Genomic DNA, 112,232 nt, shown 5'->3' on the forward strand with positions numbered 1-112,232 from the left:
CGTCGACCGCCCGCACCGCCCCCCTGCCACGCAACCCGTCCCGCACCGGGAAATGCTTCGTCAGCCCCCGCACCGACAACAACGGCTCGGTCTCGGCGCTCATCGGGCCACTCCCACCTGGGCGATGTCCTGCTGATAGAGCCGGGTGCGCTCCTCGGCCGGCAGGTGGCAGGCCACCAGATGCCCCGCCTCCCCGGCCGCCCGGAGCGCGGGCACCTCCGTGCGAGAGCGCTCGCCGTTGACGCCGGCGTAGCGGCAGCGAGGATGGAACGCGCACCCCGACGGCAGATTGATCAGCGACGGCGGATTGCCGGGGATCGGCACCAGGTCCGCGTCGGCGTCGCCGTGCAGCGACGGCACGCTCGACAACAACCCCCAGGTGTACGGATGCTGCGGCGTCCGCAACACCCGCGCCACGCTGCCGTGCTCCACGGCCCGGCCGCCGTACATGACGAGGACGTCGTCCGCCACCTGGCTGACCACGCCCAGATCGTGCGTGATCAGGATGATGGCCGACCGGAACTCCTCCTGCAGATCGGCGAGGAGGTCCAGGATCTGCGCCTGCACCGTCACGTCCAACGCCGTGGTCGGCTCGTCGGCGATCAGCAGATCCGGGTCGTTGACCAGCGCCATCGCGATCATCGCGCGCTGCCGCATCCCACCGGAGAACTCGTGCGGGTACTGCTCGAACCGCTTTGCCGGCTGCGGGATGCCGACCCGGTCCAGCATGTCGACGGCCCGGCTGCGGGCCTCCCGCTTCCCGGCCCTCGGGTGGTGCACCCGGTACGCCTCCGCGATCTGCTTGCCCACCGAGTAGTACGGGTGCAGCGCCGACAACGGATCCTGGAAGATCATCGCCATGTCCCGGCCGCGCAGTCGCCGCACGTCGTCATCGGGCAGGCCGACGAGCTGACGCCCGCCGACGGAGATCTCCCCGGTGACGGTCGCCCGCTTGGACGTGCTGTGCAGTCCCAGGATCGCCAGCGACGTGACGCTCTTGCCGGAACCGGACTCCCCCACGATGCCGAGCGTGCGACCCCGCTCCACGGCGAACGACACCCCGTCCACGGCCCTGACCACGCCGTCCTCGGTGTCGAACCGCACCCGCAGGTCTCTGACCTGGAGATAGGGCGCGTCACCGGAGCGTTGCTCCGGCACCTCCGGGCGGTCCGGCTCCCCGGACGGCACCGCCTCCGACCTGCCCATTGACCGCCTCCCCTTCGGTGATGAAGAGAACCTACAGGAAACCTCTGGAGGCGAAAATAAGCTACATCGAGTGGTCTGTCAGCGGTCAGAGCGTAACGACTGGGTTTCCGACCTGAACAGCCCTCACCTGGACCTTCGTGAGTCGTGACTCACCGTGGTGATCTGCTCATCGCACGAGAGGTGCGACGATATCCGTGGTGAAGGAACGACGATCCCGGCCGACACGAGGTGGAGGTTTGCCATGACGGCGGCGGTGTTCGACCACGACGGCCCGTGGACCGAAGAGGAGTACCTCTCTCTCGGGGAGACGCAGCAACGCGTCGAACTCTTCGACTGGAGCCTCTACGTGACCCCTGGTCCCACCCCGCTGCATCAGAACATCTCCGGCGAACTTCGCGCCATGCTCCGCATGCCGGCGCGGGAAGCCGGGTTACGCGTGCTCGAAGCCGTGAACGTACGGCTGCGGCCGGGACGGATTCCCATTCCCGACCTGGTCATCACCAATGACATCGACCTACGCGTACCGGTGATAGAGGCCAGTGATGTGCGTCTGGTCTGCGAGGTCATCTCGCCGAGCAACGCGGCGACCGACAAGGTGCTCAAGATGCACTTCTACGCCGCGGCGCAGATCGAGTGGTACCTGCTGATCGAGCAGGACACGTTGACCATGCACCTCTACCGGCGCCAGGACGCGCACTATGTCGAGCACGCCGTCGCGAAGAGAGGCGACACGCTGGACCTGATCCGACCCGTGCGTGCCACGATCCGCCCGGAGGATCTGCTCGCCTGACGGATGTCGGTGTGTTCGCCTAGGGTCGGACGCATGGGATTCGATGCGGCGACCGCCGCCGTGCAGGCCGCCCTCGACGCGGGAGCCCGCTACGCCGACGCCCGGGTGATGCACCGCCGGTACGAGTCGATGTCGGCGCGCAACGGCGACATCGAGGAGCTGGCCCAGCACGAGAGCATCGGCCTGGGGGTGCGCGCGCTCGTCGGCTCCGGCTGGGGCTTCCACGCCGTACCCGAGCTGTCCGACGCCGCGGCCCGCGACGCCGGCCGGCGTGCCGCGGCGATCGCCGCCGCGAGCGCGCGGGTCCCCGGCCCGCCGGTCGACCTGGTGCCGGTGGAGGCGGCGGTGGCGAGCTGGGCCTCGGAGTGCGCGGTCGACCCGCTCGGGGTGCCGCTGTCCGACAAGGGCGACCTGCTGGTCGGCGCCACCGCCACGATGCGCGAGCACGGGGCCGACCTGGCCGAGGGGCTCTACCAGATCTGGGACACCACGAAGTGGTTCGTCTCCAGCGAGGGCCACCGGATCGACCAGCACATCCGCGAGTGCGGCGGCGGCATCTCCGCCACCTCGATCGGCGACGGCGAGACGCAGCGCCGGTCCTACCCGAGCTACCGCGGGCAGTACGGCACCACCGGCTGGGAGCTGGTCACCGCGCTCGACCTGGCCGCGCACGCCGCCCGGGTCGCCGAGGAGTCCCGCGAGCTGCTCACCGCGCCGGAGTGCCCATCCAGCGAGACCGACCTGATCCTCGGCGGGGAGCAGCTCGCGTTGCAGATCCACGAGTCGGTCGGGCACGCCATCGAGCTGGACCGCATCCTCGGCTGGGAGGCGGCGTTCGCCGGCACGTCCTGGCTCGACCTGGCCCGGCTCGGCTCGCTGCGCTACGGATCGGAGCTGATGAACGTGACGATCGACCCGACCATCCCGGGCGCGCTCGGCAGCTTCGGCTTCGACGACGAGGGGTCGCCTGCGGTCCGACGGGACGCGGTGCGCGAGGGGCGGTGGGTCGGGGTGCTCGCCGGCCGGGACTCGGCCGCCGTCGCCGGCCTGGACCACGGCGGCAGCGTACGCGCCGACGGCTGGGCCCGGCTGCCGATGGTGCGGATGACGAACGTGGGCCTGGAACCTGGCCCGCACACGCTCGACGAGATCATCGCGGCCACCGACGACGGGGTGCTGATGGACATCAACAGGTCCTGGTCGATCGACGACAAACGGCTCAACTTCCAGTTCGGCTGCGAGGTCGGCTGGGAGGTGAAGCAGGGGCGCCGGGGCCGGATGCTGCGCAACCCGACCTACACCGGCATCGGGCCGGTCTTCTGGCGCTCGATGGACATGCTCTCCTCGGAGACGGTCGCCTGGGGCACGCCCAACTGCGGCAAGGGCCAGCCCGGCCAGATCGGGCACACCGGCCACCCGGCCGCGCCGGCCCGGTTCCGCGGCGTGCGGGTGGGGGTACGCGCATGAGCGAACGCACCGAGCGGAGCGAGGGCCGTGAGCGCATGCCCGGTCGGCACGGCATGAGCGAACGCACCGAGCGGAGCGAGGGCCGTGAGCGCATGCCCGGTCGGCACGCCATGAGTGACGAGCGGGATCTCGCCGCCCGGGTGGTGGAGCTGGTCCGGCGCGCGGCCGGGCCGGGTGCCGAGGCCGAGGTGGTGGTGACCCGGTCCGATCTGGCGCTGACCCGGTTCGCCAACTCGTTCATCCACCAGAACGTGGCCGAGACCGGCACCGCCGTGCGGCTGCGGCTGCACGTCGACGGCCGGACCGCCGCGGGCGGCGGCAACCGGGTGGACGCCGACGGGTTGACCGCGCTTGTCGAACGCACCCGGGCGGCGGCCCGCCTCGCGCCGCCCGACCCGGCCTGGCCGGGCCTCACCGCGCCGACGTCGACGCCGACCGGCCCCGCCGTCGACGAGGCCACCGCGTTCGCGTCGCCCGACGAGCGGGCCGCCCGGGTCCGCGCGTTCGTGGACGCGGTCGACGGGCTGGAGGCGGCCGGTTACTGCCGCACCCTGTACCTGTCCGCCGCGTTCGCCAACTCGGCCGGGCACTCGGCGGTGGGCCGGGCCGCCGAGGCGGCGATGGACGGCATCGCCCGGGCCGGCGGCGCGGACGGGGTGGCCCGCCACTGCGCGGACCGCCTGGCCGACCTGGACGGCGGTGCGCTCGGCGCCCGCGCGGCGGCCAAGGCGCGGGCCGCGGCCGACCCGGTCGAGCTGCCGCCGGGGCACTACGAGGTGGTGCTCGAACCGGCCGCCGTGGCCGACCTGCTCCAGAACCTCGCCTGGTACGGCTTCAACGGCAAGCGACACGCCGAACGCCAGTCCTTCGCCGAGCCGGGCACGGCCCAGTTCGACCCGGCGGTGACGCTGGTGGACGACCCGCTGCACGCCTCCACGCTGCCGTTCGACCTGGAGGGCACCCCCCGGCGGGCGCTCACCCTGGTGCGGGCCGGCACCACCGAGGCGGTGGCGCACGACCGGCGCAGCGGCGCCGGGGCGGGCACCGGGTCCACCGGGCACGGCATGGCCGGCGGGTCGACGTTCGGCCCGATCCCCAGCAATCTCCGCCTGCTGCCTGCGGACGCCGCCCCGGTGGCGACCGTCGACGGCCCGGCCGGTTCGGTGGGCGCGGGCGTGACCGGTGCGGTGGGTGACCCGGACACGGCGGCCCTGGTGGCCGGCGTACGGCGCGGGCTGCTGGTCAGCGACTTCTGGTACACGCGGGTGCTGGACCCCAAGCAGCTCGTGGTCACCGGCCTGACCCGCAACGGCGTCTGGCTGGTCGAGGACGGCGTACCGGTGCGGGCGGTGCGCGACTTCCGGTTCACCGAGTCCTATCCGCGTGCCGTGGGGCCGGGCCGGGTGCTCGGCCTGGGCCGGCGGCCGGTCCGGCAGCCGGCCCGGTCCGACGGGTCGTGGTGGGAGGGCCCGGCGCTGCGACTGTCGTCGTGGCACTTCACCGGCGGTGCGTCCGGCTGAGCGACGCCGCACATATTGATCATGAGCCGGGTCTTTCCAACCAGCGGGACACACGGGACACTGCGTTGCGCGGCCGGGCCGTGAAGATCGGCGTAACGTGTGTCACTTAGCCGCGCCGGTTCACCGGCGTGGTTCCACGCGTGCGCAGGACGTGACAGTGACGTCAGGGAGATGACTCGAATGACAACTACGTCGGCCAGGGGGCCGAGGTCGCAGCCGCGGGGAGCGCGGGCACGTGCCGCCATCGCGGCGAAGACGTTGCGGACCGACCGATGGTGGCTCGCCCCACTGATCACCGTGGTCGGGCTCAGCGCCTGGGTCATCTACGCGACCGTCCGGGTCTTCATGCACAAGTGGTACTGGGTGGAGCAGTACCACTACCTGACCCCGTTCTACTCCCCCTGCGTGACCGAGCGGTGCGTCGAGGGCTCCTCGCACTTCGGCAGCTTCCTGCCCGGCTGGTGGATCATCCCGGACGCGGCGCTGACCCTGCCGTTCCTGCTGCTGTTCCGGCTGACCTGCTACTACTACCGCAAGGCGTACTACCGGTCGTTCTGGCTGTCGCCGCCGGCCTGCGCCGTGCCGGACGGGCACCAGACGTACAGCGGCGAGACGCGGTTCCCGCTGCTCGGGCAGAACCTGCACCGCTACTTCTTCTACGCCGCCGCGATCATCTCGCTGATCAACACCTGGGACGCCGTCCTCGCCTTCCACTCCCCCGAGGGCTTCGGCTTCGGTCTGGGCAACATCGTCCTGCTGCTCAACGTGGTGATGCTCTGGGCGTACACGATCTCCTGCCACTCCTGCCGGCACATCATCGGTGGCCGGCTCAAGCACTTCTCCAAGCACCCGGTGCGGTACAAGGCGTGGACCGGCGTGTCCTGGTTGAACGTCCGGCACATGCAGCTCGCCTGGATCACGCTCGGCACCCTGGCGTTCACCGACTTCTACGTGATGGCGATCGCCGCCGGCTGGTTCAACGACCTGCGGTTCATCAACTGAGGGCCCCTGACATGACTGAAACGCGAATCGAACGACACCACTACGACGTCGTCGTGATCGGGGCCGGCGGCGCCGGCCTGCGCGCGGCGATCGAGGCCCGGTTGGCCGGCAAGAAGACCGCGATCATCTCGAAGTCGCTGTTCGGCAAGGCGCATACGGTGATGGCCGAGGGTGGCGCCGCGGCGGCCATGGGCAACGTGAACTCGCGGGACAACTGGCAGGTGCACTTCCGGGACACCATGCGCGGCGGCAAGTTCCTGAACAACTTCCGGATGGCCGAGCTGCACGCCAAGGAGTCGCCGCAGCGGATCTGGGAGCTGGAGACGTACGGTGCGCTCTTCGACCGCACCAAGGACGGCAAGATCTCGCAGCGCAACTTCGGTGGTCACGAGTACCCGCGCCTGGCGCACGTCGGCGACCGGACCGGCTTGGAGCTGATCCGCACGCTCCAGCAGAAGATCGTCTCCCTCCAGCAGGAGGACAAGCGCGAGTTCGGCAGCTACGACGCCCGGATCCGGGTGTTCTCCGAGACCACGATCACCGAGCTGCTGCTGGACGGCGACCGGGTGGCCGGCGCGTTCGGCTACTACCGGGAGTCCGGCGAGTTCATCCTCTTCGAGGCGCCGGCCGTGGTGCTGGCCACCGGCGGCGTCGGCCGGTCCTACAAGGTCACCTCGAACTCCTGGGAGTACACCGGGGACGGCCACGCGCTGGCGCTGCGCGCCGGGGCCACGCTGATCAACATGGAGTTCCTCCAGTTCCACCCGACCGGCATGGTCTGGCCGCCCTCGGTGAAGGGCATCCTGGTCACCGAGTCGGTGCGCGGCGACGGCGGCGTGCTGAAGAACTCCGACGGCAAGCGGTTCATGTTCGACTACGTCCCGGACGTCTTCCGCAAGCAGTACGCGGAGACGGAGGACGAGGCGGACCGCTGGTACACCGACCCGGACAACAACCGCCGTCCGCCGGAGCTGCTGCCCCGCGACGAGGTCGCCCGCGCGATCAACAGCGAGGTCAAGGCCGGTCGGGGTACGCCGGCCGGCGGCGTCTACCTGGACATCGCCTCCCGCAAGTCGGCGGAGGAGATCCAGCGCCGACTGCCGTCGATGTACCACCAGTTCAAGGAGCTGGCCGACGTCGACATCACGAAGGAGCCGATGGAGGTCGGCCCGACCTGTCACTACGTGATGGGTGGCGTGGAGGTGGACCCGGATTCCGGCGCGGCGGCCGGCACGGTGCGTGGCCTCTTCGCCGCCGGTGAGGTCTCCGGCGGCATGCACGGCTCCAACCGGCTCGGCGGCAACTCCCTGTCCGACCTGCTGGTCTTCGGCAAGCGGGCGGGCGGACACGCCGCGACGTACGCCGACCAGCTCACCGCCCGCCCGGCGGTGGCGGTGGCGGCGGTGGAGGCCGCGGTGGAGACGGCGCTGGCGCCGTTGCAGCGCGACACCGGGGAGAACCCGTACCAGCTCCAGCAGGATCTCCAGGTGGTGATGGGCGACCTGGTCGGCATCATCCGGCGGGAGGGTGAGCTGGCCGACGCGCTCGGCCGGCTGGCCGAGCTGCGGGAGCGGGTGGCGAAGGTGAGCGCGGTCGGCGGCCGGCGCTACAACCCGGGCTGGCACCTCGCGCTCGACCTGCGCAACATGCTCGTGGTCTCGGAGTGCACCGCGAAGGCGGCGCTGGAGCGGCAGGAGTCGCGCGGCGGGCACACCCGGGAGGACTATCCGGCGATGGACCCGAAGTGGCGGCGGGTCAACCTGGTCTGCTCGCTCGACGGCGACGCGGTCCGGCTGACCCACAAGCCGCTGCCGACGATGCGGCCGGAGCTGATCGGGCTGTTCGACCGGGCCGAGCTGTCGAAATACCTGACCGACGAGGAGCTCGCCGAGTTCGACGCCCGCACCGAGGAGGAGCGCTGATGGGAAGCAAGCGACAGTTCCGCATCTGGCGGGGTGACGAGACCGGCGGCGACCTCCAGGACTACGCGGTCGAGGTGAACGAGGGCGAGGTCGTCCTCGACGTCATCCACCGGCTCCAGGCCACCGAGGCGCCGGACCTGGCGTGCCGCTGGAACTGCAAGGCCGGCAAGTGCGGCTCCTGCTCGATGGAGATCAACGGCAAGCCGCGGCTGGGCTGCATGACGCGGATGTCGACGTTCGAGGAGACGGAGACCGTCACGGTCACGCCGCTGCGGACCTTCCCGGTGATCCGGGACCTGGTCACCGACGTGTCCTTCAACTACGAGAAGGCGCGGGAGACCCCGGCGTTCGCGCCGCCGGCCGACGTGGCGCCCGGTGACTACCGGATGCAGCAGGTCGACGTCGAGCGCTCGCAGGAGTTCCGCAAGTGCATCGAGTGCTTCCTGTGCCAGAACGTCTGTCACGTGATCCGCGACCACGACGAGAACAAGCCGGCGTTCTCCGGCCCTCGGTTCTTCATCCGGGCCTCCGAGCTGGACATGCACCCGCTCGACACGCGTACCGACCGCAAGGAGTACGCGCAGTCCGAGATGGGGCTCGGGTTCTGCAACATCACGAAGTGCTGCACCGAGGTCTGCCCCGAGCACATCAAGATCACCGACAACGGGATCATCCCCATGAAGGAACGGGTCGTGGACCGCAGGTACGATCCCCTTGTGTGGCTCGGTAACAAGATCTTCCGGAGGGGTCAGGTGCCTCAGACCAGCGCGACCAGCGGGCATTCCAGCGGTGCGGTGACCACCGGCGCGGCTCACCGTGGGGTGCACTCGCACGCCGGCGGTTCGCACGACAGCGGTGCCGAGCGCCAGGCCCAGCAGGGCGTCAACTGGCAGCGCGAGGTGCCGCACCCGACCGCTCCGGCGGTGGACGCCAACGGCAAGCTGCCGCTGACCGAGCTGACCTTCGACCGGGCCGCCGCGCCGTCGCCGTTCGGCGACGACGTGGAGTTCCCGCTGCCGGCGGAGCACCTCAACTTCGCCCACCCGCAGCAGGACGAGCCGAAGCACTGACAAGCGGCGCGACGATGACGGGGGCCAGCGGCACACGCCGCCGGCCCCTGTCCCGTTTCCGGCCGACCGTCCGGTTCGGCAGGTCTGCTCCTGCCGGCGGCGGGCGCGGCTCAGGACTTGGCGAGCAGCGGACGCAGCGCGGGCACGATCGGCACGTCGGCCGGCAGCCATTCGACGGTGTCCAGCTCGGTCGCGGAGAGCCAGCGCAGCTCGGCGTGTTCCAGCGCGGTCGGCTGGTCGCCGTGCAGCAGGCGGGCCGCGTAGACCCGCAGGACGGACCGGCCGTGTGCCATCCGGACGTCCCGCCCGACCCTTGGGCCGACCGCGACCCGGACGCCCAACTCCTCGGCGCACTCCCGGGTCAGCGCGTCGACCTCGGTCTCCCCGGGCTCGACCTTGCCGCCGGGGAACTCCCACCGCCCCGCCACCTCGGGCGGCGCGGCGCGCTCGCAGGCGAGGACCCGGCCGGCCACGATGATCGCCGCTCCGACGACCACCCTCGGCTCCCGCCGGTCGGCCTGCCCATTTCCGCTAACCCGTTCGGTCCGCACGGACCACCAGCGTGCCAGATCAATCGGCGGTTTGGGTAGCTGAGTCGGCCATCAGGCCAGCAGAACCCGGAAGTGTGGGCGTGGACACACCATCTGTGCGACGACAGACTAGAGGGCGTCGACTGGGACACGGGATGGCGACGATTTGGCCACAAGCCGGCAACGACGCCTGGGAGGTGCGGTGATGCGCGTGCTGTTCAGCAGCCGGGCGAAGCACGACTACCTCAGCGACGCGCTCGCCCTGCTGCCCGGGTGGACGCGCGAGGGCGAGCAGCTCAGTCGCATGCTCGCCCTGGACGACACCCAGCACGCCGCGCTCACCGAGCGGGTGGCGGTGGTCGCCGACGCGCTAAGACTGCGCCCCGAGATCAGTCGCCAGGCCGGGCGGACCCGGATCAGGCTGGGGCACGACGACGGCGAGCCGCTCACCGAGGGTGAGGTGCTGCTCGCGGCACGCATCGAGGACGCGGTCCGGGCGGTCACCGCGCCCTGAACACTGGCGCGCCTGCCCTACCGTCGAGGACATGTCTGGTCCGACGTACGACCGCAAGGAACAGTTCCAGCAGATCCAGAGCGGGCTGCTGCCCGGGGAGCAGATCATCGCTGTCTACGACGCGATCGGCACCGGCACCGGCTTCATCGGCCTCACCGACCGGCGCGTGATCGTCCAGGACCGCTCGTTCGTCGGCAAGCGGTACGCCATCACGAGCATCCCGTACTCGAAGATCACCAGCGTGAGCGTGGTGAGCAACAAGTCCTGGGGTGGCTCGTTCTTCTCCACCGGGGCGATCGCCGTGCACGTCGGCACGCACACCTACGAGGTGGAGTTCCGGGGCGCGGAGAAGAGCCACCACGTGCACAACGTCATCCTGCACCACATCTCCTGAGCGGCCTGGCACAATCGCCGCCATGCGGGGGCTGACGGCACGCTGGCGCACCTGGCCCGACAGGCACCGGCGGGCCGTACGCCTGATCCGCCGGCTGCTGCTGGTCGGCGCCGCCGGCGCGGTGCTGCTGGCGGTGGCGACGGCGGCCAGCGTGGCCTGGGTCCGCGGCGACGCCGAGGGGCACGTGTTCACCGTCGCCGACGTGCCGGACGCGCCGGTGGCGCTGGTGCTCGGCGCCAAGGTCGAGCCGGACGGCACGCCGTCGCCGTTCCTGGCCGCCCGGCTGGAGATCGCCCGGCAGTTGTACGCGGCCGGCACGGTCACTGTGGTACTGGTCTCCGGCGACCACATGGACTGGGACTACGACGAGCCGGACGCGATGCGACGCTGGCTGGTCGACCGGGGTGTGCCGGCGGAGAAGGTGGTGCTCGACCACGCCGGCTTCGACACCTACGACTCGTGCGTCCGGGCCCGGCGGATCTTCGGCGTGCGGCGGGCCATCGTGGTCACCCAGTCGTTCCACCTGCCCCGCGCGGTGGCGCTCTGCCGGCAGGTCGGGGTGACGGCCGACGGCGTGGGCGACGACAGCGCCCGCCGGTACGCCCGGCAGTGGCGGATCAGCAGCGCCCGGGAGTACGGCGCCAGCGTGAAGGCCGCGGTGGACGTGCTCTCCGGCCGGGACCCGGTGCACCTCGGCCGGCACGAGACCGGCGTGGACGACGCGCTGCGGGCCGGCTGACGGCGGTAATCCGGTTGTGGTGCCGGGACGACCACTGGTCTGCTGACGCAATGTCCGTCTTCGATGATCCCGGCCTGTTCGGCCGACTCTGGGCCGCGAACTACGACAGCCCCGGCAATCCCGACCCGACGCCGGCGGTCGACTTCCTCGCGCCCCTGGCGGCAGACGGCCCGGTGCTCGAACTCGCCGTCGGCACCGGCCGGGTGGCCCTGCCGCTGGCCGCACGCGGCCTGGCCGTGGAGGGCGTCGAGGCGTCCCCGGAGATGGTCGCTCAGCTCCGCGCCAAGCCGGGCGGCGAGCACCTGCCGGTCACCCTCGGCGACATGGCGGACGTCCCGGTGTCCGGGCCGTACCGTCTGGTGTTCCTGGTCTTCAACACGCTGTTCAACCTGGTCGACGCGGAGCGCCAGGCGGCGTGCTTCCGCAACGTCGCGCGGGTGCTGGCGCCCGGCGGCGCGTTCGTCATCGAGACGTTCGTGCCCGACCCGGCCGGCTTCGACCGCGACGAGCAGGTCCAGGTCCGGGAGGTGACCGAGGATTCGGCCACCATCCGGCTGCACCGGTACGACCGGGCGGCGCAGACGTTCGTGCGGCAGACCATCACGTTCGACGCCGACGGCGTGCACCTCAAGCCGTTCGCCATGCGCTACGCCTGGCCGGAGCAGATCGACGAGATGGCGGAGCGGGCCGGGCTCCACCTCGCCGAGCGGTACGCCGACTGGGACCGGACGCCGTTCGACGCGGACAGCCGTACGCACATCTCGGTCTACCGCCTCCGGTAACGTCTTCGCCGATGACAGTGACCGTCGTCGTGATGGACGACTCGCACGCCGACGCGGTGCTGGAGATCTACCGCCTCGGCATCGCCGAGGGCGACGCCACGTTCGAGACCGAGCCGCCGGAGTGGCCCCGGTTCACCGCCGGCCGGCTGCCCGACCACCGGTGGGTGGCGCTCGACGCGGACGGACGGCTGCTCGGCTGGGTGGCCTGCTCGGCGGTCTCCGACCGCTGCGTATACGCCGGGGTGGTCGAGCACTCCGTCTACGTGCATCCCGAGGCGCGGGGCCGCGGCGTCGGCCGGCTGCTGCTGGACGCGCTGATCGACTCCACCGAGGCGGCCGGCGTCTGGACCATCCAGTCCGGCGTGTTCCCGGAGAACACCGCCAGTCTGGCGCTGCACGCGGCCCGCGGGTTCCGGGTGGTCGGCACCCGGGAGCGGATCGGCCGGCACCACGGCGTCTGGCGGGACGTCACGCTCATCGAACGCCGCAGCCCCCGGATCCGCTGACTCGCGGACCGGGGGCGGGCGCCGCAGCTAGCGGGACTCGCGGTTGAACAGCCGCCTGGACCAGAGGTACCCGCCGAGCGCGACGACGGCGCACCAGCCGAGCGCGAGCCAGCCGTCGTTGCCGAGCGGCGTGCCCATCAGCAGGCCGCGCAGGCTCTCGATGATCGGGGTGAACGGCTGGTACTCGGCGAACCAGCGCAGGCCGGCCGGCATCGAGTCGGTGGGCACGAACCCGCTGCCGAGGAACGGCAGCAGGATCAGCGGCATCGGCAGGTTGCTCGCGGTCTCCACGCTCTCGCTGACCTGGCCGAGCGCGACCGCCAGCCAGACCAGCGCGAACGTCACCGCCGCGAGCAGGCCGACCGCGCCCAGCCAGCCGACCGGCCCGGCGGTGGGACGGAAGCCGACCAGCAGCGCCACGCCGATCACCACGGCCAGGCTGAACGCCGCCTGGATCATGCTGCCGAGGACGTGTCCGGTCAGCACCGAGACGCGGGCGATGTGCATGGTGCGGAACCGGGCGATGATGCCCTCGGTCAGGTCCATCGCGATCGAGATGGCGGTCCCCTGGACCGTGGCCGCCACCGTCATCAGGATGATCGCCGGCGCCACGTAGTTGGCGTACGCGGCCCGGGTCCCCGCACCGGCCGCGCCACCGCCGGCCGTCGACCCCCCGGCGCCGCTCCCGAGCCCGGCGCCCAGCGTGCCGCCGAACACGTAGACGAAGAGCAGCAGGAAGACCACGGGCATCCCGATGAGCATCACGGTCATCGACGGGTAGCGCAGCATGCGCCGGAGGTTGCGGCGCAGCATCGTCACCGAGTCGCGCAGCGGGTGGAACCGGAGGTCGGCGTGGGTGGAGACGCTCATCGCGTGGTCACCTTCCCATCGGAGGGCTGGTCGGTGCGGGTGTCGGTGGGTCCGCCGGTCAGGGTGTCGGTGGGTCCGCCGGTCAGGGTGAGGAAGACGTCGTCGAGGTCGGGGGTGTGCACGGACAACTCGTCGACCTCGACGCCACCGTCGTCGAGCCGGCCGATCAGCGACCGCAGCGACCGCAGGCTGCCGTCGCCGGGCACCCGCAGGGTGAGCGCGTCGGTGTCGCGGGTGGCCCGGTCGAGCACGCGTACCGCCACGTCGAGGCCCGCCGGGTCGGCGAACCGCAGCCTCACGTGCCCGCCCGGAATGCGGCGCTTCAACTCCTCGGGGGTGCCCTCGGCGACCACCCGGCCGTGGTCGAGCACCGCGATCCGGTCGGCCAGCTCGTCCGCCTCCGCCAGGTACTGGGTGGTCAGGAAGATGGTCACGCCGCCGGCCACCAGCTCGCGGACGATCTGCCACACGTCCCGGCGGCTGCGCGGGTCGAGCCCGGTGGTCGGCTCGTCCAGGAAGATCACCCGGGGGTCGCCGACCAGCGTCATCGCCAGGTCGAGTCGTCGCAGCATGCCCCCGGAGTAGGTCGACGCCGGCTTCCCGGCCGCCCCGGTCAGGTCGAACCGTTCGAGCAGCCGGGTGGCCCGCCGCCGGCCCTCGTGGCGGGCCAGGTGGTGCAGGTCCGCCATCAACCGCAGGTTCTCCTCGCCGGTGAGCAGCTTGTCCACCGCGGAGAACTGACCGGTGACACCGATCGCGGCGCGTACCGCGTCCGGCTCGCGGGCGAGGTCGTGCCCGGCGACCCGGACCTCACCCGCGTCGGCGGCGAGGAGCGTGGACAGGATCCGCACGGTGGTGGTCTTCCCGGCGCCGTTCGCGCCGAGCAGCGAGAAGACCGTGCCTTCGGGTACGCGCAGGTCGACGCCGTCGAGCACGACGTGCTCGCCGAACGACTTCCGGAGCCCGGTCACGGCGATCTGATACGTGGTCATGGTGTCCTCCGTCAGGACCGGTGGATGGTGATGTCGCCGTAGGAGGTCCGGCCGCGTACCTCGACGGTTTCCTCGGTGCCGCCGGGCCGCGCGGTGCTCTCCAGGTGGTTGTGCACCTGGCCGAAGCCGGTGTTGACCTCCAGCCACGCGGCGGTGCCCGCCGCGACGCCGATGTCCAGGTCGCCCATCGCGGTGCCCAGCACCACCGAACCGCGCGTCACCTCGGCGACCCGGATGCCGCCGTTGGAGGTCTTCGCGTCGACGCCGGCGCCGGCGTGCGCCACCTCGATGGCACCGTTGGCATTACGCACCCGCACGTCACCGGTGGCCGTGTCGATCGTGGTGTCGCCGTTGGAGTTCTTCACCGCCACGGCGCCCCCGACGTTGCCGACCCGCACCGTGCCGGAGCCGGTGGAGATCTCCGCGTCGCCGGTGACGTCGCCGACGGTGACGTGGCCGACGCCGGTGTGCAGGCGCAACGGCCCGGTCCGCTCCAGCCGGACGTTGCCGGTGGTCTTCACCCGGGTCTCGCCGAGCCGGCCGGTGGCGTGCACGTCGCCCAGCAGCAGGTGCGCGGCGAGCCGGGAGTCGCTGGGCAGCTCGATCGAGACATCCACCGACCTGCTCTTCTTCGAGAAGTCGAAGGTGCGCTTCGGGCCGGTCACGTGGAGCGTGCCGTTGGTGAGCTCGACGCGTACCTGGGCGGCGGCCTGGACGTCGGACTCGTCGTCGCCGTTGCTCGGGCGGACCTCCACCACGGTGTCGGCGCGGTCGCCGGCGGCCACCCGCAGAGCGGCGACGCCGAGTTCCATCGTGACGGAGATCGATTCGGGTGTGTCGAAAACAGGCATGGTTGTCCCCACATCCTGGGTCGGTGAGTCGTCCCCGCAGGTCAGGGGGACGTGAGGAGAAAAGCCGGGTGGCGCGGTGCGGTCAGTGCACCCAGCCGGTGAAACGTTGCTGGGACCGCTTCCCGCCGCCGCGTGGCTCGGGACGCGGCTCCCGGTCGCTTCTGGGCAGGCCGGCGGCGGCGGCCCGGACCAGCCAGGCGTTGACCGAGCGCCCCTCGGCGGCGGCGGCCTCCTCGACCGCGGCCTTGAGCTGCTCCGGCATGCGTACGTTGATCCGGGCGACCGGGCCGTCCTCGTTGATCGGCAGGTCGATGTCCGGTGCCGCGCCCTGGTCGGACGCCGCCGGCAGCGGCTCGGCCGGCGGCGGGGTCACCACGAACTCCGGGTCCCGGCCGCGCAGCCGCACCTCCACCGAGCCGGGGGCGAGTTCCCGGGTGATCTCGTCGGCGGCGGCCGACAGCGCGTCCAGCAGCGTCATCCGGATCGCCGACTCCAGCGGCCCGGTCAGGCGCTCGACCAGCGCACGCGACTCTTCACCGCCGGCTTCGGCGAGCGTGGCGAACTCCCGCCCGAGGTTGCTCACATACGAGGTCAAGTCCATGGCACCACTCTGACACACCCATGGCACCACCACAAGCCCCAATGATGCCACCATGGCACGAGCCCCACGTTGATTCCCGCATCAACCCTGCTCAGAAGCGATCCACAGCGTGGCATCACCGTGATGCCACGCCACCCTCTCCTGTCGTCGCCAGCACCCGAGGCGTGCTCTTGATCTCTCGCGGAGCACCGCCGAGAGGGGTTGCCCGAAGAACGCGCCGACCGCGTGAGCGCGCAGGTCGGCCCGTCACCGAGTGCTACCGTGAGGCTCATGACTGCGGTGCCCGAGTGGATGCGGCCACCTCGCCCTGAAGGCTGGTATTCCGAGGATCTGGACAAGCTCGCCGAAGCGCCGCGTCACACCGAACTCATCGATGGAGCACTTGTCTTCATGATGTCCCCTCAGCGGGTCTGGCACGCCCGGATGGTCACCGCACTGGTGATCGCCCTGACCGAGCAGGCTCCGGCAGGCGTCGAGGTCGATCGGGAAATCACGATTCGACTCGACCGATGGAACCGCCCCGAGCCCGATCTTCTCGTCACAACGGCGCCCTACGACCCGTCCCGCACCTTCTACACACCCGAAGAGACGCTGTTGGTGGTCGAGGTGGTCTCACCGGAGTCGGCGCACCGGGACCGCACCGTCAAGCTGCGCAAGTACGCGGAAGCGGGGATCGCGAACTACTGGCGCATCGAGGACGAGGACGGCTCTCCAGTGGTCTACACGTACGAGATCGACGGCCCCACCCGGTCGTACGCGCCGACCGGAATCCATCGGTACGAGCTGCACAGTTCGATGCCGTTCCCAATCAAGATCGACCTGGCCGGGTTGGTGCCCGGCCGCAAGAGCTGACCCGATCCCCGCCAGGCGGTTTCACTCCGCCCCCTCGGCTTGGCGTTGTGGCCGGGCCAGGGTGTCCGCGAGATAGGAGTTACGGCGGGCGATGAGGCGTCGCAGGTACGGCCGCAGGATCAAGTGGGCCACCAGGCGACCGAGGGGGCCCATCGGTGCCGTGAAGTCGATGACGTCGCGCATGACGGTCGCCGCGCGGTCAGCCGGGTTCCGGGTGAACGTGTGCTCGTGGTGCCATCGGTGGAACGGGCCGCTGATCTGCTCGTCCGTGAAGCCGTGCGGTCGTCGACAGTCGGTGATCCGGACCGTCATCCGCCACGGCAGGCCGAAGTGCCGCGCTTCCCACGTCACGGTGTCGCCGGCCGCCAACCGGCCGGTCGTCACACCGGCGACCGCCCGTTCGGCGCTGTTCCCCATGGAGTCGGTGTGCGTGTCGACGTCGAGGCAGGCGTCGAAGACGGCTTCCGGCGCTGCCCGAACGTCAGTGGTCAGCTCGATGCGCGGCACACCGCCAACGGTAGGCCCCGCGTCTTGACGCATCGACAGGGTATTGCTTCTCGCCCCGTCGTACGGTCAGCCGTCGAAGCGGAACATGCGATGCTGGAAGATCACTTCGTCTCGCCTGAGCAGCAGGAACAGCCAGGTTCGCACGCGCAGGTGTCGGCGCTGTCACGCTGACCGGCAGGTGGAGCCCAGCCGTTGACCGGCATCGCACAGCAGGCGTCCCCGCGCCACGCCGCTCGCCCCTCCTTGACCGCCACCACGGCGATGACGAGCGCGGCGAGCGGATCGGCCCAGGACCAGCCGAAGAGGCTGTTGAGACCCAGGCCGACGAGCAGCACGGCGGACAGGTAGGTGCAGAGCAGGGTCTGCTTGGAGTCGGCCACCGCTGATCGGGAGCCCAACTCGCGCCCGGCCCGCCGCTGCGCGTAGGACAGCACCGGCATGATCAGCAAGGACAGGGCAGCCAGGACCAGACCGACGGTGGAGTGTTCGGCCTCTCCGCCGCCGGCCAGCGCCCGCACCGACCCCACGGTGACGTACGCGGCCAGCGCGAAGAACGACACCGCGATGATCCGCAGTGCGGTCTTCTCCCGCGCCTCGGGGTCACGGCCGGCGAACTGCCACGCCACCGCCGCCGCGGAGGAAACCTCGATCACCGAGTCCAGACCGAAGCCGATCAGGGCGGTGGAGGAGGCCGCAGCACCGGCCGTGATCGCCACCACCGCCTCGATCACGTTGTAGGTGATCGTTGCCGCCACCAGCAGACGCACCCGTCGCGCGAGCACCGCACGACGGGCCGCGCCGCCACCGGATCGGACCTGTAGCAGAGGGGCGGACATCAACAGCAGCCCTTCTCGTCGGCGTCCGCGCACATCGTCGGATCTACCGTCAACACCAGGTTCAGCAGGTCACCGAGAGCATGCGCCAGCCGCGCGTCAGTCAGCTCGTAGCGGGTCCGCCGCCCCTCGGGCACCGCCACGACCAGACCACAGCCGCGCAGGCAGGCAAGGTGGTTGGACAGGTTCTGGCGAGTCGTCCCGAGCAGGTCGGCCAGCTCCGCCGGATAGCCCGGAGCATCCCGCAGCGCCAGGAGCAACCGCGCTCGGATCGGATCGGACAACGCATGGCCGAACCGGGCCAGCACATGCCCGTGCGTCAGGATCTCCATCCGACGACAGTACAGCGATCGCTGAATTCAGCGCCAGCCATACCGACCCGGCCATCCCGGCGGGCTGGGGCCGGACGCTGAAGCGGATCTCGGACCGGCTCGCACGTGCTGCCACCAACCCATGAAGGACTACGTCACCCGCCGCATCGCAGAAGGCAAGACCAAGACCGAGATCATGCGCTGCCTGAAGCGCTACCTCGCCCGACGCCTACCGGCTGCTCACGTACTCCGCATAGCCAACATCGGTCTCGACACCACTAGCCAGATCGGGCACGCTGCACCGGTGGCCATCGACACCACCGGCACATTCTGGCGCGGCGACGACGTCACCGACCTCGCCGGCTACCTGCGCGAGTACCAGCCCGGCGGCTACCCGGTGACTCCGGTCAAGGAGATGATCTGCCAACGGTGCGGCGGCAAGACCTTCGCGGTCCTCGCCGACGACGAGAACGGGTGCGCACAAACACGGTGCCTGACCTGCGGCGACTACGCCTTGATCGCGGACAGTGCCGACCACTGGCAAGACGCCGACCCTGAGGAGTGCGCCTGCCCATGCGGCGGCGAAGCCTTCCAGGTCGCCGTCGGGTTCGCCCTGCGCGCCGATGGTGAAGTCCGGTGGGTCAGCGTCGGTCTCCGCTGCACCCAGGATGGCACCTTTGGCGTCTACACCGACTGGAAGATCGACTACTCCCCGACCGGCCACCTGCTGATCGGCGCGGCATGACTCGCGCGGCGACAGGGCTATTCGCGCCCCGAGCACGGGCGCGCCCTGCGGGAACACCGGAACGGGCCGGAGTCAGACGTTGAAGCGGAACTCCACCACGTCGCCGTCCTGCATGACGTACTCCTTGCCCTCGATCCGGACCTTGCCGGCGGCCTTCGCCGCCGCCATCGATCCGGCCGCGACCAGGTCGGCGTAGGAGACCACCTCGGCCTTGATGAAGCCGCGCTGGAAGTCGCTGTGGATCACCCCGGCGGCCTCCGGCGCGGTCGCCCCGATCGGGACGGTCCAGGCCCGCGCCTCCTTGGGGCCGGCCGTGAGGTACGTCTGGAGCCCCAGCGTCCGGAAGCCCACCCGGACCAACTGGTCCAGGCCCGGCTCGGACTGCCCGATCGACTCCAGCAGCTCGCGGGCCTCGTCCTCGGGCAGGTCCACCAGCTCGGACTCGATCTTGGCGTCCATGAAGACCGCCTCGGCGGGCGCGACCAGGGCGCGCAACTCGTCGAGGAACGCGGCGTTGCCCAGCTCGGCCTCGTCGACGTTGAAGACGTAGATGAACGGCTTGGTGGTGAGCAGGTGCAGCTCACGCAGGTGCTCCAACTCGACCTTCGCGGCGGCGGCGCCCGCGTACAGCGTGACGCCGTTGTCGAGCACCTCGACGGCCTTCTTCGCGGCCTCGACGGCGGCGGCCCGGTCCTTGCGGAGCTTGGCCTCCTTCTCCAGCCGCGGCAGCGCCTTCTCCAGCGTCTGGATGTCGGCCAGGATCAGCTCGGTGTTGATCGTCTCGATGTCGTCGGCGGGCGAGACCTTGCCGTCGACGTGCACCACGTTCGGGTCGGAGAACGCGCGCACCACCTGGCAGATCGCCGAGGCGTCGCGGATGTTGGCCAGGAACGCGTTGCCCCGGCCCTGCCCCTTCGAGGCGCCCCGGACCAGGCCGGCGATGTCGACGAACGAGACCGGCGCGGGCAGCACCTTCTGCGAGGAGAAGATCTCGGCCAGCTTGCCCAGGCGCTCGTCGGGCAGCCCGACCACGCCGACGTTCGGCTCGATGGTGGCGAACGGGTAGTTCGCGGCGAGCACGTCGTTCTTGGTCAGCGCGTTGAACAGGGTGCTCTTGCCCACGTTGGGCAGGCCGACGATGCCGATGGTGAGACTCACGACGGGCCAGCTTACGCGGTCCGCCGGTCGTCCGACCCGGCGGGCAGCAGGCGGGGCTCGATCCGGGTCTCCCGCACCGTGCCGTCGTCGGCCCGCACCAGCTCGTACGCGGCCACGTCCGGCCGGTCCGCCACCGCCTCGACCAGCCGGGTCCCCCGGTAGATCAGCCCGACGCCGTCGTCGGTGCAGTGACTGGTCGGCAGCGTCCCGTCGGCGACCAGCCGGTGCATCAGCGGCCGGCGCTGCTCCTCGCTGTCGTAGTGCACGCCGTTGCCGTACGGGAGCCAGCCCAGCCCGTCGGTGAACGGACGCAGCTCCGGGCCGTAGCTGTCGGTGGCGCCACCGGTGTGCCAGCAGATCGAGCCGGCGGAGACGCCGCCGAGCACCACGCCGGCCTGCCAGCACTCGTGCAGGATCTCCGGCAGGCCGTGCACCCGCCACACCGCGCACAGGTTGGCGACGCTGCCGCCGCCGACCCAGATGACGTCCTGCGCCAGCAGGTGGGCGCGGATGTCGTCGACGTTGGGCATGGGGTACAGCGCCAGGTGGGACGTGCGGAACCGGGTGTCGGCGAACGCGCCGTAGAACACGGTGAGGCCGGTCGGCTGGTCGCCGACGGCCTGGCCGAGGTAGCAGACCCGGGGCGCGTCACCGGCGCCGGCCAGCTCGGCCATGTGGTCGAAGAGCTGGCTGGGCCGGGCGTCCCAGGGGCCGCGCCGGCGACTGAAGTAGCCCATGCTGGTGGCGACGATGGTCGGTTCGGTGGCGGGCATGGGTGTCCTTCCGGCCGGCGACGGTGGAGATCATTGTGCCTCGTCCGCCACCCCGTCCGGCGGCCCGTCCGTCGTCTGGGCGGCGGCGAGCAGCGCGCGCAGCAGGTCGGCCAGCCGTTCCCGGTCGGGGGGCGGCAGCGCGTCGAGGATGCGCCGCTGCACCTCCAGCCCGGCCTCCGCCGACTCCTCGACGATCTGCCGGCCGGCGTCGGTGAGGCTGACCCGCAGCGCCCGCCGGTCGCCCGGGTCCGGTGCGCGGCGGACCAGCCCGGCGCGTTCCAGCCGGTCGAGCCGGCCGGTCATCCCGCCGGACGTGAGCATCAGCGCGGCGGTGAGCGCCTTCGGCGCCAGCGTGTACGGCGGACCGGACCGGCGCAGCGCGGCGAGCACGTCGAACTCGCCACGACCGATGCCCCAGCCGGCGTACACCTGCTCCTGCCGGTCGCCGACCAGCCGGGACAGCCGGTAGATGCGGCCGAAGACGGCCATCGGCTCGGGCCGCATGCCGGGCCGTTCCCGACGCCACTGCTCGACGATCAGGTCCACCTCGTCCGCTGCCACGGCTGTCGATTGTGCCGCACGTCGCCCTTCCGCTTTTACTCGACGCCAAGTAGCTTAGCCCTAAGATACTTAGCACCGTGAGAAGAGGCAGGCATGACCCGCCGGACCGATGTCACGCTCACCGCGATCGCGCCCGTCACCTGGGGCAGCACCTACCTGGTGACCGCCGAGCTGCTGCCCGCCGACCGGCCGCTCTGGGCCGGGGCGATCCGCGCCCTCCCGGCCGGCCTGCTGCTGCTCGCCCTGACCCGCCGCCGACCGCACGGCATCTGGTGGGGCCGGGCCGCCCTGCTCGGCACGCTCAACATCGGGGCGTTCTTCCCGCTGCTCTTCGTCGCCGCCTACCGGTTGCCCGGCGGCACCGCGGCCGTGCTCGGCGCGGCCCAGCCCCTGCTGGTCGCGGTGCTCACGGTCGCCCTGCTCCGGGACCGGCCCGGCCGCGCGGCGCTGCTCGCCGCCGTCGCCGCCCCGGCCGGCGTCGCCCTGGTGGCGCTGCGGCCGGGCGCCGGCCTCGACCCGCTCGGCGTCGCCGCCGGCCTGGCCGGCACCGCCGCGATGGCCGCCGGACTGGTGCTCACCCGCCGCTGGGGACGCCCGCCCGGGGTCGGCACGCTCGCGGCCACGAGCTGGCAGCTCGTCGCCGGCGGCCTGCTGATCACCCCGGTCGCCGTCGTCGTCGAGGGGGCGCCGCCCGCGCCGGACGGGCCGGCCCTGCTCGGGTACGCGTGGCTCGGGCTGGTCGGCACCGCGCTGGCGTACGCCCTCTGGTTCCGGGGCGCGGCCCGGCTGCCGGTGGCCCGGGTGTCGATGCTCGGCGCGCTCAGCCCGCTGACCGCCGCGGCGCTCGGCTGGCTGGTGCTCGGCCAGGCGCTCGGCCCGATCCAGCTCGCCGGCTTCGCGGTGGCGGTCGCCGCCATGGTGCTCGGGCAGCTCCCGGACCGAAACGCTCGGGGCGTGACCGCCGCTCAGCCGGCTCGCAGCCGGCGCCAGTCGGCGGGCACCGTGTCGACCGGAACGTCCTCGGGCAGCGCGCCGGACGGCAACTCCGCCGCGGCGGCGAGCGGCAGGGTGAACCGGTGGCCGGCGGCGGGCCCGGCCTCGTGTGACCGGTCGAGCAGCCAGCGCACCTCGTCGGCGGTCCAGCCGAGGCCGCGCCGGCCGGCGATCTCCCCGACCAGCCGCACGCCGACCCGGGTGTCGTCGTCGTAGAAGCGCATGCACCAGTGGTGCGCCCACATGCCGAGCGCGCGCAGGCCGGCCGCGTCGAGCGAGCCCACCAGCCGGCCGCAGGCGGTCTCGGCGAACGGCCGCGTCGGGTCGTCGGCGCGGTCCCGTTCGATCGCGCCGTAGGCGGCCGGCGCCACCGCCCGCATCCGGTCGTAGAAGCCCTGCACCACCGCGGTGTCGAGTGGTGCTCGCCCCCGCCCGGCCACGCTCGCCATGCCCCGCACCTTTTCTGAAGTTGGTGGCGGGACGGTACCGACCACTTACGACACTTTCCCCGCCGCACCGGCAAGATCCACGCCACTACGCCGAGGTGGCGGTATCCGAGGGCCGGGGATACCGCCACCTCGCCGAGCTGGCGCGACTGCCGCACGTCAGGTCCGAATCCCGCCAGCCGAGCGGCCGGTCCGGGAGGCAGGATCGGGGCATGGAGCTGGACTTCGAGCGGTGCTACCGGGCCGTCGACAGCCGCGACCCGCGGTTCGACGGCTGGTTCTACACCGGCGTCACGTCGACCGGGATCTACTGCCGACCGTCCTGCCCGGCGACGACGCCGAAGCGACAGAATGTCCGGTTCTTCCCGTCCGCCGCCGCCGCGCAGGGCGCCGGGCTGCGGGCCTGCCGCCGGTGCCGGCCCGATGCCGCGCCGGGCTCCCCGCAGTGGGACGTCCGGGCCGATCTGGTCGGCCGCGCGATGCGGCTGATCGCCGACGGCGTGGTCGACCGGGACGGCGTCCCCGGGCTGGCCACCCGGCTGGGCTACACCGAGCGGCACCTGCACCGCATGCTTCAGGCCGAGCTGGGCGCCGGCCCGCTGGCGCTGGCCCGGGCACAGCGTGCCCAGACCGCCCGGATCCTGGTCGAGACCACCGGGCTGGGCCTGGCCGAGGTGGCCTTCGCCGCCGGGTTCGGCAGCGTGCGGCAGTTCAACGACACGGTCCGCGAGGTGTTCGGCGTCACCCCGTCCGAGCTGCGGGGCGGCCGGAGCGGCTGGCCGACGGCCGGCGGGGCGGGCACCATCACGCTGCGACTGGCCTACCGGCCACCCCTGCACGCGGACGCGCTGCTGGACTTCCTCGCCCTGCGCGCGCTGCCCGGCATCGAGGAGGTCCGCGACCGGACGTACCATCGCGGGCTGCGCCTGCCGCACGGCCCCGGCACCGCGGCGCTGACCCCGGCCGGCGGGCACGTGGCCGCCACGCTGCGGCTGGCCGACATGCGCGACGTGGCACCCGCGGTGGCCCGCTGCCGCCGCCTGCTCGACCTGGACGCGGACCCGGTCGCGGTGGACGCCGTCCTGGCCGACGATCCGGCGCTGGCCCCGGCGGTCGCGGCGGAGCCCGGCGTCCGGCTCCCGCACGCGGTGGACGGCTTCGAGACCGCGGTCCGCGCCGTCACCACCCAGCAGGTCTCGCTCCGCTCGGCCCGGACCACGCTCACCCACCTGATCGCCGCCACCCGGTCCGACGAAGACGGGGCCGACGACGGGGCAGCGGGTGGCCTGCGGGCGTTCCCGAGCGCGGCGGAGGTGCTCGCCGCGCCGGACCCGGCGTTCCGCATGCCCGGGGCCCGGCGGGAGACGATCCGGGCGTTGGCCCGCGCCGTCGTCGACGGGGAGCTGGACCTGGACGCGGGCGGCGACCGGGAGGAGGCCGTCCGGCGGCTGGTCGCGCTGCCCGGCGTCGGGCCATGGACCGCCGGTTACCTGGCCATGCGCGCGCTCGGCGACCCCGACGTCATCCTCGCCACCGACCTGGGCGTCCGCCGCGGCGCAGCCGCGCTCGGCCTGCCCGACACCCCGAAGACCCTGACCGCGTACGCGGACCGCTGGCGCCCCTGGCGGTCGTACGCGACGATCCGACTCTGGAGAGCAGCATGACCACTCTGGACAGCACCGTCATCGACACTCCCGCCGGGCCGCTGAGCGTGCTCGCCGGGCCCGGCGGGGCGGTGCGTGCGGCCGGCTTCACCGCCGACCCGACGACCCTGGTGCCGTTGACGCACCCGAGCCTCCGCGGTGACCTGCGGGAGCGGGCCGACCTCGGGCCGGTGACCGCGGCCGTCCGGGCCTACCTCGACGGCGACCTGACCGCGATCGACGCGGTCGAGGTGGAGCAGCACACCGACGGCGTCTTCCTGGCGCACGCCTGGCGGGTGCTGCGCGACGTGAAGCCGGGCGATCCGGTGACGTACACCGGGTTCGCCGCGCTGGCCGGCCGGCCGGCCGCGGTCCGCGCCGCGGCGGCGGCCTGTGCCCGCAACGCCGCGGCGCTCTTCGTGCCCTGCCACCGGGTGTTGCGCACCGACGGCGCGCTCGGTGGCTACCGCTGGGGGCTGAACGTGAAAAAGTGGCTTCTCGGGCATGAGGGACGGGTGACGGCTAGCTGACCCCGCGCCGACGCACCCGGCCGCTACCGTCGGTTGGTGCCCGCGCCCAGCGACGGCAACCCCGCGGCGCATACCGACGCCCGGTCCCAGCCGCTGCACAACCTCTGGCGGCTGCGGCCCTACCTGCGCCCGTACGCGACGGAGTTCGCCTGGCTGCTGGTCGCCGCGCTGGCCGCGACCGCGGCGAGCCTGGCCGTCCCGCTGGTGGTGCAGCGGGTGGTGGACGGGCCGGTGGCCCGGCACGACGCCTCCGGCCTGCTCCGGCTCGGCGCGCTCGCGTTGCTGCTCGGGCTCGCCGAAGCCGTGCTGATCTTCATCCGGCGGTGGACGCAGTCGTCCTCCTCGGTGGGCATGGAGGCGGCCATCCGGGCCGACATCTACGCGCACCTGCAACGGCTCCCGGTCGGCTGCCACGACCGCTGGCAGTCCGGTCAACTGCTCTCCCGGATCACCAGCGACCTCTCGGTGATCCGCCGGTTCCTCTCCTTCGGCCTGCTCTTCCTGATGCTCAACCTGATCACCTACGCCGCCGTGGTGGTGCTGCTGATCCGGCTGCACCCCTGGCTGGGGCTGCTGGTCGCGGCCAGCGCCGTCCCGCTGTTCCTGATCAGCCGGCGGTTCGCCCGGCACTACCACGCGGCCTCCCGTCGCATGCAGGACCAGCAGGGCGACGTGGCCACGCTGGTCGAGGAGACCGCGCAGGGGCTGCGCACCATGCGGGCGTACGGGCGGGGCCCGGAACTGGCCGCCCGGTTCGCCACCGGCGCCCGCCGGCTGCACGACACCGGGATCGGCAAGGCCCGCCTGCTGGCCCGCACCTCCGCGCTGTTCGACCTGGTGCCCAACCTGACGCTCGGCGCGGTCCTGGTGGCCGGCGCCGCCGCCGTGGCCGGAGGCGCGCTCACCATCGGGCAACTGGTCGCGTTCGTCAGCCTCCAGCTGATGCTGATCTGGCCGGTGCAGTCACTCGGCTGGATCATCGCGAACGGGCAGGAGGCCGCCACCGCCGCCGACCGGATCCAGGAGGTGCTCGACACGCCGCCGGCCATCGTGGACGCCCCGCACGCCCGGTCGCTGGGCCGGGGGGAGATCCACGGCCGGCTCCGCTTCGAGCGGGTGAGCTTCCGCTACCCCGGCGCGCCCGCCCCGGTCCTGCACGACCTGGACCTGACCGTCGAGCCGGGCGAGACGCTCGCCCTGGTCGGCGCCACCGGGTGCGGCAAGAGCACGTTGCTCTCGCTGGTCCCCCGGTTGCACGAGGTGACCGGCGGCCGCCTCACGCTCGACGGGCACGACGTACGCGACCTGCGCCTCAGCTCGCTGCGCCGGCTGGTCGGGGTGGCCTTCGAGGAGCCGACGCTGTTCTCCATGTCGGTCCGGGAAAATCTCACCCTGGGCCGGCCCGAGGCCGGCGAGGAGGAGATCCGGGCCGCGCTGACGCTGGCGCAGGCGGACTTCGCGTACGAGCTGCCGTGGGGCTTGGCCACCCGGGTCGGTGAGCAGGGGCTGTCGCTCTCCGGCGGGCAGCGGCAGCGGCTCGCGCTGGCCCGGGCGGTGCTCGGCCGGCCCGCCCTGCTGGTCCTCGACGACCCGCTCTCCGCGCTGGACGTGCACACCGAGGCGCTTGTCGAGGCCGCGCTGCGCCGGGTGCTGCGGGACACCACGGCGCTGCTGGTGGTGCACCGGCCCTCGACCGTGGCGCTGGCCGACCGGGTGGCGCTGCTGGAGGCCGGTCGGGTGGTGGCCGTCGGCACCCACTCCGCGATGCTGGCCGGGGTGCCGGCGTACCGGGCGGTGCTCTCCGCCGAGCCGGAGGGCCGGCCGGACGGCGTCGGCCTGGTGCGGTCGTGACCGCGCCGGACGCCGACCTGACCCGGTGGCGGGGCCGGGCCACCGACCCGGACGCCGACCGCAGCCGCGCGGAGGGCTCGTCACCGGCGGCGGTGACCCGGCTCCGCGTCCGCAGCCGGCTCCTGCTGCGGACGCTGCTCCACCCGCACCGGGCGCCGCTCGGGCTGGCCGTGGCGCTGCTGCTGGCCCAGAACGCGGCGGCGATGACCGGTCCGTACCTGGTCATGCTCGGCATCGACCGCGGTATCGGGCCGCTGCGGACCGGGGACGCCGGGCCACTGGTCGCGGTCGCCGCCGCGTTCGTCGTGGCGACCGCCGTCGAGTACGCGGCCCGGCGCGCGTTCCTCGCCCTCGCCGCCCGGATCGGCCAGGCCGTCCTGCTCGACCTGCGCCAGCGGGTGTACGCGCACTTCCTCCGCCTCGACGTCGGCTTCCACGAGCGGTACACGTCCGGCCGGATGGTGTCCCGGCTGACCAGCGACCTGGAATCGATCGGCGAGCTGGTCGACGGCGGGATCGACCGTCTGGTCATGGCCGTGCTGTCGGTGCTGTCGGTGGCGGGCATCCTGCTCTGGCTGGACCTCCCGCTGGCCGCGGTCACGCTGTTCGCGTTCCCGTTCCTGTTCGGGCTGTCCCGCTGGTTCGCGCGGGCCTCCGCCGGGGCGTACCGGCGCACCCGGGAGGCGGTGGCGCTGGTCATCGTGCACTTCGTCGAGTCGCTGCGCGGAATCCGGGCCGTGCAGGCGTTCCGCCGCGAGCCCCGCAACCAGCGCATCTTCGCCGCGGTCAACGACGACTACCGGCGGGCCAGCCTGCGCGCGTTCCGGCTGATCGCGATCTACTCGCCGGGCATCCGGCTGATCGGCAACCTCACCGCCGCCACGGTGCTGGCGTACGGCGGCTGGCGGGTGCTCGGCGGCGACACCGAGGTCGGCGTGCTCGCCGCGTTCCTGCTCTACCTGCGGCGGTTCTTCGAGCCGATGGAGGAGCTGAGCCAGTTCTACAACTCGCTCCAGTCGGCGACCGCGGCGTTGGAGAAGCTGGCCGGGGTGCTGGACGAGCGCCCGGCGGTGGCCGAGCCGGCGCGGCCGGCGCCGCTGCCCACCGGGCCGCCGCGCGGCACCGTGGTCTTCCGCTCGGTCTCCTTCGGCTACCGGCCGGAGACGCCGATCCTGTCCGGGCTGGAGCTGACCGTGCCGGCCGGGCAGACCGTGGCGTTGATCGGGCCGACCGGGGCCGGCAAGTCCACGCTGGCGAAGCTGCTGGCCCGCTTCCACGACCCGGACGCCGGCTCGGTCCATCTGGACGGGGTGGACCTGCGCGACCTGGCCGACGCCGAACTGCGCCGGGCGGTGGTGCTTGTCACCCAGGAGACCCACCTGTTCAGCGGTTCCGTCGCGGAGAACATCAGGTTCGGCCGCCCGGACGCCGACGACGCCGCCGTGGTCGCCGCCGCCCGGGCCATCGGCGCGCACGAGTTCATCGCCGCGCTGCCCGACGGGTACGCCACCGACGTGCACCGGCGTGGCGGCCGGCTCTCCGCCGGGCAGCGGCAACTTGTCGCGTTCGCCCGGGCGTTCCTGGCCGACCCTCGGGTGCTGATCCTCGACGAGGCCACCTCGTCGCTGGACGTGCCGACCGAGCGGCTGGTGCAGCGCGCGTTGCGGAACGTGCTGTGCGACCGCACCGCGCTGGTGATCGCCCACCGGCTCTCCACCGTGGAGATCGCCGACCGGGTGCTGGTGCTCGACACCGGCGGAATAGTCGAGGACGGTCCCCCCGCCGAGCTGGCCGCCGCCGGTGGCCGCTACGCCGCCCTGCACCGCCAGTGGCGCGACTCGCTGCTCTAGCCATCCCTCCCCTCCCCTCCCTCCCTCCCTCCTTCCCTCCCCCACCCCGTCGATCTTGCACTTTGGGCCCGGTGAATGTCCCATCCGTGGCTTGTGTCCGGGCAGATACTGCAAGATCGACGGGTGTGGGGCGAGGGAAAGGCGTGGAGCGGGCTTACGGGGGTGCCTACCATCGGCGGATGAGTGACACGACTAGGACGGGGCGTGCCGGGGTCCCCGAGCGTGCGAGCCTGGACGGGCTCGAGGAGAGCTGGGCCCGTCGCTGGCAGGCGGACGGCACGTACGCGTTCGACCGCACGAAGGAACGCGCGGACGTGTACTCCATCGACACCCCGCCGCCGACCGTGTCGGGCGAGCTGCACATGGGGCACGTCTTCTCGTACACGCACACCGACGTCGTGGCCCGGTTCCAGCGGATGCGCGGGCGGACCGTCTTCTACCCGATGGGCTGGGACGACAACGGGCTGCCCACCGAGCGCCGGGTGCAGAACGTCTACGGCGTCCGCCCCGACCCGACGCTGCCGTACGACCCGGACTGGCGACCGCCGGCCACGCCGGTGAGCGCTGACGCCCGGAAGAACCCGACGGCGATCTCCCGACGCAACTTCATCGAGCTGTGCGAGACGTTGACCGTGACCGACGAGCAGGCGTTCGAGGCGCTGTGGCGGCGGCTCGGCCTCTCCGTGGACTGGTCGTTGACGTACACCACGATCGGGCCGGCGGCCCGGGCGGCCAGCCAGCGGGCGTTCCTGCGCAACCTGACCCGTGGTGAGGCGTACCAGGCCGAGGCGCCGACGCTCTGGGACGTCGGGTTCGGCACCGCGGTCGCGCAGGCGGAGCTGGAGGACCGGGTCCGGCCCGGCGCGTACCACCGGCTGCGGTTCGCCGGGCCGGACGGGCGCGAGGTGCTGATCGACACCACCCGGCCGGAGTTGCTGCCGGCCTGCGTGGCGCTGGTCTGCCACCCCGACGACGAGCGGTACGCGGACCTGGTCGGCACCGCTGTGCGTACCCCCGTCTTCGGGGTGGCGGTGCCGGTGCGCGCGCACGCGCTGGCGGACCCGGCCAAGGGCACCGGCATCGCGATGGTCTGCACGTTCGGTGACCTGACGGACGTGACCTGGTGGCGCGACCTGCGGCTGGACACCCGGGTGGTGATCGGCCGGGACGGGCGGCTGCTGCCGGAGCCGCCGGCGGACGTGCCGGCGGCGCCCTACGCGGCGCTGGCCGGGCAGAGCGTCAACGGCGCCCGGCGCGCGGTGGTGGAGCTGCTGGGCGAGGCCGGCGACCTGGTCGACGAGCCGCGCCCGATCACGCACCCGGTGAAGTTCTACGAGCGCGGCGACCGGCCGTTGGAGATCGTCTCGACCCGGCAGTGGTACCTGCGCAACGGCGGCCGGGACGCCGACCTGCGCGACGAACTGCTGGCCCGCGGGCGCGAGTTGCGCTGGGTGCCGGAGCACATGCGGCACCGCTACGAGCACTGGGTGGGCGGCCTCACCGGCGACTGGCTGGTCAGCCGGCAGCGGTTCTTCGGCGTGCCGGTGCCGGTGTGGTACCGGCTCGACGACACTGGCGAGCCGGACTGGACCCACCCTCTCACACCGGACGAGGCGACATTGCCGATCGATCCGACAAGCGAGCCGCCGCCCGGTTTCGACGAGTCGCAGCGCGGTCGGCCCGGAGGCTTCACCGGCGATCCGGACGTGCTGGACACCTGGGCAACCTCGTCGCTGACCCCGCAGCTCGTCGGCGGGTGGGAGACCGACCCGGACCTGTTCGCCCGGGTCTTCCCGATGGACCTGCGCCCGCAGGGACACGACATCATCCGCACCTGGCTGTTCGCGACCGTGGCCCGCTCGCACCTGGGACACGGTGTGCTGCCCTGGCGCACGACGGTGCTCTCCGGCTGGATCCTCGACCCGGACCGCAAGAAGATGTCCAAGTCCAAGGGGAACGTGGTCACCCCGATGGGGTTGCTCGCCGAGCACGGCTCCGACGCGGTCCGCTACTGGGCCGCCAACGGCAAGCCGGGCATGGACCTCGCCTTCGACCCGGCCCAGGTCAAGGTGGGCCGCCGGCTGGCCACCAAGCTGCTCAACGCGTCCCGCTTCGCGTTGGGGCTGGGCGCCGCCGACGCGCTGCGGGCCCCGGCGACGGAACCGCTCGACACCGCGATGCTCGCCGAACTGTCCGGCGTGGTCGGGGCCGCGACGTCGGCCCTCGACGGGTACGACCACACCGCCGCCCTGATGGCCACCGAGGCGTTCTTCTGGCGGTTCTGCGACGACTACATCGAGTTGGTGAAGGAACGCGCCTACGGTGCGGGGCCGGCGGCCGACTCGGGGCGGGCTGCGCTCGCCACCGCGCTGTCGGTGCAGTTGCGGCTCTTCGCGCCGGTGCTGCCGTTCGTCACCGAGGAGGTCTGGTCCTGGTGGCGGTACGGCTCGGTGCACCGGGCGACGTGGCCGACCACGTACGAGGTGGACCGCGCGCTGGCCGCGCCCGGCGACCCGGAGCTGCTGCGGCTGGCCGCCGACGCGCTGGGGCAGGTGCGCCGCGCCAAGTCGGAGCGGAAGCTGTCGATGAAGGCGGACGTGCCGCTGGCCGAGGCGCTCGGGCCGGCGGCCCTGCTCGACCAGCTCACCACCGTGGCCGACGACGTGCGCGCGGCGGGGCGGATCGCCAAACTCGACCTGCTACCCGACCGCACCCCCGAGCTGGTCATCGCCTGCGCGTTCTGACCCCGCTCGGGCCGGGATGCAAGGAGGGGCCCCCTCTTAACACGTGGTGTTGAGAGGGGGCCCCATCTATACCGGAGGCGTTAACAGGGGGCCCGGCCTTTCAGCTCGTCTCGCCGGCGACGCTGAACGAGCGGAGGCGGTCTACGGCCAGCGCGGTGAAGCCGATCGTCACCAGGGCGGTCAGCACGGCCGCCACCGGCACCGAGACGGTGGTGCCGAGCAACGCGGTCGGCGCGATGCGGTCGGCCAACGCGATCACCCACTGCTGGACCGAGAGCACCTTGGTGCCGTCGACGAACCGGCCGAGCAGCCCCTCCCAGATCAGCACGTAGACCAGGCCGAGCAGCACCGGCCGCCGGCTCACCAGGCTGAGCGCCAGGAACAGCGCCGAGTAGGCCAACGCGCCGGCCACCGACGCGGCGACCAGGGCCAGGCCGAGGCGTACCGAGTCGGCCAGCACGCCGGCCACGTAGAGCGGGACGGCGACCGTGACCGCGCTGACGCCGGCCGCCACCGCGAGCTTCGGCAGCACGATCTGCCAGCGGGGCAGCGGCTTGGTGAGGATGTGCACCACGGTGCCGTCGTCGATCTCGGCGCCGAGCACGCCGGTGCCGACGATCAGCGCCACCACCGGCAGCACCACGGCCAGGCCGAGGCCGACCAGCACCGGCGGCCCCCACTCGCCCGGGTCCACCCCGAGCGACCGGCAGAGCACCGCCAGGCCGATCAGGACCAGCGGCAACGGCAACAGCATGAGGAACCGGCTCCGGCCGAACAGGCCGCGGGCGGTGATCCAGGTAACGGTCGACATCAGGCCTCCACCAGATACGAGAAGACGCTCTCCAGCGACTCGTCCTCCGGCAGGAGCTGCCGGACCCGGATGCCGTGGCGGAGGGCGATCCGGGGCAGGGCCCGGGTGAACGCGCCGTAGTCGCCGGCCTTGACGGTCAGGCCGGTGCGGCCCAGCTCGACGCCGGAGACCGAGGACTCGGCCATCAGCGCCACCGCCAGCGCCCGGTCGTCGGTGGAGCGCACCGCGAAGACGTGCGGCCGGTTGGTCATCAGGCGGCGGATGGTGCGGTAGTCGCCGGAGGCGGCCAGCCGACCGGCCACCATCACCTGGACCGTGCCGGAGACCTGCTCGACCTCCTCCAGGATGTGCGAGCTGAACAGGATGGTCCGGCCGGCGTCGCCGAGCCGGTGCAGCAGCGCCATCATGTGCAGCCGCTGTCGCGGGTCCATCCCGTTGAACGGCTCGTCGAGCAGCAGCACCTGCGGGTCGTGCACCAGCGCGGCGGCCACCCGGGTGCGCTGCCGCATGCCCTTGGAGTAGGTGCCGATCCGGCGGCCCTGCGCGCCCTCCAGCTCGACCAGCTCGATCGCCCGCCGGGCCGCCGCCTCCGGGTCCGGCAGCCGGTGCAACTTCGCGCTGGCCAGCACGAACTCGTACGCGCTGAGGAACGTGTGCACCGCCTCCCGCTCGCTGACCAGGCCGAGTCGCCGGTAGACGCCCGGGTTGCGCCAGGTCGGCTCCCCGTCCAGCGTCACCGCGCCCCGGGACGGGGCGAGGAACCCCGCCATCATGTGCAGCAGCGTGGTCTTCCCGGCGCCGTTCGGGCCGAGCAGGCCGGTCACCCCGGGGCCGAGCCGCATAGTGACGTCGTTGACCGCCACCACGTTGCCGTACCAGCGGGAGACGCCGGCCAGGTCGAGGGTGCTTGCCGTGGCGGCGGGCGCGTCGGCCGCCGGTTGTGTGTGCAGCGCCGTCATCGGGCGGCCACCTTCCGGTATCGCAGGAGCAGCAGGCTGACGCAGGCGGCGACCAGCAGGACGGCGACCACCGCGTAGACCGGCCCGAAGCCGCCGATCGGGATGCCCCCCTCCTGTCCCTGGGTCAGCAGGTCGCCCAGCGCCCAGGTGCCCACGCCACTGACGAGCGACGACGGGGAGGCGAGGAACGCCAGCTCGTTGACCGTCCGGGAGGGCATGATGGACAGCACGCCGACCACCGGCGTGGTCATCAGGAACACCGCGACGATGCCGCCCGCGGCGAAGGCACGCTTGCCGGTCAGCGACGCGACCAGCAGGCCGATCGAGGCGAAGACCACCGCCCACAGCCCGGCGTAGAGCAGGCCGGGCAGCAGGTCGAGCAGCTCGTCCCACACCCCGCGCATGCCCCGTGAGGTGGTGAACGCGGCGCCGAGGAACATCACCAGCTGCGGACCGCCGAGCAGCAGCCAGAGCGCGGTCATCAGGGCCGCCAGCTTGGCCAGCGCGTAGTCGCCGCGGGGCAGCGGACGGGAGAAGTAGAGCGGGAGCACGCCGCTGCGCAGGTCGCGGGAGACCAGCTCGGGCGCGGCCACCGCGACGAAGAAGATGACCAGCCAGCTCATCGCGTCGGCGAACTGGGCGTACGTCAGCACCACCTGGCCGAGCTGGCTGCGGACCGCGGTCAGCCCGGCGGCCACCACGGTGACCACGGCCACCACCAGCCAGGGGAAGATCTTCGCCTTGGCGCTGCGGCCCAACCCGAAGACGGTACGCACGCCGTGCCCGTAGAGCGCGCCGAAGACCTGCCGCCGGCCCAGCCGAGGGCCGGTGTAGCGCTGGTATCCGATGTCGTGGATGACGCCTGTCGCGTCAGACATGGCTGGGCTCCCTCGGGGCGAAGAGCTCGGCCACCCGGTGCCGTCGCTGGTCCAGCCGGTGCAGCGGCAGGTCCAGCTCGGCGACCGCGCCGAGGATCAGGTCGTAGGTGTGGTCGTCGGCGAGCGGGACGAGCAGCAGCCGCCCGTCCCGGGTCACCGGCAGGTCGAGCGCGGCGAGCCGGGTGGCCAGTTCCTCCGTACCCTCGCTCACCTCGACGGCGAGCACGTCGGTGGCGGTGGTCATGGCGGCGACCCGGTCGGCGCGCAGCAGCCGGCCGCCGTCGATGGCGACGAGCGTGTCGCAGATCCGCTCCACCTCGCCGAGCAGGTGGGAGCAGACCACCACCGAGATGCCGAACTCGGTGCCGATCCGGTGGATGAGCGCCAGCATGGCGTCCCGGCCGGCCGGGTCGAGGCCGTTGGTGGGCTCGTCGAGCAGCAGCAGGTCGGGGTCGTGCACCAGGGCCTGGGCGAGCTTGACCCGCTGCTTCATGCCGGTGGAGTAGCCACCGACCGCCCGGTGCCGCTCCTCGTGCAGGCCGACGTGGCGCAGCGCCTCGGAGGCGCGTTCCCGGGCCACCGTGCGCGGCAGCCCGCTCATCCGGCCCAGGTGGGTGACCAGCTCGGCGGCGGAGAGGTCCGGCGGGAGGGCGTCGTGCTCGGGCATGTAGCCGACCCGGGCGCGGACCTGCGCCGGATCGGTGGTGGGGTCGAGGCCGAGCACCTGCACCCGGCCGCTGGTCGGCGGGAGCAGACCCAGCAGGATCTTGATCAGGGTGGACTTGCCGGCGCCGTTGGCGCCGACCAGCCCGATGATCCCCGGCTCGACCGACACGGTGAGGTCGGCCAACGCGGTGACCCGGCCTCCGTACGTCTTGGTCAGCGACTCGGTCGCGAGCAGTGTCACGCTGCCAGCCTAGGAAGCGCGGGCCCGCCTTTGCACCGGGAAACGCTCGGGGTTGTCCCTGATTCGGCCCGGACACCGCCGGTAAGGCTTCCGTAAGCGGCCGGACCGGTGCCCGCCGCGCCCGGCACCGGGACACTCGACGCATGCCGATGCGTCTGCTGCGTGCGCCGCTGACCTGGATCGCCGTCGCCGTCCTCGTGGTCGGGGCGGCGACCGCGCTGTACTGGTTCCAGCCCTGGAAGCTGGTCACCGACACGGAGGTGCACGAGGAACTGGTGGCGGTGCCGTCCGCGATGCCGTCCACGGGGTCGGCCGTGCCGTCGCGTCCGGCCACGCCGTCGCCGACGCCCGCCGGCCCGGTGCTGCTCGGCGGCGGCGAGTTCGTCAGCCACGAGCACGCCACCCGGGGCGCCGCCCGGATCGTCCGCACCGCCGACGGGCGGTACCGGCTGGAACTGGTCGGGCTGGACACCTCGAACGGTCCGGATCTTCAGGTCTGGCTGACCGACCAGCCGGTTCGGACCGGGCCGTCCGGGTGGCGGGTCTTCGACGACGGGCGGCACGTGGCGCTCGGCCCGCTCAAGGGAAACCGGGGCGACCAGGCGTACGAGATCCCCGCCGGAACCGATCTCACCGGGCTGACCAGCGTCTCCATCTGGTGCGAGCGGTTCGCCGTCTCGTTCGGCGCGGCGGCGCTGACGACCGCCGGCTGATCCCGCCCGGCGACACCCGGTCGACCTGCGGGTGGCCGGGAGGTGGAGTGGCGCTCTCGACCGATCGCCGGTGGGCTGCGAAACTGTGTGCCGGCCGGCGAGTTGGGGGTTCGATGAGCAACGGGTGGATCCTGCCCGAGGATGTGCTGCGGGATGCGCCGTCGTACGCGCCAAGGCCCGCTGAGCTGGCTGATCTGGAGTTGTTGCTGACCGGGGCGTACGCGCCGCTGAGCGGTTTCATGACCCGGGCGGACCTGGCCTCGCTGGGCCGGCGTGGCCGGCTCGCCGACGGCACCCCGTGGCCGGTGCCGGTGACGCTCCAGGTGCCGGCGGCGCTCGCCGACGGGCTGGAGCTGGCCGACCCGGCGCGCCGGGCGCTGGTGCTCACCGACGGCGAGGGCGCTCCGGTGGCGGCCATGGACGTGAGCGACGTCTGGCCGGCCCGCGAGGGCACGGTCGGCGTGGGCGGCGCGGTACGCCGGCTCGGCGACGGCGGGCACGGGCCGTTCCAGCGGCTGCGACGCGGCCCGGACGAGGTGCGCGGGCTGCTGCCGCCGGGCCGGGTGCTCGGCGTCTTCGCCGACCGGGCGTTGCACCGCCCGCAGTTGGCCCAGATCGCGCACGCGGCCCGGACGCTCGGCGCGCACCTGCTGGTGCTGATCCCGGTGGGCGAGGAGTCCAGCGGTGGCCTGCCGGCCGAGGCGCTGGTGCGCAGCGTGTTCGCGGCCCGCGACCGGATGCCGCCGGCGACGCTGGTGGCGGTGCCGCTGGCGCGGCGCAGCGACGAGATCAGCGACGCGTTGCTGCGGGCGCGGGTCGCCGCCGCGTACGGCGTGACCCATCTGCTCTCCACCGAGGGCATGCTCTCCGGCGCCGGCCTGCGGGTGCTGGTGCCGCGCGAGTTGGCGTACGACAACCGGGACGGGCAGTGGCGCTGGCGGGAGGACATCCCGCCGCGCAACCGCCGGTTGGCGCTCGGCCAGCACGAGATCGACGACCTGCTGGACCGGGGTTTCCCGCTGCCCGAGTGGCACACCCCGCCCGCGGTGGCGCGGGAGCTGGCCCGGGCCCGCCCGCCCCGGCGGCACCGCGGTCTGGTGATCTTCCTGACCGGCCTCTCCGGCTCGGGCAAGTCGACGATCGCCCGGAGTCTCGCCGACGTGCTCCGGGAGCAGGGCGACCGGACGATCACGCTGCTCGACGGCGACGTGGTACGGCGGGAACTCTCCGCCGGACTGGGCTTCAGCAAGGCCGACCGGGACCTGAACGTGCGCCGGATCGGCTGGGTGGCCGCCGAGATCGCCCGGCACCGGGGGGTCGGCATCTGTTGCCCGATCGCGCCGTACGCGTCGGCCCGGTCGACCGCCCGGGAGATGGCCCAGGCGGCCGGCGCGGGTTTCCTGCTGGTGCACGTGGCGACGCCGCTGGCGGTCTGTGAGCAACGCGACCGCAAGGGTCTCTACGCCCGGGCCCGAGCCGGCCTGCTCACCGGCATGACCGGCATCGACGACCCGTACGAGGAGCCCACCGACGCCGATCTGGTGGTGGACACCTCGGACCTGACCGTCGAGGAGGCGGTCCAGCGGGTGCTGGAGCACCTCACCGAGACCGGCTGGGTGGAGCCACGCATGCAGCCGGCCTGACCGGCACGGATCCGCCGACCGCCGCCGTTCCGCCCCGGGACGGCGGCGGTGTCGCGTCCGCCCCCGCCGACCGGTAGTGTTCGTCTTTGTTGGAACACGTTCGACCGCGTTCGCGGTGGGGAAGCTCGGGAGGTGGCCGGCGATGCTCGCGCGACAGCGGCAGACCGCCATCCTGGAGCGGGTCCGCGCCGCCGGCGGGGTCCGGGTCACCGAGTTGGCCGCCGAGTTCGGCGTGTCGGACATGACCATCCGGCGGGACCTGGAAACGCTGCACGACCAGGGTCTGCTCGCCAAGGTGCACGGCGGGGCGACGCTGGCCGGGCCCGGCTCGACCGACGAGCCCGGCTTCCGGGCCAAGTCGGTCCGCCAGGCCGCGGAGAAGGCCGCCATCGCCGACCACGCCGCGCGGCTGGTCCGCCCCGGCGCCGCGATCGCGCTCTCCGCCGGCACCACCACCGCCGCGCTGGCCCGCCGGCTGGTGGACGTGCCCGGCCTGACGGTGGTCACCAACTCGCTGCCGGTGGTCGAGATCCTGCACGTCGGTGGCCGGCCGGACCAGACCGTGGTGCTCACCGGCGGGGTCCGCACCCCGTCGGACGCGCTGGTCGGCCCGCTGGCCGTGGCCGCGATCGCCGCGCTCCACCTGGACCTGCTCTTCCTCGGTGTGCACGGGATCAGCGAGCGGGCCGGGTTCACCACGCCCAACCTGATGGAGGCGGACACGAACCGCGCGCTGGTGGCCGCCGCCGACGGGCTGGTGGTGCTCGCCGACCACACCAAGTGGGGCACGGTCGGCATCTCGTCGATCGTCGGCCTCGACGCGGCGGACGTGCTGGTCACCGACGACCGGTTGACACCCGACGCGCGAGGGGTACTCGAGGACCGGGTGGGTGAGCTGGTGACCGTGCCCGCGACGGAGGGAGCGGAGTGAAGCGTACGCAGATCGAGCTGGCCGACGGCCGGGAGCTGATCTACTTCGACGAGCGGGACGACGCGGTGCGGGACCAACCGGACCGGCGGGACCTGCCCCCGCCGCCGCCCGCCTCGCAACTGCGGTACGACCCGCTGACCGACGAGTGGGTGGCGGTGGCGGTGCACCGGCAGACCCGCACGTTCCTGCCCCCGGCCGACCAGTGCCCGCTGTGCCCGTCGCGCGGCGACCGGCACAGCGAGATCCCGGCGCCGGACTACGACGTGGTGGTCTTCGAGAACCGGTTCCCGTCGCTGAGCCAGCGGGTCGCCGAGGAGCCGGCCGAGATCACGCCGTTCACCCCGGTGCGCCCCGGGCTCGGCCGGTGCGAGGTGGTCTGCTTCACCGACGACCACAACGCCTCGTTCGCCCGCCTCTCCCCCGGCCGGGTGCGGACCGTGCTGGACGCGCTCGCCGACCGCACCACCGCGCTGAGCGCGCTGCCCGGCGTCGAGCAGGTGTTCCCGTTCGAGAACCGGGGCGTGGAGATCGGGGTGACGCTGCACCACCCGCACGGCCAGATCTACGCGTACCCGTTCGTCACGCCGCGGACCCGGAGCATGCTGGCCGCCGCCCGCCGGCACGCCGAGCGCACCGGCGGCAACCTCTACGCCGACGTGCTGGCCGCCGAGCGCGCCGCCGGCGACCGGGTGGTTACCAGCAACGAGCACTGGACCGCGTACGTGCCGGCGGCGGCCCGCTGGCCGTTCGAGGTGCACGTGGCCCCGCACCGGCCGGTGCCGGACATCCCGGCGCTCGACGACGCCGAGCGGGACGCCTTCGGCCCGCTCTACCTGGACCTGCTGCGCCGCTTCGACGGGCTGTTCGACCTGCCGATGCCGTACATCGCGGCGTGGCACCAGGCGCCGGTGCGCGTCGACCGGGAGCTGGGGCACCTGCACCTACAGCTGTTCACCGTCCGCCGGGCCAAGGACAAGCTGAAGTACCTGGCCGGTTCGGAGTCCGGCATGGGCGTCTTCATCAACGACATCGCCCCCGAGCGGGCCGCCGAACTCCTCCGCGCCGCGTGAAAGGCGGGGCCCCTTCTTAACGCCTCCGGTAGAGGTCGGCTCCCCTGTTGGCACCCCTCCGGGGGCCCGGTGACCGGGCCCCTCGCTGGGAAGGGACGCACGGACGACGACGCACGGACATGACGGAGCCCGCCGGCGCGTACCGGCGGGCTCCGTCGTGATCGGCGAGGAGGCTCAGGCCGCGAGCTTGCGGGCCAGGTTCTCGTCGAGCGCGTTCATGAACTCGTCGGTGGTCAGCCACGGGGCGTCCCGCGAGATGAGCAGCGCGAGGTCCTTGGTCATCTGGCCGCCCTCGACGGTCTCCACGATGACCTGCTCCAGCGTGTTGGCGAACTCGGTGACCGCCGGGGTGCCGTCCAGCTTGCCCCGGTGGGCCAGGCCCCGGGTCCAGGCGTAGATCGAGGCGATCGGGTTGGTCGAGGTCTTCTCGCCCTTCTGGTACTGCCGGTAGTGCCGGGTGACCGTGCCGTGGGCGGCCTCGGCCTCGACGGTACGGCCGTCCGGGGAGAGCAGCACCGAGGTCATCAGGCCGAGCGAGCCGAAGCCCTGCGCCACGGTGTCGGACTGCACGTCACCGTCGTAGTTCTTGCAGGCCCAGACGTACCCGCCCTCCCACTTGAGCGCGGCGGCGACCATGTCGTCGATCAGCCGGTGCTCGTAGGTCAGGCCGGCGGCGTCGAACTCGGCCTTGAACTCGGCCTCGAACACCTCGGCGAAGATGTCCTTGAACCGGCCGTCGTACGCCTTGAGGATGGTGTTCTTGGTCGACATGTAGACCGGGTAGTTGCGGTCCAGGCCGTACCGGAACGAGGCGCGGGCGAAGTCCCGGATCGACTCGTCGAAGTTGTACATGCCCATGGCGATGCCGCCGCCGGGGAAGTTGGCGACCTCCATCTCCATCGGCGCGCCGCCGTCGGCCGGGGCGTACGTGATGGTGACCTTGCCGGGGCCGGGGACGACGAAGTCGGTGGCCTTGTACTGGTCGCCGTGCGCGTGCCGGCCGATGATGATCGGCTTGGTCCAGCCCGGGACGAGCCGCGGCACGTTCGACATGATGATCGGCTCGCGGAACACCACGCCGCCGAGGATGTTGCGGATGGTGCCGTTCGGCGACCGCCACATCTTCTTCAGGCCGAACTCCTCCACCCGGGCCTCGTCCGGGGTGATGGTGGCGCACTTGACGCCGACGCCGTGCTCCTTGATGGCGTTGGCGGCGTCGACGGTGACCTGGTCGTCGGTCTCGTCGCGGTACTGGATCGACAGGTCGTAGTAGTGCAGGTCGACGTCGAGGTACGGCAGGATCAGCTGCTCCCGGATCTGCTTCCAGATGATCCGGGTCATCTCGTCGCCGTCGATCTCCACGACCGGGTTGTTTACCTTGATCTTCGCCATCGGCCGGCGCTCCTCTCGGGGGACACGTGCTCAAGCAGTACGAGCGTACTGGAAACCTTCGGAGGTGACCCAGCCGGCCTCGCGGTGACACCCTTCCCGCATGCCGCTGACGCACACGCTCGGGTCCATCACGATCACCGCGCTGCTCGACGGAGCGGGCCCCTTCTTCATGCCGCGCGAGGAGGCGTTCCCCGACGCCACCGAGGCGAACTGGCGCGAGGCGGACCGGCGGGACCCGGACGCGGTCGGGCCGGACGGCGGCTGGTGGCTGCCGTTCCGCGCGTTCGCGCTGCGTACCGGTGACGGGCCGGTCACCCTGGTCGACGCCGGCATCGGCCCGGCGGACGCCCCGGCGGCGAGCTGGGCGCCGGTGCCCGGCCGGCTGCCGGCCGAGCTGGCCGACGCCGGCATCGACCCGGCGGACGTCCGCACGGTCGTCCTCACCCACCTGCACAGCGACCACGTGGGCTGGGCCGGCCCGCTCTTCCCCAATGCGGACCACGTGGTGCAGCGCGCCGAACTGGACGCGCTGGAGCTGTTCCACCCGGAACTGCCGGCCCGGCTGCTCGGGCCGTTGCGCGCCGACGGCCGGCTGCGGGTGCTCGACGGCGACACCGACCTCACCCCGGGGGTACGCGTGCTGAGCACGCCCGGCCACACCCCCGGGCACCAGTCCGTGCTGGTGGAGTCCGGCGACGAGCGTCTCCTGGTCACCGGCGACCTGCTGGTGCACGCGATCCAGTTGATCGACCCGGCACTGTGCTACGTGCACGAGGAGGACCGGGCCGGGGCCGGCCGGACCCGCGAGCGCGTCCTGTCGACCCTCTCCCCACTCCTCCTGGCCACCCCCCACCTGGGCGCCCCCTTCACTCCCCACCCCTGACCCCACCACTCACCCCCACCCTCACCGCGCGCAGATTCACGGAAAGAGTGGCTCTCCCGGGGAGAATGGCCACATTTTCCGTGAATCTGCGCGCGTGGGGCGGGGGTGGGTGGGGGGTGGGAGGGGGTGGGACGCGGGAGGGGCGGCCGGCGGAAGCCGGCCGCCCCTCGCGGCGGGTGGTGCTCAGGTCACATGGAGGCGACGTCGCCCTGCTTGGCGCGGACGGCCTCGGCGGCCTCCTTCAGCGCGGCCAGCTCGTCGGCGTCCAGCTCGGTCTCCACGACCCGCTTGACGCCCTCGGCGCCGATCTCGGCCTCGACGCCCAGGTAGACGCCGGAGATGCCGTACTCGCCGTCGACCCAGGCGCAGACCGGCATCACGTCGCCGGAGTCCTCGGCCACGGCCTTCGCCATCCGGGCCGCGGCGGCGGACGGCGCGTAGTAGGCGGAACCGGTCTTGAGCAGCGCGACCACCTCGGCGCCACCGTTGCGGGTCTTGACGACCAGCTCCTCGATCTGCTCGGCCGGCATGACGTCGCGCAGCGGCTTGCCGTTCACGGTGCTCTTCGACGGTACCGGGACCATGGTGTCGCCGTGCGAGCCGAGCGTCAGGGTCCGGACCGACTTCACCGGCACGCTCAGCGCCTCGGCGACGAAGTTGGTGAACCGGGCGGTGTCGAGCATGCCGGCCTGGCCGAGCACCCGGTTCTTGGGGAACTGGGTGGCGATCTGGGCCAGCGCGGTCATCTCGTCGAGCGGGTTCGACACCACGATGACGACGGCGTTCGGGGCGTACTTGGCGACGTTCTCGGAGACCTGCCGGACGATCTTGGCGTTCGTCTCCAGCAGGTCCATCCGGCTCATGCCCGGCTTGCGGGCCAGGCCGGCGGTGATGACGACGACGTCCGAGCCCTCGATGGCCTCGTAGCCCTCGCCGTTCGGGCCGGTGGTGACGCCGACGAGCTTGGTCTCGAAGCCCTCGACCGGCCGCGACTGGTTGAGGTCGAGGGCGAGGCCCGCCGGCTTGCCCTCCACGATGTCGGTGATCACGACGGTCTCGAAGATGTCGTACTCGGCCAGGCGCTGTGCGGTGGTGGAGCCGTAGAAGCCGGCCCCGACGACAGTGACCTTCTTACCCATGGTCGTCCCACTCCCTGATACCAGTCGGTTTTCCGGACCGTATCAGCCATCCTGGCACCGATCGGGCGAGGGGCGGACGGTTATGACCTGTCTGGGTGGTCAGGCATCCCGCTCGGCGCGTTCGACCACGTTGGTGAGCAGCATCGCCCGGGTCATCGGGCCGACGCCGCCGGGCATCGGCACCATCTTGCCGGCCACCTCGGCCACCTCGGGGTCGATGTCGCCGGTGTAGCGCCCCTTGCCGTCGTCGCCGATCACCCGGGTGATGCCGACGTCCACCACCGTCGCGCCGGGGGTGATCATGTCGGCGGTGAGCAGCCCCGGCACGCCGGCCGCGACGATGACGATGTCGGCGGTGCGGGTGTGGCCGGCGAGGTCCAGGGTGCCGGTGTGGCAGAGCGTGACGGTGGCGTTCTCGCTGCGCCGGGTGAGCAGCAGGCCGAGCGGGCGGCCGACCGTGTTGCCCCGACCGACCACCGCGACGTTCGCGCCGCGCAGCGGCACGTCGTGCCGGCGCAGCAGCTCGACGATGCCGCGCGGGGTGCAGGGCAGCGGGGCGTCGTAGCCGAGCACGAGCCGGCCCAGGTTGACCGGGTGCAGGCCGTCGGCGTCCTTGTCCGGGTCGATCGACTCCAGCGCCCGCTGGGTGTCCAGGTGGGCCGGGAGCGGAAGCTGGACGATGTAGCCGTGGCAGGCCGGATCCGCGTTCAGCTCGGCCAGTGCCGCGTCGAGCTGTTCCTGGGTGGCGTCGGCCGGCAGCGTGACGCGCAGCGAGGCGATGCCGACCTCGGCGCAGTCGCGGTGCTTGCCGTTGACGTACGCCTGGGAGCCGGGGTCCTCCCCGACCAGGACCGTGCCGAGCCCGGGGGTGATGCCGCGCTCGGCGAGCGCCTTCACCCGCGCTCGCAGCTCGTCCTTGATCTCCGCCGCGGTGGCCTTGCCGTCCAGGATCGTCGCCGTCACGCCGTGATCGTCTCACGTTCCCCGGCGAGCCGGACGACGACGGGCACCGACCACGCTCCGCAACGTGGTTTCCGTCACTGAGAGTGGTCATCCGGGCCACGAAACGGGACTCGACGGCACGTTCCGTTACCAGCTCGCAACGCATCCGTTGTCGATCCGCCGCAGCGCGACCTACCGTTACGGCTCGTTGCGCAGCGTCACCCAGCGTCGGGCCGACCGCGCAGCGTGAGGAGATGAGGAGACTCCATGCGTGTTCGTAGGCTCGCGGCCTGGGCCGCTCTGCCGCTCGCGGTGACCCTGGGCCTGACGGCCTGCGGCTCCGGCGGCGGAAGCGGCGGCGCAAGCGACCCCGACGCGGCCGTGCGGATCGAGATCGCCGAGCCGCAGCACCTGGTGCCGACCAACACCAACGAGACGAGTGGCTCGCAGGTGCTGTCGGCACTGTTCAGCCCGCTCGTCGACTACGACGAGGCGAACAAGCCGCACGAGGTGGCGGCCGAGTCGGTGACGTCGTCGGACAACAAGGTCTGGACGATCAAGCTGAAGCCCGGCTACACGTTCCACAACGGCGAGAAGGTCACCGCCGACAACTACCTCGACGCCTGGAACTACGGCGCGTACGCGCCGAACGGCCAGAACTCCAGCTACTTCTTCGAGAAGATCGCCGGCTACCAGGACCTCCAGGGCGAGAAGCCGAAGGCGGAGACGCTCAGCGGCCTGTCGAAGGTCGACGACCTGACGTTCACCGTGACGCTCACCGAGCCGTACGTGGACTTCAAGACCATGCTCGGCTACACCGCGTTCTACCCGCTGCCGAAGGCCGCGTTCTCCGCGCCGGGCGTGCTGGCCGAGGGGTACGAGCAGACGCCGATCGGTCAGGGCCCGTTCAAGATGAAGGGCTCCTGGCAGCACGACGCCAAGGTCGAGGTGGAGCGCTACGACGCGTTCCCGGGCCAGCAGCCCAAGGTCGGCGGCGTCGAGTTCCGGATCTACCAGCAGCCGACCGCCGCGTACGCGGACGTGCTGTCGGACAACCTCGACGTGATCAAGACGATCCCGACCGAGAACCTGTCGACCGCCGCCACCGACCTCGGCGACCGGTTCCAGCAGAGCCCGGCCTCGTCGCTCCAGGTGCTGGCGTTCCCGACGTTCCAGAAGGAGTTCAGCAAGCCCGAGGTGCGCAAGGCCATCTCGATGGCGATCGACCGGGACGAGATCACCAAGTCGATCTTCAAGGACTCGCAGCAGCCGGCGCGCTCGTTCGTCTCGCCGGTGGTCGCCGGCTACCGGGAGAACACCATCGGCACCGCCGGCGCGTTCGACCCGGTCAAGGCCAAGGCGATGTACGAGGCCGCGGGCGGCCCGAAGAAGATCGAGCTGTCCTACAACGGCGACGGCGGCCACAAGGACTGGATCGACGCCACCTGCAACCAGCTCAAGGCCAACCTGGGCGTGGAGTGCGTGGGCAACGCCGAGCCGAAGTTCGCCGACCTGCTGACCAAGCTCAAGCAGAAGCAGTCGGTGGGCCTGTTCCGGATGGGCTGGGTGATGGACTACCCGTCCATGGAGAACTACCTCGGCCCGCTGTACAGCACCAACGGCTCGTCGAACTACTACGGCTACTCGAACCCGGAGTTCGACAAGCTGCTCGCCGAAGGCGCCCGCGCGGCGAACGCGGACGAGGCGGTCAAGAAGTACCAGGCGGCGGAGGACCTGCTCGCGCAGGACCTGCCGGTGATCCCGCTGCGGTACGGGCAGAACAACTTCGGCCACTCCACCAAGGTCAAGAACGTCCACGTGGACCTCTTCGACCGGGTGGACCTGCTGAAGATCGAACGCGCCTGACCCACCCCCGACAGGGCCGGGCCACCCCCACCGGGTGGCCCGGCCTTGGCATTGGCACGCATTTGCCCCATCTTCGGCAGACTCGCAGGCATGTTCCGGTTCATCCTGCGGCGACTGCTCCAGATGGTCCTCGCGTTCTTCGGGACCACGCTGATCGTCTACGCGTTGATGTTCGCCGGGCAGGGCGACCCGATCCAGGCGCTCGCCGGGGAACGGCCGGTCACCGCCGCCCAACGCGCCTACCTGACCGAGAAGTACCACCTGGACGCGACCGGGGTCGGCGGCTTCTTCTACCGCTACCTGAACTATCTCGGCGGCCTGCTCCGCGGTGACCTCGGCCAGTCGCTCACCGGCCGGCAGATCGGCGACATCCTGGCCGCCGCCTGGCCGGTCACCGTGAAACTGGCGCTTATCGCGCTGGCCGTGACCGTAATCTTCGGGGTCACCGCCGGCGTCATCGCGGCCATCCGCCGCTCCGGCGTCTTCGACCACGCCACGCTGGTGCTCACGCTGCTGGTGCTCGGCATCCCCACCATCGTGCTGGCCCCGCTGGCACAGTACTTCCTCGGCGTACGCTGGCCGATCTTCCCGCCCACCGCGGGCGCCCAGCCCTCGTTCCGGGCTCTGCTGCTGCCCGGCATCGTGCTCGGCTCGCTGTCGCTGGCCACCGCGCTGCGGCTGACCCGGACCTCGGTGACCGAGAACCTGCGCGCCGACTACGTCCGCACCGCCCGGTCGAAGGGCCTGGTGCGTCGCCGGATCGTCGGCGTGCACGTGCTGCGCAACTCGCTCATCCCGGTGGTCACGTTCCTCGGCGTCGAGCTGGGCAACCTGATGAGCGGCGCGATCATCACCGAGGGCGTGTTCAACATCCCCGGCGTCGGCTTCAACCTGTTCCGCGGCATCCGCACCGAGGACGGCCCGCTGGTGGTGGGCATCGTCAGCGTGCTCGTCGTGGTCTACCTGCTGTCCAACCTGGTGGTGGACGTGCTCTACGCCGTACTCGACCCGAGGATCAGATATGAGTGACTTCGAGACGGTGGCGGCGACGGAGGACCAGTCGGCGCGGCGCGGCGTCTCCGGCGAGCCCGGCACCCCGGACCGGGCCGGCCGACCCGGCAGGTCCCGCAGCCTGGCCGGCGACGCCTGGCGCGACCTGCGCCGCAACCCGGTCTTCTGGGTCAGCCTGCTGCTGGTCGTGCTGGTCGCCGCGATGGCCGTCGCGCCCGGGCTGTTCACGTCCAACGACCCGCGCGACTGCGTGCTCTCCCGGCAGCACGCCGGACCGTCCGGCGGGGCCATCTTCGGGTACGACTTCCAGGGCTGCGACACGTTCGCCCGAGCGGTCTACGGCGCCCGGGCCTCGCTGCTGGTGGGCGCGTTCTCCGCGGTGATCACCGGGGTGATCGCGCTGGTCGTCGGCATGCTCGCCGGCTTCTTCGGCGGCTGGGTCGACGCGGTGCTCTCCCGGGTGATCGACATCGTGCTCGGCATCCCGCTGCTGCTGGCCGCGATCGTGCTGCTCAAGCGCGTGAGCACCAGCGGCGAGACGGTACGCCTGTTCGCGGTCATCCTGGTGCTGGCGCTGCTCGGCTGGACCACCGCGGCCCGCGTGGTGCGCTCCTCGGTGATCACCGCCCGGGAGCAGGACTACGTGGCCGCGGCCCGGATGCTCGGGGCCGGCGACGGCCGGATCATGTGGCGGCACATCCTGCCGAACGCGCTCGCGCCGGCCATCGTGGTGCTCACCATCGCGCTCGGGTCGTTCATCGCGGCCGAGGCGACGCTGAGCTTCCTCGGCATCGGGCTGAAGGCGCCGACCGTCTCCTGGGGAATCGACATCGACGCCGGCCGGGTGCACATGCGCGAGTCGGCCACGCCGCTGATCGTGCCGTCGGTCTTCCTCGCGTTGACAGTGCTCGCGTTCATCATGCTCGGCGACGCGGTCCGCGACGCCTTCGACCCGAAGCTGCGGTGAGTTCCCCATGACCGAGTCCGCGATCCGGCCCACGCCGGCCTCCCCCACCCCGCCCGAGGGGCACCTGCTGGAGGTGCGGGACCTGCACGTCGAGTTCCGCACCCGGGAGGGCGTGGCCCGGGTGATCAACGGGGTGACGTACCACCTGGACGCCGGCGAGACGCTTGCCGTGCTCGGCGAGTCGGGCTCCGGCAAGTCGGTCACCGCCCAGGCGATCATGGGCATCCTGGACACCCCGCCCGCGTACGTGCGGGGCGGTCAGATCCGCTACCGGGGGCGGGACCTGCTCACCCGGTCGGAGGAGGAACGCCGGCAGGTCCGGGGCACAGAGATCGCGATGATCTTCCAGGACGCGCTGTCCGCGCTGAACCCGGTCTTCCCGGTCGGCTGGCAGATCGGCGAGTCGCTGCGGCAGCGGGCCGGACTGTCCCGCGCCGCCGCGCGCCGCCGCACGGTCGAGCTGATGGACCTGGTCCGCATCCCGGCCGCGGCGAAGCGGCTCGGCGACTACCCCCACCAGTTCTCCGGCGGGATGCGGCAACGCGTCATGATCGCCATGGCGCTGGCGCTGGACCCGAAGGTGCTGATCGCCGACGAGCCCACCACCGCGCTCGACGTCACCGTGCAGGCGCAGATCATGGACCTCCTGGCCGACCTGCGCCGGGACCTCGGCATGGCGCTCATCCTGATCACCCACGACCTCGGCGTGGTCGCCGGCGTGGCGGACCGGATCGCGGTCATGTACGCCGGCCGGATCATCGAGCACGCCGACGTGCGTTCGCTGTACCGGGCGCCGGCCCACCCGTACACCAAGGGGTTGCTGGAGTCGATCCCCCGGCTCGACGTGCGCGGGCAGGCGCTGTCGACCATCCCGGGGCTGCCGCCGAACCTGATGCGGATCCCGCCCGGCTGCCCGTTCCACCCCCGCTGCCCGTACGCGCAGCAGGTCTGTGTCGACGAGGTGCCGCACGACCTGGTGCTCGGCGACGGCCGGACCAGCGCGTGCCACTTCGCGCAGGAGGTCCACGATGACCGCGCCCGCTAGCCCGGCCAAGGTTCGCGGCGAGACCGTCCTCGCCGTCGACGAGCTGGTCAAGCACTTCCCGATCACCCAGGGCGTGCTGTTCAAACGGCAGATCGGCGCGGTGCGGGCGGTCGACGGGGTGAGCTTCGAGCTGCGCCGGGGCGAGACGCTCGGCGTGGTCGGCGAGTCCGGCTGCGGCAAGTCCACGCTGGCCCGGCTGCTGATGCGGCTGGAGACGCCGACCGCCGGCCGGGCCACGCTGGAGGGGCGGGACCTGTTCCGGGCGTCCGGCGGGGAGCTGCGGCGGCTGCGGCGGAACATGCAGATGGTGATGCAGGACCCGTACACCTCGTTGAACCCGCGGATGACGGTCGGCGACATCGTCGGCGAGCCGTTCGCGATCCACCCGGACGCCGCGCCGAAGGGCAGCCGGCGGCAGCGGGTGCAGGAGCTGCTGGACGTGGTCGGGCTCAACCCGGAGCACGTGAACCGCTACCCGCACCAGTTCTCCGGCGGCCAGCGGCAGCGCATCGGCATCGCCCGCGCGCTCGCGTTGCGCCCGGAGATCATCGTCTGCGACGAGCCGGTGTCGGCGCTGGACGTCTCCATCCAGGCCCAGGTGATCAACCTGTTGGCGCAGCTCCAGGACGAGTTCGGGTTGTCGTACATCTTCATCGCGCACGACCTGTCCGTGGTCCGGCACATCTGCGACCGGGTGGCGGTGATGTACCTGGGCCGGATCGTGGAGATCGGCACCGAGGAGCAGATCTACCAGCGCGCCACCCACCCGTACACCCAGGCGTTGCTCTCGGCGGTGCCGGTGCCCGACCCGGAGGCCCGCGACCGCCGGACGATCATCCGGCTCAGCGGCGACGTGCCCAGCCCGGCCGACCCGCCGTCGGGCTGCCGGTTCCGCACCCGGTGCTGGAAGGCGGAGGAGGTCTGCGCCGTCCAGGACCCGCAGACCGTGCCCCGCGCCGCCGACCCACACCCCAGCGCCTGCCACTTCGCCGAGGTGCGCCCGGACGTCTGAGGCCCCGTCCCCCGGAGGAAGGAGGGGCGGGGCCGCAGCGGGACGTGGACGGGGTGCGTGAGGGGCGCCCCCGTGGGCGACGGCAGCGCGCGGTGGAACCGCCGGGTCGACGCGGCAGGCTCCGGCGCGGCAGGCTCCGGCGCGACTCAGGCGGTGGGCGGCGCCCGCGCGGCCAGCGCGCCACGCGGCGGCAGCGGCCGGGCCGGTGACCGGTGTCCCGGCGCGAGCCGCGCCGACACCACCGGGCCGGCGACGCTCGGGGGCGCGGTCGGGAGCGGTTCGTCCGGCCCGTCGCCGTAGGCGAGGCCGCCGCGCCGGTCACCCCACCACCCGCCGGACAGCTCCGCGCACCGCCGTTGCGGGTACGCGCCGAGCGACGCGACCGGCCCGGCCCGGCACCCCGAGGCGGGTACGACGGCAGCCGGCCCGACGGCGTTCCCGCCGACGACGGACGGGTCGAGGGTGTGCGCGCCGACGACGGAGAGGCCGAGCGCGGCCAGGACGAACGCCAGTGTGACGACGACGGCGGTCAACCGGTCGCGCACGCGCATGGCACACCTGCCGGGGCTCACGGACAGTGGAGACGGTCGATCGATCGTCGCCGGCACACGCTAGCAACCGCCCGCAGGGCCGGCAACGACGCGCGGCGGCGGGCCACCCGGGGCCGGCGCGTTTCGCCCCCAGCCCTCGGCGTGTCGGGGCAGGGGCACCAATGGTGTCTGAAGCGGTATACCTCAGAGTCATAAATATGCCTCTGAGGTATACCGCGCAGATCTGATTGTCCCTCCGCCGCGGCTACGCACGGTAATCGGCGGCAAGGTGCAACCCGTGCGGGACAGACCTAGTGGAAGAAGTGGCGGGTGCCGGTGAGGTACATCGTCACGCCGGCCGCCTTGCAGGCCGCGATGGTCTCCTCGTCGCGGATCGAGCCCCCGGGCTGCACGATCGCCCGAATACCGGCGTCGATGAGGATCTGCGGGCCGTCGGCGAACGGGAAGAACGCGTCCGAGGCGCAGACCGAGCCGCGGGCCCGCTCGTCGCCGGCCCGGCTGACCGCCAGCCGCGCCGAGTCGACGCGGTTGACCTGGCCCATCCCGACGCCGACGGTGGCGCCGTCGCGGGCCAGCAGGATCGCGTTGCTCTTCACCGCGCGCACCGCCCGCCAGGCGAACGCGAGGTCGCGCAGCGTCGCCTCGTCGGCCGGGTCGCCGGTGGCCAGCGTCCAACCGGACGGGTCGTCGCCGGGCGCGTCGACCGCGTCCCGCATCTGCACCAGCACGCCGCCGCTGACCTGCCGCCACTCCGCCGGCCGGCTGGCGAACGCGGGCGCCCGCAGCAGCCGGATGTTCTTCTTGGCCCGCAGCAACTCCAGCGCGCCCTCGTCGAAGCCGGGCGCCACCAGCACCTCGGTGAAGATCTCCGCGACCTGGCCGGCCAACTCCACGCTCACCGGCCGGTTGACCGCGATCACGCCGCCGAACGCGGAGACCGGGTCGCAGGCGTGCGCCTTGCGGTGCGCCTCGGCCACGTCCGCGCCGACCGCGATGCCGCACGGATTGGCGTGCTTGATGATCGCCACCGCCGGCTGGTCCGCGAAGTCGTGCGCGGCCCGCCACGCGGCGTCCGCGTCGACGTAGTTGTTGTAGGACATCTCCTTGCCGTGCAACTGCTCGGCCTGGGCCAGCCCGGCCGGGGCACCCGGGTCGGTGTAGAGCGCCGCCGCCTGGTGCGGGTTCTCGCCGTAGCGCAGCACGGCCTGGCGGCGCAGCGCCAACCCGGCGAACTCCGGCCAGCCGTCCTCGGCCGGGGCCACCGTGGTGGCGAACCAGTCGGCCACCGCCACGTCGTAGTCGGCGATGTCGGCGAACGCCCGGGCCGCCAGCGCACGACGCCGGGCCAGGGTGAACCCACCGTCGGCGAGCGCGGCCACCACCGCCGGGTACGCGGCCGGGTCGGTCACCACCGCGACCGAGGCGTGGTTCTTCGCGGCGGCCCGCACCATCGCCGGACCGCCGATGTCGATCTGCTCCACGCACTCGTCGGCGTCGGCGCCGGAGGCGGCCGTGGCCTGGAACGGGTAGAGGTTGGAGACCAGCAGGTCGATCCCGGCGATGCCGTGCTCGTCGAGCTGGGTGGCGTGCGAGTCCTTGCGCAGGTCGGCGAGGAGGCCGCCGTGGATCTTCGGGTGCAGCGTCTTCACCCGGCCGTCGAGGATCTCCGGGAAGCCGGTGACCTGCTCGACCGGGGTGACCGGCACCCCGGCGCCGGAGATCGTCGACGCGGTGCTGCCGGTCGACACGATCTCCACGCCGGACTCGTGCAGGGCGCGGGCCAGCTCGACCAGGCCGGTCTTGTCGTAGACGCTGACCAACGCGCGCCGGATCGGGCGACGGGCGTCGTCATGGGTGCTCACGGAACGGTGACCTTTCTGCCGGTGATCGTCCAACCTTCACGGACCAGGCGGCCGACCTGCTCGACGAGCTGGCGCCGCTCGGCGGACTTGATGCGCTCGGTGAGCGTCTCCTCGTCGTCGTCGTCGAGCACCGGTACGGCGACCTGGGCGACGATCGGGCCGGTGTCCATCCCGGCGTCGACGAAGAACAGCGTGGCCCCGGTGACCTTCACGCCGTACGCCAGCGCGTCGCGGGGGCCGTGGATGCCGGGGAACGCCGGCAACAACGTGTTGTGCGTGTTCAGGTAGCGGTCACCGAACGCGGTGAGGAACTCCGGGCCGACCAGCTTGAGGAAGCCGGCGCTGATCACCAGGTCGGGCCGGTGCTCGGCGACCCGGGCCGTGAGCGCCTTGTCCCAGTCGGCCCGGGTGGGGTGGTCCTTGACCCGCTCGACGAAGGACGGCACGCCGGCCGCGGCGGCCCGGTCCAGGCCGGCTATCCCGTCGCGGTCGGCGCCCACGGCCACCACCCGGGCCCCGTAGCCGGGGTCGGTGGCGGCCTCCAGCAACGCCTGGAGGTTGCTGCCGGAGCCGGAGACAAGGACGACGAGGCGGGCGACGGACGCGGGCTCGGTCACGCGGCCACCCTATCGGGCAGGTCGGGCGGTCCGGCTGTCGGGCGGCGGCCTGTCGGATGATCTCCGGAGGTAGTGGGCTCGCGGTACGCTGCCGGTCGCCCGGTGTCCGGCGTACGCCCGACCCGCACCCCCGAACGAGTACCCGGCACGCGCCGTGCCGCCGGCCCGAGGAGCCACCCCCATGCAGCCCGGATATCCCCAGCAGCAGCCGTCGCAGATCGACAACAACATGACGATGTCCATCGTCGCGATCTTCCTGTTCTGGCCGCTCGCGATCCCGGCGATCATCAACGCTTCCAAGGTCAACCCGCTGATCCAGCAGGGCGACTACGCCGGTGCGCAGGCCGCCGCCGCCGAGTCCAGGAAGTGGTCCAAGTGGGCCCTGATCGTCGGCCTGGTCTGGATCGGCATCATTGTGGTGTGTTGCCTGTTCGGTGGCCTGGCGGGTCTCGTCGGCGGCAGCACCGGCACGAACTGACCGACAGCCCACCAACTGAGGAGTTTCCCGACATGCAGCCCGGACACCCCGGACAGGACCCGTACGGCCAGCAGCCGAACCAGGACCCGACCGCCCAGCCGCACGACCCGTACGGTCAGCCACCGCAGCCCCCGCAGTACGGCCAGCAGCCGCAGTACGGCCAGCAGCCGGACTACGGGCAGCAGCCGCAGTACGGGCAGCAGCCGGACTACGGCCAGCCGACCTCCGGCCAGCCCTACGGCCAGCCCACCTCGGGTCAGCCCTACGGCCAGCCGACCTCGGGCCAGCCCTACGGTCAGGACCCGTACGCGCAGCAGCCGTACGGCGCCGCGCCGCAGTACCCGGCCGCCGGCTACCCGGCCGGCCCCGGCAAGGGCCAGGGCCAGAACAACACCATGGGCCTGATCGGCATGATCGTCGGCATCGCCTCGATCGTGCTCGGCCTCTGCTGCCCACTGCTGGGCGTCCCCGCCGGCATCGCCGGTGTGGTGCTCGGCGTGCTGGGCCAGAAGAAGGTCCAGGCCGGCGAGGCCAGCAACCCGGGCCAGGCCAAGGTCGCCCTGATCTGCGGTGGCATCGGAGTGGTCCTCGGGATCATCAGCGCCATCGCCGGCGCCGCGATCAACATGAACAACTTCGGTTCCTGACCGGCTCCGACGAAGGGGCGTCCGGCTGCGGCCGGGCGCCCCTTCGTCACGTCCACCCGTCGATCCGGATGGCGAGGACCCGAGCCGTCAGCGCGGGGTCGGGGCGGGCCGGGGCGTGGGCGGGGCGGACCGGGTGGTGAGGGTGCGGGTGGCGGCGGCGCCGAGCACCGCGCCCACGGCGATCACCAGCGTGGCCACGGCGGTCACCGGCCAGGGCGCCGGGCCGATCTCGGCCAGCCGGCCACCGCCGAGCGACCCGCCCGAGGCCGCCGCGAGCAGGCCCAGCAACACCCCGGCGACCGGGCCGGCGAGCACGGCCGGGACCAGCAGCTCCGGCCAGCGGACCTCGGCCCGGTCCTCGGCCGCCGTGCGCAGCAGCCGCCGGGCCAGCAGCCAGCCGGCCGCCATCGCGGCCAGCACCGGCACCGCGAGCAGGCCGGTGCCCAGCCCGTCCACCGGGCCACGCGGCAGGCCGGCCAGCAACGGCACGGCCGGCAGCGCGCCCACCGACACCTCACTGGTGCGGACCGCGGTGTCCGTGCCGACGGCGAACCCGGGACCGAGCAGGTAGCTGGCCGACCAGGCGGTGGCGTTCGGCGTGTACGCGAGGCTGACCAGCGTGATGCCCGCCTGCCCGGCCACCCCGGTCCGGTACGCGCCGATCATGTCGGCCGCGTCGCCACCACCGGTGGCCACCGCCAGCCCGGCCGCGCCGGCGCTCGCGCCGAGCAGCAGCAGCACCGCGACCAGCCCGGCCCGCAACCCGTCGCGCACCACCGGCGGGCACCGTCGGGCCAGCAGCGCCCAGACGCCCGTGGTGCGCAGCGCGCCGACGAGTGCGGCCGGGGCGGCGAACACGGCGAACGTCACGGCGGTCATGACCGGGGAGACGCGTACGCCACCCGCGCCGACCGCCACCGCGGCGATCGTGCCGAGCAGCGCGTACCCCACGGCGACCGCGACCGCGACGGCGAGCGCCTGCCGGGGCGAGCCGGCGCCGCGCGCGCCCACGGCCCGGCTGACGTGCACCCCGGCCCGGGTGAGCCGCCAGACGACCAGCACGCTCAGCGCGAGCGGGGCCAGACCGAGCGGCCCGGCGGCGGTCTGCAACGGCACCCCGTGCCCGAGCAGCCAGCCGGCCAGGCCGGCGCGCAGCGCGCCGCCGAGCGACCCGGCGTCCTCGGTGAGCTGGGCGAGGCCGAGCACGACGACGACCGGCAGCAGGGAGGTCAGCGCCGCCCAGAGCGCGGCCACGCCGGCGGCCACGGGCAGCGGGGCCCGGCTGCGCGACGGCTCACCCGCCCGGGGCGGGGGCACGCGTGCGGCGGGGCGGGCACGGGCGCGCGGCCGGGCGCCGGTGGTGGGGCCGGCGGCCGGACGGCGGGGCTGGTCAGGGGTGACACGTGACATCGCGTCTACTCTGGCACGCCACGGGAGAGGACGGCAGTCCGATACCGGGCCGGGACCGTGGCGAGTTCGTCGAACCCGCGGATCGGCGGCGGTGATCCGGTCTAGCCTCGGCTTGAGACGCGACCGTTCCCGTCGCGGCACCGACCGCTCGGAGGAAGCCGTGAACGCTCCGTATCCGCCGCCACCGCCGCCACCGGCCGCCGGTCGGGACCGGACCACGCTCTGGGGCGTCCTCGGCATCGTCTTCGGCCTGTTCTGCTGCGGCATCCTCGGAATCGTCTTCGGCTGGTTGTCGCTCCGCGACGCGCGCCGCAACGGCAAGTCGCAGCTGCTCGGCTGGCTGGCCATCGCGTTCGGTGTGATCAACATCGTGGCCAGCGCCATCGTGCGGGCCCGGGGCAGCTCCTACTACCCGTACTGGTACCGCTGAGCGTGAGGGGGCCGACCGGAACCGGTCGACCCCCTCACCGTGTCAGCTGACCGCTCAGCGGCCGGACATGAGCTCCCGCATCAGCTCGGCGGTCTCGGTCGGGGTCTTGCCGACCTTGACGCCGACCGCCTCCAGCGCCGCCTTCTTCGCGTCGGCGGTGCCGGCCGAACCGGAGATGATCGCGCCGGCGTGACCCATGGTCTTGCCGGGCGGGGCGGTGAAGCCGGCGATGTAGCCGACCACCGGCTTGGTGACGTTGGCCTTGATGAACTCGGCCGCCCGCTCCTCGGCGTCGCCGCCGATCTCACCGATCATGACGATCGCGTCGGTCTCCGGGTCCGCCTCGAAGGCGGCCAGCGCGTCGATGTGGGTGGTCCCGATGATCGGGTCACCGCCGATGCCGACGCAGGTGGAGAAGCCGATGTCGCGCAGCTCGTACATCATCTGGTAGGTCAGCGTGCCGCTCTTGCTGACCAGGCCGATCCGGCCGACGCCGGTGATGTCGGCCGGGATGATGCCGGCGTTGGAGGCGCCCGGCGAGGCGATGCCGGGGCAGTTCGGGCCGATGATCCGGGTGCGCTCGCCCTTGGCCACGTTGTACGCCCAGAACGCGGCGGTGTCGTGCACCGGCACGCCCTCGGTGATCACCACGGCCAGGTCGATGCCGGCGTCGATCGCCTCGACCACGGCGGCCTTGGTGAACTGCGGCGGCACGAAGATGACCGTGACGTCGGCCCCGGTCTCCTTCATCGCGTCCGCGACGGAGGCGAAGACCGGCAGCTCGGTGCCGTCGAAGTCGACAGTGGTGCCGGCCTTGCGCGGGTTCACGCCGCCGACCACGGTGGTGCCGGCGGCGAGCATCCGCCGGGTGTGCTTGGAACCCTCGGAACCGGTCATGCCCTGCACGATGACCTTGGAGTCCTTGGTCAGCCAGATAGCCATTGTCAGACCCCCGCCGCTGCCAGCTCGGCGGCCCGCTCGGCCGCGCCGTCCATGGTGTCGACCCGCTGGATGAGCGGGTTCGCCGCGCCGTCGAGGATGGCCCGGCCCTCCTCGGCGTTGTTGCCGTCGAGGCGGACCACGAGCGGCTTGGTGGCCTTCTCGCCGCGCTGCTCCAGCAGCGCCAGTGCCTGCACGATGCCGTTGGCGACCGCGTCGCAGGCGGTGATGCCGCCGAAGACGTTGACGAAGACGCTCTTCACCGACGGGTCGGAGAGGACGATCTCCAGGCCGTTCGCCATCACCTCGGCGCTCGCGCCGCCGCCGATGTCGAGGAAGTTGGCCGGCTTGACGCCGCCGTGCCGCTCCCCGGCGTACGCGACCACGTCGAGCGTGGACATGACCAGACCCGCGCCGTTGCCGATGATGCCGACCTCGCCGTCGAGCTTGACGTAGTTGAGGTCCTTCTCCTTGGCGGCCTGCTCCAGCGGGTCCACCGACGCCTGGTCGACCAGGGCCTCGTGGTCCGGGTGCCGGAACCCGGCGTTCTCGTCCAGCGTGATCTTGGCGTCCAGGAGCAGCAGCTTGCCGTCCTTCGTGGTGGCCAGCGGGTTCACCTCGACCAGGGTGGCGTCCTCGGCGACGAACGCCTGCCACAGCCCGACCGCGACGTCGACGATCTGGTCGGCGACCTCGGCCGGGAAGCCGGCCGCGGAGACGATCTCCCGCGCCTTGGCCTCGTCCACGCCGGTGTTCGCGTCGATCGGCGCCTTGACGACCTTCTCGGGGGTCTCGGCGGCGACCGCCTCGATGTCCATGCCGCCGGCGACGCTGGCGATGCAGAGGAAGGTGCGGTTCGCCCGGTCGAGCAGGTACGAGAAGTAGTACTCCTCGGCCACGTCCGCGGTCACCGTGATCATGACCTTGTGGACCGTGTGACCCTTGATGTCCATGCCGAGGATGTCGGTGGCGCGGGCCACCGTCTCCTCCGCGCCCTCGGCCAGCTTCACGCCGCCGGCCTTGCCGCGGCCACCGACCTTCACCTGCGCCTTGACGACCACCCGGCCGCCGAGGCGTTCGGCGATCGCGCGGGCCTCCTCCGGGGTAGTGGCGACGCCGCCGGCGAGCACGGGCAAACCGTGCCGCTCGAACAGGTCCCGCCCCTGGTACTCGTACAGGTCCACGATTGCGCGTCCCGTCCCGTCTCCGCGGCGCGCCGTCGCGCCGCCACCAGCGTTGGAAAATCAGTTTGACGCCTGTCATCAGAACAGACAGGCCATTTGCCGCAGCCTAACGAGATGGGAACCGGCGGCAACCGAGCGGGTGCGGGGTGTGCGGTAATGCACAGCCGTCGTCGCGGTAGCGCACGACGAGAGACGCGGTGTCAGCCGTCCGGGGGATGTCCGCGTCGGGGCGTAACCCCCGGTCAGGGGCGTCGTTGAGTCTGATGTCGGAGCGCTGGTCAAGCGCGATGACGGGAGCGGCCGATGCCCTGTCGGTCGAGGGGTGGCGGCGGGGCATCGTGCATAGAGGGGCCGGGCGTGTGAGGGGTGCGTCCGGCCCCTCCCCCTGCCCGGATTCAGCCGACCGGCTGGGCCACGTTCTCCCGTACCCAGTCGACGATCGACCCGGTGGTGGCGCCCGGGGTGAAGATCTTCGCGACGCCGAGCCGCTCCAGCTCCGGGATGTCGGCCTCCGGGATGATGCCGCCGCCGAAGACCACGATGTCGGCCGCCTGGCGGTCGGTGAGCAGCTCGACGACGCGCTTGAACAGCGTCATGTGCGCGCCGGAGAGCACCGAGAGGCCGACCGCGTCCGCGTCCTCCTGGATCGCCGTCTCGACGATCTGCTCGGGGGTCTGGTGCAGGCCGGTGTAGATGACCTCCATGCCGGCGTCCCGCAGCGCGCGGGCGACGACCTTCGCGCCGCGGTCGTGGCCGTCCAGGCCGGGCTTGGCGACGACGACCCGAATCCGAGAGCTCATCTGCGCACACCTTTCACCGGCACCGGCACTGCTGACCTGAACGAACGGTAACCCGGGCGGACCGGGGGCGGGAAGCCGGGCTGCGCCATACCGCCCACCCGGGCGCGCCGGAAGTCGGACACCTCCGCCGATCGGTCACGGTCCGCGACGAAAGGCCAGTCGACACGCCATCCAACCGGCGGCACGAGATGACACAAGACAGGATGTAAACGGACATAACGAAACGCCGATTCGGCGCTTCGGCTTGTGACAGGAGTGGCGGTTGGCTAACGTGTCCACGGTTGTCATCAAGTCCACGGACGGGTGACGACGCGGCACCGGACGTTCGGCAGAGCTTCACCGAACGGCCCGAGGTCGCATCGGATCCCCGACAACGGAGGGTGTGCGTGCGCCAGCGCCTGTCGTCTGAGCCCGATAGATATCGCGGTCGTCGCCGCGTACCCACCCCCCCGCGGAGCCGCTACGCGGCGGTCGTCACGACCGCCTTCGTCGGCGCCGGCATCGTCGCCCTCGGGGCGAACGCCCTTCCCGACGCCAAGAGCGTCAGCCCGTCCGTCCTCGACGAGCTCCGGCAGGCCTCGGTCGCCAGCCAGGACGCCGCGGCCCGCGCCGACAGCGCCGACCGCGCCACCCGCGACGACCGGTCGGGTGGCGACACCGCCGCCACCGAGCAGGACCCCTGGCTCCTCCCCCTGCACGGCTACGACTTCAAGTCGCCCTACGGCATGCGCTGGGGCAAGCTGCACACCGGCATCGACCTGGTCGCGCCGGAGGGCACGCCCTACAAGGCGGTCCACGCCGGCACCGTCACCAAGGCCGGCTGGTTCGGCGGCTACGGCTACGCCGTGATCGTCCAGCACGCCGACGGCAGCGAGGCCATCTACGGCCACTCCTCCGCGGTCACCGTCAAGGAGGGCCAAAAGGTCAAGGCCGGCGACCAGCTCGGCCTGGTCGGCAACACCGGCCACTCCTACGGCTCGCACCTGCACCTCGAGGTGCATGTCAACGGCGAGCCGCGCGACCCGGTGACGTTCCTCCAGGAGCGCGGAGTGGACATCAAGCTCGAAACCGAGGCACTCTACGGCGACGTAGCCGCCTCCTGACGCTCCGCACCGCCCGATGACCGCCCGGATCCTACGATCCGGGCGGTTTCGCGTGGGCGCATGTCTGCCCCGTCACACCGCAGGATGTGAGCGGGCCCACAACACCCGGTGATCGGCGCTTGTCGTGAATCGCCCAGCCGGGCCCGATCGCGGACACGATCCGGCGACGCACCCGACCGGGCCGCGAACCCGCCACCGGCGCGCTCGGAGACCGACACCAGTATTTCCAGGTCCACGTGCCCCTCAACTGGTGAAGGTTCCCGTGCAGCACAGCAGTCCCATCCCGAACGGCACCACCCCGGACCCCGCCCCCGCCCGGCACCGGCGGACCGGACGGCGGACCGCGTACCTGGTCACCGGCGCGCTGGCCCTGCTCGGTCTCGGCCTCGGCGGCGTCCTGGTCGCCACCGACGACAGTCCGGCGTCGGCGCCGGCCGCGGTCGACTTCGACGCGCGGGCCCGCGCCGAGGCCGCTGCCCGCGCCGACCGGTCGTCCCGCGAGTCGCTCCGCCCGGTCACCCCGCCCGCGACGCCGGCCAGCCCGTCCCCCAGCCCGAGCGCGACCAGCCCGAAGCCGAAACAGTCCGTGCCGCCGAAGCCGAAGCCGAAGCCGACGAAGAAGAAGGCCGCGCCGAAGCCGAGCTGGGTCATCCCGATGCGGGGCGCGGACATCACCTCCTGCTTCGGGCCACGGTGGGGCACGCTGCACGCCGGCATCGACTTCGCCATGCCCGCCGGCACCCCGATCCGGGCCGCCGCGTCCGGCACCGTGGTCAAGGCCGGCGACGTGGGCGACGGCTACGGCAACTCCGTCTTCGTCGACCACCACAACGGCTACCTGACCCACTACGCCCACCAGAGCCGGCTGCTCGTCGACGTCGGCGACCGGGTCAAGGCCGGTCAGGTCATCGGCTACGAGGGCGCCACCGGTGACGCCACCGGCCCGCACCTGCACTTCGAGGTGCACCAGGGTGCGATGTGGAACCAGATCGACCCGGCACCGTTCCTGCGCGCCCGCGGCGTCGACGTGGCCTGCTGACCGCCACCGCACGACGAGGAGGCCCGGCCGGTGCGACACCGGACCGGGCCTCCTCGACGCTCAGAGCTTGTCGATCGGCGCGTGCCGCAGCACCAGCCACATGGTCTGTTCGCCGAAGTCGATCTGCGCCCGGGCACCGGGCCCGGCACCCTCCACCGCCAGCACCCGGCCCAGGCCGTAGCGCTGGTGGTTGACCCGGTCGCCCACCGAGACCTTGGGCGTCTGCTTCAGGTCGCTCGCGGTGGCCAGCCGGCTGGCGTCCACACCGAGACGCTTGGCGAGCTGGGTGGCCCGGGGCGTGCCGCCGGTGAAGCCGCCCCGGCCGCCGCCGGACATCCGGTCCGCCCGGCCACCGACGCCACCACCGCCGCCACCCCACGAGGTGTACGAGCCCTCGGTGCGCTCCCACCGCACCAGCTCCGGCGGCAGCTCCTCCAGGAACCGCGACGGTGGGTTGTAGGCCGGCGCACCCCAGGCCGACCGGGTGACCGCCCGGGACAGGTAGAGGCGCTGCCGGGCCCGGGTGATGCCCACGTACGCCAGCCGGCGCTCCTCCTCCAGCTCGCGGGTGTCGCCGAGCGAACGCAGGTGCGGGAAGACGCCGTCCTCCAGGCCGGTCAGGAAGACCACCGGGAACTCCAGCCCCTTGGCGGTGTGCAGCGTCATCAGGGTGACCACGCCCTGGTGGTCGGGGTCGTCGGAGGGAATCGCGTCGGCGTCGGCGACCAGCGCCACCTGTTCCAGGAAGCCGGCCAGCGTGGCCCGCTCGTCGTCCGCGCCCAGCGACTCGATCCGCTCGGTGTACTCCCGGGCGACGCTCACCAACTCCTGGAGGTTGTCCACCCGGCCGGCGTCCTGCGGGTCGAGGCTCTCCTCCAGCTCGGCCAGGTAGCCCGAGCGGGTCAGCAGCGCCTCCAGCACCTCCTCCGGGGTGCCGGTGGCGGTCAGCTCACGGGCCGCGTCGAGCAGCCCGACGAACTCGGCGATGCCGTTGGCCGCCCGGGTGGAGATCCCCGGCGCGTCCTTCGCCCGGCGCAGCGCGGCGCCGAACGAGATGCGGTCCCGGGCGGCCAGCGCCTCGACACAGGCCTCGGCCCGTTCGCCGATGCCCCGCCGGGGGGTGTTGAGGATCCGGCGCAGGCTGACCGTGTCGTCGTCGTTGACCACGGCCCGCAGGTAGGCCAGCGCGTCGCGGACCTCCTTGCGCTCGTAGAAGCGCACCCCACCGACCACCTTGTAGGGCAGGCCGACCCGGATGAACACCTCCTCGAACACCCGGGACATGGCGTTGGTGCGGTAGAAGACCGCCACGTCGCCCGGCCGGGTGTCGCCGGCGTCGACCAGCCGGTCGATCTCCCGGGCCACCCAGTCCGCCTCGGCGTGCTCGGTGTCCGCCACGTAGCCGACGATCTGCTCGCCCGCGCCGGCGTCGCTCCACAGCCGCTTGGGCTTGCGTGAGGTGTTCCGGTCGATGACCGCGTTGGCCGCGTTGAGGATGGTCTGGGTCGAGCGGTAGTTCTGCTCCAGCAGGATGGTGCGGGCGTCGGTGAAGTCCCGCTCGAACTCCAGGATGTTGCGGATGGTCGCGCCCCGGAACGCGTAGATCGACTGGTCGGCGTCGCCCACCACGCACAGCTCGGCCGGTGGGATGCCCTCGGTGCCGGAGACCAGCTCCTTGATCAGGACGTACTGGGCGTGGTTGGTGTCCTGGTACTCGTCGACGAGCACGTGCCGGAACCGGCGTCGGTAGCTCTCCGCCACGTGCGGATGCGACTGGAGCAGGTGCACGGTGGTCATGATCAGGTCGTCGAAGTCCAGCGCGTGGGCCTCGCGCAGCCGGCGCTGGTAGAGCGCGTACGCCTCGGCCAGCGCCCGCTCGTTCGGCCCCTTGGCCCGGCCGGCGAACTCCTCCGGGTCGACCAGCTCGTTCTTCAGGTTGGACACCTGGGCCGCCAGACCCCGCGCCGGGTAGCGCTTCGGGTCCAGGTCCAGCTCGCGGGCGACCATCTGCATCAGTCGCCGGGAGTCGTCGGCGTCGTAGATGGAGAACGTCGACTTGAGGCCGGCGTGCTCGTGCTCGGCCCGCAGGATCCGGACACAGGCCGAGTGGAACGTCGACACCCACATCATCCGGGCGCGCGGGCCGACCAGCGCGGCCACCCGTTCCTTCATCTCGCCGGCGGCCTTGTTGGTGAACGTGATCGCGATGATCTCGCCGGGGTGCGCGTCCCGGGCGGCGAGCAGGTAGGCGATCCGGTTGGTCAGCACGCGCGTCTTGCCCGAGCCGGCGCCGGCCACGATCAGCAACGGGGAGCCGGCGTGGGTCACCGCGTCCCGCTGCGGGCCGTTCAGGCCGTCGAGGAGGGCCTGCGGGTCCGACCGGGCGCCCCCGGAACGGCGCGGCGGGGTCGGCCGGGACTCCGGCGCGGGCGGGGACGCGGGAATGTCGAAGAGAGGATGCATCGCAGCCCGAGTCTATGCCGTCGCCCGGACACTTCCCCGTCCGCGCGCCCGGGTCCCCGGACCGCGTCCCGTCCCACCTGTTGACCGGTTTCCTTGCGCGTCCGCCCCGCCGGTCGGCATACTCGACGACGTGTTCGACAAGCGCTTTTTTTACTACGGCACCGGGAGTCCGGCAGCCGTGGGTCGCGCCTGATCACATCAGACCTACGAAAAGCCCCGGGCTCCCCGAGCCCGGGGCTTTTCCGTCCCGGGATCCGGGTACCGGGTCCGAGCCCCGAGAGGGACGACGATGATGACTGACGTGGTGGAGTCCAGCGGCGGCCTGGCGCGGCACGACCGGAAGGCCGGCGGTGACCCGACCGGCGCCGCGGCGGCGCGGACCGGCACCGACGACTCGGTGGCGGCCGAGCGGATCGGTGAGATCCGGCGCCGGATCGACGAGATCGATCGGACGCTCATCGCGCTCTGGCAGGAACGGGCGGCGCTGTCCCAGGAGGTCGGCGCGACCCGGATGGCGGCCGGGGGCACCCGGCTGGTGCTCTCCCGCGAGCGGGAAATCCTGGAGCGGTTCCGTACCGAACTCGGCGCCGACGGCACTCAGCTCGCGCTTCTGCTGCTGCGCGCCGGCCGCGGCCCGCTGTGACCCGACCCGCGCCACAGACGACGAACCGCCTGCCGGCGTCGGGCTGACGTCGGCAGGCGGTCCGGTCTGGTTCAGGCCACCTCGTGGGTGACGACGATCTGCCGCTTCTCCGCGAAGTGGCAGGCGCTCGGGTGGTCCGAGCCCGGCCGGATCTCCAGCAGCGGCACGTCCTGGGCGCAGACGTCCTGCGCCTTCCAGCACCGGGTGCGGAACCGGCAGCCCGAGGGCGGGCTGACCGGCGAGGGGACGTCACCCTGGAGCCGGATGATCGCCTTGCTCTCCCGCAGGGTCGGGTCCGGCACCGGCACCGCCGACAGCAGCGCCTGGGTGTACGGGTGGGTCGGCCGCTCGTAGATCTCGTCCTCGGTGCCGACCTCCACCATCTTGCCCAGGTACATGACGGCGACCCGGTCCGACAGGTGGCGCACGACCGACAGGTCGTGGGCGATGAAGACGTACGACAGACCGAGCTCGGCCTGGAGCTTCTCCAGCAGGTTCATCACCTGGGCCTGGATGGACACGTCCAGGGCCGACACCGGTTCGTCGCAGACGATCACCTCGGGCCGCAGCGCCAGCGCCCGGGCGATGCCGATGCGCTGCCGCTGACCGCCGGAGAACTGGTGCGGGTACCGGTTGATGTGCTCCGGGTTGAGGCCGACCAGGTCGAGCAGTTCCTTGACCTTGCCGCGTCGGCTGCCGCGCGGAGCCACCTCGGAGTGGATCTCGAACGGCTCGCCGATCAGGTCACCGACAGTCATCCGGGGGTTCAGCGAGGTGTACGGGTCCTGCATCACCAGCTGGATCTGCCGACGCAGCCGCCGCAGCGCGCCACCGGAGAGCTTGGAGATGTCCTGGCCCTTGTAGAGCACCTGGCCGGCGGTCGGCTTCTCCAGGTTCATCAGCACCCGGGCGAGCGTCGACTTGCCGCAGCCGGACTCGCCGACCACGCCGAGCGTCTCGCCGGCCTTCAGCTCGAAGGAGACGCCGTCGACCGCCTTGACGTGACCGATGGTCTTCTTGAACACCACACCCTGGGTCACGGGGTAGTGCTTGACCAGGTCACGAACCTCGATGATGTTCTCAGTCACGGTTCACGAGCTCCTCGGCGAAGTGGCAGGCGCTGGCCCGGCCGTGGCCCAGTTGCAGCAGCGGCGGGACCTTCTCCCGGCACACCGGCTGCGCCATCGGGCAGCGCGGGTTGAAGGCGCAGCCCGGCGGGATGTTCATCAGGTTCGGCGGAAGCCCCTTGATGGTCCGGAGCTCCTGCCCCTTCTCGTCCATCCGCGGGATCGAGTTGAGCAGGCCGAGCGTGTACGGGTGCGCCGGCTTGGCGTACAGCTCGTAGACGTTGGCTTCCTCGACGATCCGACCGGCGTACATGACCGCGATCCGGTCCGCGACGTCGGCGACCACGCCGAGGTCGTGGGTGATCAGGATCATGCCCATCTGCCGTTCCCGCTGGAGTTCGCCGAGCAGGTCCATGATCTGGGCCTGCACGGTCACGTCCAGCGCGGTGGTCGGCTCGTCGGCGATCAGCACCTCCGGGTCGAGCGCGATCGACATCGCGATCATGGCGCGCTGCCGCATACCGCCGGAGAACTGGTGCGGGTAGTTGCTGAACCGACCCTTGGCGTTGGGGATCTTCACCTGGTCGAGCATCTCGATCGCGCGCTTCTTGGCGTCCGAGCGGCTGAGGCCGCGCCGGATGCGGAACTGCTCGGCGATCTGGAAGCCGACGGTGAAAACCGGGTTGAGGGCCGAGAGCGAGTCCTGGAAGATCATGGCGATGCCCTCGCCACGGATCCGTCGCCGCTGCTCGGCGGACTGCTTGAGCATGTCCTTGCCGTGGAAGCGGACCTCGCCGCCGGTGACGAACCCGGGCGGGGTGTCCAGGATGCCCATAACCGTCTGCGCGGTGACGCTCTTCCCGGAGCCGGACTCGCCGAGCACGGCGAGGGTCTCCCCCGCGTCGACGTGGTACGTCACACCGTTGATGACCTTGGCGACGCCGTCCCGGGTGCGGAACTCGACCCGCAGGTCGTCGACCTCGAGCAGGCGGCCCGAGGGGCGGCCGGATCCGTCGGCGCCGGCCGCGGACTGCTCGGACACGAGAATGTCGGACAACTCAGTTCCCCTATCGGAGCTTCGGGTCGAGGGCCTCGCGGACCGCCTCGCCGAGCATCACGAAGCTCAGCACGGCGGTGACGAGGAACGCGGAGGGGAAGAACAGCAGGAACGGCGAGACCCGGATGTAGTTCTGCGCCTCGCTGATCATGATGCCCCAGGAGACCACCGGGCTCTTCAGGCCGATGCCCAGGAAGGAGAGCGTGGCCTCCGCGCCGATGAACGAGCCCACCATGATCGTGCCGTAGACCAGCAGCGGCGCCAGGCAGTTGGGCAGCAGGTGCTTCAGGATGATCCGGCCGGTGCCGGCACCCAGCGCGCGGGCCGCGACGATGTAGTCGGCCTCCTTGGTGGCGAGCACCGAGGAGCGCATCAGCCGCATCACCACGGGCCAGCTCAGCACGCTCAGGGACAGGATGACCAGCCCCATGATCGTCCACTCGCCGTTGTCGGTGCCCGATCCGTTGAACGTGGTCAGGATGACGATCGAGCCGAGCACGAACGGCAGGCCGAAGAAGATGTCCGCGACCCGGGACAGCACCGCGTCCACCCAGCCGCCGCGGTAGCCGGCGATGATGCCCATCGCGCCGCCGAACAGCAGCGTGAGGATGGTGGACACCAGGGCCACCACGATCGACGCGCGGGCGCCGTAGATGACTCGGGAGTAGACGTCGCGGCCCTGCACGTCGTAGCCGAACCAGGCCGACGACGACGGCTCGACCCGGCTGCGCTCCAACGCGCCGTTGACCGCGTCGCCGGAGGTGAACAGCGACGGGAACGCGGCCATCACGATGAAGAGCAGGATGAACGCGGCAGAGATCCAGAACAGCGGCTTGCGACGGAGGTCGAGCCAGGCGTCACCGAGCAGGCCGCGCGGCTTCTGCTGCTTGGCGCTCTCCGGCAGGCCGGCGTTGGTGGGCGCACCGGACCCGGCCTCGGTGGGCATGGTCGCGGGCGGCGTCGACACGATCGACGCGGTACTCGGGTCACTCATGCCCGCACCTCGCTGCGCTCGGCGCGGGCGTGGTTGCCCGCGCAGACTGCTGGGACGATTCGTTCGCTGCGGCGCTCGTCACTCATAGCGGATCCTCGGGTCGAGGGCGGCGTAGAGCAGGTCCACCAGCAGGTTCATCACGAGGTAGACGACCACCAGCACCACCACGATGCCGACAACGGTAGCGCTCTCCTTGGTGACGATCGAGCGGAGCACCTGCCGGCCGATGCCGTTGATGCCGAAGATGCCCTCGGTCACGATCGCGCCACCCATCAGCGCACCGAGGTCGGTGCCGAGCAGCGTGACCACCGGGATGAGCGAGTTGCGGAGCAGGTGCACGCCGACCACCCGGCGCATCGGGAGGCCCTTGGCGATCGCGGTACGCACGTAGTCGGCCCGCCGGTTCTCGGCGATGCTCGTGCGCGCCACCCGGGCGATGTACGCCATCGAGGCGCTGCCGAGCACGAAGCCGGGCACGATCAGCTCGCTGAACCGCATCTCGTTGGAGACGGTCGGGTTGATGATGCCCCACTTGACGCCGAGCACCCACTGCAGCACGAAGCCGATGACGAAGACCGGCAGGGCGATCAGGAACAGGGTGGAGACCAGGACCAGGTTGTCCAGGAAACCGTTGCGTCGCAGACCGGTCAGGATGCCCGCGCCGAGACCGATCACGGCCTCGATGGCGAGGGCGACCACCGCCAGCTTCAGGGTGTTCGGGTACGACGTGGCGATGATGTCGCTGATCTCGCGACCGCCGAACGTGATACCGAAGTCACCCTGGAACAGGTTCTTCATGTAGCTGGCGTACTGCACCCAGATCGAGTCGTCGAGATGGTACTTCTCGGTCATCATGGCCCGGTAGTTCGGCGGGCAACCGCGGTCGCCGCACTTGCCGGCGAAGGGGTCACCGGGCACCGACCAGACGAGCCAGTAGATCAGGAACGTCGTGCCGATGAACACCGGCACGAGTTGCAGCAGCCGTCTCAAGAGATAACGGCCCATGGGGTGGTCCTCCAGACAGGGAGCGCCGGGCACCCGACGCGGTGACGACAACGTGCGAGGGGTTTGTTGTACACCCCCTCGCGGAACGGCCCCGGGCCGGGCTCACCGGTAGGCGAGCCCGACCCGGGGTCAGACCGTTCGGATCAGAGTTCGACCGAGGTGATGTCGAGCTCGCCGACGTTGGTCAGCTCCAGCTTCTTGATCTTCTCCGAGTGGCCGGACTGCTCGCCGCTGAAGTAGACCGGGATCGTCGGGACGTCCTCGTCGATCAGCTTGACGGCCTCGGCGAACTTCTTGTGGGCCTCCTCGATGCTGGGGGCCGCGGAGGCCTCCTTGGCGAGGGCGTCCACCTGCGGGTTGCTGTACTTGCCGTCGTTCGAGGAACCGCCGGTCACGTAGAGCGGGTTGATCCAGTTCTCGACGTCCGGGTAGTCCTGCTGCCAGCCGGCGCGGTACATGCCGGTCATCTTGTAGTTGTTGATGTTGGCACGGAAGACCGCGAAGGTCGGCACGCCGACGGCGACCGCGTCGATGCCCAGGTTGGTCTTGATCTGCTGGGCGACGGCCTCCATCCACTCCTTGTGGCTGGCGTCCGCGTTGTACGACAGGGTCAGCTTGCCCTGGAAGCCACCGGCCTCCTGGAGGAGCTGCTTGGCCTGGGCCACGTCGAACTTGCAGGCGGTGCAGTTGCCCGGCTCGGCACCCGGGGTCAGCGGGTTGGCCCAGCTGTCGGCCGGCTTGCGGTTACCGAAGAAGATCTTGTCGGTGACGGCCTGCCGGTCGATGGACAGCGAGATCGCCTTACGCAGCTTCGGGTTGGTGAAGCGCTTGTCGTAGATCGGGAAGGCGATGATGCCGGTCGACGGAACGGTCGTCTGGATCGCCCGCTCGCCCAGGTCGGTCTTCCACTTGTCACCGGCCAGCGACGAGACCGGAACCTGCTGCTGGAAGTCCAGGTTGTTGGCGAGCAGGTCGTTGTAGGCCGCCGTGTCGTCCTGGTAGATCTTGACGGTGACGTCCTTGATCTTCATCTTGTCGCGCAGGCTGTAGTCGTCGAAACGAGTCAGCTTGATCTCGACGTCGTCCTGCCAGGAGACGAGCTTGACCGGGCCGTTACCGATCGGCTTCTTGCCGAACTCCGCCGGGGTGGTGGCGAAGAACGCGTCCGGCAGCGGCATGAAGGCGCTGTAGCCGAGCTTCACCGGGAACACGGCGGTCGGCGCGGAGAGCGTGACCTCGAAGTTCCAGTCGTCGACGACCTTCAGGCCGGACATCTCCTTGGCCTTCGGCTCCGGGGCCTTCTTCGGGCCGTCCGGGCCGTCCGGGTCCTCGGTGTAGACGTCGCCGAAGCCCTGGATGTCGGAGAAGAAGGAGGCGTTCTGCGCGCCGTTCGGCCCGTACGCCGCCCAGTTCCAGGCCTTGACGAAGCTCTCGGCCTTGACCGTGCTGCCGTCGTGGAACTTGGTGTTCTGCTTGATCTTGATCTTGAAGACCTTGGAGTCGCTCGTGTCGATCGACTCGGCGAGCAGGTTCTGCGGCGCCCCACCGTTGTTGGGGTACTCGACCAGGCCGCTCCAGACCCAGTCGATGATCTTGCCGCCACCGGTCTCGGTGGTGTTCGACGGAACCAGCGGGTTCTCCGGCTGGGTGCCGTCGATGACGATGGCGCCGTCCTTGCTCGCGCCGGTGTCGCCACCGTCGTTGTTCCCGCTGGAGCAGCCGGACGCGACGAGCGCGAATGCCGCGCCCACCGCGAGCGCGCCGCTCGCCCGCTTCGAGACTCTCATTGCGAGGGGCCTCCTCTTTCTAACCTGGTTCCGTCGTGGGTTTCACGCACGTGTGGGGGGTGACACCGCCGACGACCCGAACCACAGGCCGCCGGTTTACCGCAGAGGAAATCGGGACACCCCTGGGGTACCGATCCGCCGGGCGCCACACCCTTCGACGAGGACATCACGCAGGATCGACGACCACGGGGCGGCGCGGTAGCGGCGTTCCGTGGTCGGCGGGCCCGACGAGATGCCTCACACCGGGGGGTGAGGTGCTGCCACTGTGACACCCACCGGCCCTTTCCGTGAAGGTGCCGTTATCAAGCCGTTAGTTGCTCGCCACGTCGCTGATACCTGAGAAAAGATCACAAACGGCGCGGATCACACGCCTCTGACCAGGCACGACATGCCCACCTCGAGCCAGACCACCCCGAACCTCCGGCGCGCTGGCCGCCCGCGGCCCGCTGCGGAACACCCGAGCGAACGCCGGGTACGCGCAGTTTTTACCCGTACGGCTGAGGTCCTCGTCGACTGTGCGGGCACCCCCGCCGACCAGGTGGACGAGGCTGCCGGCGATCAGACCAGCCGACGGTCGGCGGCCCAGCGGGACAGCTCGTAGCGGTTCGACATCTGAAGCTTGCGCAACACGTTGGAGACGTGCGTCTCCACCGTCTTGATCGAGATGAACAGCTCCTTGGCGATCTCCTTGTACGCGTACCCCCGGGCGAGCAGCCGCAGCACCTCGCGCTCCCGGTTGGTGAGCTGATCCAGCTCGGGATCGGCGACCGGCGCGTCCGGCCGGGAGGCGAACGCGTCCAACACGAACCCGGCCAGCCGCGGACTGAACACCGCGTCGCCGTCGGCCACCCGGCGGATCGCGTCGGTCAGTTCCTCGGGCGAGATGGTCTTCGTCACGTACCCCCGGGCGCCCGCCCGGATCAGCCCGATCACGTCCTCGGCCGCGTCGGAGACGCTCAGCGCCAGGAACCTCACCTGCGGGTGGGTACGCCGCATCGCCTCCAGCACGGCGCGGCCACCCCCGTCCGGCATGTGCACGTCCAGCAGCACCACGTCCGGCTGGGTGACCGCGATCCGGGCCACCGCCTCCGCCACCGAACTGGCCTCGCCCACGACCTCGACCCGGGTGCCCAGCTCGGCGCGGACGCCGGCCCGGAACATGGCGTGGTCGTCGACGAGGAACACCCGCAGCGGCCCTCGCGGCGCCGCGCCCTCGACCGGTTCCTGCTCGGACATGGTCACCTGTCCCTTTCCGCCGTGGAGCCGGCACCGGAGCCGGAGCCGCTGATCGGCAGGATCAGCCGGACCTCCGTCCCCTCCCCCGGCTCGGACCGGATCTCCGCCCGGCCGCCGTGCCGCTGCATCCGGCCGATGATCGAACCCCGGACGCCGTGCCGGTGATTCTCCACCGTATCCGGGTCGAAGCCCTTGCCCCGGTCCCGCACGAACGCGCTTACCTGCTCCGGCTCCACCTCGGCGTAGAGCGACACGGTCTGCACCCCGGCGTGCCGCGCCGCGTTGACGAGCGCCTCCCGGGTGGCCGCGACGAGCGCGCCGACCCGCTCGTCGGTCTCCCGGTCGCCGACCACCACCGCCTCGACCGTGATCGCGAACGTGTCCTCCACCTCGGCGGCGGCCTGTTCCAGCGCGGCCGCGAAGCGCTCGGTCGGCGAGGCGGCCGGCTTGTAGAGCCAGTTGCGCAGTGAGCGTTCCTGCCCCCGGGCCAGCCGCTGCACGGTCTTGACGTCGCCGGCGTTGCGCTGGATCAGGGCGAGCGTGTGCAGCACCTGGTCGTGCACCATGGCAGCGAGTTCGGCGCGCTCCTGCTCGCGGATCCGCCCCTCCCGCTCCGACCGGAGCTGGTTCCAGGTGCGCCACAGCACCGGGCCGGTCACCACGCCCACGCCGGCCAGCCCGACCAGCGCGAAGATGACGCCGTTGAGCACCGCGTCGAAGTTCTGCGCCGGGGAGTAGACGGCGGCCACGCCGATGATGCCGACCGCGACGAGCACGCCGCCGCCGATGAAGCGGAGCACGAACGCCCGCCGGTCGCTCTCCTCCACCACCGCGCCCAGCCAGGGCACCGCCGAGTCGCCCCACTGCCGGCGACGTTCCGGGCCGGACTGGTGCCAGATGACCCCGGCGCCGACCGCGATGATCGCGACCAGCCAGCCGGCGGTGCCGGCCGCTCCGACCGAGTCGAACGCGACCACCTGGAGCAGCAGCACGCCCAACCCGATCACCACGAACGGCAGCAACTGGGCGAGGTCGCGGCGGGGCGGCACGGCGGTGTCGCCGGGCCGGGGCGGGACCACCGCCCAGAACGCGGCGTAGAGCAGCAGCCCGAGCCCGCTGAGCCCGAGCAGCACCATGAACGCCACCCGGACCCGGAGCACCGGGATGCCCAGGTGCTCGGCGATGCCGGCGGCCACCCCGGCCGCCAACCGGTGCTCGGTGGCCCGGTAGAGGCGCGGGGGATGCGGCGTGACGGTGCTGCTGATCTTCGGACTCCCGGTTCGGCGCGAGGTGCCGGCGGCGGCCGACGACCCGATCGTCACACGATCGGAACGCCCCGGACCACGGGGACGCCCCGGACATTCCCCGCCGGGGGATCTCAGGGTGGGGTCAGGGTCGGTTCCGGAGGTCGTCCGGGCAGCCGGGGCAGCACTATCGGAGGCATGACCGAGGACGCTGCCCGTCCGCCCCGCCCCTGGGCGGCAGCACAGGACGTTCCACCGCCGCCCCCGCCGGGGCCGGCCCCCACCGCCGACGACACGCCCCCGCCGCCCGGCGACGGCGCGCCGTTCGCCGAGCCACCCCCCGGCGGGTACGCCCCACCGCCCGGCGCCGCCGGCTTCACCACCCGGTACGGGCTGGTCCGCCCCCGGGAGGGCCGCTACCTGGCCGGGGTGTGCGCCGCCATCGGCCGGGCCACCAACACCGACCCGGTGCTGTGGCGCGTCCTGCTGGCCGTGCTCGGCTTCTTCGGCGGCATCGGCATCCTGGTCTACGTCGCCGCGTGGCTGATCATCCCCGGGGAGGGCGACACCGCCTCACCCGTGGAGTCGATGCTCGGCCGGGGCCGCTCCAGCATGTCCCCGGTCACCGTCATCGTGCTCGGCATCGTGGTCGCGGTCGGCTTCGCGTACGTCGTCACCGACGGCTTCCGGGCCATCCTGCTCGGCGCCGTGATCCTGATCGGCGGCGCGCTGATGCTCAACCGCGACCAGCGGGGGCCCGTGCCCCGGGCCGGCGCGTACCCCGGTCCGGTGCCGCCGTCCGGCGGGCCGGTCCCCGCGCCACCGGCTGCCTCCTGGGCCGGTCCGCCCGCCGGATCCGGGCCGCCGCCGCCCGTCCCGCCGTGGCCGGCCGGACCCGCCGGGTACCCGCCGCCGGCCGGAGCCGGCGCCGCGTACCGGACCGACGAACCGGTCGAGGTCACGCCGGGGTGGCCGGCCGGCCCGCCCGGGGCCGGCTCCGCACCGGCCGCCCGGCCCGCGGCGGGCGACCCGGTCACCGCGTCCGCCCCGACCGGGCCGGGCCACCCCGCCGCACCGCACGCGGACGCGGAACCCGGCTACCCGCCCGTCCACGCCGAACCCGGCTACCCGGCTGCCCCGTTCCCCGGCTACCCGGCCACGCCGCCCGGTCCCGCCCGACCCGGCTACCCGCCCGCACCGGTCACCGGTGCCGGGATCGGCTACCCGACCGCGCCGCTGCCCGCCCCGGGTTGGCCCGCCGCGGCCGGCACCCGACCGGCCCGGTCCGAGCCGGTGACCGCCGCGTTGCCCACGGTGACGTCACCGGCCGGCGACACCGGCACCGGGGCGGCCCCCGGCGCGGCCCCGAGCTGGCCCGCCGCGCCGACCACCGGCGCGCCGCTCGGCGGGCCGACCGCCGTGCCCCCGCCCGCCCCGGTGGGCGCGCCGCTGCCGCCGGGCGGCTACCGTCCGCCGTTCGCCCCGCACGGCCCGTACGCCGGGTCGCCCCCCGCCCCGGCGCCGGTCCGACCGCCCCGCCCGCCGAAGCGGCCGAGGGAACGCTCCCCGCTCGGTGCGATCACGTTCTCGCTGATCTTCCTGGCGCTGGGCCTGGTGGCGATGCTCGACCTGCTCGGCGTGTTCCCGGTCAGCGCGGCCGGCTACTTCGCCGCGGCGCTGGCCACCATCGGCCTGGGGCTGCTCGTGGGCACCTGGTTCGGCCGCGCCCGCTGGCTGATCGCTCTCGGTCTGGTGACGGCGGCGGCGCTCGGCGTCGCCACCGTCGCCGAGTCCTACGACCGGGTTCGCGGCATCGACGGCAACGTCACCTGGGCCCCGACCGACCGCCGCGACCTGGCCGACCGGTACGAGAACAACCTCGGTGACGCGGTGCTCGACCTACGGGCCATCGACTTCGACAAGCAGGACATCCAGGTGACCGTGGACGTGAACCTCGGCAACGCGACGGTGGTCGTGCCGGCGAACGTGGACGTGACCACGGTGGCCGACGTGAACGCCGGCGACGCCACCGTCTTCGGCCGGCACACCGGCGGGCTCAGCGGTCGCCGCTGGGAGAGCACCGACGCCGGCGCGGACGGCCCCGGCGGGGGCAAGCTGCGTCTCTACGTCCACGTGAACGCCGGCAATCTGGAGGTGACCCGGTGAAGGCCCACCGTACGGACATCGTGTCGTTCGCCTTCGGACTTGTCTTCCTCGGGCTCGCCCTCTGGTGGCTGCTGGCCCGGATCCTCGGGCTGGACGTGCCGCCGGTGGGCTGGTTCCTGGCCGGCGGGCTGGTCGTGATCGGGTTGCTCGGCCTGGTCGGCGCGCTGCGCTCGGTCCGCGGCCCGGACCGGCCGGCGGCTCCCGCTCAGCCCGACCGGTCCGGGCAGCCGGGCGGGGCGGAGACGACGGTGGCCGCGCCGTACCGGGACGGCACCCCGGCCGGCGACGGCCCGGCTGCCGAGCGGGCCGACGAGTGGGCCACCGACGCGGTGACCGAGGTGCCGGCGCCGGCCCGGGAGGACCTGCCGGCCGAGCACGGGCCGGGCCGGTCAGCGGCCGGACCGGCGACCGGGGAACCGGCCACCGCCGAACCGGAGGACCGGTCCGGGCCGGCCACCCGCGAGCTGCCCGCGGTCGACCCGGGGGCCGGCGCGCCACCGGCCGGACGGCGTACCCCCGGGGAGCCGCCGGCCTGACCGCGTCGGTGCGGCGGCCCGCGGGCGCGGCCTATGCTGGGTCGAGGGAGACCCCGCCGTCCGGTCCGGGCCGCCCCGACCACGCCCGGAGCTCCCGTTCCGCCCCGGCCGGCCGGTCGCGTCGCCGTAGCGGTCCCCGTCCGTCCCTACCGCGTCAGGAGCTCGTCCGACATGACCCAGTCCCCCGCCGTGCGTGTCACCGGTCCGTCCGGTGCGGTCCGCGTCGGCGAGCGCGCCGCCCGCACGCTCGTCAGCGAGTTCGCCCGGCGTAACGACCCCAAGACCGGACTGCTGGTCGGCGCGACCCCGGAGTCCGCGGTGCTGGCCGCGGCGATCGAGGCGCTGCTCCCGGGCGACCGGCTGGTCGTGGTGCCGGCGGAGGGCGCCGCGGCGGCGGCGCTCCGCGAGCACGTGACGGCCCAGGGCCGCTGGGTCGCCGACCGGGTACGCGTGGTCGACACGCTCACCGAGGCGGAGGCCGCCGCGGTGGTGTTCGTCGCCGAGCCGTTCACCGGCACCGCCGAGGAGGCCCGTGCGGCGGTGGACGGCCTGTCCAAGTACCTGGCCGACGGCGCGGTGCTCAGCGTCGCCGCGCCGCTGTTCCGCACCGAGGGCGCCGGCCCCGAGCTGGAGCGGCAGGGCGTGCTGCACGGCGTCCGCACCGACGTGGTGCTGCGCAACTCCCCGCCGGTCCGCGTGCACCACCTGCGCCTCACCCCGGCGCCGGCCGCGCTGGCGGCCTCGCTGTCGCCGGCGTACCGGCCGTCGAGCGTGCCGGTGACCCGGCGGATGCACATCGACTCCAACGGGGTGGCCGCCGCCGGCATCACGCTCGGCCTGGCCGCCCTGGCCCGGGCCGCACGGCCGAAGTCCAAGCTCTGGCTGGTGCCGGCGTTGGCCGCGGCGCCGGTGGCCGCGTTCTTCCGGGACCCGCAGCGGGACGTCCCGGAGGACCCGTCGGCCGTGGTCGCCTCCGCGGACGGCCAGGTCCTGTCCGTGCAGCGGCTCACCGACGAGCGCTTCGGCGACGGCGAGTGGCTGCGGGTCGCGGTCTTCCTGTCGGTGCTGGACGTGCACGTCAACCGGGCTCCGGTGGCCGGCAAGGTGGTCGACTACTTCGTCGCCGACGGTGGTTTCGTCAACGCCATGAAGCCGGACGCCGAGCACAACGTGGCGGCGTACACGGTGTTGGACACCGACCACGGCACGGTGATCGTGGCGCAGCGCACCGGCCTGATCGCGCGCCGTATCGTGCAGCGGGCACCGGTCGGCTCGCTGCTGGCGAAGGGCGAGCGCCTCGGTCTGATCCGGTTCGGCTCGCGCACCGACGTCTACCTGCCGGTCGACGCCGCGGACCCGCTGGTCGGCCCCGGTGACAAGGTGATCGGCGGGTCGACGGTCATCGCCCGCTGGCGCTGACCCGCCCGCGACGTACGGATAGGGGCGCCGCTCTCGCGAGCGGCGCCCCTTTCGGCGTTACGTGACGCGTGTCAGGCGTCGCGGCGCTGGTGCAGCCAGAGCAGCGGACCGCTGGCCAGGTAGCCCACCACCACGAGGGCGAAGGTGAGCCGGATGTCGACGAGCGCGCCGACCACCGGAGCCACCCAGAGCCACGGCGGCAGCTTCAGCAGCCGGGCGAGCTTGGCGTAGGGGAAGCTGGACACCATCGCGAAGGCGAGCAGCGCCACCCCGGCGACCATGACCAGGCCGGGGACCGGCACCCCGATCGCCACGGTCAGGGCGAGCACCATCGCCGCCATCGTGGTCGGCACGCCGCAGAAGAACCGGCCGTCCTTCGGCGAGACGTTGAACCGGGCGAGCCGGATGGCCGCGCACGCCGCGACCAGGGCGCAGGCGACCGCCGCGGCGGCCGGCGGCACCGAGCCGGCCAGCGAGGCGTAGACCACCACCGGCGCGGCGAGGCCGAACGAGCACATGTCGGCAAGCGAGTCCATCTGCGCGCCGAACGGGCTGGCCACGCCGAGCTTGCGGGCCAGGGCGCCGTCGAGGCCGTCGAACGCGACACACGCGATCAGGCAGACCGCGGCGAGCCGCACCTCGCCCTGCATGGCCAGGAAGATGGCCAGCATGCCGAGCATGAGGCTGCTCAGGGTGCACGCGTTGACCAGCGCGAACTTGGCGCGCCGGGCGGCGGTGCGCTCGCCGGGCAGCAGCGGGATCGACATGGCCGGGGACTCGTCGACCGGCGCGGCCGGGGGGAGCGCCGGGCTGATCGGGCGTACCGCTTCGACGTCGGCGTCGAAGCGGCCGTAGCGGAGACGCTGGCGGTCGGCGTAGCGGCGGTCGCGGGTGACCAGGTCCGTCCCGGGGCCGGCCAGGCCGTCCCGGCGGCCCACCCGGACCAACAGCACCTGGCGGGCGAACGTGCTGCTGCGGCGCAAGCGGCCCGCCCAGCGACGCCCTGCGGGGCGCGGACTGTCAGTAGTACGACGCCGGCGCCATGGGGCTCTCGGCACGTTTCCTCCATCACCGGATCGGCTGGCCGCCCACATCGGGGCGGGTGTCCGGCTGTCTCGTGCCGGACCTTTCGGGCCCGGCAGCCCATTTGCGGAGTACACCATTGCACAGGGGACGGGGGCTTGGCGATAGCTGCCGGCGGTACTTATATCTGCCTCAACCGCACTAACCGCTCAGTTATTCCCATCTCGGGCCGCAACGCCCTTTTCTCTCCGTCATCCCTCTTCCTGACTGTACCGGAGGTGGCCCAGGGCGGCTCGGTGAGCGGTTCAGCTCACTCCGCGCCGGGTGGCCCGGACCGCCACCTCGGTCATCGACAGACCGGCCACCTGCGGTCGGGTGAACCAGGCGGCCCGGGCGGTGGAACCGCCGGCCAGTTCGGTGACCACCGCCTCGGTCGGCGCGTCCACCCGGACCCGGTAGATCACCCGGATGCCGTGCCAGTCCAGCGGGCGGCCCTCCGGGCCGAGCGCGGCGGGCGTGTGCAGGTTGTCCACCGCCAGCAACTCGACCACGCGGCCCAGTTGACCGGCCTCCTCGACCAGCTCACGGAGCAGCCCGGCAGCCGGCTGCTCGCCGTGGTCGGTGCCGCCGCCGGGCAGGTGCCACTTGCCGGCGCCCGGATAGCCGGGGGCGATCATGGTGAGCAGCACCCGGTCGTCCGGGTCGGTGACCAGCCCGTACGCGGCGAAACGCTGCCGGCGGTCGGTGGCCGGCGCGGCCGGCAGCGCCCGGGGCAGGTCGGCCGGCAGCGGCGACACGGGCAGGCCGAGCAGTTCGGCGGTGAACGGCATCAGCAGCCGGTCCGCGGCCTCGTCCGGGGTGAACCAGCCCAGCCCGTCGCTGCCGCCGGCCGGCTCGGGCCGCGGCCCTCCGCCCCGGGCCTCGACCTCGAAGACCAGCCGGTCGGTGTGCACCGCCACCGCGTCGGCGTGGGAGAGGGCCACGTCGGCGACCGCGGCGCGGACCGCGCCGACCGCCACGGTCAGCCCGGTCTCCGCGGCGAACCCGCGTACCACGGCGTCGGCCGGGTGCTCGGCGTGCTCGACCGCACCGCCGGGCAACTGCCACACCCCCGGGTACGGGCCCCCGGCCGCCCCCCGCGCGAGCAGCACCCGCCCCGCCTTGTCCCGGAGAACCCCGTACGCCCCCACCCGCCGCCACCGCTCCACCCCGCACCCCTCCCGGCCCGTTCCAGCGTCGATCATGAGGTTAGCGGCCCCGGGACGGACATTTCGTCCCAGCAACCTCATGATCACCGAAGCGGGAGGGCGGTGGGTGGGGTGGGTGGGGTCAGAGCAGGTGGGCGGCCTGGACGGCTTCGGCGGTGACCTCGGTGAGGCGGTCGGTGGGGAGGGCGCCGAGTTCCTCGCGCCGGAACCAGCGGGCCTCGCACGTGGAACCGCCGACGTCCGCCACGGTGGGCGGGGCGGGCTTGTCCACGACCACCCGGTAGAAGGCGCGGACGCCGTGCCAGTCGATCGGGTAGCCCTCCGGGCCGAGCGAGGCGGCGTCCCGGTGGCTGGCCACTCCGAGCAGCTCGACCAGGCGACCGGTCTGCCCGGTCTCCTCGACCAGCTCCCGGATCAGCGCCGCGGCGGGCTGCTCGCCGTAGTCGGTGCCGCCGCCGGGCAGGTGCCAGCAGCCGGCGCCCGGATAGCCGTCGGAGACACGGGTCAGCAGCACCCGCTCCTCCGGGTCGGTCACCACCGCGTACGCGGCGAAGCGCTGCGCCCGGTGCAGCCCGTCCGGGCCGGGGACGGCGTAGAACGAGGGGAACTCGGGGACCTCCTCCGGCACCACGTCGTGCGAGGAGGTGGGCAGCCCCAGGGCACGCGCGGTGAACGACCGCAGCGGCAGCCCGCGGGCCTCGTCGAGGGTGAACCAGCGGGCCAGGTCGGTGGGGCGGTCGACCCGCTCGGTGAGCGTCCCGCCCCGCACCGACACGGTGTAGAGCAGGCGGTCGGTGTGGATCGTGATGTGCCGCTCGGGCAACGCCCGCATGTCGGCCAGCACGTCCTGGAGGCCGGCGACGGCGACGGAGAGCCCGGTCTCGGTCGCGGTCTCCCGGACGACTGTGTGCTTGGGGTCCTCACCGTGGTCGACCGCCCCTCCGGGGAGCGACCAGGTGCCGGGGGTGCCGGAGCGCTCCGATGCGCGGACCAGCAACACTCGGCCGTTCGAATCAGCACAAACTGCGTATGCCGCGATCCTGCGCAGCGGCTCCAGCGAGGTGGTCACGGGAGCAAATTCTCCCCGGCGGCCGTTACCTCCATCGAAAAGAGTCAGATTCCTGACTCTCTGCTGGCGCCTCAGGGACAGGTCAGGGTAGGTGTCCGGGCGGTCACCGAGGTCGCCCACCGTCCGCCGCGCAACCGTGGACCCATGACGTCCACGAACCCCTTCCAGCCCCCGTACAAGCAGCTCCGCCGGCCGGTCAGCGACCGCATGATCGCCGGCGTGGCCAGCGGCCTCGGTCGCTACTTCGCCGTCGACCCCACGCTGGTCCGGGTGGCCTTCGCGGTCACCACCGTGCTCACCGGCGGGCTGGCCGCGCTCGCGTACCCGATCATGTGGTTCCTGATGCCGGAGGAGCCGGCCGGCGCGCCCGCCTGGCCGCACCCGCCGGGCACCGCGCCCGGCTGGCCGCCGGTCCCGCCGGCCGGGCCGGGGCCGCAGGCCGGGCCGCCGCCCGCCGCCTGACCCGGCGTCACTCCCACTCGATGGTGCCCGGCGGCTTGCTGGTCACGTCCAGCACCACGCGGTTGACCTCGGCGACCTCGTTGGTGATCCGGGTGGAGATCCGGGCCACCACCTCGTAGGGCAGCCGGGACCAGTCGGCGGTCATCGCGTCCTCGCTGGAGACCGGGCGCAGCACCACCGGATGCCCGTAGGTGCGTCCGTCGCCCTGCACGCCGACGCTGCGCACGTCGGCCAGCAGCACCACCGGGAACTGCCAGACGCCCCGGTCCAGGCCGGCGGCGGTCAGCTCCTGCCGGGCGATCAGGTCGGCCTTGCGGAGCACGGCGAGGCGCTCCTCGTCGACCGCGCCGATGATCCGGATGGCCAGGCCCGGGCCGGGGAACGGGTGCCGCCAGACCATCGCCTCGGGCAGGCCCAGCTCCAGGCCGATCGTGCGGACCTCGTCCTTGAACAGCGTGCGCAGCGGCTCGACCAGGGAGAACTTCAGGTCCTCGGGCAGGCCGCCGACGTTGTGGTGGCTCTTGATGTTGGCGGTGCCGGTGCCGCCGCCGGACTCCACCACGTCCGGGTAGAGCGTGCCCTGCACGAGGAACTCCACGTCACCGTGGGCGGCGATCTCCCGGGCGGCGGCCTCGAACACCCGGATGAACTCGCGGCCGATGATCTTCCGCTTCTGTTCCGGATCGGTCACCCCGGCGAGCGCGCCGAGGAACCGCTCCCGCGCGTCGACCACCTTGAGCCTGATCCCGGTCGCCGCCACGTAGTCCTTCTCCACCTGCTCGGCCTCGCCGGCCCGCAGCAGCCCGTGGTCGACGAAGACGCAGGTGAGCTGGTCGCCCACGGCCCGGTGCACGAGCGCCGCCGCGACCGCCGAGTCGACCCCGCCGGACAGGCCACAGATGACCTCCTTGTCACCGACCTGCTCGCGGATCCGGGCGACCTGCTCGTCGATGATGTTCTCCGGCGTCCAGGTCGGGGCCACGCCGGCGATGTCGTACAGGAAGCGGGTCAGCATCTCCTGCCCGTGCGCGGTGTGCCCCACCTCGGGGTGGAACTGCACGCCGGCCCGGCGACCGGCCAGGTCCTCGAACGCGGCCACCGGGGCGCCCGCCGACTCGGCGGTCACCGTGAAGCCGGCCGGCGCCTCGGTCACGCAGTCGCCGTGGCTCATCCACACCGGCAGGTCGGCCGGCAGGTCGCGGAGCAGCACACCGGGCTCGGTCAGGCGCGGGCGCAGCGGGGTGCCGCCGTACTCCCGGTTGCCGGTGCGCGAGACAGTGCCGCCGAGCGCCTGGGCCATCGCCTGGAAGCCGTAGCAGATGCCGAAGACCGGCACGTCGGTGTCGAACATCCCGGCGTCGATCTGCGGGGCGCCCGGGGCGTAGACGCTGGACGGGCCGCCGGACAGGATGATCGCGGCCGGGTTCTTCGCCAGCATCTCGGACACCGGCATGGAATGCGGGACGATCTCCGAGTAGACCTTCGCCTCGCGGACGCGGCGCGCGATGAGCTGGGCGTACTGGGCTCCGAAGTCCACCACGAGGACGGGGCGAGGCGTGCTCATGTGCGCAAAGCCTACCGACAGTCACCGGCCGCGCGGACGCGCCCCGGCGGTGCGTCGCTCGACGGGTGTTAAGAAGGGGCCCCGCCTCTACCGGAGGCGTTAAGAAGGGGCCCCTCCTTTCACCGCAACGCGGCGGGGGCGTGCGGGGGGACGGCGGGGGTGCGCGGGGGGACGGGGGGTGTGCGGGTGTACGGGGAACCGGGGGCGGGGCGGGGGTCCGGGTCGCCCTTGTTGGGCCAGAACGACATGGCCCGCTCCGCCTGCGCGGTGATCGTCAGCGACGGGTTGACGCCCAGGTTCGCCGAGACCGCCGCGCCGTCCACCACGTGCAGCCCCGGATGGCCGTACACCCGGTGCCAGGGGTCCACGACGCCGTCGGCCGGGGTGGCGCCGATCACCGCGCCGCCGAGGATGTGGGCGGTCATCGGGATGTTGAACGGCTCGGTCACCGCGCCGCCGGGCGTGCCGTCGATCTCCTCGGCGAGCAGCCGGACCGCCTCGTTGCCGGCCGGGATCCAGGTCGGGTTGGCCGCGCCGTGACCCGGGCCGCTGACCAGCCGGCGGCCCCGCCAGCGGGTGGTGAGCGAGTTGTCGACCGACTGCATGACAAGCGCGATCACGGTCCGCTCGGACCAGCCGCGGACGGACAGCATCCGGGCCGCCAGCCCCGGCTGCCGGACGATGCTGCCCAGCCACCGCCGGACCCGGTGCGGACCGCCGTCGACCAGCAGCGACTGGAGCAGGCCCATCGCGTTGGAGCCCTTGCCGTAACGGACCGGCTCGATGTGGGTCTGCGGATCGGGGTGGAACGAGCTGGTGATCGCCACCCCCGCCGAGAAGTCCAGACCGCGCCGCCGGGCCGCGCCCGAACTTACCGAGGCGCCGAGGATCGCCTCCGAGTTGGTCCGGGTCAGCTCGCCCAGCCGGGGCGAGAGCGCCGGCAGCGCGCCGGTCGCCTTCATCTCGTGCAGCAGCCGCTGGGTGCCGAGCGCGCCGGCCGCGAAGACCACCTGGTCGGCGTGGATCACCGCGCGGCGCTTGCGCAGCCAGGCCCCGGTACGCGCGGTGTGCACCGCGTAGCCGCCGGCCGGGTCGGGGCGTACCGCGGTCACCGTGGTCAGCGGGTGGACCTGCACGCCGAGCCGCTCGGCCAGCCAGAGGTAGTTCTTGACAAGCGTGTTCTTCGCGCCGTGCCGGCAGCCGGTCATGCACGCCCCGCAGTGGCTGCACCCGGTGCGCTCCGGCCCCACCCCACCGAAGTACGGGTCGGGCACCCGCTGGCCCGGGCGGCCGATGTGCACGCCGACCGGCGTCGGGTGGAACGTGTGCGCCACGCCCATCCGCTCGGCCACCGCCCGCATGGCCCGGTCCGCGCCGGTGTCGATCGGGTACGTGGTCACGCCGAGCATCCGCTTCGCCTGGTCGTAGTGGCGGGCCAACTCGTCGCGCCAGTCGGTGATGTCCCGCCACTGCGGGTCGGCGTAGAACGCGTCCAGCGGCTCGTAGAGCGTGTTCGCGTAGACCAGCGAGCCGCCGCCCACCCCGGCGCCGGAGAGCACCAGCACGCCGCCGCCGGCCTTCCGGTCGGCGGAACGGAGCAGCGTGATCCGTTGCAGCCCGAAGCAGCCGAGTCGCGGCGCCCACAGGAAGCGTCGCGCCTGCCAGGACGTACGCGGGAACTCCTCGTCGGCGAAGCGGCGGCCGGCCTCCAGGACGCCCACCGAGTAGCCCTTCTCGGCCAGCCGCAGCGCGGTGACGCTGCCGCCGAAACCCGAACCGATGACGACCACGTCGTAGCGCATGAAGGCATCATTACCGACGGGTAGCTATGGCGCCAGCACGCGTTTTTCGCAGATCATGCAGAGCGCTTCCGGCCGCCGGTGCAACCGTCGGCGCCCCCGGAGGCGTCGAACACACGGGGAGAGGAAAGAACGCGTGACGAGACGACGCCTGCTGGGCCTGGTCGCCCTGGTGGCGGCATTGCTGGTCGCCGGTGGGGCGGTGGCGGCCACCCGACTGACCGGGCACCACACGCCGACCCCGGCCGCCGCGCCGGCCACCTCGCCGCCCGGCACGCCCACGCCGGCGCCGACCACCGCCAGCCCCACCCCGCCGCCCGGCGCCGACCTGACCGGCCCGCTCAACCTGATGCTCGTCGGCGTGGACACCCGGGTCAGCATCCCCGGCTGGGAGCCGCACGCCGACGCCGTGCTGGTGCTGCACGTGCCCGCCGGGCTGGACCGGGCGTACCTGTTCTCGCTCCCCCGCGACCTGGTGGTCGACATCCCCGCCTACCCGAAGGCCCGCTACCCGGGCGGGAAGACCAAGCTCACCCATGCGATGAGCTACGGCAGCCGGGTGCCCGGCGACAAGGCCCACCCCAGCACCGCCCAGGGGTACGACCTGCTGCGGGCCACGGTCGCCCGCTACACCGGGCTGCGCATCGACGCCGGCGCGGTGATCACGTTCGGCGGCTTCGACAAGTTGGTGGACACGCTCGGTGGCGTCGACCTCTACGTCGACCAGAAGGTCGCCTCCCGGCACCGCCGGCCGGACGGGAAGATGCGCCCGCTGGGCGGCGGCGGGTACACCGGGCCGCAGATGGTCTACCAGAAGGGCCAGCGGCACCTGGTCGGCTGGCAGGCGCTCGACTACGCGCGGCAGCGCTACACCGCCGGTGGCGACTACACCCGGCAGCGGCACCAGCAGCAACTGCTCCGCGCGCTCGCCGGCAAGCTCCTCGACCAGGGCACGGCCCGCGACCCGCAGCGGGTCGAGCAGGTCGTCGCCGCGCTCGGCAAAACCCTGGTGTACGTCGGCGGCGGCCGGAAGCTTGTCGACTTCGCGTACGCGCTGGGCGGGATGCCGACGGACCGGATCACGCTGGTCGGGCTCCCCGGCACCGGGGTGGGCAGCGGCGGCGCGTACCGCGGCGAGCAACTCCAGCCGCTGGGCCGCGACTTCCTCACCGCGTTGCGCGGTGGCAAGGCCGACGCGTTCCTGGCCGCCCACCCGTCGCTGCGCGTCCAGACCTGACGCGCCTCACCTGGCTTTCGGCAGCGGCGGGCGCTCGGTGCCGAACAGCCACGGGTCGAACACCTTGTCGAGCTGCTTCCCGGCCACCCGCTCCGCCAGCGCCACGAAGTCCGCGGTGGTGGCGTTGCCGTTCTTCCGCTCGGCCGCCCAGGTCCGCAGGATGCTGAAGAACTTCGTGTCGCCCACCGCGATCCGCAGCGCGTGCACGGTCATCGCACCCCGGTCGTAGACCGAGCCGCCGAACAGGTTCTCCACCCCCGGCCGGCCCGGCGGCGTCCGCCACACCTGGGCGGAGGCGCCCGCGTACTTCTGCTCGAACGTCCGCTGCACGGTCGAGGACCCGCTGTGCTCGACCCAGAGCCACTCGGCGTACGTGGCCAGGCCCTCGTTGAGCCAGATGTCCTGCCAGCGCTGGATGGAGACGCTGTCGCCGTACCACTGGTGGGCCAGTTCGTGCGCCACCACCTCGGTGTTGTCGCCCTGCCGGAAGAAGCCGGCCGAGTAGACCGGCCGGCTCTGCGTCTCCAGCGCGTACCGGATCCGGGAGTCGGCGACCACCACACCCCCGTACGCGTCGAACGGGTACGGCCCGAACAGGCTCTCCAGGTAGTCGGCGACCTCGACGGTACGGGCGATCGAGCGGTCCGGCGCGCCCTCGGGCAACTGCGTGGTGACCGCGCTGAAGACCGGCCGGCCCTTGTGCTCGGCGGTGGTGACCCGGAACTTCCCGATCGCCACGGTGGTCAGGTAACTGGCCATCGGCGAGGCCTCCGACCAGCGCCAGGTGGTCCAGTCGCCGGCCGTCGACCTCCCCTTCGGCACGCCGTTGCCGACCGCCGTCAGCCCCTTCGGCACGGTGATCTCGACGTCGTAGGTGGCCTTGTCCGACGGGTGGTCGTTGACCGGGAACCAGGTGCTCGCCGACTCCGGCTGGCCGAGCGCGATCGCCCCGTCGGCGGTGTGCAACCAACCGCCCTCGCCGAGCGCCTCGGTACGCAGCGGCGTCGGCTTGCCGTCGTACCGGATCTCGGTGACGAAGCCGTTGCCGGTGGTGAGCCCGGTGGCCGGCGTGACGACCAGTTCGTCGTCGGTGCGGGCGTGCCGGGCGGCGGCGCCGTCCACGGTGACCGAGCGGACGGTCAGCCCGGCCAGGTCCAGGTTGAACGCGGACAGGTCGGCGGTCGCGGTGGCCCGCACCGTGGTGGTCCCGGTGAGCTTGTCCGTCTCCGGGTCGTAGCGCACCTTGATGGCGTAGTTCGCGACGTCGTAGCCGCCGTTGCCGTAGCTCGGGAAGTAGCTGTCGCCGACGCCGGCCGCGCCGGGCGCGAAGCTCCGGGCGGCCGTGGGACCGGGCGCGGTCGTCGCGGCGCCCCGGTCCGGTTCGGTGGGTCCGCAGCCGGCCAGCAGCAGCGTCCCGCAGGCCAGCAGCCCGAAACCTCGTCGTCCGCGGCGCCGCGTCATCGTCCCGATCCCTTTCGAATGCCTGCTCAGCGGTCCAGGACCAGGCCGACCTTCTGGAACTCCTTGAGGTCGCGGTAGCCGCACTTCGCCATCGCGCGGCGCAGGCCGCCGAAGAGGTTGAGCTGCCCGTCCGGCTCGTCGGCCGGGCCGAACAGCAGCCGCTCCATCGAGCCGATCGGCTCGCCGGCCACCTCGAACGCGCCCCGGGGCAGCGACGGGTGGCTGGCCGCCGAGTGCCACCAGGCGCCGCCGGCCGGGGCCTCCTCGCAGAGCGAGAGCGGCTCGCCGAGCATCACCGCGTCCGCGCCGCAGCCGAGCGCCTTGGCGATGTCGCCGGAGGTCTGCATGTCGCCGTCGGCAATCAGGTGGACGTACCGGCCACCGGTCTCGTCCAGGTAGTCCCGGCGGGCCGCGGCGGCGTCGGCGATCGCGGTGGCCATCGGCACCCGGATGCCGAGCACCGACTCGGTGGTCGACCAGTCGTCGCCGCCGATGCCCACGATCACGCCGGCCGCGCCGGTACGCATCAGGTGCAGCGCGGTCTTGTAGTCGGTGCAGCCACCGACGATGACCGGCAGGTCGAGGTCGGCGATGAACTCCTTGAGGTTCAGCGGCTCGTCGGTGGTGGAGACGTGCTCGGCGGAGACCAGGGTGCCCTGGATGACCAGGATGTCCACGCCGGCGTCCAGGATCACCGGGGCCAGCGCCAGGGTGTGCTGCGGCGAGACCCGGACGGCCACCGTGCCGCCGCCCTCGCGCAGCTCGCGGACCCGCTCGGCGATCAGGTCGGGGCGGATCGGCTCGGCGTAGACCTCCTGGAGCCGCTTGGTGGCCCGGGCGTCCTCGCCGAGGCCGGCCAGCTCCTCCAGGATCTTGGCCGGGTTCTCGTAGCGGGTCCAGAGGCCCTCGACGTTGAGCACACCGAGGCCGCCCAGCTGGCCGAGGCGCACCGCGGAGGCCGGGCTCATGGTCGCGTCCGAGGGGTGCGCGACGCAGGGGATGCCGAACGGGTAGGCGTCGAGCTGCCACGCGGTGGAGACGTCGTCGACGTCCCGGGTGCGGCGGCTCGGCACGATGGCGATGTCGTCCAGGTGGTAACCGCGCTGCGCGGTCTTGCCCAGCCCGATCTCGACCACGTCACGCATGGGGACTCCAGGTGTGTTCGGGGGTGGAGGGAGAGGTCAGCGGGAGTGGTAGTTGGGTGCCTCGACGGTCATCTGGATGTCGTGCGGGTGGCTCTCCTTCAGCCCCGCCGCGGTGATCCGGATGAGCTGGCCACGCCGGTGCAGCTCCGGGATGCTCTCGGCGCCCACGTAGCCCATGGCGGCGCGCAGGCCGCCGGTGAGCTGGTGGGCGACCTGGGCGAGCGGGCCCCGGTAGGGCACCTGGCCCTCGACGCCCTCGGGGACCAGCTTGTCCTCGGCCATCACGTCCTGCTGGAAGTAGCGGTCCTTGGAGTACGACTTGCCCTGACCGCGCGACTGCATCGCGCCGAGCGAGCCCATCCCCCGGTACGCCTTGTACTGCTTGCCGTTGATGAAGATCAGCTCGCCGGGGCTCTCCTCGCAGCCGGCCAGCAGGCTGCCGAGCATCACCGTGTCGGCGCCGGCCACCAGCGCCTTGGCGATGTCGCCGGAATACTGGATGCCGCCGTCGCCGATCACCGGCACGCCGGCCGGCCGGGCGGCCCGGGCCGCCTCCATGATCGCGGTGACCTGCGGCACGCCCACCCCGGCCACGATCCGGGTGGTGCAGATGGCGCCCGGCCCCACGCCCACCTTGACGCCGTCCGCGCCGGCCTCGACGAGCGCCTTCGCGCCCGCGTACGTGGCGATGTTGCCGCCCACGATGTCGATGGTCACGTCCCGCTTGAGCCGGGCGACCATCTCCAGCACGGCCCGCTGGTGACCGTGCGCGGTGTCCACGATGACCACGTCGACGCCGGCGTCGACGAGCGCGCGGGCCCGCTTGTAGCCGTCCTCGCCCACGCCGACCGCGGCGGCGACCCGGAGTCGGCCCGCCTCGTCCTTGGTGGCGTTCGGGTACTGCTCGCTCTTGGTGAAGTCCTTGACCGTGATCAGGCCCCGCAACGCGCCGGTGCCGTCCACGATCGGCAGCTTCTCCACCTTGTGGCGGCGCAGCAGGTCGAGCGCGTCGTCCTTGCTCACGCCGACCGGCGCGGTGATCAGCGGGGTGCGGGTCATGATGTCGCGGACCGGCGTGGCCGGGTCGGAGACGAAGCGCATGTCGCGGTTGGTCACGATGCCGACGAGCTGGCCCTGCCCGTCGACCACCGGCACGCCGGAGATGCGGTAACGGCCGCAGAGCGCGTCGACGTCGCGGAGCGTGTCGTCCGGGCTGGCGGTCACCGGGTTAGTGATCATGCCGGACTCGGAGCGCTTGACCAGGTCGACCTGGAGCGCCTGGTCCTCGACGGAGAGGTTGCGGTGCAGCACGCCGATGCCGCCCTGCCGGGCCATGGCGATCGCCATCCGGCCCTCGGTGACGGTGTCCATCGCGCTGGAGAGCAGCGGCACGGTCAGCTCGATGTTGCGGGTGAGCCGGGTGCGGGTGTTCACCCGGCTGGGCACCACGTCCGACTCGCCCGGCTGGAGGAGCACGTCGTCGAAGGTCAGCCCGAGCGGCACCACCCGGGCGGAACCGGCCGGCAACTCGGGCAGATGACCGCCCAACTCGCCGCCGTCGGGGCCGGCCGGGTTCTCGGTGCTGGGCGAATTCTCCACGATTGCTCCCCTGAGCTGGTCGAACGGGCTGCAGCGAGGCGGCGCGCGCGGACGCCGGCGCGCACCGGTGTGACGGCGCGTCGCCTCATCGTACCCATTGGCCCGGTCCGCCCCGGGCAGCGGCGGGCCCGGGGTAGGCCGGGCCACAGCGGGACGGGGGGCGGGCTTTCCGGCGGCGCGGGGTCTACGGTGAGGGGGTGCACGACGAGCCCATCGACCCGTTCAACGGCGACCCGGCCGATCCGGCTGCCGGCCTGCACGACTCCGGCGAGGAGGACGCGCTCGACCCGCTGACCGAGGTCGAGCGCCAGGACGTGCTGGAGGATCTGGCCGATCTGGAGATCTACCAGGCCCTGCTCCAGCCGATCGGGGTGCGCGGCCTGGTGATCGAGTGCGAGGACTGCCGCGAGCCGCACTACTTCGACTGGGACCTGCTCCGGGGCAACCTGCGCCACCTGCTGAACTCCGGGCGTCCCCGGGTGCACGAGCCGGCCTACGACCCCGACCCCGACCACTACGTGAGCTGGGACTACGCCCGCGGCTACGCGGACGGCGTGCACGACACGCTCACCGAGGGCACGGACGACGCCGCGTCGGAGTGAACCCGGCCGGGCTCAGGCGACCAGGCCGGCCCGAAAACCGGCGGCCACGGCGTGCGCCCGGTCCCGCGCGCCGAGCTTGCGGAACAGCCGCCGGGCGTGCGTCTTGACGGTGTCCTCGGAGACGAACAACTCCCGCCCGATCTCCGCGTTGCTCTTGCCCTCCGCCATGCCGAGCAGCACCTGAAGCTCGCGCTCGGTGAGCCCGACCGCGCTGCGCGGGGTCCGTGCCGGGCGCTGGCCGGCGCCGGGCGGGGGCGTCTCCGCCCCCTCGGCCGCCGGGTCGTTGGCGTCCTCGCCACGCTGGACCGGCACCATCGTGGGCAGGCCCGCGGGGTCCGTCGCCGGCCAGCCCGGGCCCCCCGGGGTACGCCCCGGCGCCGCCGGCCGGGTCGGCCCGCCGACCGCCGCCGCGTCCCGGGCGGTGTCGGCCACCCGGTGCCGGTTCGCCCGTCCCGGGGCGGAGAGCAGCAGTAGCGCCTTGGCCACCGCGCTGGTCAGGTCGTGGTCGGCGTTCTGGATCAGGCCCCGCGCCCCGGCACTGATGGTGGCCGCCGCCGACTCCGACTCCTCGGCGCCGAGCAGCAGCACCGCGGCCTGGGGGGCGCGGGCGAGCACCCGCCGCACGAACCCGGCGCTGTCCGGCCGGGTCAGGGCGGTGTCGGCCAGCACGACGTCGACCGGACGCTCGGCGAGCCGCAACATCACCTCGGGATCGGAGACAGCCGTCCGGACGGCGCCGGCCAGCCCGAGCCGCGCTGCCGCGGAGGTCAGATGCTGGGCTGCCAGTGGGGTCCGAACGCAGATCAGAACGCTTCGCACTGTGGTCTCCTCTCCGACTCAGAGCAGACCACGTGCGGGTCGGGTCGGGAGGGGGTTCCGAGCAATCATCCGAACTTTTCCGACAGATAGGGCATATGCCACCGAGTGTCCGAGGTTTTCGATCACAGATGTGTGAGCCGGGGACAGCTCGGGTACCGACTGCTTCATCCGGAACCGGCATCCCGCGCGGACCGCCGCCCGGTAGCTGGCCACAACATTCTCCGCGGTGCCGCGCGGGAGGAGGGGTGCTGATGTCGAACGTACGTAGGCTGCCTGGACCCATCGTCGACCTCTGGGACTGGCAGCGGCTCGGCGCGTGCCGGGGCCGCGACAGCGCCCAGTTCTTCCACCCCGACGGCGAGCGCGGCTCGTCCCGCCAGCGCCGCGAGACCGGCGCGAAGACGGTCTGCCGCGCCTGCCCGGTGCGCGCCGAGTGCGCCGCGCACGCCCTCGCCGTCCGCGAGCCGTACGGCGTCTGGGGCGGCTTCAGCGAGTCCGAGCGGCTGCGGCTGCTCGCCCTCGGCTGGGAGGACCTGGCCGACCGCCGGCAGGCCCGGGTCGACATCGCCCGTCTCGAGGCCCGCCTCGGCCGCCCGCACAAGACCGCCGTTCCGGACCAGCGCAAGGTCGCCTGACCCGCGCACTTCCTCGACGCCGCGCCCCGCACCTCCGGGGCGCGGCGTCGTGTCGTGGTGTCGGCCGCCCCACCTCCCGGCCCGACCCGCTGAACAGGTTCCTCTTCGACGCCTTTCGAGCTGATGGCAGAAACGACTCAGGCGGGCAGCGAGTCCGCCCCCGACCACCGGGAACCAGGCGACGGCTGTCCGCCGCCGGCCGGCGGTCGGGTGAGTCGTTTCTGCTATCAGCTCGAAAGGCGAGTGCGAGCAGACGCCGGCTGCTCGGCGTCCCCGCAGCGACCCGGCGGCGAGCGGTTTCAGCCGACGGTCACCGGGACGGTGTGCCAACCGGTCGCGCCGTCCGGGGCCACCGGGCTGCGCTGCTCCGGCTGCGTCTCGCCGGCCGCGTCGGTGGCGCGCACCTGGAGGCGGTGCTCGCCCGGGGTGGCGTCCCAGCGCCACGACCACTGGACCCAGGTGTCCGACGACACGGCCGGGGCCAGCGTCGCCTCCCGCCAGGGGCCGTCGTCGACGCGTACCTCGACGCGGCGGACGCCCCGGTGCTGCGCCCACGCCACCCCGGCGACCGTCACCGGGCCGGCGGCCGGACGGCTGCGGGCGCGGGGCGTGTCGATCCGGGACTGCGTCTTGACCGGGCCCTGGGCGGACCAGCCGCGCGGCACCCAGTACGCGTCGAAGTCGGCGAAGCTGGTCAGCTCCAGCTCGGTCAGCCACTTGCACGCCGAGACGTACCCGTAGAGGCCGGGCACCACCATGCGGACCGGGAAGCCGTGCTCGATCGGCAGCGGCTCGCCGTTCATCCCGACCGCGAGCAGCGCGTCCCGGCCGTCGCGCAACACCGACGTGGGGGTGCCGCAGGTCCAGCCGTCGACCGCGCGCCCGACCACCTGGTCCGCGCCCTCCTCCGGGTCTGCCTCGTCCAGCAGTTCCCTGAGCGGCACGCCGAGCCAGCGGGCGTTGCCGATCAGGTCGCCGCCCACCTCGTTGGAGACGCAGGCCAGCGTCACGTAGCGCTCCACCATCGGCCGGGCCAGCAGGTCGTCGAAGCTCAACTCGATCGGGTTACGGACCCGGCCGTGGATGCGCAGCTTCCAGGTGACCGGGTCCACCTGCGGCACCACCAGCGCCGTGTCGATCCGGTAGAACTCCCGGTTCGGCGTGACGTAGGGGGCGAGCCGGGGCAGGGACAGGTCCGCGCCGGCCGGCACCGGCGAGGCGGGCGCCGCCGGCGCGGGCAGTGTCACCGCCTGCCGGGCGGCCGAGACGCCCCGCCGCCCGGCGAGCCAGTGCCCACCCAGCCCGGCCACCGCCGCGGCCCCGGTCAGCAGGCCGGCGCCGCGCAGGAACCGGCGCCGCGACTCCAGGTCCCCGCGCTCCAGCGGCTCCCAACCGCCCGGGTTGTCCTCCTCACGCGCGAGCGCGGCGGCCACCGGAGACTGCGGCAGGGTGGCCGCCGGGCCGCGGTCCGGTCGCAGCGGGCCGGCCACGAAGGCCCAGAGCGTGAGCCCGCCGAGCGCGCCGCCGGCCAGGGCGGGCAGCGCGTCGAACCCGTCCGCGCCGGCCCGGGTCAGCGCGGCGACGACACCGAGCACGGCGAACGCGGCGATGCCGGCCAGGCCGACCACCAGCCGTCGGGCCGCCGCCAGGCCGAGCAGCGCCGCGAAACCGGCCAGCAGCAGCGCCGTCCCGACCAGCAGGGCGATCTTGTCGTACGTGCCGAAGACGTCGATGGCGAACTGCTTGAGCGGCTCGGGCACCAGGTCGACCACGAGGCCGCCGACGGCGATCAGCGGGGCGGACCGGGGACCGGTCAGGACGGCCACCGGCTCGGCGACGCCGAGCGCCACCACGGCGGCGACGACACCGGACACTGCCGCGTGGCGGCGGGAGATCGTGCTCACCCGACCCAGTCTGGTCGACCGGTCGGGCCGGCCGCCAATTCCGTCAGCGTTCCGTAAGCGATACGGCCGGGCCGTCAGCGGCCCGAACAGGCGTCAGGGCACACCGCCGGCTCGGCGGTGTGCCCTGACGTCGGGCGTACTCCTCGGGTCAGAAGCCCGGGCCGTGCTGGTGGCCGTGGCCATGGCCGTGGCCGTGGCCGTGGCCACCGCCGGCGGCCGACTCCGCCTCGGCCGGCTTCTCCACGACCAGACCCTCGGTGGTGAGCAGCAGGCCGGCGATCGACGCGGCGTTGGAGACCGCGTTCCGGGTCACCTTCACCGGGTCGAGGATGCCGGACTTGGCCAGGTCGACGTACTCGCCGGTGGCGGCGTCGAGGCCGTGGCCCCACTCCTGGCCGACGACCTTCTGCACCACCACGTAACCGTCGTGGCCGGCGTTCTGGGCGATCCAGCGCAGCGGCTCGACGAGCGCCTTGCGCACGATCGAGACGCCGACCTTCTCCTCACCGGTGAAGCCCAGGTCGTCGTCGAGCACCGGCAGGATCTGGGCCAGCGCGGCGCCGCCGCCCGGGACCGTACCCTCCTCGACCGCGGCCTTGGTCGCGGCGATGGCGTCCTCGATGCGGTGCTTGCGCTCCTTCATCTCGACCTCGGTGGCCGCGCCGACCTTGATCACCGCGATGCCGCCGGAGAGCTTCGCCAGCCGCTCGGCCAGCTTCTCCCGGTCCCACTCGGAGTCCGAGGCCTCGATCTCCTTGCGGATCTGGGCGACCCGGTCGGCGACCTCGGCGGACTGGCCGCCGCCGTCGACGACGGTGGTGTTCTCCTTGTCGACCACGACGCGGCGGGCGGTGCCGAGCACCTCCAGGCCGACCTGGTCGAGCTTGTAGCCCAGCTCCGGGGCGACCAGCTCGGCGCCGGTCAGGATCGCCATGTCCTGCAACATCGCCTTGCGACGGTCGCCGAACCCGGGGGCCTTCACCGCGCAGACCTTGACGGTCTTGCGGATGGCGTTGACCACCAGCGTGGACAGCGCCTGACCCTCGACGTCCTCGGCGATGATGAGCAGCGGCTTGCTGTTCTGGAGGACCTTCTCCAGCAGCGGCAGCAGCTCCTCGATGGCCGAGATCTTCTGCGTGGTGATCAGGATGTACGGGTCCTCCAGGACCGCCTCCTGCCCCTCCACGTCGGTGACGAAGTTCGGCGAGATGAAGCCCTTGTCGAACTGGAGACCCTCGGTCACCTCCAGCTCGGTGGTGAGCGCGGAGCCCTCCTCGACGGTGATCACACCGTCGCGGCCGACCCGCTCCATCGCCTCGGCGATCAGCTCGCCGATCGTGGCGTCCTGCGCGGAGATGGTCGCGACGTGCGCGATCGACTCCTTGCTGGCGACCTCGACGGCCTTGCCGAGCAGCGCCTCGGAGACCTTGGCGGCCGCCGCGTCGATGCCCCGCTTCAGGCCGGTCGGGTTGGTGCCGGCGGCCACGTTGCGCAGGCCCTCCCGGACCATGGCCTGGGCCAGCACGGTGGCGGTGGTGGTCCCGTCGCCGGCGATGTCGTTGGTCTTGGTCGCCACCTCCTTGACCAGCTGCGCACCGAGGTTCTCGTACGGGTTGGTGAGCTCGATCTCCTTGGCGATGGTCACGCCGTCGTTGGTGATCGTGGGTGCACCGAACTTCTTGTCCAGGACGACGTTGCGCCCGCGCGGGCCGAGGGTGACCTTGACCGCGTTCGCGAGGGCGTTGACACCGTGCTCGAGCAGGTGCCGGGCGTCATCCGAGAAGCTCAGGATCTTTGCCATCAGTATCCCTTCGAAGCGACGTTGCCCCGGCCCGGCGAGCCGGACCGGGGCAACGACACTGATCGGTTGCTTACTTCTCGATGACCGCGAGGACGTCGCGGGCGGAGAGCACCAGGTACTCCTCGCCGGCGTACTTGACCTCGGTGCCGCCGTACTTCGAGTAGAGGACGGTGTCGCCGACCTTCACGTCGACCGGCACGCGGTTGCCCTTGTCGTCGATCCGGCCCGGGCCGACAGCGAGGACGGTGCCCTCCTGCGGCTTCTCCTTGGCGGTGTCGGGGATCACGATGCCCGAGGCGGTGGTGGTCTCGGCCTCGTTCGCCTGCACCACGATGCGGTCCTCGAGCGGCTTGATCGCAACCTTGGTCGCGGTAGTCACGGGCATACCCTCCTGGGGTACTTGGTGTCGTTGCCGGTCGACACGCCGACCGGCGTCAATCTGCCACATGCCACCGGGCGGGGCCGTCGTCGCGGGTGCCGGTCCGCCTGGCGTTCAACGCTCGGGCACCGGGCCCGGGCGTTGGCACCCTCAGGGTGAGAGTGCTAATCGCAGGTTATTCCTCGGCTAGCACTCCGTCAAGGAGAGTGCCAGCGCGTCGCCCGTCGTGTCGCCTCCGGGGCGGGTCGGGAGAATGGGCGGATGGATCTCGACCAGCTCACCGCGCTGCGTACCCCCGAGGGGTCGGCCGCGCTCGCCGCGGCGGAGCGGGTGGCCGGCGGCGACCCGCTGGCGGCGGCCGCCGCGCTGCGCTCGGCCGGGATCCCGAGCGGGCTCGCGGCGGCGGCGCTGACCCAGGCGGAGCTGCGCCGCCGGGCGGTCGGCAAGTTCGGCACGGCGGCGGCCCGGATGTTCCTCACCCGCCCCGGGCTGGAGCAGGCCACCCGCCGGGCGGTCGCCGACCGGCGGGCGGCCCGGCTGCGCGCCGCGGGCGTGACCACGCTTGCCGACCTCGGGTGCGGGCTGGGCGCCGACGCGCTCGCCGCGGCCCGCGCCGGCATCCGGGTGTACGCGGTGGAGGCCGACCCGGTCACCGCCGCGATGGCCGCCGCGAACGCCGAGGCCGCCGGGCTGGCCGGACTGGTCACTGTCGAGTGCGGCGACGCCACCGCGTTCGACGTGACCCGGGTCGACGGGGTGTTCTGCGACCCGGCGCGGCGGCGGGCCGGCACCGGGCGGCGCATCTTCGACCCGAACGCCTACTCGCCGCCGTGGGACTTCGTCACCGGGCTGGCCGCACGCGTGCCGCGCACCGTGGTCAAGGTGGCGCCCGGCCTGGACCACGCGCTGATCCCGGCCGGCGCCGAGGCGGAGTGGGTGAGCGTCGACGGCGACCTGGTGGAGGCCGCCCTCTGGTGCGGCCCGCTGGCCGGCGTCCCCCGCCGCGCCACCCTGCTCCGGGAGAAGGAGGGGCCCCCTCCTAACGCCTCCGGTAGAGACGGGGCCCCCTCTCACCACCTCACCGGCAGCGGCGCCGACGAGGCGGAGGTGGGCGCGGTGCGGCGGTTCTTGTACGACCCCGATTCGGCGGTGGTACGCGCGCACCTGGTCGCGGAGCTGGCCGCCGACCTGGACGCCACGCTCGCCGACCCGTCGATCGCCTACCTGTACGCGGACACGGCACACCCCACCCCGTTCGCCCGCTGCCTGGAGATCGCCGACGTGCTGCCGTTCTCGCTGAAGCGGCTGCGCGCCCTGCTGCGGGAGCGCCGGGTCGGCCGGGTGGAGATCCTGAAGCGGGGTTCGGCGCTGGAGCCGGAGAAGCTGCGCCGTGACCTGCGCCTGGCCGGCGACGAGGCGGCCAGCCTGGTGCTGACCCGGGTGGCCGGCGCGCCCACCGTGCTGATCGGCCGCCCGGCCTCCGGCTGAGCGGCCCGTTCCGGCTCGCCGACGGGCGGCGGTCGGGCTAGCTTGACGCTCACGGCGGGACAGGGCACTCCGGCGATCGTGCTGCTGACCAGTACGTCTCGGCCGGTCGCCGCGGCCTCCAGGTGCAACTCGCACCGGCCGATCCGGTGGCGCTGACCGGGCCGTGACCGCCCCGATCGCGGCCGGCTGAACCGGACGCTGGGAGCGTTTCCGCAGCCGGTGTCCGCCAGGTGACAACCGCGTTGCTGAATTGTTACCGCCGCCAACAAACTTCTGACCTCGGCACTCTTGCGGAGCGCGGGAAGCGCGGAATACGTTGCCGGACACAACAAAACACCGTCAACAACTCCCCCACCCCCCGAAAGGACCCGTGCACATGCGCAAGGGCTTCCTCACCTTCGCGGCCGTCAGTCTCCTCGCGACCGGCAGCATGGCCGCCTGTGGAGACAGCGGCGATTCCTCCGACAAGGCCGGCGGTTCGAACGACAAGAAGCCGAAGATCGGCGTGATCCTGCCGGACAGCAAGTCCTCCGCCCGCTGGGAGGGCGCGGACCGCAAGTTCCTCAAGGCGGCGTTCGACGCGGCCGGCGTCGAGTCCGACATCCAGAACGCGCAGAACGACAAGACCGCGTTCCAGACCATCGCCGACCAGATGATCACCAACGGCGTCAACGTGCTGATGATCGTCAACCTGGACTCCGGCACCGGCAAGGCCGTGCTCGACAAGGCCAAGTCGCAGGGCGTCGCCACGATCGACTACGACCGGCTGACCCTGGGCGGCTCCGCCCAGTACTACGTCAGCTTCGACAACGAGGCCGTCGGCAAGCTCCAGGGCGAGGGCCTGAGCAAGTGCCTGACCGACAAGGGCGCCAAGAACCCGTCGATCGCGTACCTCAACGGCTCGCCGACCGACAACAACGCCACCCTGTTCAAGAACGGGTACGACTCGGTGCTCAAGCCGAAGTTCGACTCGAAGGAGTACACCAAGGTCGCCGACGACTCGGTGCCGGCGTGGGACAACGCGCAGGCCGCCACCATCTTCGAGCAGCAGCTCACCAAGGCCAACGGCAAGATCGACGGTGTGCTGGCCGCCAACGACGGTCTCGGCAACGCGGCCATCTCGGTGCTGAAGAAGAACAAGCTCAACGGCAAGGTCCCGGTGACCGGTCAGGACGCCACCAAGGAGGGTCTGCAGAACATCCTCGCCGGTGACCAGTGCATGACCGTCTACAAGGCCGTCAAGAAGGAGGCGGACGCCGCCTCCGAGCTGGCCATCGCACTCGCCAAGGGCGAGCGGAAGGACACCGGCCAGACCGTCAAGGACCCGGAGGGCAACCGGGACGTCCCGGCCGTGCTGCTGGAGCCGAAGGCCATCTACAAGGACAGCGTCAAGGACGTCGTGGCCGACGGCTACATCACCAAGGACGAGCTCTGCACCGGTGCGTTCACCAAGCTCTGCACCGACGCCGGCGTGAGCTGACCCACCCCGCCTCAGGCGGCGCCGCCCGGCACGGGACGACTCCCGCGCCGGGCGGCGTCCACGCCGGACGGGATCCGAGACCTCCCTCCGCCCAAAGGAGACCCCCGTGTCCGCAACCCCCCTGCTGGAGCTACGCGGGATCGACAAGAGCTTCGGTCCCGTCCAGGTGCTGCGTGACGTCGCCTTCGCCGCGCACCCCGGCGAGGTGACCGCGCTGGTCGGCGACAACGGCGCCGGCAAGTCGACCCTGGTCAAGTGCATCAGCGGCATCTACCCCACCGACGCCGGCGAGTTCCTCTTCGACGGCCGACCGGTGAGCATCAGCAGCCCTCGGGACGCCGCCGCGCTCGGGATCGAGGTCGTCTACCAGGACCTGGCACTCTGCGACAACCTCGACATCGTGCAGAACATGTTCCTCGGCCGGGAGAAGCGCAGCGGCATCGTGCTCGACGAGCCGACCATGGAGCAGATGGCCGCCGAGACGCTCGCCGGCCTCAGCGTCCGCACCGTGAAGTCGCTGCGCCAGCACGTGTCCAGCCTCTCCGGCGGTCAGCGGCAGACGGTGGCCATCGCCAAGGCGGTGCTCTGGAACAGCCGGCTGGTCATCCTGGACGAGCCGACCGCCGCGCTCGGCGTCGCGCAGACCGCCCAGGTGCTGGAGCTGGTCCGCCGGCTGGCCGACAACGGCCTGGCCGTGGTGCTCATCTCGCACAACATGAACGACGTCTTCGCCGTCTCCGACCGGATCGCGGCGCTCTACCTCGGCCAGATGGTCGCCCAGGTGAAGACCACCGACATCACCCACTCGCAGGTGGTCGAGCTGATCACCGCCGGCCGCTCCGGCGGCCTCGGCCTCGCCGGCGAACCGGGCAGCAACGGCACCGGCGCCGCGCCCGCCGACACCACCCCAGGAGCCGTCCGATGACCGCCACCGTCGTGAAGAAGGAAGGCCCGGCCGGCGCCGCCCCGGCGCCGACCGTGGGCAGCCACGTGAACAACTACTGGCGCCGGGTACGCGGCGGCGACATCGGCGCGCTGCCCGCCGTGGTCATGCTGGTCGTGCTCGCGGTGGGCTTCTCGATCGCCCGCCCGTCGTTCTTCACGGCCGGCAACCTCGCCAACCTGTTCACCCAGGGCGCCGCGGTCACGCTGATCGCGATGGGTCTGGTCTTCGTGCTGCTGCTCGGCGAGATCGACCTCTCCGCCGGGTTCGCCAGCGGCGTCTGCGCGGCGATCCTGGCCAACACCGTCACCGTGCTCGGCTACCCCTGGTACGTGGCGGTGCTGGCCGCCGTCGTCACCGGCGTGGTCATCGGCGTCGTGCTCGGCCTGCTGGTCGCGAAGGTCGGCATCCCGTCGTTCGTGGTGACGCTCGCCGGCTTCCTGGCGTTCCAGGGCGTCGTGCTGACGCTGATGGACGAGGGCGCGAACATCGCGGTCCGCGACGACGTGCTGGTGGCGATCGCCAACCGCAACATCTCCCCGGTGCTGGGCTGGGCGCTGGCCGCGCTGGCCATCGCCGGGTACGCGGCCGTGCAGCTCCTGCGGCACCGCAACCGGTCCGCCCGGGGCCTGCTCACCGACCCGATCGCGGTGGTGGCCGCGCGGATCGGCGGGCTCGCCGTGGTGCTCGGCGTCGCGGTCTACGTGCTGAACCTGGAGCGCAGCCGCAACGTGCTGGTGGTCTCGCTCAAGGGCGTGCCGATCGTGGTGCCGATCATCGCGCTGCTGCTGGTCGTCTGGACGTTCGTGCTCCAGCGCACCAGTTACGGCCGGCACATCTACGCGGTCGGCGGCAACGCCGAGGCCGCCCGCCGGGCCGGCATCAACGTGGACAAGATCCGCATCTCGGTCTTCGTCATCTGCTCCGGGATGGCCGCCATCGGCGGCATCGTGGCGGCCAGCCGGGCCAACTCGGTCGACCCCAACACCGGTGGCAGTAACGTGCTGCTGTACGCCGTCGGCGCGGCGGTGATCGGCGGCACCAGCCTCTTCGGCGGCAAGGGCCGGGTCCTCGACGCCGTGCTCGGTGGCGCGGTGGTCGCGGTGATCGACAACGGTATGGGACTGATGGGATACAGCTCGGGCGTCAAGTTCGTGGTCACCGGCGTGGTGCTGCTCGCCGCGGCGACCATCGACGCGCTGTCGAGGCGGCGGGCCGCCGCCACCGGCACGCGCTGACCCCGGGGTACGGACACACCATGGCAGTGGCAATGCGCGCGGGTCCCAGCCAGGACGAGATCCGACGGCAGAACCTGGGCGCATTGCTCCGCTACGTGCACGTGCACGGGGCCACCACGCGCGCGGAGCTGACCACCGCGCTCGGGCTCAACCGCAGCACCATCGGCGCGCTGACCGCCGACCTGGCCGGCGCCGGTCTGGTCAGCGAGGGGACGCCGAAGGAGACCGGCCGGGCCGGACGACCGTCACTCGTCGTCCGGCCCGAGTCGGGACGGGTCTACGCGTACGCGTACAGCGTCGAGGTGGACCGGCTGCGAGCCGCGCGGGTCGGCCTCGGCGGTGAGGTGCTCGACCGCCGGGAGCTGGACCGGCCGCGCAACCTGGTCGCCGGCGAGGCCGCCCCGCTGCTGGCCGGCGCCGTCAAGGATATGCACCAGGCGGTGCCGGCCGGCTCGTTCTGCGTCGGCGCCGGAGTGGCGGTCTGCGGCATGGTGCGCCGCGACGACGGGCTGGTGCGGCTCAGCCCCACCACCGGCTGGGTGGACGAGCCGATCGGCGCGGCGCTCGCCGCCGAGCTGGGCATCGACGTCCCCATCACGGTGGGCAACGTCGCCGACGTGGCCGCGTTCGCCGAGCACGCCCGCGGCGCGGCCACCGGGTGCGACAACGTCCTCTACCTGTACGGCGACGTCGGCGTGGGCGCCGGCATCATCGCCGGTGGCCGGCGACTGACCGGGCACGGCGGCTACGGCGGCGAGGTCGGCCACATGGTGGTGGTCCGCGACGGGGCGCGCTGCGACTGCGGCCGGTACGGCTGCTGGGAGACCGAGATCGGCGAGCACGGGCTGCTGCGGGCCGCCGGCCGGGCCGAGGCGCGCGGCCGGGAGGCGCTGCTGAGCGTCTTCGACGCGGCCGACCGCGGGGACGCCCGCGCGCAGAGCGCGGTACGGCAGGCCGGCGACTGGCTCGGCTTCGGCGTGGCCAACCTGGTCAACATCTTCAACCCGGAGATGGTCCTCTTCGGCGGCACCATGCGTGACCTCTACCTGGCCGCCGCCGCCCAGGTGCGCAGCCGGCTCAACCGCAACGGGCTGCCCGCCTGCCTGGAGCACGTGCGGCTGCGTACCCCGGAACTCGGCGACGACGCGGCCCTGGTCGGCGCCGCCGAGCTGGCCTTCGAACGCCTCCTGGCCGACCCGCTGAACTGATCGGCCCGGTGATCCGTACCAACGTGCGGACGGGCGGCCGGTGGGCTCGGCCGTCCCGCGACCCCGCGTACCGGTCCGGACCGAGGAGGCACCGCAACCATGGCATCGCTGGAATCCGCACGTCGCCGGCTGGCGCACCGGGTGACCCTGCTGCTCGTCGCGATCGGCGCGGGGATCGGCGTTCTTCCCGGCGCGGCCCTGGCCGCCCCCAATCCCGGGGTGCAGATGAACGCCGCGGACATGACGCTGCTCAACGGCGTCCGACTCGCCGGGCTCTGGGAGATGCCGGCCGGCACGATGGCCGCCGAGAAGGGCCAGTCCCCCCGGGTACGGGAGGTCGGCGCGGAGATCGCCCGCCAGCACGGTGTCCTGGACCAACTGGTGGTCGAGGCGGCGAACAAGCTGGGGGCGGTGCTGCCGACGGACCCGACGACCCAGCAGAAGGGTTGGCTGACCGAGATGCAGAACGCCAGCGGCGCGCAGTTCGACCAGATCTTCGTCACCCGGCTCCGGGTCGCCCACGGCAACATCTTCCCGGTGATCGGGGCGGTGCGCGCGAGCACCAAGGACCCGGTCGTACGCAAGCTGGCCGAGGACGCCAACAAGTTCGTCAACGACCACATGACCATGCTGGAGAGCACCGGGCTGGTCCGCTGGCAGCAGTTGCCGCCGCCCGCGCTGCCGGCCGCGCAGAGCGACTCGCTGGTCGCCGCCGCCCAGGCCAACGCGTCCAGCGGAGGCGGGCTCCAGGTGGGCACCGGGATCGTGTGGGCGGTCTTCCTGCTCGCGCTGGGCACCGGCGGGTACACGACCTGGCGGCTGATGCGTCGCGCCTGACGGGCGTAAGCGGGGCCCCTTCCTATACGCCAGGCGTTAGGAGGGGGCCCCTCCTTATCCGTGCCAGGAGCGCCAGAGGGCGGCGTACGAGCCGTTGGCGGCGACCAGGTCGTCGTGCGGGCCCAGCTCGGTGATTCGGCCGTCGGACACCACCGCCACCCGGTCCGCGTCGTGTGCGGAGAACAGCCGGTGCGCGATGGCGATCACGGTCCGTCCGTGCAGCACCGCGGCCAGCGACCGCTCCAGCGCGCGGGCGGCCCGCGGGTCGATCAGCGAGGTGGCCTCGTCCAGCACCAGCGTGTGCGGGTCGGCGAGCACCAGCCGAGCCAGCGCGAGCTGCTGCGACTGCGCCGGGGTGAGCGGATGCCCGCCGGCCCCCACGCTCGTCTCCAGCCCCGCCGGCAGCGCCTCCGCCCAGTCCAGCGCGTCGACCGCGGCCAGCGCGGCGCGTACCGCCGCCCGGTCGGCGGCCGGCCGGACCATCGCCACGTTGTCGGCGAGCGTGCCGATGAACACGTGGTGCTCCTGGCTGACCAGCGCGACGTGGGTACGCAGCTCGTCCAGGGGCAGTTCGGCGAGGGGTCGACCGTCGACGGTCACCGCACCGGCCGACGGGGTGTGCACGCCGGCCAGCAGCCGACCCAGCGTGGACTTGCCCGCCCCGGACGGGCCCACCATGGCCAGCCGCTCCCCCGGTCGGGGCACCAGCGTCACGCCGTGCAGCACGTCGTGGCCGGCGCGGTACGCGTACCGGACGTCGTGCGCGGCGAGCCGACCCTCGGTGGTCGGCCGGCGCGACGCGACGGGCGCCGGGGAGCGCTCGTCCGGCTCGACGGCCACGCCGAGCAGCCGGGCCAGCGAGGCGCCGCCCACCTGGAACTCGTCCAGCCAGCCGAGCAGCCGTTCGATCGGGTCGGTGAGCTGCTGGGCGTAGAGCGTGGCGGCGGTGACCTGGCCCAGGCTGGCCCAGCCCTTCAGGTGGAACCAGCCGCCGATCAGCAGCGTGGCCACCATCGGCACCAGGTAGCCGAACTCGGCCACCGGCCAGAACACGGTCCGCAGGTACAGCGTGTACCGCTCGGCCGCGTACGAGCGGCTGATGTCGGCGTCGCCGCGGGCCCGGCGGCGGGCCGCCTGGCGCAGCGCCTCGGTGGTCCGCGCCCCCTCGACCGTCTCGCTGATCCCGTCGGTGATGTCCGAGTAGGCGGCGTTCTCCCGCAGGTAGCCGGCCGGCGCGCGGCGCAGGTACCACCGGGTGCCGGCCCAGAGCACCGGCACCGCGAGCAGGCTGGGCAGCGCCAGCAGCGGCCCGGTCAGCACCAGCGCGCCGAGGATCAGCAGCACGGTCAGGGCCGCGATCAGCGTCTCCGGCCCGGCGAACCGAACCGTCCGTGACAGTGCCGACACGTCGCGGGAGGTGCGGGTGAGCAGGTCACCGGTGCCGGCCCGCTCCACGGTGGACAGCGGCAGCGCCAGCACCCGGTCGACGAACTCCTCCCGCAGCTCGGCGAGGACCCGCTCGCCGAGCCGGGCCGAGGCCAGGTGCGCGAACCGGACCAGCACCGACTGCACCACCACGAACGCGGCGATGGCGGCCACCACCCGGTCCACGGTGGTGGCGGCCACGCCCCGGGAGATGCCCTCGACCAGGTCGCCGAGCAGGCGCGGGGTGACCAGCCCGGCCGCCGCGGCGAGCGCGTGCAGGCCGAGCACGGCGGCCAGGCCACGCGGGTGCCGGCGGACCAGCTCCCGCACGTACCGGCGGACCTGCGCGGCGTCGGCGACGGGCAGCGCGTTGCTCATCGGTCCTCCTCCCGGCTCACCGTGGCCGCGTACCGGGGCTCGGCGGCGAGCAGTTCCTCGTGCCGGCCCTCGGCGACGACCTTGCCGTCCTCCACGAAGACCACGTGCTCGGCGCGTCCGAGCACCAGCGGGCTGGTGGTGCAGACCAGCGTGGTGCGGCCGGACCGGGCCGCGGCCAGCCGGTCGGCGACGCGCGCCTCGGTGTGCGCGTCCACCGCGCTGGTGGGCTCGACCAGGATCAGCGTCTCCGGGTCGGCGACCAGCGCGCGGGCCAGCCGCAGGCGCTGCCGCTGTCCGCCGGAGAACTCCCGGCCCCGCTCGGCGACCGCGCCGTCCAGGCCGCCGGGCAGCGCCTCGACGATGTCCGCCGCGCTGGCCGCGGCCAACGCCGCCTCGACCGTGGCGCGGTCCGCCCGGTCGTGCGGGTCCAGCTCCGTGCGGAGCACGCCGCTGAACAGCTGCGCGTCGTTGTCGGCCACCAGGATCCGCTCCCGCACCGTCGCCAGTGCCACGTCCCGCAGCGGTACGCCGTGCAGCGTCACGTCCCCGTCGGCGTACCGGCCGAGGCGGTCGGCGATCTCGGCCGCGTCCTGCGGTTCGGCGGCGGCCAGCGCGGTGAGCCGGCCCGGCCGCAGCACCAGCCCGGAGCGCGCGTCCACCAACTCGCCCGGCCCGGACGGCACCGGCACCGGCTGGGCCGGGTCGGTGAACTCCGGCGCGAGCCGCAGCAGCCGGACCACCCGGCGGGCCGCGACGTGCCCCCGGGTGAGTTTGTCGGCCGCCTCGGTGAGGTTGCGCAGCGGGCTGACCAGGAACGCGGTGTAGCCGTAGAAGGACACCAGCTCACCGGCGCTGATCTCGCCGCGCAACGCGAACCGGGCGCCGAGCCAGGTCACCAGCACCACGAACACACCGGGCAGCAGGATCTGGGCGGCCTGGAGCAGCGACTCCACCCGGGCCACCCGCAGGCCGTCGGCGCGCAACGCCTGCGACCGTTCCCGGTAGCGGGCGGCCAGCACCGGCTCCCCGCCCACGCCGCGCAGCACCCGCAGGCCGGAGACGATGTCCGCGGCGCGCGCGGTGAGCCGGCCGGTCGATTCCCGGTACGCCGCCTGCTGCCGGTGCAGCGGCCGGATCAGCAGCGCGACGAGCGCCATCAGCAGCGGCACGCCGAGCACCACCACCAACCCGAGCGGCAGCGACGCGGTGAGCAGGATGACGGCGACGGTGACGATGCCGACCACCGCCCCGACGCCCCGGGCGGTGATGTCGATCGCGCTGCCGATGTGCTCGATGTCGGACGTGCCGATGCTCACCACCTCGCCGGCGGCGACTCGGCGCGGCAGCGCGGCGCCGAGCCGGTTGGTGGCGTCCACGGTTACCTGCACCGTGCGGTACGCGGCGCCGAGCCAGTTGTGCACCGCGCAGCGGTGCCGCAGAATGCCGGCGCCGGCCTGGACCAGCCCCAGCCCGAGCAGGGCGAGGCTCCAGCGCACCAACGCGTCCGGGTCGCGCTGGGCGAGCCCGGCCTCCACGGCCCGGCCGATCGCGGCCGGCACCAGCGCCTGGGCCAGCATCCAGATCACGCCGAGCGTCAGGCCGCCGCCGAAGTACACGGGATGTCGCCCGGCGAGCCACACCAGGTAACGGGTGGCGGACCGCGCGTCGGGGGTGCCGGGGTCGCCGGCCGGTGAGAAGCGCATGACCCACCGACGCTAGGTGGCGGCCGGTCCCGGACGCCAACCAGTTTCCGGGCGCCGTGACGACCGTCGCCTAGCGGTCGACCTCGGTGAAGTCCCAGCTGTGCGGTGGGCGGGCGACCAGGCGCGTGGGCGGTTCGGGCAACTCCCGGGGGTTGCTGCGCCACTTCGAGATGACCACCAGCCGGTGGTCGGTGGAGGAGAACACCTCGCTGCCGACGTGCATCGGGTCGTGCTCGAACTCGGGCAGCGCGGTCTCGCACACCCAGGTGATCAGCTCGGCGAAGCCGTACGGCTCGGCCTTCGCCTCCCACATCCGGACGATCATGTCGGTTTCCTCCCCGGTCAGACGCTGACCACGGTCAGCGGCATGGCCGAGTCGGCCGGCAGGTCCAGCCGGCTCGGGGCGACGCCCGCGGCGACCAGGTGCGAGCCGAGCGCCGCCACCATCGCGCCGTTGTCCGTGCAGAGCTTCGGCCGGGGCGTACGCACCCGGACGCCGTGCTTCGCGGCCCGCTGCTCGGCCATCGCCCGCAGCCGGGAGTTGGCCGCCACCCCGCCGCCGATCACCAGCGTGTCGATCCCGCTGCTGCGGCAGGCGTCCAGCGCCTTGCCGACCAGCACGTCGCAGACCGCCTCCTGGAAGGACGCCGCCACGTCGGCCACCGGCACCGGCTCGCCGGCCCGCTGCCGCGCCTCCACCCAGCGGGCCACCGCCGTCTTCAGGCCGGAGAAGGAGAAGTCGAACCGGTGGCCGACCAGGTCCTTCGCGGCGGTCAGCCCGCGCGGGAAGGCGATCGACGCCGGGTCGCCGGCCCGCGCCTCCCGGTCGATGTACGGGCCACCGGGGAACGGCAGTCCGAGTAGCCGCGCCACCTTGTCGAACGCCTCCCCGGCCGCGTCGTCGATGGTGGCGCCGAGCGGCACCACGCCCCGGGCCAGGTCGTCGACGCGCAGCAGCGAGGAGTGCCCGCCGGAGACCAGCAACGCGATCGCCGGCTCGGGCAGCGGGCCGTGCTCCAGCGTGTCCACGGCCACGTGCGCGGCCAGGTGGTTCACCCCGTACACCGGCTTCTCCGCGGCCACCGCGTACCCCTTGGCGGCGGCGACGCCGACGAGCAGCGCGCCGGCCAGACCCGGACCGGAGGTGACCGCGATGGCGTCGATGTCGGCGATGGTGACGCCGGCCTCGCGCAACGCCCGGTCCATGGTGGGCACGATCGCCTCCAGGTGGGCCCGGCTGGCCACCTCGGGCACCACCCCGCCGAACCGGGCGTGCTCCTCGACGCTGGAGGCCAGCGCGTCGGCGAGCAGCGTGTGCCCGCGCACGATGCCCACACCGGTCTCGTCGCAGGACGTCTCGATGCCGAGGATCAGGGGTTCGTCAGCCATCCGCGTTCAGTCCTCGTGGCGCTGCATGACCAGCGCGTCGGTGTTGCTCGGTTGGTAGTAGCCGCGCCGCACGCCGATCGGCTCGAAGCCGTACGTGGCGTAGAGCCGCTGCGCGGGGGCGTTGTCGGCGGCGACCTCCAGCAGCGTGCTGCGGATGCCGCGCCGGGCCGCCTCGGCGAGCAGCGCCTCCAGCAGCAGCCGGCCCACGCCCCGGCGTTGGGCGTCCCGGCGGACCGCGATGTTCTGCACCCACGCCTCGTCGGGCGGGGCCGCGGCCAACCCGGCGTAGCCGGCCACCGTGCCGTCGTCGTCGACGGCGACCAGGTAGAAGTGGCCGTTGGCGAGTTCGTTCCAGAACATGCCCGGGGACCACTGCTCGGCGCCGAACAGGTCCGCCTCGATGGGCAGCACCTCGTCGACGTGCCACCAGCGGAACCGGCTCAGCCTCATCGCAGGACCGGCTTGTGGCCGGTGGCCGCCACCGCGTCCGGGCGGCGCAGGTAGAGCGGGGTGAGCGCCTCACCCGGGGCATCCGCGCGGATCCGCTCGGCGGCGAGTCGGGCCAGCGCCAGCGGGTCCGGGTAGCGCGGCTCGGCCCGCACCGGCAGGCCGAGCACGTCCGCGTACCGCTGGGCGCCGTCGCCGACCGCGACGGTGACCGCCAGGTCGCGCGCCCGCTCGGCGACGACCGCCGGGGCGGCCACGTCCGGGCCGGCGACGCGCCGTCCGGCGCCGTCGTAGACGGCCCAGTAGACCTCGCGCCGCCGCGCGTCGCTCGCCGCCAGCACCAGCTCGCCCGCGGCGGCGGCGTGGCCGAGGCCGTCCAGCGAGCAGACGCCGTACGTGGGGACGCCGAGCACCTGGGCCATGGTGGCGGCGGTGACCAGCCCCACCCGCAGCCCGGTGAACGGGCCGGGGCCGAGCCCGGCGACGATCGCGCCCAGGTCGGCCGGGCGCGCGCCCACGTCGGCGAGCGCCGCGTCGACCTGCGGCGCGAGCAGCTCGCCGTGGGCCCGGGCGTCGACCGTGCACCGGGACGCGCGCAGCACGACGCCGTCCGCCGAGACCTCGGCCAGCGCCGCGGTCACCGCGGGCGTCGAGGAGTCCACCACGAGTACGAGCACGGTAAGCCAGCCTAGCCCGTCCCCAGACGTGGGCCGCCCACCGCATGCCGTCACGGACGGTAGCATCCGGAGGGAACACCGTGCGGTGCAGCGATATACCTAAGAGTCATAAATATGACCCAGCGGTATATCGCTCCGCCGCGACATGCCACCCTGCCGGGATGACGGAGAGTCACCTGGCCCACCAGATCGCCCGCACGCTGCGGCACGAACGCGACCGGGCCGGGCTCACCCAGCAGGCACTGGCCGCCCGCGCCGGGCTGAGCCAGGCCGCCATCGCCCGGATCGAACGAGGCGACCGGCTACCCGGCCTGACCACCGTGGAGCGTCTCCTCGCCGCACTCGACCGGCAGCTACGGATCGAGGCCGAGCCGCTCGACAGCCACCTGGACGCGGCGCTCGACGAGCTGGCCGGCAGCGACCCGGTCGAGCGGCTCGATCGCCTCGGGCTGGACCGCCTGGTCGACGCGCTCGGCGACCTGCCCCACGTGCTGGCCGGCAGCACGGCGGCCATGGTGCAGGGCGCGCCGATACCGGTGGAGGCGGTCGAGATCGCCGTGCGGTGGCGGGACTCCCCCTCGTTCACCGCGTTCCTGTCTCGGGCGCTCGCGCAGCGGTGGAACGCCCGCTGGGAGGAGTGGGGCGGCGTGCGCCACGAGCCCGAGGAGCCGGGCGAGCACCGCTGGCGGACCCGCCACGGCGAGCTGCGGGCCCGGATGGTCGAGGAGCTGCCCGAGCCGATCGAGGTGCGGCTGGGTGGGCGCACCTACCCGGTCGAGCCGCTGGTCCAGGTGGAGGTGGCCGACCGGCGCGCGGCCGAGCTGCTGCGCCGGCACCGGCAACGCCTGGCGGCCGGCGCAGCAGGAGCGGCCAGCACAGCAGGAGCGGCCAGCACAGCCGACCGCGCCGGCGGGTCAGCCGGCTGAGCGTTCCCAGTCGACGGTGGGCAGACCGGCGTCGGCGAGCGCCTTGTTGGCCGCGCTGAACGGCCGGCTGCCCAGGAAGCCGCGCGGGTTCATCGGGCTCGGGTGCCCGGCCTCCAGCACCACGTGCCGCGGATTCGTGACCAGCGCCGCCTTCTTACGCGCGTAGCCGCCCCACAGCAGGAAGACCACCCGCTGGTCGAGCGCGTCGAGGGCCCGGATGGTGGCGTCGGTGAACTCCTCCCAGCCCCGGTTGGCGTGCGAGCCGGGGGTGGCCTGGCGGACCGTGAGCACCGAGTTGAGCAGCAGCACACCCTGGGCGGCCCAGCCGTCGAGGTTGCCGCTGCGCGGCTTCGGCACGCCCAGGTCCTCGCCCAGCTCCTTGAAGACGTTGCGCAGCGACGGCGGCACCGCCACGCCCTCCCGCACGCTGAAGCTCAACCCGTGCGCCTGCCCCGCCTTGTGGTAGGGGTCCTGCCCGAGGATGAGCACCCGGGTCTCCGCCGGCCCGCACAACCGGTAGGCGGAGAACAGGTCCGCCAGCGGGGGAAAGACCGTTGCGGTCGCGTACTCCCGGGCGACGAAGTCGGCCAACGCCGCGGTGCGGGCCGGGTCGAGGTGCGGGGTGAGCGCCTCCCGCCACGGCTCGGGCAGGAGCGCCAACAGGTCGAGGGCGGGAACGTCGTCGGGCATCGGCAACCTTTCGCAGTCGTCCCCGGGACTCTAGGCAGCGGGTACGACAGCGCTCAGCCGAGGGTCGCCAGCCGGGCCGCCCAGTCGCCGCCCACCGGCTCCAGCGTGACCACCCGCGTGTCGTCGTCCCGCCGGTCGATGCGGACCCGAAGGTGCGCGTCGACCAACTGCTCGACCATCCCCTCGCCCCACTCCACCACGGTCACCGCCTCGTCCACCGAGGCGTCCAGGTCGAGGTCGTCGATCTCGGCGCGCGGATCGGCGGACTCCCCCAACCGGTACGCGTCGGCGTGCACCAGCGTCACCCGGCCGCCCCGCGCCGGGTCCGGCCGGTGCACGCGGGCGATGACGAAGGTGGGCGACGTGATGTCGCCGCGTACGCCCAGGCCGGCGCCGACGCCCTGGGTCAGCGCGGTCTTGCCGGCCCCCAGCGGACCGCTGAGCAGCAGCAGGTCACCGGCGCGCAGCACGCCGGCCAGCCGCCGCCCGAACCCGTGGGTGTCGTCGAGGGTCCGCAGCTCCACCACCACAGTCACCCGGTCACCGACTCCAGGAACCGCTCCAGCGCCGCGTTGACCTCGTCGGCGTGCTCCAGCATCACCACGTGCCCGCTGTCGTGGATCTTCACGAACTCGGCCTCCGGCAGCCGCCGGACGATCTCCTCCGAGTGCGTCACCGGCGTGATCATGTCCTTGTCCCCCACGATCACCAGCACCGGCGTGCCGGCCAGCGCGGCGAGCGCCGGGAACCGCGAGTGCGTGGCCAGCGTCCGCAGGTAACGGGTGACCGTGTCGGCCGAGGTGCGGGAGTTCATCGTCTCCACGTACGACACCAGGGCGGGGCTGGGCTTCGGGGTGCCGAACCCGTACTTGCGGGTGAGCAGCCAGGCCACGTTCGAGGTCGACTTGCGGGCCTTGTCGATCACCGTGCCGCCGTACCGGGTGGCGTTGCTCATCATGTAGAGCACCGGCGCGCCCACGCGACCGAGCAGCGCCGGCGCCACCAGCTTCGTCTCCGCCGCCAGACCACCGGAGGTGGCCATCAGCACGGTGCCGACCACCCGGTCGCCGAACAGCTCCGGGTACAGCTCGGCCAACGCCATGATCGTCATGCCGCCCATCGAGTGCCCGATCAGCACCAGCGGCCCCTCCGGGACCACCTCGTCGAGCACCCGGCGCAACGTGCGGCCCAGCGCGGTCAGGTCGTACTCACCGGTCTCCAGCCGCCCGGACCGGCCGTGTCCCGGCTGGTCGTACGCCACCACCCGGTAGTCGCCCCGCTCGGCGAGCAGCTTGCGCTGGAAGTGGAACGTGCCCATGTCCAGGCAGAAGCCGTGCACAAGCACCACGGTCGGGTGCCCGGCGACCGGCCGGGTCGGCTCGACCACCTCCACGTGGATGTCGGTGCCGTCCGGCATCTCCAGCCGGTACGCCTCGTCGTGGCGCTGCCGCCCGAAGACCTCGTGCGCGTACCGGTCGGTGGGGTCGTTCTTGAGCCGGCGGACCAGCACCCGCTCGCTGACCACGCCCGCCGCGAGCCCGGCGGCGGCCACCCCGACGGCGGCGCCGACCAGCCCGGCGACCTTCCCCGCGGCGCCTCGCGGACGCGGCACCCGCAGCCGCTGGCTCATGGCTTCTCGCCGTCGTAGACGCGGGGCACCCGCACACCGCCGAACCGGGTGACGATCTCGTAGTTGATGGTGCCGACCGCCTCGGCCCAGTCGTCGGCGGTGGGCTCACCGGCCGCGCCACTGCCGAACAGCGTCACCACGTCGCCGGCGGCCACCTCGTCGTTGCCGCAGTCGACCACGAACTGGTCCATGCACACCCGCCCCGAGATGGTCCGCCGCTCGCCGCCGAGCAGCACCGGACCGGTGTTCGAGGCGTGCCGGGGCACCCCGTCGGCGTAGCCGAGCGGCACCACGGCCAGGTTGCTCTCCGCCTCGGTGAGGTAGGTGTGGCCGTAGGAGACGCCGGTGCCGGCCGGCACCCGCTTGGTCAGCATCACCCGGGCCCGGGCGGTCATCGCCGGGCGCAGGCCGAACTGCTCGCCCGCGATCGGCGACAGACCGTAGACCGCGATGCCGGGACGGACCAGGTCGAAGTGGGTGTCCGGCCGGGTGAGCGTGGCCGCCGAGTTGGCCAGGTGCCGGTACCGGGGCCGCAGGCCGGCCCGCGTGACCATCTCCAGCCCTTCCCGGAAGACGGCGAGCTGGCGATCCGTGGTGGGGTGGCCGGGCGAGTCCGCGTACACGAAGTGGCTCCACACGCCGACCACCTCGACCAGGCCGTCGGCCT

105 protein-coding genes and 3 pseudogenes (1 of these 108 running past the window's edge) are annotated in these 112,232 nt (G+C 72.7%); 50 read left to right on the forward strand and 58 right to left on the reverse strand.

Features of this window, described 5'->3' with window-relative positions; genetic code table 11:
* Positions 1–103 (reverse strand): annotated as a pseudogene (locus ACZ6O5_RS03655) (dipeptide/oligopeptide/nickel ABC transporter ATP-binding protein); the annotation flags it as partial.
* Entirely contained in the window at positions 100–1,206 is a 1,107-nt protein-coding gene (locus ACZ6O5_RS03660) for an ABC transporter ATP-binding protein (RefSeq protein ID WP_465974331.1), read from the reverse strand. The pseudogene ACZ6O5_RS03655 and the gene ACZ6O5_RS03660, both read right to left, overlap by 4 nt.
* A gap of 241 nt (positions 1,207–1,447) precedes the next feature.
* Between ACZ6O5_RS03660 and ACZ6O5_RS03665 the strand changes: the two genes are divergently transcribed.
* The 6 genes from ACZ6O5_RS03665 (at position 1,448) to ACZ6O5_RS03690 (ending at position 8,977) form a co-directional block, all read left to right on the forward strand.
* Positions 1,448–1,996: a Uma2 family endonuclease gene (locus ACZ6O5_RS03665; RefSeq protein ID WP_465974332.1), complete on the forward strand. Its 549-nt coding sequence runs from the start codon at positions 1,448–1,450 to the stop codon at positions 1,994–1,996.
* Positions 1,997–2,029: 33 nt separating this feature from the next.
* Positions 2,030–3,463, forward strand: coding sequence for a TldD/PmbA family protein (locus ACZ6O5_RS03670; RefSeq protein WP_465974333.1), 1,434 nt, complete (start codon positions 2,030–2,032; stop codon positions 3,461–3,463).
* Between the two features lie 92 nt (positions 3,464–3,555).
* Entirely contained in the window at positions 3,556–4,983 is a 1,428-nt protein-coding gene (locus tag ACZ6O5_RS03675) for a metallopeptidase TldD-related protein (protein WP_405094331.1), read from the forward strand.
* 180 nt (positions 4,984–5,163) lie between these two features.
* Positions 5,164–5,985: a hypothetical protein gene (locus ACZ6O5_RS03680; protein ID WP_465974334.1), complete on the forward strand. Its 822-nt coding sequence runs from the start codon at positions 5,164–5,166 to the stop codon at positions 5,983–5,985.
* Between the two features lie 11 nt (positions 5,986–5,996).
* On the forward strand, positions 5,997–7,907 hold the full coding sequence (locus ACZ6O5_RS03685; protein WP_465974335.1) for a fumarate reductase/succinate dehydrogenase flavoprotein subunit: 1,911 nt from the start codon (positions 5,997–5,999) through the stop codon (positions 7,905–7,907).
* On the forward strand, positions 7,907–8,977 hold the full coding sequence (locus tag ACZ6O5_RS03690; RefSeq protein ID WP_281937886.1) for a succinate dehydrogenase/fumarate reductase iron-sulfur subunit: 1,071 nt from the start codon (positions 7,907–7,909) through the stop codon (positions 8,975–8,977). The genes ACZ6O5_RS03685 and ACZ6O5_RS03690 overlap by 1 nt, the downstream gene beginning before the upstream one ends.
* A 110-nt stretch (positions 8,978–9,087) precedes the next feature.
* Here ACZ6O5_RS03690 and ACZ6O5_RS03695 read toward each other — a convergent pair whose 3' ends face one another.
* The gene (locus ACZ6O5_RS03695) at positions 9,088–9,474 is read right to left on the reverse strand and encodes a (deoxy)nucleoside triphosphate pyrophosphohydrolase (protein ID WP_465974336.1); all 387 of its coding nucleotides are present in this window, start codon (positions 9,472–9,474) and stop codon (positions 9,088–9,090) included.
* 238 nt (positions 9,475–9,712) lie between these two features.
* Between ACZ6O5_RS03695 and ACZ6O5_RS03700 the strand changes: the two genes are divergently transcribed.
* The 5 genes from ACZ6O5_RS03700 to ACZ6O5_RS03720 are packed head-to-tail and all read left to right on the forward strand — an operon-like array spanning position 9,713 to position 12,442.
* Positions 9,713–10,021 carry a 4a-hydroxytetrahydrobiopterin dehydratase gene (locus tag ACZ6O5_RS03700; protein WP_405091125.1) on the forward strand — a complete coding sequence of 103 codons (309 nt, stop codon included), beginning with the start codon at positions 9,713–9,715 and terminating at the stop codon, positions 10,019–10,021.
* Positions 10,022–10,052: 31 nt separating this feature from the next.
* Positions 10,053–10,415: a PH domain-containing protein gene (locus ACZ6O5_RS03705; protein ID WP_089155136.1), complete on the forward strand. Its 363-nt coding sequence runs from the start codon at positions 10,053–10,055 to the stop codon at positions 10,413–10,415.
* Positions 10,416–10,437: 22 nt separating this feature from the next.
* Complete coding sequence (locus ACZ6O5_RS03710; RefSeq protein ID WP_465974337.1) at positions 10,438–11,154, forward strand: SanA/YdcF family protein; 717 nt, start codon at positions 10,438–10,440, stop codon at positions 11,152–11,154.
* A gap of 50 nt (positions 11,155–11,204) precedes the next feature.
* Positions 11,205–11,936, forward strand: a complete 732-nt coding sequence (locus ACZ6O5_RS03715; RefSeq protein ID WP_465974338.1) for a class I SAM-dependent methyltransferase — start codon at positions 11,205–11,207, stop codon at positions 11,934–11,936.
* 11 nt (positions 11,937–11,947) lie between these two features.
* Positions 11,948–12,442, forward strand: a complete 495-nt coding sequence (locus ACZ6O5_RS03720; protein WP_465974339.1) for a GNAT family N-acetyltransferase — start codon at positions 11,948–11,950, stop codon at positions 12,440–12,442.
* A gap of 27 nt (positions 12,443–12,469) precedes the next feature.
* Here ACZ6O5_RS03720 and ACZ6O5_RS03725 read toward each other — a convergent pair whose 3' ends face one another.
* The 4 genes from ACZ6O5_RS03725 to ACZ6O5_RS03740 form a co-directional block, all read right to left on the reverse strand.
* A complete protein-coding gene (locus tag ACZ6O5_RS03725) occupies positions 12,470–13,312 on the reverse strand; it encodes an ABC transporter permease (protein WP_405091129.1) in 843 nt (280 codons plus the stop codon).
* Positions 13,309–14,304, reverse strand: a complete 996-nt coding sequence (locus tag ACZ6O5_RS03730; RefSeq protein ID WP_465974340.1) for an ATP-binding cassette domain-containing protein — start codon at positions 14,302–14,304, stop codon at positions 13,309–13,311. Before ACZ6O5_RS03730 ends, ACZ6O5_RS03725 begins: the two co-directional genes overlap by 4 nt.
* An 11-nt stretch (positions 14,305–14,315) precedes the next feature.
* A complete protein-coding gene (locus ACZ6O5_RS03735; protein WP_465974341.1) occupies positions 14,316–15,155 on the reverse strand; it encodes a DUF4097 family beta strand repeat-containing protein in 840 nt (279 codons plus the stop codon).
* Between the two features lie 82 nt (positions 15,156–15,237).
* Positions 15,238–15,756: a toxin-antitoxin system HicB family antitoxin gene (locus tag ACZ6O5_RS03740; RefSeq protein WP_465974342.1), complete on the reverse strand. Its 519-nt coding sequence runs from the start codon at positions 15,754–15,756 to the stop codon at positions 15,238–15,240.
* Between the two features lie 270 nt (positions 15,757–16,026).
* On the opposite strand from ACZ6O5_RS03740, the gene ACZ6O5_RS03745 reads away from it, so the two are divergent.
* A complete protein-coding gene (locus tag ACZ6O5_RS03745) occupies positions 16,027–16,608 on the forward strand; it encodes a Uma2 family endonuclease (RefSeq protein ID WP_465974343.1) in 582 nt (193 codons plus the stop codon).
* A gap of 21 nt (positions 16,609–16,629) precedes the next feature.
* Here the strand turns inward: ACZ6O5_RS03745 and ACZ6O5_RS03750 are convergent, their stop codons facing one another.
* From ACZ6O5_RS03750 to ACZ6O5_RS03760, 3 genes are all read right to left on the reverse strand, one after another.
* On the reverse strand, positions 16,630–17,115 hold the full coding sequence (locus ACZ6O5_RS03750) for an SRPBCC family protein (RefSeq protein ID WP_465974344.1): 486 nt from the start codon (positions 17,113–17,115) through the stop codon (positions 16,630–16,632).
* A 101-nt stretch (positions 17,116–17,216) separates the two neighbouring features.
* Positions 17,217–17,951 carry a cation efflux transmembrane domain-containing protein gene (locus tag ACZ6O5_RS03755; protein WP_465974345.1) on the reverse strand — a complete coding sequence of 245 codons (735 nt, stop codon included), beginning with the start codon at positions 17,949–17,951 and terminating at the stop codon, positions 17,217–17,219.
* Positions 17,951–18,280, reverse strand: coding sequence for an ArsR/SmtB family transcription factor (locus ACZ6O5_RS03760; protein WP_281937909.1), 330 nt, complete (start codon positions 18,278–18,280; stop codon positions 17,951–17,953). Before ACZ6O5_RS03760 ends, ACZ6O5_RS03755 begins: the two co-directional genes overlap by 1 nt.
* Before the next feature lie 121 nt (positions 18,281–18,401).
* Here ACZ6O5_RS03760 and ACZ6O5_RS03765 point away from each other — a divergent pair, with 121 nt between their 5' ends.
* The gene (locus ACZ6O5_RS03765) at positions 18,402–19,004 is read left to right on the forward strand and encodes a hypothetical protein (RefSeq protein ID WP_465974346.1); all 603 of its coding nucleotides are present in this window, start codon (positions 18,402–18,404) and stop codon (positions 19,002–19,004) included.
* 72 nt (positions 19,005–19,076) lie between these two features.
* Here the strand turns inward: ACZ6O5_RS03765 and ychF are convergent, their stop codons facing one another.
* From ychF to ACZ6O5_RS03780, 3 genes are read right to left on the reverse strand one after another with little or no spacing between them, the layout of a single operon-like run.
* Entirely contained in the window at positions 19,077–20,162 is a 1,086-nt protein-coding gene (gene ychF, locus ACZ6O5_RS03770; protein ID WP_431937043.1) for a redox-regulated ATPase YchF, read from the reverse strand.
* An 11-nt stretch (positions 20,163–20,173) separates the two neighbouring features.
* Positions 20,174–20,935, reverse strand: coding sequence for a Type 1 glutamine amidotransferase-like domain-containing protein (locus tag ACZ6O5_RS03775; protein WP_465974347.1), 762 nt, complete (start codon positions 20,933–20,935; stop codon positions 20,174–20,176).
* 30 nt (positions 20,936–20,965) lie between these two features.
* A complete protein-coding gene (locus ACZ6O5_RS03780) occupies positions 20,966–21,496 on the reverse strand; it encodes a MarR family winged helix-turn-helix transcriptional regulator (RefSeq protein ID WP_465974348.1) in 531 nt (176 codons plus the stop codon).
* 93 nt (positions 21,497–21,589) lie between these two features.
* On the opposite strand from ACZ6O5_RS03780, the pseudogene ACZ6O5_RS03785 reads away from it, so the two are divergent.
* Positions 21,590–22,360: pseudogene (locus ACZ6O5_RS03785) on the forward strand (EamA family transporter); the annotation flags it as partial.
* 101 nt (positions 22,361–22,461) lie between these two features.
* Here the strand turns inward: ACZ6O5_RS03785 and ACZ6O5_RS03790 are convergent.
* A complete protein-coding gene (locus ACZ6O5_RS03790; protein ID WP_425786292.1) occupies positions 22,462–22,938 on the reverse strand; it encodes a hypothetical protein in 477 nt (158 codons plus the stop codon).
* Positions 22,939–23,147: 209 nt separating this feature from the next.
* Between ACZ6O5_RS03790 and ACZ6O5_RS03795 the strand changes: the two genes are divergently transcribed.
* From ACZ6O5_RS03795 to valS, 5 genes are all read left to right on the forward strand, one after another.
* On the forward strand, positions 23,148–24,599 hold the full coding sequence (locus ACZ6O5_RS03795; RefSeq protein ID WP_465974349.1) for a DNA-3-methyladenine glycosylase 2 family protein: 1,452 nt from the start codon (positions 23,148–23,150) through the stop codon (positions 24,597–24,599).
* Positions 24,596–25,108, forward strand: coding sequence for a methylated-DNA--[protein]-cysteine S-methyltransferase (locus ACZ6O5_RS03800; RefSeq protein ID WP_465974350.1), 513 nt, complete (start codon positions 24,596–24,598; stop codon positions 25,106–25,108). The genes ACZ6O5_RS03795 and ACZ6O5_RS03800 overlap by 4 nt, the downstream gene beginning before the upstream one ends.
* Positions 25,109–25,144: 36 nt before the next feature.
* A complete protein-coding gene (locus ACZ6O5_RS03805; RefSeq protein ID WP_465974351.1) occupies positions 25,145–26,959 on the forward strand; it encodes an ABC transporter ATP-binding protein in 1,815 nt (604 codons plus the stop codon).
* Positions 26,956–28,809: an ABC transporter ATP-binding protein gene (locus ACZ6O5_RS03810; RefSeq protein WP_465974352.1), complete on the forward strand. Its 1,854-nt coding sequence runs from the start codon at positions 26,956–26,958 to the stop codon at positions 28,807–28,809. The genes ACZ6O5_RS03805 and ACZ6O5_RS03810 overlap by 4 nt, the downstream gene beginning before the upstream one ends.
* Positions 28,810–28,988: 179 nt before the next feature.
* Positions 28,989–31,553 (forward strand): valine--tRNA ligase, encoded by a 2,565-nt coding sequence (valS, locus tag ACZ6O5_RS03815; protein ID WP_465974353.1) that lies wholly within the window; start codon positions 28,989–28,991, stop codon positions 31,551–31,553.
* Positions 31,554–31,653: 100 nt separating this feature from the next.
* On the opposite strand, the gene ACZ6O5_RS03820 is transcribed toward valS, so the two are convergent.
* Genes ACZ6O5_RS03820 through ACZ6O5_RS03835 form a run of 4 tightly spaced genes read right to left on the reverse strand, consistent with a single transcriptional unit; the run spans position 31,654 to position 35,108 of the window.
* On the reverse strand, positions 31,654–32,364 hold the full coding sequence (locus tag ACZ6O5_RS03820; protein WP_465974354.1) for an ABC transporter permease: 711 nt from the start codon (positions 32,362–32,364) through the stop codon (positions 31,654–31,656).
* Complete coding sequence (locus ACZ6O5_RS03825) at positions 32,364–33,323, reverse strand: ABC transporter ATP-binding protein (RefSeq protein WP_465974355.1); 960 nt, start codon at positions 33,321–33,323, stop codon at positions 32,364–32,366. The genes ACZ6O5_RS03820 and ACZ6O5_RS03825 overlap by 1 nt, the downstream gene beginning before the upstream one ends.
* On the reverse strand, positions 33,320–34,201 hold the full coding sequence (locus ACZ6O5_RS03830) for an ABC transporter permease (RefSeq protein WP_281937936.1): 882 nt from the start codon (positions 34,199–34,201) through the stop codon (positions 33,320–33,322). Before ACZ6O5_RS03830 ends, ACZ6O5_RS03825 begins: the two co-directional genes overlap by 4 nt.
* Positions 34,194–35,108 carry an ABC transporter ATP-binding protein gene (locus ACZ6O5_RS03835; RefSeq protein ID WP_465974356.1) on the reverse strand — a complete coding sequence of 305 codons (915 nt, stop codon included), beginning with the start codon at positions 35,106–35,108 and terminating at the stop codon, positions 34,194–34,196. The genes ACZ6O5_RS03830 and ACZ6O5_RS03835 overlap by 8 nt, the downstream gene beginning before the upstream one ends.
* Positions 35,109–35,251: 143 nt before the next feature.
* Between ACZ6O5_RS03835 and ACZ6O5_RS03840 the strand changes: the two genes are divergently transcribed.
* From ACZ6O5_RS03840 to galT, 4 genes are all read left to right on the forward strand, one after another.
* A complete protein-coding gene (locus ACZ6O5_RS03840) occupies positions 35,252–35,821 on the forward strand; it encodes a DM13 domain-containing protein (protein WP_465974357.1) in 570 nt (189 codons plus the stop codon).
* A 113-nt stretch (positions 35,822–35,934) separates the two neighbouring features.
* The gene (gene cysC / locus ACZ6O5_RS03845) at positions 35,935–37,464 is read left to right on the forward strand and encodes an adenylyl-sulfate kinase (RefSeq protein WP_465974358.1); all 1,530 of its coding nucleotides are present in this window, start codon (positions 35,935–35,937) and stop codon (positions 37,462–37,464) included.
* 142 nt (positions 37,465–37,606) lie between these two features.
* Entirely contained in the window at positions 37,607–38,395 is a 789-nt protein-coding gene (locus ACZ6O5_RS03850; RefSeq protein WP_465974359.1) for a DeoR/GlpR family DNA-binding transcription regulator, read from the forward strand.
* On the forward strand, positions 38,392–39,465 hold the full coding sequence (gene galT, locus ACZ6O5_RS03855) for a galactose-1-phosphate uridylyltransferase (protein ID WP_281937942.1): 1,074 nt from the start codon (positions 38,392–38,394) through the stop codon (positions 39,463–39,465). Before ACZ6O5_RS03850 ends, galT begins: the two co-directional genes overlap by 4 nt.
* A gap of 174 nt (positions 39,466–39,639) precedes the next feature.
* Here galT and ACZ6O5_RS03860 read toward each other — a convergent pair whose 3' ends face one another.
* A complete protein-coding gene (locus ACZ6O5_RS03860; protein WP_107158977.1) occupies positions 39,640–40,857 on the reverse strand; it encodes an NADP-dependent isocitrate dehydrogenase in 1,218 nt (405 codons plus the stop codon).
* A gap of 100 nt (positions 40,858–40,957) precedes the next feature.
* On the opposite strand from ACZ6O5_RS03860, the gene ACZ6O5_RS03865 reads away from it, so the two are divergent.
* Positions 40,958–41,740: an MBL fold metallo-hydrolase gene (locus tag ACZ6O5_RS03865; protein WP_465974360.1), complete on the forward strand. Its 783-nt coding sequence runs from the start codon at positions 40,958–40,960 to the stop codon at positions 41,738–41,740.
* Positions 41,741–41,928: 188 nt separating this feature from the next.
* Here the strand turns inward: ACZ6O5_RS03865 and mdh are convergent, their stop codons facing one another.
* A complete protein-coding gene (gene mdh, locus ACZ6O5_RS03870; protein ID WP_107158973.1) occupies positions 41,929–42,879 on the reverse strand; it encodes a malate dehydrogenase in 951 nt (316 codons plus the stop codon).
* A gap of 99 nt (positions 42,880–42,978) precedes the next feature.
* Positions 42,979–43,842, reverse strand: a complete 864-nt coding sequence (locus tag ACZ6O5_RS03875; RefSeq protein ID WP_465974361.1) for a bifunctional methylenetetrahydrofolate dehydrogenase/methenyltetrahydrofolate cyclohydrolase — start codon at positions 43,840–43,842, stop codon at positions 42,979–42,981.
* Between the two features lie 64 nt (positions 43,843–43,906).
* On the opposite strand from ACZ6O5_RS03875, the gene ACZ6O5_RS03880 reads away from it, so the two are divergent.
* The 6 genes from ACZ6O5_RS03880 to ACZ6O5_RS03905 all read left to right on the forward strand — a co-directional run bounded on the left by ACZ6O5_RS03880 (position 43,907) and on the right by ACZ6O5_RS03905 (position 49,722).
* Positions 43,907–44,071 carry a hypothetical protein gene (locus ACZ6O5_RS03880; RefSeq protein WP_465974362.1) on the forward strand — a complete coding sequence of 55 codons (165 nt, stop codon included), beginning with the start codon at positions 43,907–43,909 and terminating at the stop codon, positions 44,069–44,071.
* A 17-nt stretch (positions 44,072–44,088) separates the two neighbouring features.
* Positions 44,089–45,687 (forward strand): peptide ABC transporter substrate-binding protein, encoded by a 1,599-nt coding sequence (locus ACZ6O5_RS03885; RefSeq protein WP_465974363.1) that lies wholly within the window; start codon positions 44,089–44,091, stop codon positions 45,685–45,687.
* Between the two features lie 90 nt (positions 45,688–45,777).
* Positions 45,778–46,716 carry an ABC transporter permease gene (locus tag ACZ6O5_RS03890; protein ID WP_281937951.1) on the forward strand — a complete coding sequence of 313 codons (939 nt, stop codon included), beginning with the start codon at positions 45,778–45,780 and terminating at the stop codon, positions 46,714–46,716.
* A complete protein-coding gene (locus ACZ6O5_RS03895) occupies positions 46,709–47,665 on the forward strand; it encodes an ABC transporter permease (protein WP_465974364.1) in 957 nt (318 codons plus the stop codon). Before ACZ6O5_RS03890 ends, ACZ6O5_RS03895 begins: the two co-directional genes overlap by 8 nt.
* Positions 47,666–47,672: 7 nt before the next feature.
* Positions 47,673–48,710, forward strand: a complete 1,038-nt coding sequence (locus tag ACZ6O5_RS03900; RefSeq protein WP_465974365.1) for an ABC transporter ATP-binding protein — start codon at positions 47,673–47,675, stop codon at positions 48,708–48,710.
* A complete protein-coding gene (locus tag ACZ6O5_RS03905; protein ID WP_281937953.1) occupies positions 48,694–49,722 on the forward strand; it encodes an ABC transporter ATP-binding protein in 1,029 nt (342 codons plus the stop codon). Before ACZ6O5_RS03900 ends, ACZ6O5_RS03905 begins: the two co-directional genes overlap by 17 nt.
* Before the next feature lie 146 nt (positions 49,723–49,868).
* On the opposite strand, the gene ACZ6O5_RS03910 is transcribed toward ACZ6O5_RS03905, so the two are convergent.
* The 3 genes from ACZ6O5_RS03910 to purN form a co-directional block, all read right to left on the reverse strand.
* Positions 49,869–50,273 (reverse strand): hypothetical protein, encoded by a 405-nt coding sequence (locus ACZ6O5_RS03910; protein ID WP_465974366.1) that lies wholly within the window; start codon positions 50,271–50,273, stop codon positions 49,869–49,871.
* A gap of 290 nt (positions 50,274–50,563) precedes the next feature.
* A complete protein-coding gene (gene purH, locus ACZ6O5_RS03915; protein WP_465974367.1) occupies positions 50,564–52,135 on the reverse strand; it encodes a bifunctional phosphoribosylaminoimidazolecarboxamide formyltransferase/IMP cyclohydrolase in 1,572 nt (523 codons plus the stop codon).
* The gene (gene purN, locus ACZ6O5_RS03920) at positions 52,132–52,752 is read right to left on the reverse strand and encodes a phosphoribosylglycinamide formyltransferase (RefSeq protein ID WP_465974368.1); all 621 of its coding nucleotides are present in this window, start codon (positions 52,750–52,752) and stop codon (positions 52,132–52,134) included. Before purN ends, purH begins: the two co-directional genes overlap by 4 nt.
* A gap of 181 nt (positions 52,753–52,933) precedes the next feature.
* On the opposite strand from purN, the gene ACZ6O5_RS03925 reads away from it, so the two are divergent.
* Entirely contained in the window at positions 52,934–53,230 is a 297-nt protein-coding gene (locus ACZ6O5_RS03925; RefSeq protein WP_107158938.1) for a CD225/dispanin family protein, read from the forward strand.
* A 32-nt stretch (positions 53,231–53,262) separates the two neighbouring features.
* Positions 53,263–53,877, forward strand: coding sequence for a DUF4190 domain-containing protein (locus ACZ6O5_RS03930; RefSeq protein ID WP_465974369.1), 615 nt, complete (start codon positions 53,263–53,265; stop codon positions 53,875–53,877).
* A gap of 87 nt (positions 53,878–53,964) precedes the next feature.
* Here ACZ6O5_RS03930 and ACZ6O5_RS03935 read toward each other — a convergent pair whose 3' ends face one another.
* Positions 53,965–55,287, reverse strand: a complete 1,323-nt coding sequence (locus ACZ6O5_RS03935; RefSeq protein ID WP_465974370.1) for a cell division protein PerM — start codon at positions 55,285–55,287, stop codon at positions 53,965–53,967.
* Positions 55,288–55,447: 160 nt separating this feature from the next.
* Here ACZ6O5_RS03935 and ACZ6O5_RS03940 point away from each other — a divergent pair, with 160 nt between their 5' ends.
* Positions 55,448–55,717: a DUF4190 domain-containing protein gene (locus ACZ6O5_RS03940; protein ID WP_465974371.1), complete on the forward strand. Its 270-nt coding sequence runs from the start codon at positions 55,448–55,450 to the stop codon at positions 55,715–55,717.
* A gap of 54 nt (positions 55,718–55,771) precedes the next feature.
* On the opposite strand, the gene sucD is transcribed toward ACZ6O5_RS03940, so the two are convergent.
* The 3 genes from sucD to ACZ6O5_RS03955 form a co-directional block, all read right to left on the reverse strand.
* Positions 55,772–56,659 (reverse strand): succinate--CoA ligase subunit alpha, encoded by an 888-nt coding sequence (sucD, locus tag ACZ6O5_RS03945; protein WP_281937966.1) that lies wholly within the window; start codon positions 56,657–56,659, stop codon positions 55,772–55,774.
* A gap of 2 nt (positions 56,660–56,661) precedes the next feature.
* Positions 56,662–57,840 carry an ADP-forming succinate--CoA ligase subunit beta gene (gene sucC / locus ACZ6O5_RS03950; RefSeq protein ID WP_465974372.1) on the reverse strand — a complete coding sequence of 393 codons (1,179 nt, stop codon included), beginning with the start codon at positions 57,838–57,840 and terminating at the stop codon, positions 56,662–56,664.
* A gap of 395 nt (positions 57,841–58,235) precedes the next feature.
* Positions 58,236–58,640, reverse strand: a complete 405-nt coding sequence (locus ACZ6O5_RS03955) for a cobalamin B12-binding domain-containing protein (RefSeq protein WP_107158910.1) — start codon at positions 58,638–58,640, stop codon at positions 58,236–58,238.
* Positions 58,641–59,026: 386 nt separating this feature from the next.
* On the opposite strand from ACZ6O5_RS03955, the gene ACZ6O5_RS03960 reads away from it, so the two are divergent.
* Both ACZ6O5_RS03960 and ACZ6O5_RS03965 read left to right on the forward strand, forming a co-directional pair.
* Positions 59,027–59,743 (forward strand): M23 family metallopeptidase, encoded by a 717-nt coding sequence (locus ACZ6O5_RS03960; protein ID WP_465974373.1) that lies wholly within the window; start codon positions 59,027–59,029, stop codon positions 59,741–59,743.
* 262 nt (positions 59,744–60,005) lie between these two features.
* Positions 60,006–60,782, forward strand: a complete 777-nt coding sequence (locus tag ACZ6O5_RS03965) for a M23 family metallopeptidase (protein ID WP_465974374.1) — start codon at positions 60,006–60,008, stop codon at positions 60,780–60,782.
* Positions 60,783–60,842: 60 nt separating this feature from the next.
* Here the strand turns inward: ACZ6O5_RS03965 and pcrA are convergent, their stop codons facing one another.
* Positions 60,843–63,245, reverse strand: a complete 2,403-nt coding sequence (gene pcrA, locus ACZ6O5_RS03970) for a DNA helicase PcrA (protein ID WP_465974375.1) — start codon at positions 63,243–63,245, stop codon at positions 60,843–60,845.
* A 289-nt stretch (positions 63,246–63,534) separates the two neighbouring features.
* On the opposite strand from pcrA, the gene ACZ6O5_RS03975 reads away from it, so the two are divergent.
* Positions 63,535–63,888, forward strand: a complete 354-nt coding sequence (locus tag ACZ6O5_RS03975; protein WP_281937976.1) for a chorismate mutase — start codon at positions 63,535–63,537, stop codon at positions 63,886–63,888.
* 71 nt (positions 63,889–63,959) lie between these two features.
* Here the strand turns inward: ACZ6O5_RS03975 and ACZ6O5_RS03980 are convergent, their stop codons facing one another.
* The 7 genes from ACZ6O5_RS03980 to ACZ6O5_RS04010 form a co-directional block, all read right to left on the reverse strand.
* The gene (locus ACZ6O5_RS03980) at positions 63,960–64,976 is read right to left on the reverse strand and encodes an ABC transporter ATP-binding protein (RefSeq protein ID WP_465974376.1); all 1,017 of its coding nucleotides are present in this window, start codon (positions 64,974–64,976) and stop codon (positions 63,960–63,962) included.
* Complete coding sequence (locus ACZ6O5_RS03985) at positions 64,969–65,997, reverse strand: ABC transporter ATP-binding protein (RefSeq protein ID WP_405094333.1); 1,029 nt, start codon at positions 65,995–65,997, stop codon at positions 64,969–64,971. Before ACZ6O5_RS03985 ends, ACZ6O5_RS03980 begins: the two co-directional genes overlap by 8 nt.
* Positions 65,998–66,022: 25 nt before the next feature.
* Positions 66,023–67,006 (reverse strand): ABC transporter permease, encoded by a 984-nt coding sequence (locus ACZ6O5_RS03990; RefSeq protein WP_281937979.1) that lies wholly within the window; start codon positions 67,004–67,006, stop codon positions 66,023–66,025.
* A gap of 78 nt (positions 67,007–67,084) precedes the next feature.
* Positions 67,085–68,011, reverse strand: a complete 927-nt coding sequence (locus tag ACZ6O5_RS03995) for an ABC transporter permease (protein ID WP_107158893.1) — start codon at positions 68,009–68,011, stop codon at positions 67,085–67,087.
* Positions 68,012–68,154: 143 nt separating this feature from the next.
* A complete protein-coding gene (locus tag ACZ6O5_RS04000; RefSeq protein WP_465974377.1) occupies positions 68,155–69,798 on the reverse strand; it encodes a peptide ABC transporter substrate-binding protein in 1,644 nt (547 codons plus the stop codon).
* Between the two features lie 558 nt (positions 69,799–70,356).
* Positions 70,357–71,034, reverse strand: a complete 678-nt coding sequence (locus tag ACZ6O5_RS04005; RefSeq protein WP_107158888.1) for a response regulator — start codon at positions 71,032–71,034, stop codon at positions 70,357–70,359.
* Between the two features lie 2 nt (positions 71,035–71,036).
* A complete protein-coding gene (locus tag ACZ6O5_RS04010; protein WP_281938603.1) occupies positions 71,037–72,299 on the reverse strand; it encodes an ATP-binding protein in 1,263 nt (420 codons plus the stop codon).
* Positions 72,300–72,476: 177 nt separating this feature from the next.
* Between ACZ6O5_RS04010 and ACZ6O5_RS04015 the strand changes: the two genes are divergently transcribed.
* From ACZ6O5_RS04015 to ACZ6O5_RS04025, 3 genes are all read left to right on the forward strand, one after another.
* A complete protein-coding gene (locus tag ACZ6O5_RS04015) occupies positions 72,477–74,444 on the forward strand; it encodes a PspC domain-containing protein (RefSeq protein ID WP_465974378.1) in 1,968 nt (655 codons plus the stop codon).
* Positions 74,441–74,980: a hypothetical protein gene (locus ACZ6O5_RS04020; RefSeq protein ID WP_465974379.1), complete on the forward strand. Its 540-nt coding sequence runs from the start codon at positions 74,441–74,443 to the stop codon at positions 74,978–74,980. Before ACZ6O5_RS04015 ends, ACZ6O5_RS04020 begins: the two co-directional genes overlap by 4 nt.
* Before the next feature lie 171 nt (positions 74,981–75,151).
* A complete protein-coding gene (locus ACZ6O5_RS04025; protein ID WP_465974380.1) occupies positions 75,152–76,399 on the forward strand; it encodes a phosphatidylserine decarboxylase in 1,248 nt (415 codons plus the stop codon).
* A gap of 71 nt (positions 76,400–76,470) precedes the next feature.
* Here ACZ6O5_RS04025 and ACZ6O5_RS04030 read toward each other — a convergent pair whose 3' ends face one another.
* The 3 genes from ACZ6O5_RS04030 to ACZ6O5_RS04040 form a co-directional block, all read right to left on the reverse strand.
* Complete coding sequence (locus ACZ6O5_RS04030; RefSeq protein WP_465974381.1) at positions 76,471–77,382, reverse strand: CDP-alcohol phosphatidyltransferase family protein; 912 nt, start codon at positions 77,380–77,382, stop codon at positions 76,471–76,473.
* Positions 77,383–77,727: 345 nt separating this feature from the next.
* Positions 77,728–78,666 carry an NUDIX hydrolase gene (locus ACZ6O5_RS04035; RefSeq protein ID WP_465974382.1) on the reverse strand — a complete coding sequence of 313 codons (939 nt, stop codon included), beginning with the start codon at positions 78,664–78,666 and terminating at the stop codon, positions 77,728–77,730.
* Between the two features lie 85 nt (positions 78,667–78,751).
* Positions 78,752–79,699: an NUDIX hydrolase gene (locus ACZ6O5_RS04040; protein WP_465974383.1), complete on the reverse strand. Its 948-nt coding sequence runs from the start codon at positions 79,697–79,699 to the stop codon at positions 78,752–78,754.
* Positions 79,700–79,843: 144 nt separating this feature from the next.
* Between ACZ6O5_RS04040 and ACZ6O5_RS04045 the strand changes: the two genes are divergently transcribed.
* Positions 79,844–80,161: a PspC domain-containing protein gene (locus ACZ6O5_RS04045; protein ID WP_465974384.1), complete on the forward strand. Its 318-nt coding sequence runs from the start codon at positions 79,844–79,846 to the stop codon at positions 80,159–80,161.
* 7 nt (positions 80,162–80,168) lie between these two features.
* Here ACZ6O5_RS04045 and guaA read toward each other — a convergent pair whose 3' ends face one another.
* Together guaA and ACZ6O5_RS04055 are read right to left on the reverse strand one after the other, a co-directional pair.
* On the reverse strand, positions 80,169–81,725 hold the full coding sequence (gene guaA / locus ACZ6O5_RS04050; RefSeq protein ID WP_107158871.1) for a glutamine-hydrolyzing GMP synthase: 1,557 nt from the start codon (positions 81,723–81,725) through the stop codon (positions 80,169–80,171).
* Positions 81,726–81,844: 119 nt separating this feature from the next.
* The gene (locus ACZ6O5_RS04055; protein ID WP_465974385.1) at positions 81,845–83,527 is read right to left on the reverse strand and encodes an FAD-dependent oxidoreductase; all 1,683 of its coding nucleotides are present in this window, start codon (positions 83,525–83,527) and stop codon (positions 81,845–81,847) included.
* Between the two features lie 133 nt (positions 83,528–83,660).
* On the opposite strand from ACZ6O5_RS04055, the gene ACZ6O5_RS04060 reads away from it, so the two are divergent.
* Positions 83,661–84,761 (forward strand): LCP family protein, encoded by a 1,101-nt coding sequence (locus tag ACZ6O5_RS04060; protein WP_465974386.1) that lies wholly within the window; start codon positions 83,661–83,663, stop codon positions 84,759–84,761.
* A 6-nt stretch (positions 84,762–84,767) separates the two neighbouring features.
* Here ACZ6O5_RS04060 and ACZ6O5_RS04065 read toward each other — a convergent pair whose 3' ends face one another.
* Genes ACZ6O5_RS04065 through guaB form a run of 3 tightly spaced genes read right to left on the reverse strand, consistent with a single transcriptional unit; the run spans position 84,768 to position 88,966 of the window.
* Positions 84,768–86,222: a M1 family metallopeptidase gene (locus ACZ6O5_RS04065; protein WP_465974387.1), complete on the reverse strand. Its 1,455-nt coding sequence runs from the start codon at positions 86,220–86,222 to the stop codon at positions 84,768–84,770.
* Between the two features lie 26 nt (positions 86,223–86,248).
* Complete coding sequence (locus tag ACZ6O5_RS04070; RefSeq protein ID WP_396769422.1) at positions 86,249–87,367, reverse strand: GuaB3 family IMP dehydrogenase-related protein; 1,119 nt, start codon at positions 87,365–87,367, stop codon at positions 86,249–86,251.
* 36 nt (positions 87,368–87,403) lie between these two features.
* A complete protein-coding gene (guaB, locus tag ACZ6O5_RS04075) occupies positions 87,404–88,966 on the reverse strand; it encodes an IMP dehydrogenase (RefSeq protein ID WP_281938003.1) in 1,563 nt (520 codons plus the stop codon).
* A gap of 197 nt (positions 88,967–89,163) precedes the next feature.
* Between guaB and ACZ6O5_RS04080 the strand changes: the two genes are divergently transcribed.
* The gene (locus ACZ6O5_RS04080) at positions 89,164–89,568 is read left to right on the forward strand and encodes a DUF5319 domain-containing protein (RefSeq protein ID WP_281938005.1); all 405 of its coding nucleotides are present in this window, start codon (positions 89,164–89,166) and stop codon (positions 89,566–89,568) included.
* Between the two features lie 12 nt (positions 89,569–89,580).
* On the opposite strand, the gene ACZ6O5_RS04085 is transcribed toward ACZ6O5_RS04080, so the two are convergent.
* A complete protein-coding gene (locus tag ACZ6O5_RS04085) occupies positions 89,581–90,387 on the reverse strand; it encodes a helix-turn-helix transcriptional regulator (RefSeq protein ID WP_465974388.1) in 807 nt (268 codons plus the stop codon).
* Positions 90,388–90,638: 251 nt separating this feature from the next.
* On the opposite strand from ACZ6O5_RS04085, the gene ACZ6O5_RS04090 reads away from it, so the two are divergent.
* Positions 90,639–91,022, forward strand: coding sequence for a WhiB family transcriptional regulator (locus tag ACZ6O5_RS04090; RefSeq protein ID WP_107159053.1), 384 nt, complete (start codon positions 90,639–90,641; stop codon positions 91,020–91,022).
* A gap of 299 nt (positions 91,023–91,321) precedes the next feature.
* Here the strand turns inward: ACZ6O5_RS04090 and ACZ6O5_RS04095 are convergent, their stop codons facing one another.
* The 3 genes from ACZ6O5_RS04095 to groES form a co-directional block, all read right to left on the reverse strand.
* Positions 91,322–92,926: a molybdopterin-dependent oxidoreductase gene (locus ACZ6O5_RS04095; RefSeq protein ID WP_465974389.1), complete on the reverse strand. Its 1,605-nt coding sequence runs from the start codon at positions 92,924–92,926 to the stop codon at positions 91,322–91,324.
* A 148-nt stretch (positions 92,927–93,074) separates the two neighbouring features.
* Positions 93,075–94,727, reverse strand: a complete 1,653-nt coding sequence (groL, locus tag ACZ6O5_RS04100; RefSeq protein ID WP_465974390.1) for a chaperonin GroEL — start codon at positions 94,725–94,727, stop codon at positions 93,075–93,077.
* 70 nt (positions 94,728–94,797) lie between these two features.
* Positions 94,798–95,112, reverse strand: coding sequence for a co-chaperone GroES (gene groES, locus ACZ6O5_RS04105; protein WP_088998427.1), 315 nt, complete (start codon positions 95,110–95,112; stop codon positions 94,798–94,800).
* 255 nt (positions 95,113–95,367) lie between these two features.
* Here groES and ACZ6O5_RS04110 point away from each other — a divergent pair, with 255 nt between their 5' ends.
* The 6 genes from ACZ6O5_RS04110 (at position 95,368) to ACZ6O5_RS04135 (ending at position 102,300) form a co-directional block, all read left to right on the forward strand.
* Positions 95,368–96,594: a THUMP-like domain-containing protein gene (locus tag ACZ6O5_RS04110; RefSeq protein WP_465974391.1), complete on the forward strand. Its 1,227-nt coding sequence runs from the start codon at positions 95,368–95,370 to the stop codon at positions 96,592–96,594.
* Positions 96,595–96,970: 376 nt separating this feature from the next.
* Positions 96,971–98,074: a sugar ABC transporter substrate-binding protein gene (locus ACZ6O5_RS04115; protein ID WP_465974392.1), complete on the forward strand. Its 1,104-nt coding sequence runs from the start codon at positions 96,971–96,973 to the stop codon at positions 98,072–98,074.
* A gap of 106 nt (positions 98,075–98,180) precedes the next feature.
* Positions 98,181–98,999 (forward strand): ATP-binding cassette domain-containing protein, encoded by an 819-nt coding sequence (locus ACZ6O5_RS04120; RefSeq protein WP_107158841.1) that lies wholly within the window; start codon positions 98,181–98,183, stop codon positions 98,997–98,999.
* The gene (locus ACZ6O5_RS04125) at positions 98,996–100,255 is read left to right on the forward strand and encodes a sugar ABC transporter permease (protein ID WP_465974393.1); all 1,260 of its coding nucleotides are present in this window, start codon (positions 98,996–98,998) and stop codon (positions 100,253–100,255) included. Before ACZ6O5_RS04120 ends, ACZ6O5_RS04125 begins: the two co-directional genes overlap by 4 nt.
* Positions 100,256–100,287: 32 nt before the next feature.
* Positions 100,288–101,463: an ROK family protein gene (locus ACZ6O5_RS04130; RefSeq protein WP_465975022.1), complete on the forward strand. Its 1,176-nt coding sequence runs from the start codon at positions 100,288–100,290 to the stop codon at positions 101,461–101,463.
* Positions 101,464–101,562: 99 nt separating this feature from the next.
* On the forward strand, positions 101,563–102,300 hold the full coding sequence (locus ACZ6O5_RS04135; RefSeq protein ID WP_107158835.1) for a DUF4142 domain-containing protein: 738 nt from the start codon (positions 101,563–101,565) through the stop codon (positions 102,298–102,300).
* A 54-nt stretch (positions 102,301–102,354) separates the two neighbouring features.
* On the opposite strand, the gene ACZ6O5_RS04140 is transcribed toward ACZ6O5_RS04135, so the two are convergent.
* The 6 genes and pseudogenes from ACZ6O5_RS04140 to tsaB all read right to left on the reverse strand — a co-directional run bounded on the left by ACZ6O5_RS04140 (position 102,355) and on the right by tsaB (position 108,319).
* On the reverse strand, positions 102,355–104,103 hold the full coding sequence (locus tag ACZ6O5_RS04140) for an ABC transporter ATP-binding protein (protein WP_465974394.1): 1,749 nt from the start codon (positions 104,101–104,103) through the stop codon (positions 102,355–102,357).
* Positions 104,100–105,806, reverse strand: a complete 1,707-nt coding sequence (locus tag ACZ6O5_RS04145) for an ABC transporter ATP-binding protein (protein ID WP_465974395.1) — start codon at positions 105,804–105,806, stop codon at positions 104,100–104,102. Before ACZ6O5_RS04145 ends, ACZ6O5_RS04140 begins: the two co-directional genes overlap by 4 nt.
* Before the next feature lie 70 nt (positions 105,807–105,876).
* Positions 105,877–106,131 carry a hypothetical protein gene (locus ACZ6O5_RS04150; protein WP_281938022.1) on the reverse strand — a complete coding sequence of 85 codons (255 nt, stop codon included), beginning with the start codon at positions 106,129–106,131 and terminating at the stop codon, positions 105,877–105,879.
* Positions 106,132–107,195, reverse strand: a pseudogene (gene tsaD / locus ACZ6O5_RS04155) (tRNA (adenosine(37)-N6)-threonylcarbamoyltransferase complex transferase subunit TsaD); the annotation flags it as partial.
* Positions 107,196–107,201: 6 nt separating this feature from the next.
* The gene (gene rimI / locus ACZ6O5_RS04160; protein WP_465974396.1) at positions 107,202–107,645 is read right to left on the reverse strand and encodes a ribosomal protein S18-alanine N-acetyltransferase; all 444 of its coding nucleotides are present in this window, start codon (positions 107,643–107,645) and stop codon (positions 107,202–107,204) included.
* Complete coding sequence (tsaB, locus tag ACZ6O5_RS04165; protein WP_465974397.1) at positions 107,642–108,319, reverse strand: tRNA (adenosine(37)-N6)-threonylcarbamoyltransferase complex dimerization subunit type 1 TsaB; 678 nt, start codon at positions 108,317–108,319, stop codon at positions 107,642–107,644. The genes rimI and tsaB overlap by 4 nt, the downstream gene beginning before the upstream one ends.
* 161 nt (positions 108,320–108,480) lie before the next feature.
* Between tsaB and ACZ6O5_RS04170 the strand changes: the two genes are divergently transcribed.
* Positions 108,481–109,245 carry a helix-turn-helix domain-containing protein gene (locus ACZ6O5_RS04170; RefSeq protein ID WP_465974398.1) on the forward strand — a complete coding sequence of 255 codons (765 nt, stop codon included), beginning with the start codon at positions 108,481–108,483 and terminating at the stop codon, positions 109,243–109,245.
* Here ACZ6O5_RS04170 and ung read toward each other — a convergent pair.
* The 4 genes in view from ung to alr are tightly spaced (at most 53 nt apart) and all read right to left on the reverse strand, a layout consistent with a single transcriptional unit that may run on beyond the window.
* The gene (ung, locus tag ACZ6O5_RS04175; protein ID WP_343445137.1) at positions 109,234–109,935 is read right to left on the reverse strand and encodes a uracil-DNA glycosylase; all 702 of its coding nucleotides are present in this window, start codon (positions 109,933–109,935) and stop codon (positions 109,234–109,236) included. The two genes, ACZ6O5_RS04170 and ung, sit on opposite strands and share 12 nt — an antisense overlap.
* 53 nt (positions 109,936–109,988) lie before the next feature.
* Positions 109,989–110,471, reverse strand: coding sequence for a tRNA (adenosine(37)-N6)-threonylcarbamoyltransferase complex ATPase subunit type 1 TsaE (tsaE, locus tag ACZ6O5_RS04180; protein WP_465974399.1), 483 nt, complete (start codon positions 110,469–110,471; stop codon positions 109,989–109,991).
* Entirely contained in the window at positions 110,468–111,565 is a 1,098-nt protein-coding gene (locus ACZ6O5_RS04185; RefSeq protein ID WP_465974400.1) for an alpha/beta fold hydrolase, read from the reverse strand. The genes tsaE and ACZ6O5_RS04185 overlap by 4 nt, the downstream gene beginning before the upstream one ends.
* Positions 111,562–112,232 carry the 3' portion of an alanine racemase gene (gene alr, locus ACZ6O5_RS04190; protein ID WP_465974401.1) on the reverse strand. Its footprint extends 448 nt past the window's final position, so the window shows 671 of its 1,119 coding nt (coding positions 449–1,119); the start codon falls outside the window, past its right edge — the gene reads right to left on this strand; it ends in the stop codon at positions 111,562–111,564. Before alr ends, ACZ6O5_RS04185 begins: the two co-directional genes overlap by 4 nt.

The organism is Micromonospora sp. NPDC049201 (assembly GCF_055586805.1).

Coding starts and splice junctions, on each gene's coding strand:
- ACZ6O5_RS04185 (WP_465974400.1), bottom strand. CDS start 111,565: ATGAGCCAGCGGCTGCGGGTGCCGCGTCCGCGAGGCGCCGCGGGGAAG.
- ACZ6O5_RS04145 (WP_465974395.1), bottom strand. CDS start 105,806: ATGCGCTTCTCACCGGCCGGCGACCCCGGCACCCCCGACGCGCGGTCC.
- ACZ6O5_RS04015 (WP_465974378.1), top strand. CDS start 72,477: ATGACCGAGGACGCTGCCCGTCCGCCCCGCCCCTGGGCGGCAGCACAG.
- ACZ6O5_RS03800 (WP_465974350.1), top strand. CDS start 24,596: ATGACCACTCTGGACAGCACCGTCATCGACACTCCCGCCGGGCCGCTG.
- ACZ6O5_RS04140 (WP_465974394.1), bottom strand. CDS start 104,103: ATGAGCAACGCGCTGCCCGTCGCCGACGCCGCGCAGGTCCGCCGGTAC.
- ACZ6O5_RS04025 (WP_465974380.1), top strand. CDS start 75,152: ATGACCCAGTCCCCCGCCGTGCGTGTCACCGGTCCGTCCGGTGCGGTC.
- ACZ6O5_RS03860 (WP_107158977.1), bottom strand. CDS start 40,857: ATGGCGAAGATCAAGGTAAACAACCCGGTCGTGGAGATCGACGGCGAC.
- guaA (WP_107158871.1), bottom strand. CDS start 81,725: ATGAGCACGCCTCGCCCCGTCCTCGTGGTGGACTTCGGAGCCCAGTAC.
- ACZ6O5_RS03820 (WP_465974354.1), bottom strand. CDS start 32,364: ATGTCGACCGTTACCTGGATCACCGCCCGCGGCCTGTTCGGCCGGAGC.
- ACZ6O5_RS03685 (WP_465974335.1), top strand. CDS start 5,997: ATGACTGAAACGCGAATCGAACGACACCACTACGACGTCGTCGTGATC.
- ACZ6O5_RS03720 (WP_465974339.1), top strand. CDS start 11,948: ATGACAGTGACCGTCGTCGTGATGGACGACTCGCACGCCGACGCGGTG.
- ACZ6O5_RS03935 (WP_465974370.1), bottom strand. CDS start 55,287: ATGTCACGTGTCACCCCTGACCAGCCCCGCCGTCCGGCCGCCGGCCCC.
- ACZ6O5_RS03760 (WP_281937909.1), bottom strand. CDS start 18,280: ATGGAGATCCTGACGCACGGGCATGTGCTGGCCCGGTTCGGCCATGCG.
- ACZ6O5_RS04000 (WP_465974377.1), bottom strand. CDS start 69,798: ATGAGAGTCTCGAAGCGGGCGAGCGGCGCGCTCGCGGTGGGCGCGGCA.
- ACZ6O5_RS03725 (WP_405091129.1), bottom strand. CDS start 13,312: ATGAGCGTCTCCACCCACGCCGACCTCCGGTTCCACCCGCTGCGCGAC.
- ACZ6O5_RS03830 (WP_281937936.1), bottom strand. CDS start 34,201: ATGTCTGACGCGACAGGCGTCATCCACGACATCGGATACCAGCGCTAC.
- ACZ6O5_RS03745 (WP_465974343.1), top strand. CDS start 16,027: ATGACTGCGGTGCCCGAGTGGATGCGGCCACCTCGCCCTGAAGGCTGG.
- ACZ6O5_RS03715 (WP_465974338.1), top strand. CDS start 11,205: ATGTCCGTCTTCGATGATCCCGGCCTGTTCGGCCGACTCTGGGCCGCG.
- ACZ6O5_RS04035 (WP_465974382.1), bottom strand. CDS start 78,666: ATGATCGACGCTGGAACGGGCCGGGAGGGGTGCGGGGTGGAGCGGTGG.
- cysC (WP_465974358.1), top strand. CDS start 35,935: ATGAGCAACGGGTGGATCCTGCCCGAGGATGTGCTGCGGGATGCGCCG.
- ACZ6O5_RS03895 (WP_465974364.1), top strand. CDS start 46,709: ATGAGTGACTTCGAGACGGTGGCGGCGACGGAGGACCAGTCGGCGCGG.
- ACZ6O5_RS03775 (WP_465974347.1), bottom strand. CDS start 20,935: ATGCCCGCCACCGAACCGACCATCGTCGCCACCAGCATGGGCTACTTC.
- groES (WP_088998427.1), bottom strand. CDS start 95,112: ATGCCCGTGACTACCGCGACCAAGGTTGCGATCAAGCCGCTCGAGGAC.
- ACZ6O5_RS03700 (WP_405091125.1), top strand. CDS start 9,713: ATGCGCGTGCTGTTCAGCAGCCGGGCGAAGCACGACTACCTCAGCGAC.
- ACZ6O5_RS03660 (WP_465974331.1), bottom strand. CDS start 1,206: ATGGGCAGGTCGGAGGCGGTGCCGTCCGGGGAGCCGGACCGCCCGGAG.
- ACZ6O5_RS03735 (WP_465974341.1), bottom strand. CDS start 15,155: ATGCCTGTTTTCGACACACCCGAATCGATCTCCGTCACGATGGAACTC.
- ACZ6O5_RS04130 (WP_465975022.1), top strand. CDS start 100,288: ATGCGCGCGGGTCCCAGCCAGGACGAGATCCGACGGCAGAACCTGGGC.
- ACZ6O5_RS03955 (WP_107158910.1), bottom strand. CDS start 58,640: ATGAGCTCTCGGATTCGGGTCGTCGTCGCCAAGCCCGGCCTGGACGGC.
- ACZ6O5_RS03670 (WP_465974333.1), top strand. CDS start 2,030: ATGGGATTCGATGCGGCGACCGCCGCCGTGCAGGCCGCCCTCGACGCG.
- ACZ6O5_RS03825 (WP_465974355.1), bottom strand. CDS start 33,323: ATGACGGCGCTGCACACACAACCGGCGGCCGACGCGCCCGCCGCCACG.
- ACZ6O5_RS03865 (WP_465974360.1), top strand. CDS start 40,958: ATGCCGCTGACGCACACGCTCGGGTCCATCACGATCACCGCGCTGCTC.
- ACZ6O5_RS03995 (WP_107158893.1), bottom strand. CDS start 68,011: ATGGGCCGTTATCTCTTGAGACGGCTGCTGCAACTCGTGCCGGTGTTC.
- ACZ6O5_RS04115 (WP_465974392.1), top strand. CDS start 96,971: ATGCGCAAGGGCTTCCTCACCTTCGCGGCCGTCAGTCTCCTCGCGACC.
- ACZ6O5_RS03925 (WP_107158938.1), top strand. CDS start 52,934: ATGCAGCCCGGATATCCCCAGCAGCAGCCGTCGCAGATCGACAACAAC.
- rimI (WP_465974396.1), bottom strand. CDS start 107,645: ATGAGGCTGAGCCGGTTCCGCTGGTGGCACGTCGACGAGGTGCTGCCC.
- ACZ6O5_RS04070 (WP_396769422.1), bottom strand. CDS start 87,367: ATGCGTGACGTGGTCGAGATCGGGCTGGGCAAGACCGCGCAGCGCGGT.
- ACZ6O5_RS03850 (WP_465974359.1), top strand. CDS start 37,607: ATGCTCGCGCGACAGCGGCAGACCGCCATCCTGGAGCGGGTCCGCGCC.
- ACZ6O5_RS03675 (WP_405094331.1), top strand. CDS start 3,556: ATGCCCGGTCGGCACGCCATGAGTGACGAGCGGGATCTCGCCGCCCGG.
- ACZ6O5_RS04135 (WP_107158835.1), top strand. CDS start 101,563: ATGGCATCGCTGGAATCCGCACGTCGCCGGCTGGCGCACCGGGTGACC.
- ACZ6O5_RS03930 (WP_465974369.1), top strand. CDS start 53,263: ATGCAGCCCGGACACCCCGGACAGGACCCGTACGGCCAGCAGCCGAAC.
- ACZ6O5_RS04110 (WP_465974391.1), top strand. CDS start 95,368: ATGGATCTCGACCAGCTCACCGCGCTGCGTACCCCCGAGGGGTCGGCC.
- ACZ6O5_RS03740 (WP_465974342.1), bottom strand. CDS start 15,756: ATGGACTTGACCTCGTATGTGAGCAACCTCGGGCGGGAGTTCGCCACG.
- ACZ6O5_RS04055 (WP_465974385.1), bottom strand. CDS start 83,527: ATGCGCTACGACGTGGTCGTCATCGGTTCGGGTTTCGGCGGCAGCGTC.
- ung (WP_343445137.1), bottom strand. CDS start 109,935: ATGCCCGACGACGTTCCCGCCCTCGACCTGTTGGCGCTCCTGCCCGAG.
- ACZ6O5_RS03705 (WP_089155136.1), top strand. CDS start 10,053: ATGTCTGGTCCGACGTACGACCGCAAGGAACAGTTCCAGCAGATCCAG.
- ACZ6O5_RS03710 (WP_465974337.1), top strand. CDS start 10,438: ATGCGGGGGCTGACGGCACGCTGGCGCACCTGGCCCGACAGGCACCGG.
- groL (WP_465974390.1), bottom strand. CDS start 94,727: ATGGCAAAGATCCTGAGCTTCTCGGATGACGCCCGGCACCTGCTCGAG.
- ACZ6O5_RS03795 (WP_465974349.1), top strand. CDS start 23,148: ATGGAGCTGGACTTCGAGCGGTGCTACCGGGCCGTCGACAGCCGCGAC.
- ACZ6O5_RS03990 (WP_281937979.1), bottom strand. CDS start 67,006: ATGAGTGACCCGAGTACCGCGTCGATCGTGTCGACGCCGCCCGCGACC.
- valS (WP_465974353.1), top strand. CDS start 28,989: ATGAGTGACACGACTAGGACGGGGCGTGCCGGGGTCCCCGAGCGTGCG.
- ACZ6O5_RS04150 (WP_281938022.1), bottom strand. CDS start 106,131: ATGATCGTCCGGATGTGGGAGGCGAAGGCCGAGCCGTACGGCTTCGCC.
- ACZ6O5_RS03890 (WP_281937951.1), top strand. CDS start 45,778: ATGTTCCGGTTCATCCTGCGGCGACTGCTCCAGATGGTCCTCGCGTTC.
- ACZ6O5_RS04090 (WP_107159053.1), top strand. CDS start 90,639: ATGTCGAACGTACGTAGGCTGCCTGGACCCATCGTCGACCTCTGGGAC.
- ACZ6O5_RS03790 (WP_425786292.1), bottom strand. CDS start 22,938: ATGGCGAGCGTGGCCGGGCGGGGGCGAGCACCACTCGACACCGCGGTG.
- ACZ6O5_RS03665 (WP_465974332.1), top strand. CDS start 1,448: ATGACGGCGGCGGTGTTCGACCACGACGGCCCGTGGACCGAAGAGGAG.
- ACZ6O5_RS03765 (WP_465974346.1), top strand. CDS start 18,402: ATGAAGGACTACGTCACCCGCCGCATCGCAGAAGGCAAGACCAAGACC.
- ACZ6O5_RS04170 (WP_465974398.1), top strand. CDS start 108,481: ATGACGGAGAGTCACCTGGCCCACCAGATCGCCCGCACGCTGCGGCAC.
- ACZ6O5_RS04065 (WP_465974387.1), bottom strand. CDS start 86,222: ATGACGCGGCGCCGCGGACGACGAGGTTTCGGGCTGCTGGCCTGCGGG.
- ACZ6O5_RS03680 (WP_465974334.1), top strand. CDS start 5,164: ATGACAACTACGTCGGCCAGGGGGCCGAGGTCGCAGCCGCGGGGAGCG.
- ACZ6O5_RS04005 (WP_107158888.1), bottom strand. CDS start 71,034: ATGTCCGAGCAGGAACCGGTCGAGGGCGCGGCGCCGCGAGGGCCGCTG.
- mdh (WP_107158973.1), bottom strand. CDS start 42,879: ATGGGTAAGAAGGTCACTGTCGTCGGGGCCGGCTTCTACGGCTCCACC.
- ACZ6O5_RS03910 (WP_465974366.1), bottom strand. CDS start 50,273: ATGCGCGTGCGCGACCGGTTGACCGCCGTCGTCGTCACACTGGCGTTC.
- ACZ6O5_RS03900 (WP_465974365.1), top strand. CDS start 47,673: ATGACCGAGTCCGCGATCCGGCCCACGCCGGCCTCCCCCACCCCGCCC.
- ACZ6O5_RS03840 (WP_465974357.1), top strand. CDS start 35,252: ATGCCGATGCGTCTGCTGCGTGCGCCGCTGACCTGGATCGCCGTCGCC.
- ACZ6O5_RS03690 (WP_281937886.1), top strand. CDS start 7,907: ATGGGAAGCAAGCGACAGTTCCGCATCTGGCGGGGTGACGAGACCGGC.
- ACZ6O5_RS03975 (WP_281937976.1), top strand. CDS start 63,535: ATGATGACTGACGTGGTGGAGTCCAGCGGCGGCCTGGCGCGGCACGAC.
- ACZ6O5_RS04045 (WP_465974384.1), top strand. CDS start 79,844: ATGACGTCCACGAACCCCTTCCAGCCCCCGTACAAGCAGCTCCGCCGG.
- ACZ6O5_RS03885 (WP_465974363.1), top strand. CDS start 44,089: ATGCGTGTTCGTAGGCTCGCGGCCTGGGCCGCTCTGCCGCTCGCGGTG.
- ACZ6O5_RS03905 (WP_281937953.1), top strand. CDS start 48,694: ATGACCGCGCCCGCTAGCCCGGCCAAGGTTCGCGGCGAGACCGTCCTC.
- sucD (WP_281937966.1), bottom strand. CDS start 56,659: ATGGCTATCTGGCTGACCAAGGACTCCAAGGTCATCGTGCAGGGCATG.
- ACZ6O5_RS03755 (WP_465974345.1), bottom strand. CDS start 17,951: ATGTCCGCCCCTCTGCTACAGGTCCGATCCGGTGGCGGCGCGGCCCGT.
- ACZ6O5_RS03730 (WP_465974340.1), bottom strand. CDS start 14,304: ATGACCACGTATCAGATCGCCGTGACCGGGCTCCGGAAGTCGTTCGGC.
- ACZ6O5_RS04125 (WP_465974393.1), top strand. CDS start 98,996: ATGACCGCCACCGTCGTGAAGAAGGAAGGCCCGGCCGGCGCCGCCCCG.
- pcrA (WP_465974375.1), bottom strand. CDS start 63,245: ATGCATCCTCTCTTCGACATTCCCGCGTCCCCGCCCGCGCCGGAGTCC.